General features: G+C 49.6%; 105 protein-coding genes. 41 read left to right on the top strand and 64 right to left on the bottom strand.

Going from position 1 to position 115343, the window contains the following annotated elements; genetic code table 11:
• Positions 1–66: 66 nt before the first annotated feature.
• Complete coding sequence (locus CWE09_RS12255; protein WP_206750298.1) at positions 67–687, top strand: class I SAM-dependent methyltransferase; 621 nt, start codon at positions 67–69, stop codon at positions 685–687.
• A gap of 3 nt (positions 688–690) precedes the next feature.
• Here the strand turns inward: CWE09_RS12255 and CWE09_RS12250 are convergent, their stop codons facing one another.
• From CWE09_RS12250 to CWE09_RS12190, 14 genes are all read right to left on the bottom strand, one after another.
• Positions 691–1854, bottom strand: coding sequence for an HNH endonuclease (locus CWE09_RS12250; protein WP_126804343.1), 1164 nt, complete (start codon positions 1852–1854; stop codon positions 691–693).
• A gap of 68 nt (positions 1855–1922) precedes the next feature.
• The gene (locus CWE09_RS12245; RefSeq protein WP_126804342.1) at positions 1923–2681 is read right to left on the bottom strand and encodes a nuclease-related domain-containing protein; all 759 of its coding nucleotides are present in this window, start codon (positions 2679–2681) and stop codon (positions 1923–1925) included.
• A gap of 297 nt (positions 2682–2978) precedes the next feature.
• Positions 2979–3506: a GNAT family N-acetyltransferase gene (locus CWE09_RS12240; RefSeq protein ID WP_126804341.1), complete on the bottom strand. Its 528-nt coding sequence runs from the start codon at positions 3504–3506 to the stop codon at positions 2979–2981.
• Positions 3507–3585: 79 nt separating this feature from the next.
• On the bottom strand, positions 3586–4611 hold the full coding sequence (locus CWE09_RS12235; RefSeq protein ID WP_241974371.1) for a virulence RhuM family protein/type II toxin-antitoxin system death-on-curing family toxin: 1026 nt from the start codon (positions 4609–4611) through the stop codon (positions 3586–3588).
• Entirely contained in the window at positions 4612–5481 is an 870-nt protein-coding gene (locus CWE09_RS12230; protein WP_126804340.1) for a WYL domain-containing protein, read from the bottom strand.
• A gap of 122 nt (positions 5482–5603) precedes the next feature.
• Positions 5604–6401 carry a DODA-type extradiol aromatic ring-opening family dioxygenase gene (locus CWE09_RS12225; RefSeq protein WP_275541098.1) on the bottom strand — a complete coding sequence of 266 codons (798 nt, stop codon included), beginning with the start codon at positions 6399–6401 and terminating at the stop codon, positions 5604–5606.
• Positions 6402–6497: 96 nt separating this feature from the next.
• Positions 6498–7325: a hypothetical protein gene (locus CWE09_RS12220; protein WP_126804339.1), complete on the bottom strand. Its 828-nt coding sequence runs from the start codon at positions 7323–7325 to the stop codon at positions 6498–6500.
• A 14-nt stretch (positions 7326–7339) separates the two neighbouring features.
• A complete protein-coding gene (locus CWE09_RS12215) occupies positions 7340–7900 on the bottom strand; it encodes a helix-turn-helix domain-containing protein (RefSeq protein ID WP_126804338.1) in 561 nt (186 codons plus the stop codon).
• Entirely contained in the window at positions 7891–8670 is a 780-nt protein-coding gene (locus tag CWE09_RS12210; protein ID WP_126804337.1) for a TIGR04255 family protein, read from the bottom strand. The genes CWE09_RS12215 and CWE09_RS12210 overlap by 10 nt, the downstream gene beginning before the upstream one ends.
• A gap of 135 nt (positions 8671–8805) precedes the next feature.
• Positions 8806–9579 (bottom strand): HipA domain-containing protein, encoded by a 774-nt coding sequence (locus CWE09_RS12205; RefSeq protein ID WP_126804336.1) that lies wholly within the window; start codon positions 9577–9579, stop codon positions 8806–8808.
• Between the two features lie 219 nt (positions 9580–9798).
• Complete coding sequence (locus CWE09_RS12200) at positions 9799–10194, bottom strand: winged helix-turn-helix transcriptional regulator (RefSeq protein WP_126804335.1); 396 nt, start codon at positions 10192–10194, stop codon at positions 9799–9801.
• 369 nt (positions 10195–10563) lie between these two features.
• Positions 10564–11082, bottom strand: a complete 519-nt coding sequence (locus tag CWE09_RS14265) for a Fic/DOC family protein (RefSeq protein WP_275541099.1) — start codon at positions 11080–11082, stop codon at positions 10564–10566.
• Positions 11083–11146: 64 nt separating this feature from the next.
• Positions 11147–11305 (bottom strand): hypothetical protein, encoded by a 159-nt coding sequence (locus tag CWE09_RS14215; RefSeq protein WP_198679790.1) that lies wholly within the window; start codon positions 11303–11305, stop codon positions 11147–11149.
• A gap of 292 nt (positions 11306–11597) precedes the next feature.
• Positions 11598–12461, bottom strand: coding sequence for a YicC/YloC family endoribonuclease (locus CWE09_RS12190; RefSeq protein WP_126804535.1), 864 nt, complete (start codon positions 12459–12461; stop codon positions 11598–11600).
• Positions 12462–12617: 156 nt separating this feature from the next.
• Here CWE09_RS12190 and rph point away from each other — a divergent pair, with 156 nt between their 5' ends.
• Together rph and pyrE are read left to right on the top strand one after the other, a co-directional pair.
• The gene (gene rph / locus CWE09_RS12185) at positions 12618–13331 is read left to right on the top strand and encodes a ribonuclease PH (RefSeq protein ID WP_126804334.1); all 714 of its coding nucleotides are present in this window, start codon (positions 12618–12620) and stop codon (positions 13329–13331) included.
• Positions 13331–13972: an orotate phosphoribosyltransferase gene (pyrE, locus tag CWE09_RS12180; RefSeq protein ID WP_126804333.1), complete on the top strand. Its 642-nt coding sequence runs from the start codon at positions 13331–13333 to the stop codon at positions 13970–13972. The genes rph and pyrE overlap by 1 nt, the downstream gene beginning before the upstream one ends.
• A 51-nt stretch (positions 13973–14023) precedes the next feature.
• Here pyrE and CWE09_RS12175 read toward each other — a convergent pair whose 3' ends face one another.
• From CWE09_RS12175 to CWE09_RS12165, 3 genes are read right to left on the bottom strand one after another with little or no spacing between them, the layout of a single operon-like run.
• On the bottom strand, positions 14024–14317 hold the full coding sequence (locus tag CWE09_RS12175; protein WP_126804332.1) for a Bor/Iss family lipoprotein: 294 nt from the start codon (positions 14315–14317) through the stop codon (positions 14024–14026).
• A 14-nt stretch (positions 14318–14331) separates the two neighbouring features.
• Positions 14332–14625, bottom strand: a complete 294-nt coding sequence (locus CWE09_RS12170; protein WP_126804331.1) for a Bor family protein — start codon at positions 14623–14625, stop codon at positions 14332–14334.
• Between the two features lie 24 nt (positions 14626–14649).
• Complete coding sequence (locus tag CWE09_RS12165) at positions 14650–16323, bottom strand: type 1 glutamine amidotransferase family protein (protein WP_126804330.1); 1674 nt, start codon at positions 16321–16323, stop codon at positions 14650–14652.
• A gap of 184 nt (positions 16324–16507) precedes the next feature.
• Here CWE09_RS12165 and CWE09_RS12160 point away from each other — a divergent pair, with 184 nt between their 5' ends.
• A complete protein-coding gene (locus tag CWE09_RS12160; protein ID WP_126804329.1) occupies positions 16508–16972 on the top strand; it encodes a tRNA (cytidine(34)-2'-O)-methyltransferase in 465 nt (154 codons plus the stop codon).
• On the opposite strand, the gene CWE09_RS12155 is transcribed toward CWE09_RS12160, so the two are convergent.
• From CWE09_RS12155 to glnA, 6 genes are all read right to left on the bottom strand, one after another.
• Complete coding sequence (locus CWE09_RS12155; protein WP_126804328.1) at positions 16969–17973, bottom strand: alpha/beta fold hydrolase; 1005 nt, start codon at positions 17971–17973, stop codon at positions 16969–16971. The genes CWE09_RS12160 and CWE09_RS12155 overlap by 4 nt on opposite strands.
• A 30-nt stretch (positions 17974–18003) precedes the next feature.
• Positions 18004–19281, bottom strand: coding sequence for a sensor histidine kinase (locus CWE09_RS12150; RefSeq protein WP_198679788.1), 1278 nt, complete (start codon positions 19279–19281; stop codon positions 18004–18006).
• A gap of 99 nt (positions 19282–19380) precedes the next feature.
• Positions 19381–20064, bottom strand: coding sequence for a response regulator transcription factor (locus CWE09_RS12145; RefSeq protein ID WP_126804326.1), 684 nt, complete (start codon positions 20062–20064; stop codon positions 19381–19383).
• Positions 20065–20167: 103 nt separating this feature from the next.
• Positions 20168–21553 (bottom strand): nitrogen regulation protein NR(I), encoded by a 1386-nt coding sequence (ntrC, locus tag CWE09_RS12140; RefSeq protein ID WP_126804325.1) that lies wholly within the window; start codon positions 21551–21553, stop codon positions 20168–20170.
• On the bottom strand, positions 21550–22626 hold the full coding sequence (gene glnL / locus CWE09_RS12135) for a nitrogen regulation protein NR(II) (protein ID WP_126804324.1): 1077 nt from the start codon (positions 22624–22626) through the stop codon (positions 21550–21552). Before glnL ends, ntrC begins: the two co-directional genes overlap by 4 nt.
• 142 nt (positions 22627–22768) lie before the next feature.
• Positions 22769–24178 carry a glutamate--ammonia ligase gene (gene glnA, locus CWE09_RS12130; RefSeq protein ID WP_126804323.1) on the bottom strand — a complete coding sequence of 470 codons (1410 nt, stop codon included), beginning with the start codon at positions 24176–24178 and terminating at the stop codon, positions 22769–22771.
• A 285-nt stretch (positions 24179–24463) separates the two neighbouring features.
• Here glnA and CWE09_RS12125 point away from each other — a divergent pair, with 285 nt between their 5' ends.
• Entirely contained in the window at positions 24464–26185 is a 1722-nt protein-coding gene (locus CWE09_RS12125; protein ID WP_126804322.1) for a sensor histidine kinase, read from the top strand.
• Between the two features lie 120 nt (positions 26186–26305).
• Positions 26306–28153, top strand: a complete 1848-nt coding sequence (typA, locus tag CWE09_RS12120; RefSeq protein ID WP_126804321.1) for a translational GTPase TypA — start codon at positions 26306–26308, stop codon at positions 28151–28153.
• Between the two features lie 167 nt (positions 28154–28320).
• On the opposite strand, the gene trhA is transcribed toward typA, so the two are convergent.
• The 8 genes from trhA to CWE09_RS12080 form a co-directional block, all read right to left on the bottom strand.
• A complete protein-coding gene (gene trhA / locus CWE09_RS12115) occupies positions 28321–28971 on the bottom strand; it encodes a PAQR family membrane homeostasis protein TrhA (protein ID WP_126804320.1) in 651 nt (216 codons plus the stop codon).
• A 23-nt stretch (positions 28972–28994) separates the two neighbouring features.
• Positions 28995–29255, bottom strand: a complete 261-nt coding sequence (locus tag CWE09_RS12110) for a DUF3081 domain-containing protein (RefSeq protein ID WP_126804319.1) — start codon at positions 29253–29255, stop codon at positions 28995–28997.
• Positions 29256–29339: 84 nt separating this feature from the next.
• A complete protein-coding gene (locus CWE09_RS12105; protein WP_126804318.1) occupies positions 29340–29627 on the bottom strand; it encodes a hypothetical protein in 288 nt (95 codons plus the stop codon).
• 69 nt (positions 29628–29696) lie between these two features.
• Positions 29697–30407, bottom strand: coding sequence for an SDR family NAD(P)-dependent oxidoreductase (locus CWE09_RS12100; protein ID WP_126804317.1), 711 nt, complete (start codon positions 30405–30407; stop codon positions 29697–29699).
• 5 nt (positions 30408–30412) lie between these two features.
• The gene (locus CWE09_RS12095) at positions 30413–30868 is read right to left on the bottom strand and encodes an META domain-containing protein (protein ID WP_126804316.1); all 456 of its coding nucleotides are present in this window, start codon (positions 30866–30868) and stop codon (positions 30413–30415) included.
• A 2-nt stretch (positions 30869–30870) separates the two neighbouring features.
• Positions 30871–31308, bottom strand: a complete 438-nt coding sequence (gene dtd / locus CWE09_RS12090; protein ID WP_126804315.1) for a D-aminoacyl-tRNA deacylase — start codon at positions 31306–31308, stop codon at positions 30871–30873.
• A 1-nt stretch (position 31309) separates the two neighbouring features.
• Positions 31310–32248, bottom strand: coding sequence for a virulence factor BrkB family protein (locus tag CWE09_RS12085; protein ID WP_126804314.1), 939 nt, complete (start codon positions 32246–32248; stop codon positions 31310–31312).
• A gap of 8 nt (positions 32249–32256) precedes the next feature.
• A complete protein-coding gene (locus CWE09_RS12080) occupies positions 32257–32928 on the bottom strand; it encodes a spermidine synthase (RefSeq protein ID WP_126804313.1) in 672 nt (223 codons plus the stop codon).
• Positions 32929–32995: 67 nt separating this feature from the next.
• On the opposite strand from CWE09_RS12080, the gene CWE09_RS12075 reads away from it, so the two are divergent.
• Complete coding sequence (locus CWE09_RS12075) at positions 32996–33898, top strand: bifunctional GNAT family N-acetyltransferase/hotdog fold thioesterase (protein ID WP_126804312.1); 903 nt, start codon at positions 32996–32998, stop codon at positions 33896–33898.
• A gap of 2 nt (positions 33899–33900) precedes the next feature.
• On the opposite strand, the gene hutH is transcribed toward CWE09_RS12075, so the two are convergent.
• The 3 genes from hutH to hutC are packed head-to-tail and all read right to left on the bottom strand — an operon-like array spanning position 33901 to position 37835.
• A complete protein-coding gene (hutH, locus tag CWE09_RS12070; RefSeq protein WP_126804311.1) occupies positions 33901–35439 on the bottom strand; it encodes a histidine ammonia-lyase in 1539 nt (512 codons plus the stop codon).
• Position 35440: 1 nt separating this feature from the next.
• Positions 35441–37117, bottom strand: a complete 1677-nt coding sequence (gene hutU / locus CWE09_RS12065; RefSeq protein WP_126804310.1) for a urocanate hydratase — start codon at positions 37115–37117, stop codon at positions 35441–35443.
• Between the two features lies 1 nt (position 37118).
• Entirely contained in the window at positions 37119–37835 is a 717-nt protein-coding gene (gene hutC / locus CWE09_RS12060; protein WP_126804309.1) for a histidine utilization repressor, read from the bottom strand.
• A gap of 107 nt (positions 37836–37942) precedes the next feature.
• On the opposite strand from hutC, the gene hutI reads away from it, so the two are divergent.
• Positions 37943–39169, top strand: coding sequence for an imidazolonepropionase (gene hutI / locus CWE09_RS12055; protein ID WP_126804308.1), 1227 nt, complete (start codon positions 37943–37945; stop codon positions 39167–39169).
• On the opposite strand, the gene CWE09_RS12050 is transcribed toward hutI, so the two are convergent.
• Positions 39162–40229, bottom strand: a complete 1068-nt coding sequence (locus CWE09_RS12050; protein WP_126804307.1) for a formimidoylglutamase — start codon at positions 40227–40229, stop codon at positions 39162–39164. The genes hutI and CWE09_RS12050 overlap by 8 nt on opposite strands.
• Positions 40229–40714, bottom strand: a complete 486-nt coding sequence (gene rraA / locus CWE09_RS12045; RefSeq protein WP_126804306.1) for a ribonuclease E activity regulator RraA — start codon at positions 40712–40714, stop codon at positions 40229–40231. Before rraA ends, CWE09_RS12050 begins: the two co-directional genes overlap by 1 nt.
• A 154-nt stretch (positions 40715–40868) precedes the next feature.
• Here rraA and CWE09_RS12040 point away from each other — a divergent pair, with 154 nt between their 5' ends.
• Positions 40869–42929 carry a putative bifunctional diguanylate cyclase/phosphodiesterase gene (locus CWE09_RS12040; protein WP_198679783.1) on the top strand — a complete coding sequence of 687 codons (2061 nt, stop codon included), beginning with the start codon at positions 40869–40871 and terminating at the stop codon, positions 42927–42929.
• A gap of 12 nt (positions 42930–42941) precedes the next feature.
• Here CWE09_RS12040 and hslU read toward each other — a convergent pair whose 3' ends face one another.
• The 5 genes from hslU to priA all read right to left on the bottom strand — a co-directional run bounded on the left by hslU (position 42942) and on the right by priA (position 49560).
• On the bottom strand, positions 42942–44285 hold the full coding sequence (gene hslU, locus CWE09_RS12035; RefSeq protein ID WP_126804304.1) for an ATP-dependent protease ATPase subunit HslU: 1344 nt from the start codon (positions 44283–44285) through the stop codon (positions 42942–42944).
• Positions 44286–44313: 28 nt separating this feature from the next.
• Positions 44314–44856 (bottom strand): ATP-dependent protease subunit HslV, encoded by a 543-nt coding sequence (gene hslV, locus CWE09_RS12030; protein ID WP_126804303.1) that lies wholly within the window; start codon positions 44854–44856, stop codon positions 44314–44316.
• Between the two features lie 68 nt (positions 44857–44924).
• On the bottom strand, positions 44925–45518 hold the full coding sequence (locus tag CWE09_RS12025; RefSeq protein WP_126804302.1) for an SPOR domain-containing protein: 594 nt from the start codon (positions 45516–45518) through the stop codon (positions 44925–44927).
• A gap of 6 nt (positions 45519–45524) precedes the next feature.
• Positions 45525–47273: an arginine--tRNA ligase gene (gene argS / locus CWE09_RS12020; protein ID WP_126804301.1), complete on the bottom strand. Its 1749-nt coding sequence runs from the start codon at positions 47271–47273 to the stop codon at positions 45525–45527.
• Positions 47274–47364: 91 nt separating this feature from the next.
• A complete protein-coding gene (priA, locus tag CWE09_RS12015) occupies positions 47365–49560 on the bottom strand; it encodes a primosomal protein N' (RefSeq protein ID WP_126804300.1) in 2196 nt (731 codons plus the stop codon).
• A 109-nt stretch (positions 49561–49669) separates the two neighbouring features.
• Between priA and CWE09_RS12010 the strand changes: the two genes are divergently transcribed.
• Entirely contained in the window at positions 49670–50377 is a 708-nt protein-coding gene (locus CWE09_RS12010) for a TVP38/TMEM64 family protein (RefSeq protein WP_198679779.1), read from the top strand.
• On the opposite strand, the gene CWE09_RS12005 is transcribed toward CWE09_RS12010, so the two are convergent.
• Entirely contained in the window at positions 50364–52589 is a 2226-nt protein-coding gene (locus CWE09_RS12005; RefSeq protein ID WP_126804299.1) for a glycosyltransferase, read from the bottom strand. The two genes, CWE09_RS12010 and CWE09_RS12005, sit on opposite strands and share 14 nt — an antisense overlap.
• 195 nt (positions 52590–52784) lie before the next feature.
• Here CWE09_RS12005 and rpmE point away from each other — a divergent pair, with 195 nt between their 5' ends.
• Positions 52785–52997, top strand: a complete 213-nt coding sequence (gene rpmE / locus CWE09_RS12000; RefSeq protein ID WP_126804533.1) for a 50S ribosomal protein L31 — start codon at positions 52785–52787, stop codon at positions 52995–52997.
• A 46-nt stretch (positions 52998–53043) separates the two neighbouring features.
• On the opposite strand, the gene CWE09_RS11995 is transcribed toward rpmE, so the two are convergent.
• A complete protein-coding gene (locus CWE09_RS11995; protein WP_126804298.1) occupies positions 53044–54027 on the bottom strand; it encodes a class I SAM-dependent methyltransferase in 984 nt (327 codons plus the stop codon).
• A gap of 231 nt (positions 54028–54258) precedes the next feature.
• Between CWE09_RS11995 and CWE09_RS11990 the strand changes: the two genes are divergently transcribed.
• Positions 54259–55503: a malic enzyme-like NAD(P)-binding protein gene (locus CWE09_RS11990; RefSeq protein WP_126804297.1), complete on the top strand. Its 1245-nt coding sequence runs from the start codon at positions 54259–54261 to the stop codon at positions 55501–55503.
• Positions 55504–55569: 66 nt separating this feature from the next.
• Here CWE09_RS11990 and gloA read toward each other — a convergent pair whose 3' ends face one another.
• On the bottom strand, positions 55570–56133 hold the full coding sequence (gloA, locus tag CWE09_RS11985) for a lactoylglutathione lyase (protein ID WP_126804296.1): 564 nt from the start codon (positions 56131–56133) through the stop codon (positions 55570–55572).
• 13 nt (positions 56134–56146) lie between these two features.
• Positions 56147–56476, bottom strand: coding sequence for a met regulon transcriptional regulator MetJ (gene metJ, locus CWE09_RS11980; RefSeq protein ID WP_126804295.1), 330 nt, complete (start codon positions 56474–56476; stop codon positions 56147–56149).
• A gap of 175 nt (positions 56477–56651) precedes the next feature.
• Here metJ and metL point away from each other — a divergent pair, with 175 nt between their 5' ends.
• A complete protein-coding gene (gene metL, locus CWE09_RS11975) occupies positions 56652–59099 on the top strand; it encodes a bifunctional aspartate kinase/homoserine dehydrogenase II (protein WP_126804294.1) in 2448 nt (815 codons plus the stop codon).
• On the opposite strand, the gene CWE09_RS11970 is transcribed toward metL, so the two are convergent.
• Positions 59096–61657, bottom strand: coding sequence for a penicillin-binding protein 1A (locus tag CWE09_RS11970; protein ID WP_126804293.1), 2562 nt, complete (start codon positions 61655–61657; stop codon positions 59096–59098). The two genes, metL and CWE09_RS11970, sit on opposite strands and share 4 nt — an antisense overlap.
• A gap of 176 nt (positions 61658–61833) precedes the next feature.
• Between CWE09_RS11970 and CWE09_RS11965 the strand changes: the two genes are divergently transcribed.
• The 9 genes from CWE09_RS11965 (at position 61834) to CWE09_RS11925 (ending at position 68925) form a co-directional block, all read left to right on the top strand.
• Positions 61834–62445: a hypothetical protein gene (locus tag CWE09_RS11965; RefSeq protein WP_126804292.1), complete on the top strand. Its 612-nt coding sequence runs from the start codon at positions 61834–61836 to the stop codon at positions 62443–62445.
• Positions 62438–62863 carry a hypothetical protein gene (locus tag CWE09_RS11960; RefSeq protein ID WP_126804291.1) on the top strand — a complete coding sequence of 142 codons (426 nt, stop codon included), beginning with the start codon at positions 62438–62440 and terminating at the stop codon, positions 62861–62863. Before CWE09_RS11965 ends, CWE09_RS11960 begins: the two co-directional genes overlap by 8 nt.
• Positions 62860–63570, top strand: coding sequence for a hypothetical protein (locus tag CWE09_RS11955; protein WP_126804290.1), 711 nt, complete (start codon positions 62860–62862; stop codon positions 63568–63570). Before CWE09_RS11960 ends, CWE09_RS11955 begins: the two co-directional genes overlap by 4 nt.
• Before the next feature lie 146 nt (positions 63571–63716).
• Positions 63717–64235, top strand: coding sequence for a shikimate kinase AroK (gene aroK / locus CWE09_RS11950; protein ID WP_126804289.1), 519 nt, complete (start codon positions 63717–63719; stop codon positions 64233–64235).
• 24 nt (positions 64236–64259) lie between these two features.
• Positions 64260–65345: a 3-dehydroquinate synthase gene (aroB, locus tag CWE09_RS11945; RefSeq protein WP_126804288.1), complete on the top strand. Its 1086-nt coding sequence runs from the start codon at positions 64260–64262 to the stop codon at positions 65343–65345.
• Between the two features lie 2 nt (positions 65346–65347).
• Complete coding sequence (locus CWE09_RS11940; protein WP_126804287.1) at positions 65348–66853, top strand: AAA family ATPase; 1506 nt, start codon at positions 65348–65350, stop codon at positions 66851–66853.
• Complete coding sequence (locus tag CWE09_RS11935; RefSeq protein WP_126804286.1) at positions 66850–67692, top strand: Dam family site-specific DNA-(adenine-N6)-methyltransferase; 843 nt, start codon at positions 66850–66852, stop codon at positions 67690–67692. Before CWE09_RS11940 ends, CWE09_RS11935 begins: the two co-directional genes overlap by 4 nt.
• 14 nt (positions 67693–67706) lie before the next feature.
• On the top strand, positions 67707–68156 hold the full coding sequence (locus tag CWE09_RS11930; RefSeq protein WP_126804285.1) for a GNAT family N-acetyltransferase: 450 nt from the start codon (positions 67707–67709) through the stop codon (positions 68154–68156).
• A complete protein-coding gene (locus tag CWE09_RS11925; RefSeq protein WP_126804284.1) occupies positions 68146–68925 on the top strand; it encodes a class I SAM-dependent methyltransferase in 780 nt (259 codons plus the stop codon). Before CWE09_RS11930 ends, CWE09_RS11925 begins: the two co-directional genes overlap by 11 nt.
• On the opposite strand, the gene CWE09_RS11920 is transcribed toward CWE09_RS11925, so the two are convergent.
• The gene (locus CWE09_RS11920; RefSeq protein WP_126804283.1) at positions 68922–71198 is read right to left on the bottom strand and encodes an Ig-like domain-containing protein; all 2277 of its coding nucleotides are present in this window, start codon (positions 71196–71198) and stop codon (positions 68922–68924) included. The genes CWE09_RS11925 and CWE09_RS11920 overlap by 4 nt on opposite strands.
• A gap of 220 nt (positions 71199–71418) precedes the next feature.
• Positions 71419–72792 carry a YfcC family protein gene (locus tag CWE09_RS11915; RefSeq protein ID WP_126804282.1) on the bottom strand — a complete coding sequence of 458 codons (1374 nt, stop codon included), beginning with the start codon at positions 72790–72792 and terminating at the stop codon, positions 71419–71421.
• Between the two features lie 122 nt (positions 72793–72914).
• On the opposite strand from CWE09_RS11915, the gene CWE09_RS11910 reads away from it, so the two are divergent.
• The 4 genes from CWE09_RS11910 to CWE09_RS11895 all read left to right on the top strand — a co-directional run bounded on the left by CWE09_RS11910 (position 72915) and on the right by CWE09_RS11895 (position 76618).
• Positions 72915–74111 (top strand): BaiN/RdsA family NAD(P)/FAD-dependent oxidoreductase, encoded by a 1197-nt coding sequence (locus CWE09_RS11910; RefSeq protein WP_126804281.1) that lies wholly within the window; start codon positions 72915–72917, stop codon positions 74109–74111.
• Positions 74112–74218: 107 nt separating this feature from the next.
• The gene (locus CWE09_RS11905) at positions 74219–74896 is read left to right on the top strand and encodes a tetratricopeptide repeat protein (protein ID WP_126804280.1); all 678 of its coding nucleotides are present in this window, start codon (positions 74219–74221) and stop codon (positions 74894–74896) included.
• A gap of 34 nt (positions 74897–74930) precedes the next feature.
• Positions 74931–76028: a sensor histidine kinase gene (locus CWE09_RS11900; protein ID WP_126804279.1), complete on the top strand. Its 1098-nt coding sequence runs from the start codon at positions 74931–74933 to the stop codon at positions 76026–76028.
• On the top strand, positions 76025–76618 hold the full coding sequence (locus CWE09_RS11895) for a response regulator transcription factor (protein WP_126804278.1): 594 nt from the start codon (positions 76025–76027) through the stop codon (positions 76616–76618). Before CWE09_RS11900 ends, CWE09_RS11895 begins: the two co-directional genes overlap by 4 nt.
• A gap of 10 nt (positions 76619–76628) precedes the next feature.
• Here the strand turns inward: CWE09_RS11895 and CWE09_RS11890 are convergent, their stop codons facing one another.
• Complete coding sequence (locus CWE09_RS11890; protein WP_126804277.1) at positions 76629–76937, bottom strand: hypothetical protein; 309 nt, start codon at positions 76935–76937, stop codon at positions 76629–76631.
• Positions 76938–77066: 129 nt separating this feature from the next.
• Here CWE09_RS11890 and CWE09_RS11885 point away from each other — a divergent pair, with 129 nt between their 5' ends.
• Positions 77067–78518: a hypothetical protein gene (locus tag CWE09_RS11885; RefSeq protein ID WP_126804276.1), complete on the top strand. Its 1452-nt coding sequence runs from the start codon at positions 77067–77069 to the stop codon at positions 78516–78518.
• Positions 78519–78534: 16 nt separating this feature from the next.
• Positions 78535–79146, top strand: coding sequence for a thiol:disulfide interchange protein DsbA/DsbL (locus CWE09_RS11880; RefSeq protein WP_126804275.1), 612 nt, complete (start codon positions 78535–78537; stop codon positions 79144–79146).
• A 3-nt stretch (positions 79147–79149) separates the two neighbouring features.
• On the opposite strand, the gene CWE09_RS11875 is transcribed toward CWE09_RS11880, so the two are convergent.
• Positions 79150–79713 (bottom strand): TetR/AcrR family transcriptional regulator, encoded by a 564-nt coding sequence (locus CWE09_RS11875; RefSeq protein WP_126804274.1) that lies wholly within the window; start codon positions 79711–79713, stop codon positions 79150–79152.
• Positions 79714–79846: 133 nt separating this feature from the next.
• Between CWE09_RS11875 and CWE09_RS11870 the strand changes: the two genes are divergently transcribed.
• The 5 genes from CWE09_RS11870 to CWE09_RS11850 all read left to right on the top strand — a co-directional run bounded on the left by CWE09_RS11870 (position 79847) and on the right by CWE09_RS11850 (position 86762).
• The gene (locus CWE09_RS11870) at positions 79847–81679 is read left to right on the top strand and encodes an ABC transporter ATP-binding protein (RefSeq protein ID WP_126804273.1); all 1833 of its coding nucleotides are present in this window, start codon (positions 79847–79849) and stop codon (positions 81677–81679) included.
• Between the two features lie 10 nt (positions 81680–81689).
• Complete coding sequence (locus CWE09_RS11865) at positions 81690–82349, top strand: class I SAM-dependent methyltransferase (protein WP_126804272.1); 660 nt, start codon at positions 81690–81692, stop codon at positions 82347–82349.
• A 66-nt stretch (positions 82350–82415) separates the two neighbouring features.
• Positions 82416–82838, top strand: coding sequence for an MAPEG family protein (locus CWE09_RS11860; protein WP_126804271.1), 423 nt, complete (start codon positions 82416–82418; stop codon positions 82836–82838).
• A 13-nt stretch (positions 82839–82851) separates the two neighbouring features.
• Positions 82852–83466, top strand: coding sequence for a DUF502 domain-containing protein (locus CWE09_RS11855; RefSeq protein ID WP_126804270.1), 615 nt, complete (start codon positions 82852–82854; stop codon positions 83464–83466).
• Between the two features lie 20 nt (positions 83467–83486).
• Positions 83487–86762, top strand: coding sequence for a S41 family peptidase (locus tag CWE09_RS11850; RefSeq protein WP_126804269.1), 3276 nt, complete (start codon positions 83487–83489; stop codon positions 86760–86762).
• Positions 86763–86846: 84 nt separating this feature from the next.
• Here CWE09_RS11850 and CWE09_RS11845 read toward each other — a convergent pair whose 3' ends face one another.
• The 6 genes from CWE09_RS11845 to recQ all read right to left on the bottom strand — a co-directional run bounded on the left by CWE09_RS11845 (position 86847) and on the right by recQ (position 96110).
• Positions 86847–87839 (bottom strand): zinc-binding alcohol dehydrogenase family protein, encoded by a 993-nt coding sequence (locus CWE09_RS11845; protein WP_126804268.1) that lies wholly within the window; start codon positions 87837–87839, stop codon positions 86847–86849.
• 10 nt (positions 87840–87849) lie between these two features.
• A complete protein-coding gene (locus tag CWE09_RS11840; protein WP_126804267.1) occupies positions 87850–88854 on the bottom strand; it encodes an ArsA family ATPase in 1005 nt (334 codons plus the stop codon).
• A complete protein-coding gene (locus CWE09_RS11835) occupies positions 88845–89117 on the bottom strand; it encodes a cory-CC-star protein (protein WP_126804266.1) in 273 nt (90 codons plus the stop codon). Before CWE09_RS11835 ends, CWE09_RS11840 begins: the two co-directional genes overlap by 10 nt.
• Positions 89098–90801 (bottom strand): carbon starvation CstA family protein, encoded by a 1704-nt coding sequence (locus tag CWE09_RS11830; RefSeq protein WP_126804265.1) that lies wholly within the window; start codon positions 90799–90801, stop codon positions 89098–89100. Before CWE09_RS11830 ends, CWE09_RS11835 begins: the two co-directional genes overlap by 20 nt.
• Positions 90802–90962: 161 nt before the next feature.
• A complete protein-coding gene (locus CWE09_RS11825) occupies positions 90963–94079 on the bottom strand; it encodes a TonB-dependent receptor (RefSeq protein ID WP_126804264.1) in 3117 nt (1038 codons plus the stop codon).
• A gap of 207 nt (positions 94080–94286) precedes the next feature.
• A complete protein-coding gene (gene recQ / locus CWE09_RS11820; RefSeq protein ID WP_241974369.1) occupies positions 94287–96110 on the bottom strand; it encodes a DNA helicase RecQ in 1824 nt (607 codons plus the stop codon).
• Between the two features lie 79 nt (positions 96111–96189).
• Here recQ and CWE09_RS11815 point away from each other — a divergent pair, with 79 nt between their 5' ends.
• Positions 96190–96648, top strand: coding sequence for a thioesterase family protein (locus tag CWE09_RS11815; RefSeq protein ID WP_126804531.1), 459 nt, complete (start codon positions 96190–96192; stop codon positions 96646–96648).
• Positions 96649–96664: 16 nt separating this feature from the next.
• Entirely contained in the window at positions 96665–97630 is a 966-nt protein-coding gene (gene rarD, locus CWE09_RS11810; RefSeq protein WP_126804263.1) for an EamA family transporter RarD, read from the top strand.
• Here the strand turns inward: rarD and uvrD are convergent.
• The 7 genes from uvrD to lptM form a co-directional block, all read right to left on the bottom strand.
• Positions 97614–99785: a DNA helicase II gene (gene uvrD, locus CWE09_RS11805; RefSeq protein WP_126804262.1), complete on the bottom strand. Its 2172-nt coding sequence runs from the start codon at positions 99783–99785 to the stop codon at positions 97614–97616. The two genes, rarD and uvrD, sit on opposite strands and share 17 nt — an antisense overlap.
• Positions 99786–99872: 87 nt before the next feature.
• Positions 99873–100586 (bottom strand): HAD-IA family hydrolase, encoded by a 714-nt coding sequence (locus CWE09_RS11800; RefSeq protein ID WP_126804261.1) that lies wholly within the window; start codon positions 100584–100586, stop codon positions 99873–99875.
• A gap of 1 nt (position 100587) precedes the next feature.
• The gene (gene xerC / locus CWE09_RS11795) at positions 100588–101478 is read right to left on the bottom strand and encodes a tyrosine recombinase XerC (protein ID WP_126804260.1); all 891 of its coding nucleotides are present in this window, start codon (positions 101476–101478) and stop codon (positions 100588–100590) included.
• Positions 101479–101480: 2 nt separating this feature from the next.
• Positions 101481–102185 (bottom strand): DUF484 family protein, encoded by a 705-nt coding sequence (locus tag CWE09_RS11790; protein ID WP_126804259.1) that lies wholly within the window; start codon positions 102183–102185, stop codon positions 101481–101483.
• Positions 102182–103009, bottom strand: coding sequence for a diaminopimelate epimerase (gene dapF / locus CWE09_RS11785; protein ID WP_126804258.1), 828 nt, complete (start codon positions 103007–103009; stop codon positions 102182–102184). The genes CWE09_RS11790 and dapF overlap by 4 nt, the downstream gene beginning before the upstream one ends.
• A gap of 23 nt (positions 103010–103032) precedes the next feature.
• Positions 103033–104280 (bottom strand): diaminopimelate decarboxylase, encoded by a 1248-nt coding sequence (gene lysA, locus CWE09_RS11780; protein WP_126804257.1) that lies wholly within the window; start codon positions 104278–104280, stop codon positions 103033–103035.
• Positions 104273–104434, bottom strand: coding sequence for an LPS translocon maturation chaperone LptM (gene lptM, locus CWE09_RS11775; protein ID WP_126804256.1), 162 nt, complete (start codon positions 104432–104434; stop codon positions 104273–104275). Before lptM ends, lysA begins: the two co-directional genes overlap by 8 nt.
• Before the next feature lie 86 nt (positions 104435–104520).
• On the opposite strand from lptM, the gene CWE09_RS11770 reads away from it, so the two are divergent.
• Genes CWE09_RS11770 through CWE09_RS11745 form a run of 6 tightly spaced genes read left to right on the top strand, consistent with a single transcriptional unit; the run spans position 104521 to position 114402 of the window.
• Complete coding sequence (locus tag CWE09_RS11770; RefSeq protein WP_126804255.1) at positions 104521–104949, top strand: DUF2914 domain-containing protein; 429 nt, start codon at positions 104521–104523, stop codon at positions 104947–104949.
• Between the two features lie 8 nt (positions 104950–104957).
• On the top strand, positions 104958–105899 hold the full coding sequence (gene hemC / locus CWE09_RS11765; RefSeq protein ID WP_126804254.1) for a hydroxymethylbilane synthase: 942 nt from the start codon (positions 104958–104960) through the stop codon (positions 105897–105899).
• Between the two features lie 4 nt (positions 105900–105903).
• Complete coding sequence (locus tag CWE09_RS11760) at positions 105904–107811, top strand: uroporphyrinogen-III C-methyltransferase (protein WP_126804253.1); 1908 nt, start codon at positions 105904–105906, stop codon at positions 107809–107811.
• Positions 107811–108968, top strand: a complete 1158-nt coding sequence (locus CWE09_RS11755) for a heme biosynthesis HemY N-terminal domain-containing protein (protein WP_157982855.1) — start codon at positions 107811–107813, stop codon at positions 108966–108968. Before CWE09_RS11760 ends, CWE09_RS11755 begins: the two co-directional genes overlap by 1 nt.
• A gap of 20 nt (positions 108969–108988) precedes the next feature.
• Complete coding sequence (locus CWE09_RS11750) at positions 108989–110746, top strand: autotransporter assembly complex protein TamA (RefSeq protein ID WP_126804251.1); 1758 nt, start codon at positions 108989–108991, stop codon at positions 110744–110746.
• Positions 110743–114402 (top strand): translocation/assembly module TamB domain-containing protein, encoded by a 3660-nt coding sequence (locus tag CWE09_RS11745; protein ID WP_126804250.1) that lies wholly within the window; start codon positions 110743–110745, stop codon positions 114400–114402. The genes CWE09_RS11750 and CWE09_RS11745 overlap by 4 nt, the downstream gene beginning before the upstream one ends.
• Here the strand turns inward: CWE09_RS11745 and CWE09_RS11740 are convergent.
• Positions 114399–114944 carry a superoxide dismutase family protein gene (locus tag CWE09_RS11740; RefSeq protein ID WP_126804249.1) on the bottom strand — a complete coding sequence of 182 codons (546 nt, stop codon included), beginning with the start codon at positions 114942–114944 and terminating at the stop codon, positions 114399–114401. The genes CWE09_RS11745 and CWE09_RS11740 overlap by 4 nt on opposite strands.
• Positions 114945–115343 lie beyond the last annotated feature (399 nt).

Below are 115343 nucleotides of genomic sequence, written 5' to 3'. Positions count from 1 at the left end.
AGCAGAGGGGCAATTGCACGAATAGCGTGTTATAAAATGGGCAGCCACTCAGCAAGCAAAGCCCGTATGCAGCACACAGACGACGCCACACTAAACTACTACCGCGAACATGCCCGCGAGGTATTTGAGCGCTACGAAGCGGTTGAACAAAGCAGCATAGCCGCACATTTTCTTTCCAGTTTGCAGCCCAACAGCCGGGTGATCGACGTAGGCGCAGGCTCTGGTCGAGATCTAAGAAAATTAATGGAGCTAGGTTTTGACGCCTACGGCGCAGAGCCCGCGGATGAACTCCGCCAGCTGGCCATTGATAAGCATCCACAACTTAAAGATCGTTTATTCGCAGGCAGCTTGCCTGGTGGACTAACAACCTACAGAAAATACGACGCCGTCGTCTGCTCAGCCGTGCTTATGCACATCCCACCCAACCAGTTATTCGACGCTATCTTAGCTCTTCGCGATGCACTTAATGAACAAGGCCGGCTGCTGATTTCAATTCCCGCGACACGGCCAGATATTGACGAAAATCATCGTGACCACAACGGCCGACTCTTTAGCCCAGTCACCCCGGACCAGCTCAAGCTCCTGTGCAAACGCCTGGCCTTTGAGTGCATCGCCGAACACATCAACGACGACGCCCTTGGCCGCAGCGAGACTACCTGGCATACGCTGCTTTTTGTGCGTCAATAAGCTTCAACCTTTGGTCACTAAAGCGCCTTTGGTGTGAAAGATCTCACGATGATATGCCATGTAATCCTGATGTTGCTCCAGCAACGGCACCTTCATGTCTTTATCAATGCCCAAAGTTGCATATTCGCCAAGCTGATCAGATATCAGAATCCGGCCTTTATCCGAAAACGACACATAATTTAAATCAAAGGCTTTGTCGAGATTCGGTGACAACAGCAAACCATTATAGGGGTCGAGTCGCTCACCATTATCTGAAACCGCCCAAGGTTTAATATGTGAGGCCAGTAGCAAAGATATATTATCGTAACCAGTCACGGCACACTTCTTCCATTGGCTGATTACGCGCTCACGGAATTTGCCCTGACCACGTCGCGCTTGTACCAGCACCTTTTTTTGCGTGTCTTTTAACTCAGCATCCTGTTCGATGCTCTGCACATCTTGTTCAATGCTCGCATCGGTGAGTTCATCCAAGTATTGCCGGTAAAGATTGAGTGCCGCTGAGTACATGCCGTTACCACGAGTATTGTAATTAGTGAACTGCGGCTCGTTTACAGCGTTTTTAGCGATACGGGTAAGCTCAAAGTAATCGGAAATGGTCAGCAGATTGCGATTCAAAAGACCGGCGTCGGATAACCAGTTCGAGATAGACCCTTTCAGAGCATTACTATAATTAGATACCGTCTTTTCAGACTTACCAATAGCTAATGCCCAGCGCTTAAAGCCTTCCTCGCGGGTATCCAGGTTCTCACTTAATGCCAGGCCCAACCTCGCTGAGGAAACTGGATCCTGCAATAACTCAAACAGCTCTGGGTCAAGAAACGCATATTCAATGATATCGTGGAGAGACTTTTCTGACGGAGACTTAAGTTGCTCATAGTCGCCTTCCTTGCCGGAGCGAAGACTATGGTGCCAGAAGTCCGACGAACGCAGATAGAAAAACGGATTAACCGGATTCAGCATATCCGCTTCAGTTTTTAGTTTTTCGAAATGCCAAGCAAAGCGATTCTTAAGCTCATAAGTAAAAGGAATCTTGTTTTCAGTGAGCCTACCTTCTTCAACCAAATCCATCACCGCATAAAGCATGCATACCTTATGCGGACTCGCCCTCCCATTTGTTCTATTGGGTCGCACATTCTGAAAAGCTTCAAGATACTTGGAAAGTGGCATGCCTAATTCCGTGATAATCCATTTGAGATCACAGTACCAGGCATAGGTGCTTCATTCTAGCGAGCTTTTTACCGCGCCCTTATGTAGCGATCTAAGTGAAATTTAATCAAATTCACTTCTTCCGAAGTCAGCACTAACTGCTGAGAGCTTATAAATGATGGGATAGCTTTCGGATTAAGAACCCAGATACTAGCGCTGAAAGTATTCTTGCTCGAACGAATATACCAACCTGGAAAAGTTACCAATCCACGCACCGAATATCTGTTTCCTGTAGATTCTTTAAGAAGTTCAGCTAACCATGCTGATGCGGCGCTGACTTGTAGAACTGGGTTCATAGGCAAAGGCTTATCATTTCGATGAACTTCAAGCCCGTCAAAGTGAAGCTCTGTTTTACCTCGGTCCGGTTTACTCAAGGTCTTAGTCTCTACGACATATATACCTGAACCATGAATCACTACGTGGTCTAGATTAAACTTATCCCCAGGCACATCGTGAAAAACGTACGCACCATCCGTTCTTAAGCGTTCAAGAAACTGCCCCACGGCCTTCTCACCCGCAATACCTTGTTTCAGTTGCTTGATTTCACGCCATACTCCACGGAATCGAAAAGCAAAATACGCGATCACACAAACAGCTAAAACCGACATTAACAGTGGTTGCGGAGGCACATCAACATACCAGCGATACCACTCCACAATGGCCATAAAGACAAATAAAATACAAATAGGTATCGGAACCAAGACTCTATCTAAAGCAAGGTCATACAACCGCCTTTCCAAAGACTCTGCAGGGTTATTCAAAGGTTTAGCTTTCAATGGAGATTTCACAATTCGTTCCTTGAAGTGAGGTAACTACCTAGGATTATTGCGGATTCTTGGGTGGTTGGGTAGCTTTATAACTTGCAAAGTTTGCTAATAAAAAAGCAATTCAAATAGATCCCATAGCCGCTTTTTAAAAATAATGTCTAAGTCTATCGTTTAACTAACAAGCATCTATGTGTAGTTGTCCCCACTAGAACGGACAGTTTAACGCTTCCAATGAAAATCTATTTCCTGAATTCAACTGTGAATGAATACAAAGAAATACCACTATTTATTATTTTTTTCTCCACTCGATTCACCTACCTATTCGGCAACCACTACCCGTTTCACAAAACAAACCTTAGACTCCTCAACAGATCCCTTATCCTCGTACCCACAAATCTGATAACCGTTCTTGATGAGCATGGTTAACATCGCTGGATACTGATTCATGGACTTCACGTGGATATGGCGATAGCCCTGTTGTGTGGCCCAAGCTTCTTGCTGATTTAATAACGGCTGGGCGATGCCTTGACCTCGGTGTTCGGGTATGACACCGCCGAGCCAGCTGTAGAAGTTGGCTTCATCCATTGCATAGCCAAGTTTGCAGCCTACTGGCTTTTGACCGCTATAGGCGACTAAGGCCAGGTAATCTTTGTTTGATATCCGATCTAAAATGGACTGAATTAAATTACGGCTGTGCATTTCAGGTATGGCTTTGAGCACCTCAGCCACATCACCTACTGAAGCAGTTTTGTAAGTTATGCTCTGCTCTTTACCCTGTAACCAGGTGCCTGGTTCTTTGTCATAGGGCGCTAGTATGAAACCTGTATCAGAATTGCCGATGCTCATAGCACTGTCCATTCGAGGTCAAAACCAATAATGAGTGTTTTCATACTGATAGTATCAGTATGAAAAGCAGCTGCCAGTTTTACTGCTGCAAATCCTTCAACAGAATAAAATGTTCCACTAACCGGATCATCAGTTCTTTTTGCTCTGGCAAGCTCTCGGCGACTAACAGTGCCAGTGCTACCAGTGTGTTGTCATTAATCAACTGCTCCACGGGTTTGGCTAGTAAGTGCTGGTTCATGCGCAGATACCACAAAAACAAAAAGGAGCCGGAGCGTTTGTTGCCATCAGCCAATGGGTGGTTTTTTATGACAAAATACAAAAGGTGCGCAGCTCTGCTTGCCACATTCGGATAAAAGAGTTCATCGCCAAAGCCTTGCTCTATGGTGGCGATTGAAGATTCAAGCCCATTGCCGCGCAGTTGACCAAATAGCTCCGTCGCTTCACCTTTGGCTATCAGGGTTCGTTTGAGCGCCTGAATGGCTTGCGTGGCTTGCTCTAAATCGAGGGACTTCATTTCTGATTGCTTCGCGGATACTTCCGCGAGCTGCTGCCCATCATAGCCCTGCAACAGGCTCCAGGAGCGCGCGTAGTCACTGATGACCGCAGCGACCGCCTGACCTTCATCGCTCACTAAACCTTGATTTGCAAGCGTTCGACTGAGTAAGTCCAGTGCCTGCTGAAACTCAATGCCGCGCTCTTGTAAGCGACGTTGGTTCAAGGTGTAGCCTTGGACTAGATGATCTTTGAGGGTTTGCGTAGCCCATTGGCGAAATTGAACACCGCGCTGCGACTTGACCCGGTAGCCTACTGAGATAATGACGTCGAGCGAATAAAGCACGACAGGCTTATCTGAACGAGCAATATGCATTTTTTGCATATTGCTTTCTTTCAGCAATTCGCCTTCTTTAAATACGTTACGCACGTGCCGCGAAACTACAGACTGGTCTCGGTCGAACAACTCGCTCATTTGCAGCTGACTCAACCATACCGTTTCTCGTTCCAGCGCCACTTCCAACTGTGCTTTGCCATCCGCGCTGGTAAATAATTTAACTTGCTGTTGCTCATTCATAGCTTCATCCTCTTCCCTGGTGTTATCTACACGCACCTAATTTCCCTCGTACCCCGGCGCTATGGCCAGGTTACTGGTGCTCATTAAACTATGTCGGTTGCGCAGCCATAGCTGAAATTCCGGGCCTTTGAGCGATGCGTTTTGGCTGCAGTCTACGTTCCAGCGTCGTAGCAGGTAGCCGGCCATGGCGGCGCGCACATTGACTTCGCTCATGCCATTTTGCATGCCGTAATCAAGTTCTATCGCGGCCGGATACTGAATATTGGTCGGGTGTGGCTCGAGCTGCAGGGTAATGGTGCGATTCCATTCATGATCCTCGTCCGGGCCTTCAAAAGGTTTGGCCTCGGTGGCACGGTTAACTTCATGAATGCGCGTTAACACAAAGTCCCGAAAGCTCTCTGATTTACGGTCAAATGCACGCACATGCCAGCGCAGGCCGTTGTCGACAATCGAATGGGGCACTATGACTCGTTTCTGGTTGCCACTGGTCAGCGAGGTGTATTCAATTTCAATGGCGAATTTGTTCAAGGTGGCCTGCACCACTTTAGCGACCAGAAAGATGTTCGGTACATTTAAGTTCGACGCCGGTTCAACCGGGTACTGCACATCGCCGATGGCATCAAAACCATCGGAAATATTATTGGCAAGTTTGGCCAGGGTGCGCTGGGCGTCATGCTCGAAAAGCGGCTTAAATGCTGCGGTTTGAAAATAACGTTTTTGTTTTACGTCGTAACTTAAGTTATCCGGGGCCAGCTCTTTGTAGAGATTAAAATCCCGTGAGCCTGCGGATAAACCTACAGCAAACTTTTCTACTAAATCAATGCGGCACAGCGAGCCTTTAAACAATAAACAAAAGTCGATGTAGGCAAGGCGCTGTTTCTGGGCGTAAGTGATGTCGTCTAACATGGTCCGTCGCTGTTTAAGTGATTATGAACCTAGTGTGGGTGATTTTAGTTCGGGTGTAAAGCACTCACTTTTATGCGCGTAAAAATGCGTATATTTACATTTTAACGCGCATTATTTTGTGTCTAAGCCACCACCCAATGCAGCATACTCGCTTGCTTGCCTAATACCTCAACGCTGCGATGTTCAGTGGCGGCCTGGCCAGCCAGGCCGTAGCATACATGGAGTGGCAACAGATGTTCTTCCCGCGGGTGACAATAGCGGGCGTGGGGTGCCTGCTGCCAGTTGGCCAGTTGTTCGTAACGCTCAGCTTCGCCTAAGGTGGTGTTGCAGCAGGTGTCTTTGAGCCAGCTCTCAAACTCAGTATTCTGGCTGTCTTCCTGCACTCCACTTTGGTAAAAAGCGCGCATGTTGTGGAACGAAAAACCTGAACCTATTACCAGGATGTTCTGCCCTTTTAATGCATGCAGAGCGCGGCCTAGTTCAAGGTGTGAACGGGCATCCAGTGAGCTGAGTAATGACAGTTGCAGCACTGGAATATCCGCCTCCGGGAACATGATTTTGAGCGGTACAAAGACGCCATGATCCAGTCCACGACTGGCGTCTTTGCTTGCTGCCAGACCTTCGTTTTGCAGTGTCTGCACTATGAAATCAGTAAGCTTTGGTGCACCCGGACTCCGGTACTGAATACTATAAGCGGCTTCAGGAAAGCCATTGTAATCATAAATCAGGCTCGGCTGTGGACTTGATGTGACGGTCGCTTGCGCGGCTTCCCAGTGCGCACTGATAACCAGAATTGCATCAGGCTTCGGCAGTTGCTGCGCTTTTTGCTGCAGCGCTTCAATCATCGCCTGATGGCCGGGGTCGGCCAGCAAAGGCATGGGGCCACCACCGTGAGAAATATAAAGGATGTCAGTGCGCACTAATATTCTCCTGAGTAATGAAAATGCACGCTTTTGATCAGGTTCGCCGGAAAGCTTTGATGAATTCATTATATCTGAATGCACAACAACTAACTTTTAGCTCTGCCTCGCTTCAGCCGGTAAGGGCGCATCCACACTGAACGAAAGATCATCATAATAAAATCGCTTAAACCGCCGAATTAGAGCAATAGATATCTCATCTTCTTTGGCCAATCGACAAATAACATCCATTCCCGCAGCACGAAGAACATTGGCATGACTTTCAAGCGCTGATTCTGCCGCATCAAGGTCGCCGTCGTAGTCCACAACCAGGGTTCCTAAAAGGTTCACCCGGTATCGTTCTTCTTCGCCAATTTCATCAAATGGATGAATTTCTACATACATACCAGATAATTGGTTGGTAGCCTTTTTCGCTTTCTTGCGAAGCACGCCTTTAGGATCAGCCTCGTTAAGTCTCCGATTAAACTCACTAGGAAGAGCCGGCCGCGAATAGCGAGCAGCCAACCAATCTGAAAAATTCCTGACATCATAGTCTTCAAATGCGCGACGGCTATCCGGACTTCGGCCATTAAACCAATCTTTCGGAATGAATTTTTTATCAAATGCTTTGATTTCTATAAATTTTTCTTTAGAAAGATCGTTACCTTCTGTCCGTTGCAGAAACTTAGTATGAAGTAACCTAGCGTTTTTATTGTGCTCAAAGTTACCATCTAAAGCTTCAAGATCAGCGCGTGCAAAATATACTTCAACGTATGGTTCAAGTTCTGGATTGTTATTGGCAATGTCACACGACTGAGACGATACCACCGCATAAAACTTGAAGTCAGCTTGAAACCCACAGTTTTTGGCAAGCTCTATTGCATCGTCATCGTTGAGAATTGAGCCTTGCCGCCATCCATTTTTTTCAAGCTCGCGTCCTGTCATATTCGATTAGTCCATCAAGCAAATGGATCAGCCAGCGATTTCCCGCGCTGCCCATGCAAGGTTAATCGATTCCCGGCAAACAAGATTAAATCCTTATCTACCTGTTTCAGCAGATCAAATAGCGAAAGTTCATCAATCACTGGCTCGCGCAGTTTTTCATTTGGTACCGACAATCCATTTTTTGTCCATTCATTAGCCGCAACCTGGAGCTCATAAATGCGATCCAAAGTATTAGCTCGCGGAACACCGCCCCCAATCCAGTTATAAATTGTTTTTCGGGTTGTACCCAATATTTCGGCAAGCTGATCTTTAGTCAGACCAAAGGTTTCACATATTTTTTCAACCGCAATCGCCAGTGAATTACCTTGCTGTACTACGAAGGAAACATCTGCACCACTATGCGACTGAGCATAAGTAACAGTGAACTTTCCTCCCGAACCATGCATTACACCTGGAATAGATGATTGCAAATCATTTTGCACTAAAGTTATAGGTGGTTGCGCTAATCGTCTACTGAACATCAACCCATTAAGGTCTTGTGCATCTAAATTGAAATCGGCAGCGGCTACATCCATTTTGTTTCCCTCGCATAATCTTTAGTCGCCTTCCAAAAAGCTGCTCTTGAGGCATCATGCAACGCATCTAGCTTATCGAGAGCCTGCTCACAACTAAACTCGATGGAGTCGTCGCCGGCTTCCCAAACATGGTCAAAATCTAAAATCAATCTCTCTGAAGACACCGCGTCACGCTGAATCTGTACCGGCACATTGTCGATATCTGGTGGACACGTTAAAGGCATTTCACCAAACCATGAACGGATCGAAAGTGTCCCTTGCTGTGTATTGATATAATTTTCAGTTTTTAAATGCCGTGTTTTTCCAATGCCTTCTGTTATTGGCGTTGGTAGAAACTTTTCGTCAACTAAATTAATAAACTGCTCTGTCTCATCGATGGTAATTAAATCGCAATAACGCAAACCAATTCGCAGAAGCAGGGAAGGTTCCACAATTTCTAGTACTTTTTTAATTGCGTTTGCGCAAGCTTCTGAAAAACCCTCAAATCGTGGATACGCAGTCGTGAAATAGACAAGTCTATCCTGGCTGATATCAATAGCGTTCTTTTTGTCACTTGACGTAAAAGACCAGCGACTAATTGACGATACCTCTAATCCGTCAGCCTTGACGTGTATAGACTGTTCGGTACTTTTACGAAATGTAGGGTACTGCTTCCGTAACTCCTCCTGAAGTTTCGGAATATATTCCTCTATCTGCAGAACTTGAGAAAATCGAAATTCTGCCAGAACCAGCTTAAGCGGCTGATTCTCAAGTTTTCTGTAGTCAGTCACACCCGTAATCCTTGTTGTTTGGCTAACAGCGTTTGGCTAACAGCGGCTCAAAATTATACATAAAATTACACACTGCTGCTATCAATGTATGTGACATCTAAGACATTAGCAAGTTTCAAAAATTTGCACCAAACCCTAAGCCATCTTGCGGATCACCACCTCAAACTCTTTCACAACCTGCAACTGCTGCCTGGCCAGGGTTTTGAACTGCTCGCTAATAGCCGAGTGCTTTAAGACACGCTGCCAGAATAGAATAGCGGCTGGGTAGGCCTGCTCCCAACAAACCCGAGACACTGCCGGGTCCATGTGAATCTGAAATGCATCTGCAGGCAGGTCGCCGGTGGGTTTCGGTGAATAATGCATCGGTAACATGTCATAGATGGGCGCAAGCTCGTAGGGGCGGCCGCTCATATTCAGCGCCGAAACATTACCCAAATGCATATCCGAGTTTGCAATCAACTGACCAAATGCCCAGGCGACTTTGCATTGTGTTGCCGCTTTTTCGGTAATGACTTTCTGCTGGTGAAGCCCGTCGGCAATGACTGGCCAGTTTTCACTCGCCCTGCCCAGAAACTCCGCATCTAAACTAGCAAAGGAGATCACGCCGATACGGCCACCTTGCGGTGTCCTGTCAAAACGCTCTGATGCCAGTAAGGTACGCTGGCTGACTTCAAAGCTGCGGTTTGGCGCCGCCATATTTGGCCAGGCTTGATTGAGAGCACCAGCTGCCAGTGCTTCTGCATGCAATAAGTCAGCCCAGCGACCAGGCACCGATTCAATCTCGCGCTGCTCTACGCGACCAGTAAACTTCACCAGGCAGTCGCCTTCGTTTAGCCGGGCGGTAAATTTGGGTTGCTCGCCCTGGGCTGATGAATCGAAATGCTCGCCGCGGGCAATAGCCTCAGCCAAGTCGCCGGCCTCCTTGTCGCTAGATACCGCGGATGGCTCGTTAGCTAACCAACGCTGGTACGCTTCATTCCCCACTAACAGGTTACCGACATGGTCCTGCGGATACTTGACTAAAACCGCAAGGGTTACATCTTCACTCCACTTCGCCGGATTCGAATCTAACCTCTCTCCATTACGGCGTAATTCATGGGCGAATGAACGACCAAGAAAACCCTGTGGTCACATGTCCGCTAACCACCATGGCAGCGACTCATAAAAATGCCATTCCGTTTTAGTCTGGCCAGTGGAGTTAACCCGAAAAAATTCCACTAAAAACGCATCCTGCGGATAAACCACATGCAGATTGGCAATTTTTGTCATGCTACCATCAGGGTTAACACGATAAATGGGGAAAACACTGTCATCAGCCCTTGACTGACCAGCCAGCAAAGGAAGAGCTCGTGATAAATACCAGCGAGTTGAGCGACCTTTCCCCGCCCGAATGACCTGCGCCCCCATAGCACTTAAACGCCGCGTGACAGTCGACGTATCCAGGTTGAGTCGCTGAGCGAGATCAGCAGAGGATGCAGGGCCAGTCTGCAATATTGAAATAATGTTACTTTCTGCATCACTCATACTTAAAATCCCGGTAAACTCTTATTAATCATGGTTGAATTGCATTTTAAATCACGCTTCACGCATCAATCAATATAACTGTAATCACATGAATTTAAACAATAAATATACATTAAGCCTGAACAAACGCAGAGATTCATGCATCAAATAAAGAAAGCTGTTTAGATGTTATAGCAAAGAACCACAGTAGTGGCTACGGCAGGCTCGACCTGCCGTAGCGGTGTATAGGGTTATTCGATGTCTTGGATCTGCTTATCGATCAGTGAAATATTTACCAAATTAATCAGTAGCTTAGACGGGTATATTCGTTAATTTTCTAACCAAACCCACCAGTATACTCATCTTTTGTTTTCTACTGGATGTGCGGGACTAGCGCTTAATTAGTGCTTGCGCGAATATGGTTTCTAATGGCTTTAGATCAAGCTCATAACCAGCGACATTTGCGTCGATCCACGTTTCTCTGGAGATTTTTGGCCATTTTAATTCATAACCAAGTGTAAATAGCAGCTCTTCAAAGAAAAAACGTTGAACACGCCCGTTACCTTCCCTGAATGGGTGCAAGATATTCATTTCACAATACAGATCTGCAACCTTGGTAATTAAATCCGATTCATTATTTGAAAGGGTTAACGCGGGGACTGTGGCAAACAGCTTTCTTGCCTCAGGTTGGATTCGAGACCAAGTGCAAAACCTAGTCTTTCCTTTTGAAATGTCAACTTCGCGTGGTTTACCAGCCCACTCATACAAGTCTTGAAAAAGATGGTGATGCAGGTACTGAAAGTGTTTGAATGAGAGGGTTGTAACTGAGAGTTGCCGAGATTCATACGTTCTGTAGCGCGTTGCAGTAAACTCAGCTTCTGCTTCAGCAAGTTTGTCCGCATCTCTGATATTTAACAGGTTGATTAAAACATCTGAACCTGGGTAGCAGTAGCTATCGTGCTCAACACCCTACTTATCGCGCATACTGGCGTTTTAGATCTGCGATAGACTTATGTTCGCTGCCTTTTTTCAACGACAGCCCTTCGTAGCTCAGGCTGACCTTATAATTTTCCATATCAGGGCTAAATTTAGCCTTGCGCTCACCGGTAATTTTGGTTGCTGTGTTTGACATAAATACGCTCCTAACTTTCGTTATATTTTAACCTATTAACGGCGATATTTCCATCTGTGAGCCACTCTTAAATGCTTCGGACTCCGTAGAACGATTGCCCGCAAAAGATTGATCGAGCTCTGGCTATTTTTCTTCGATCCTGAGGAGTCGACAGGTAACCCCAAGGACAGATTCGATATGGGATGGTGACGTTATAGAGTTATGAACAAAGAAAAACCCCGCAACGGCAGGCGCGGCCTGCCCTACAGCGAAATCGTAGGGCAGGTTCCACCTGCCGTTGCAGCATGTGGGATTATTCGATGTTTTGGATCTGCTCGCGCATCTGCTCGATGAGGACTTTGAGCTCGACGGCGGCGTTGGTGATGTCGGCGTTGATGGACTTGGAGCCGAGGGTGTTGGCTTCGCGGTTGAACTCCTGCATCATGAAGTCGAGGCGACGACCTACGGCTCCGCCTTTGTTAAGGGCGATGCGGGTTTCTTTGATGTGCGAGTCTAAACGGTCGAGTTCTTCAGCGACGTCGGTTTTTTGCGCCAGCATGACCATTTCCTGCTCTACACGCTGCGATTCCAGTTCGATTTTTGCTTCTTCAAATTTGGTCAGTAAGCGCTCGCGTTGCCATTCCAGCACGGCGGGCATTTGCTCGCGCACCTGGCCGGCTTGCTTAGAGATAGCATCCAGACGGTCCTGGATCAGCTTGCCCATGTTAGCGCCTTCGCTCGCGCGGTTGGCGATGAAGTCTTCCATTACCCGCTCAAAGCCAGCCATCATTTCCTGCTGAATAGTATCCATATCCAGTTCAGAGCTGCTGATCACGCCCGGCCAGCGCAGCACGTCTAACGGGTTAATGCCCGCATTACCGCCCTGGCTCTGAACCCACTCGGCGCCACGCAATACGGCTTTGGCCAGCGGTTCATTAACCACCAAGTCAGCATCGGCGCCTTCGCTTGGGGTAAAACGCAGATGGCATTCTACTTTGCCGCGTTGTAACTGCTTGCGCAGCCGTTCGCGTAAGACACTTTCCAGGCCGCGAAACTGCTCGGGCAAACGAAAATAGGTTTCCAGATATCTTTGATTCACTGAGCGTAATTCCCAAACGGCGCTGCCCCAATCGCCTTTCACTTCTTCACGGGCATACGCGGTCATGCTGTAAATCATATTTTCATTCCTGTTTTTCATTTCCAGATATGGTGCCAAGTATAACTGCGCTACTGGTCAATGAACAGAAGCAGCCCCCGCAGTCATGGCTAAAAGTATTGAAAATGCCTATAATAGGCGCGTTTTCCCATCCACCTATGAAGCATTGAGGTTCCTATGCGCCCAGACGGCCGTACTGCACAACAAATTCGCCCGGTTACTATTACCCGTAACTACACTCGCCACGCAGAAGGCAGCGTACTGATTGAATTCGGCGACACCAAAGTGCTGTGTAATGCCAGCGTTGAAAAAGGCGTACCGCGCTTCTTAAAAGGCAAAGGCCAGGGTTGGGTTACTGCCGAATACGGCATGCTGCCACGGGCTACTCACACCCGCTCTGGGCGTGAAGCCAGCCGCGGCAAGCAAGGTGGCCGTACACTCGAAATCCAACGTCTGATCGGTCGTTCACTGCGTGCTGCTATCGACTTAAGCGCGTTGGGTGAGAACACCATCACTGTAGATTGCGACGTAATTCAGGCCGACGGTGGCACCCGCACTGCCTCTATTACCGGTGCCTGTGTGGCTATGGTCGATGCCATCAATCACATGCGTAAAAGCGGCATGATTAAAGTAAACCCACTGCAAACTATGGTCGCGGCTATTTCTGTAGGTATCTACAAGGGCGAGCCTATCAGTGATTTGCAGTACGAAGAAGATTCAGCTGCCGACACTGATATGAACGTAGTCATGACTGACAGTGGCAAAATCATTGAAGTGCAGGGCACCGCCGAAGGTGAACCTTTCTCTATCGACGAAATGAATGCGCTGGTAGAACTGGCCCGCCATTCGATTCGTGAACTCAACGACCTGCAAAAAGAGGCGCTGAACTAATGAAAGACTATCAACGCGACTTTATAGAATTTGCTTTAAGTAAAGGCGTGCTGAAGTTTGGTGAGTTCACCTTAAAATCAGGCCGCACCAGCCCTTACTTTTTTAACGCCGGCTTATTTAACAGCGGCGCTGATTTAGCCCGGCTGGGACGTTATTACGCCACTGCTTTAGCCGACTCAGGCATTGAATTCGACGTGCTGTTCGGCCCGGCTTATAAAGGCATTCCTATTGCCAGTGCCACGGCTATCAGCCTATTCGAGCACCATCAGCAGGATGTGCCTTATTGCTTTAACCGCAAAGAAGCCAAAAACCATGGCGAAGGCGGTAACTTAGTGGGTTCACCCTTGCAGGGCCGCATTATGCTGGTCGATGACGTGATTACTGCAGGCACCGCAATTCGCGAGTCGATGGACATAGTGCAGGCGAATAACGCCAGCCTGGCCGGGGTATTGATTGCTCTGGATCGTCAGGAACGGGGCAAAGGCGAGCTGTCTGCGATTCAGGAAGTTGAGCGGGATTACAATGCCCAGGTTATTGCTATAGTGACCTTAACCGACCTGGTTACCTACCTGGCTGAACAGCCGGGGCAGGAAGAGAATCTGGCGAAAGTAAAAGCTTATCAGGATTTATACGGCATCTAACAAAAAGGGCCCTGCATGCAGGGCCCTTTTTACAGATTCAATGTAACTGTGTTATTCGCAGGTAACAGCCACCGTTTTTGGTGACCATAACGCGTAAGTAAAGCTTCCCGCCAATCCATTTACAAAGCTTTGCTCAGTACGGACCGTGCTCCACTGTTTATCCTCACCTCTACAAGCATAGTTCAGATCAACCGGATCGCTTGCTTCGTAAAGTGCCAGCACAAAGTTATGGTGCCACTGACTCACCTCTGGTGAGGTCACTGCTGTATCATCACGATCAAAGTGAATAGTTGAACAAGCACTTAACGTCAGCGCAACCGCTGCTGCTGTAATCATTTTTTTCATGGTCAAGCTCCTTCTCAACACCAGACTCTGGCAGTTAATGGTGCATAGATTCCAAGTGTCACGATGTTGAGAACACCATCAACCGGAGTGTGTAGCGACTGCATCTGGCGAGGTTCATTGCCACCACATACTTCTGCCACATCTATCCGGTGTTCACCTGCCAGGCCCCATAAAAAGAAAGGCTTTGACTGCTGATAGTCCGGTTCAGAAACAATTTTGGCGCCCTGTTCCGGCTGGATAGTCACGCTAGAGCACGCCGTCAACGCCAGAGCGGCGCCGACGATACAGGCTTTTACTGCTGATTTCATACTTAGATATCCCTATTTTTATTATTAACGTTGTTCCTCTGGCTGCCAGGCTACGCCTATAGTGGCGTTGGTCACCTGACAGCGACCCTGCGTCGGTTTGAACTCAGTATCATCAGTACGCTGCATGAGTAAACTAAAGTCTTCCTGCAACAGCTGAACCTGGGGCCGCCCTTCACATAGGCGCTGCAGATTGTCATACACACCTGTGTCACCCAGGAAACGGGTGGTCGTTGATTCAGGGCGGTAACGAGACTGCTCTGCCAGCAGAATATCACTGACACCTGAATGGCTTATCCTACCGCTACTTTTATGGCGGAGGAAGTGAAAGTTACCAGCGACCATGTTTTCGTTACCCTGGCTACTTTCCAGCATAATAACACCGCCGCTTCCACGTACCGCAAACTGTCCGCTGTCGGTATTCATGAATAGCGCGGTATCACGGTCAATACCCATAGCTAGCGGAGTAGCGGTATCAGCAGCAAGACGCAGCATACGGGCCTGACGCCCACGCTCTGAAACCTCGGTGTCGATAACGCCATAAGGATATAAACCCAGGCCGCCCATAGCATGATACGTAAGGCTGTCCGTTCCTAAACCGCGCGGGCAAGTGCCGTCAATTTCACAACCTATCGCGGCTGGACGACGTGCGTGAGATCCGCCTTTCATCGCTTCGCGGCTATTGCCACTGGTAACCATGGTGCCTGAAGACATAGCTACGGCCCCTGCACCGGCACCGCCAACGACCAGTTCACCGGCGCGCATCGCTGCATGAATACCCACCAACAATTCTGTAGGCTCGTCATCGCGGAGAAAAAACGTCTGTCGCGTCAGGCTTTGATTGCCGTCGTTAATAAAGAGCGCATCGGCTTCCGCCACTAACTCTTTCCAGGCATCTTTATTGGTACAAAATGCCTGTTGCTGACGATGGAAATTCGGATACACCCGGGCCCGATCGTAATTCCCCGTGGTGCTACGACGCAGTGAGTCCAGACTTTCACATAACCCTTCGCGCTGAGCGCGGTTTAGCGTTGCATCAACCGGCAGCCATTTAACCTGAGCGCCGGCAGCGGCAAAAGCCTGTTGGTAAAGTTCGATATCACGAAAGGAGTCTCTCGCAGAAGCGGTTACCACAAGGATTAAAGGCTCTTCATTTCCGCTATTCGCTGCCGCCATGGCCACAAATTCACGTAGCAGGTTTGCACTGGAACCTTTGGTTTCTGCCAGGTTCACCTCTTCGTTCAGGCCTTTCAAACGGGGCATTTCCAAGCTATCCAGAAGACGATTATATTCCGCTTCAGTAATTTCTGAGAGCAGATCCAGGTAGGCACGTGAACGCAGGCGATCGACAAAACGATACTCTGGCACGACGCCATAACCAAAATAGTCTGCCATTTCTTCCAGTACCAGCGTCAGGCGGTCACGAATTTCGTCTCGTTCGCGGGGCCAGATAGCACGGCGCATGGCTTCTTTGCGACGCACGTCACTGAGGTTAAATAAACGCGCGGTGCGCATGTCGTTAGCCTGGATCCAGTCCTTTGAACTACAGGCGTCCTGGTTCATGCTGGAACAAATCTGCGGCTCATTCCCCATCAGCATCAGGTTCCAGTTCGGTTCATTGTCGTCGTCGGCACTGGCGGTAAAGCTTACCCCCAGTAATAGCGATAGAACCGCGACCCATTGCATGCCTGTATTTTTCATATCAACCTCATTTCAGTACTACACTGTGGCTGAATACCACCACACCAGAAAATGACCATAAATTAAGCAGATGGTTCAGCAGGGCATAATACGGTGGCATCGCCTACATTTCCACTAAACTTCAATGCCATTCGGTAGTAAAGTGTAGCGCTGAACTGCCAATAACTACTGTGACTATCAGTCTATGTTCCATATCGCTTTATACGAACCACGAATAGCGCCGAATGCTGGCAATATTATCCGCCTGGCCGCCAATAATGGCTGCAGCCTGCATATTATTGAGCCCATGGGGTTCGATTTTGAGGAAAAGAAATTACGCCGTGCCGGGCTTGATTACCATGATCTTGCCAATGTTACCCGTTATCCTGATTATGCGGCTTTTGTTCAGGCCATGCCTAATCAGCGTATTCTGGCCTGTACAACCAAAGGTAGTCGCCCGTACACCGAAATCGAATATCAAGCGGGAGATATACTTTTGTTTGGTTCTGAAACCAGTGGCCTGCCCGACGCGGTGCGCGATAATATTCCACCCGACCAGCGTATTCGTATACCTATGCAGTCAGATGCCCGCAGTCTCAATCTGTCGAACGCCGTGGCCATCATCAGTTACGAAGCCTGGCGTCAGCACGGATTTGACGGCGGCGTCTAATTCTGTTCGAAGAAATCGAATATAGACCTGATTGCCGGTTCACGAATATTATCGCTCTCCATGAGAATTTCATGGTAACTGCCTCTGACTTGTTGTAGACGGCTCAACGGATGCGTCAGCAACCTCATGAAGTCCTTTTGTGGCTCTGGTTTTACAATACGGTCCTGCTCCGCCTGCAAAATAAGCAAAGGCGTTTTAATAACAGGAGCGACCCTTGGTAACTCCTCCATCGCCTCCATCGACTGCATCAGCCACTGCCAGGTTGGCCCTCCCACCTGAACCTGCGGATTGTCCAGATAAAGTGCACGAAACCACTGATAACGTGCCTGGCTGTGGGTCAATTCATTGGCTTCAAAAGTGCAGTCGCTGTAGTCCTGCATGCCGGTGACATAACGTGGACGGTTGCCTGCCAGCTTTGCGTTCAGCCAATGGCCCAGGCGCACGAAAGAATTAACAATCGTCGCAGGTACTGGCTGAGTGTGCACGCCCATCATAGGGGCACTCAAGGCCGCGGCCCGAAACGGGTGCGGATAACTGGCCATGTATAGCGAACCTATAGCGCCGCCCATGGAATGCGCCAGCAGGTAACAGGGCTGTTCACCAATAAGCGCTTTAAGCTCTAGCATAAAATCAGCAAAGTCGCGCACAAAATCGTCAAAGTGCTCAACATGACCATGTTGAGGGTGGTCACTGATACGTTCAGAAAAGCCCTGGCCGCGATGATCGATAGTGGCTACCGAATACCCCTGCGCGGCAACTTCCAGCATCAATTCTTTATACTTGATGTAACACTCGATACGACCGGGCGATATCACCACCCAGCCACGGCTTTTCGGATGCTGATAAAAAGCGTAGTGCAGCTTCACTTCATCGGCCGCCGTAAAGCTGGCTTCCTGCACCTGCTCCCAGAAAGACTGCAGCTCGCGGTCCGCCCACAGGGCCCATTCGGGATGATCATCGCTGGGACGCTTAAGCAGCCACTGCTTAGGATCGTTAATCACATGCTGTCCTTGTTCGTGTTTTGTGTTGCGCTATTTTTTCTTAGTTACATTCAATGGTAAGCAGAAGGTCGCTTCAAAGCCACCCTCAGGATGGTTGCGCGCTTCAATATCCCCACCTAAAACCGTACTTGCACGCTGACAAAGCGCCAGGCCAAGCCCCACGCCAGCGCCATGGTGGCGGGAAGGGTCGGCACGGAAAAATGGCACAAAAAGCTCGCCAAGTTTACTTTCATCCACACCCGGCCCTTCATCGAGTATTTTCAGGCAGCACTGTGTGCCTGTTATATCAGCGGTAATAAATACCTTACCTTCTTCAGGCCCATACTGGAAGCCGTTGCGGACCAGGTTTTCTATCGCCAGGCGCAACAAAATCGGGTCGGTTTCAAGGGTTGGTAAATCTTCTTCAGGTAACAGCAGACGCCCTTTGTACTCGGGGTGTTCATATATAAGGTCCCCACGCAGGTCGTTCAGTAAATGACCCAGGCTAACTGGTTCCCGCTCTAACTGGCTAATGCCGTTCTCTAACCGCGACAGCCACAGGATACTGTCAATAATGCCAGCCAGCCGAAAAATATCCTTTTCGAGTTGTTGCCAATGGGTAGAATTCTTAACGTCTTCAGTTTCCAATAGATCCAGCGCGACCTGCAAGCGCGCCAGGGGGGACCTCAATTCATGGGAAACGTCACTTAACAAGCGACGCTGAGCATCTCTTGATGTGGCCAGCTCTATAGCTGTGGAGCCTAATGTACGAGCCAGTTCACCAAGTTCGTCGCGACGTCTGGGCAGACGACCAAGATTAGGTTCAGCACTGCCTGCTGCAATTTCACGGGTTGCTGTACGTAGTCGCTTCAACGGCATTACAAACCAGACACCCAGCACCAGAGCGCCGAAGCCACTGATCGCTACTGCCATCCACATAATGTTGGGCAACCAGTCCTGGAGATCCTGGTTTTCCAGTTCTGCCAGTTCGTCCACGGTTAATGGGCGACTGATAACCAGATGGGCACTGCCCATAGGAAAAGGGCCAGCAACCATGTTACCGCGCACCGGCATTTGTAAGGGAGTGTCCTGATTTAATAAACGAATAGCTGCGGCGGCGGTTTCCTGCGCCAGACCAGGAGTCAATTCCAGGCCTGAATCCTCGGGTCCACCTTTACGGGCAACCACACGATAGTCACCCACCAGTAAACGGCCTGGCTGCAACAACTCGTAGTTATCAGACTGACTCAGAATAGGGCTCAGTGTACGTTCAAAATCACTGTCCATCATCTCTGGCTGTACCGGGCGCGTTAAATATAGCGCCGACATGAAGGCACCTGCTAAAGCCAACAATAATAGAAGCCAAAAAAACGCTAACAAACGCAATGTTAACGATTGGTACCACCGCGTTCGTCTGTTTCCTTGCATTTAGGCTTCTTCTGCTACTCGGTAACCTCGTCCCCGCACGGTTTGAATGCGCTCAGGCCGATTCGGTAATTTTTTACGGATATTGCTAATATGCACATCCAGCGAACGGTCAAATGGACCTAACTGACGACCTAAAGCCAGGTTAGAAAGGCTTTCTTTGGTAACCAGCTGACCATGATGAGTCAGTAAGCAACGCAGAATATCAAACTCTGTCGGTGTTAACACCAGTGATTGCTGATCGCAGTTCACTTCTGCGGCCGCTGAATCCATTACAAAGCCTGCAAAATGTAGTTTCTCTTCGGTTGGAACCGTATTGCTGGTGCGGCTGCGTCTTAACAAAGCTTTAATGCGCGCTACCAGTTCCCGTGGGTAAAAGGGCTTCGCCAGATAATCGTCTGCGCCCAGCTCCAAACCTACTACACGGTCAACATCTTCACCACGAGCTGTCAGCATAATAACGCTGGTATTCACTTCACGCTGACGTAATTTTTTAAGTAACTGCAGACCATCAATTTTAGGCAGCATGATATCCAATAAAATAAGGTCAAACTCGCCGTCAGAGGCAACTTCAAGCCCCTCTTCACCATCTTCTGCGGTTGTCAGTTGCATGCCGTCGCGCGCTAAATATTCACGAAGCATCGAACCCAAATCAACATCATCATCAATCAGTAATATATTTGCCATGACAGTATCCTTAACTCTTCTTAATTGAGTGTCATTTTCGTTCTTTACACTCTACAGCTTTTTAGAAAGATCGCTGTACAAATCCGTCTGTTTTACCGAATATTTACGTTTTTAGTTTTCGTGTCAAGGTGTTGCGACCCCAGCCTAGAATTTGCGCAGCCTGTTGGCGGTGACCGCCACTAGCTTTGAGTGCAGCCTGCATGGCAAGTTCCTTAAATTGTTTTTCAAAAGGTTGTAAAGCATTTGCTTTTTTGCCACGAAAAGCGCGGTCCAATTCCTTTTGTAGAGTGGTTGCCCAATTATTTTCATTAATGGTTTCTGTACTGGTTAGAATATCATCGGGCAGATCGCCAACATCGACCTCATCGCTCGGGGCCATCACTGTTAACCATCGGCAGGTGTTCTCCAGTTGCCTTACGTTCCCCGGCCAGGGTGCCGCTTTTAATGCATGTAACGCCTGCGTGGACAGACGTTTTACCGGCATATCCAGCTCCACTGAAGCCTGAGTTAAAAAGTACCGGGCCAGTGCCGCAATATCATCACGCCGCTCCGCCAGTGTGGGCAAGCGCACGTGAATAACATTCAGACGGTGATATAAATCGTCACGAAAGCGACCCGCAGCTACTGCTTTACGTAAATCCTGATGCGTGGCTGCAATAATGCGAACATCGGTACTGACCAGTTGATGACTGCCCACCGGGTAGAACTGCCCTTCCGCCAGCACGCGCAAAAGCCGGGTTTGCACTGCAACCGGCATATCGCCAATTTCATCCAAGAATAAAGTCCCGCCATCGGCTTGCTGAAAACGCCCGATACGTTTTTGCAAAGCTCCGGTGAAGGCCCCTTTTTCATGGCCAAAAAGCTCTGACTCTATAAGTTCTGCAGGAATGGCCGCCATGTTCAGCGCCACAAAAGGTTTATTCGCGCGTTTGCTGTGTTTGTGCAATGCATGAGCAACCAGCTCTTTACCCGTGCCCGACGCGCCAGTCAGTAACACGCTCACACTGGAGCGCGATAGCCGTCCCACGGCGCGAAATACTTCCTGCATAGCAGGGGCTTCGCCGATAATATCGGTCACAGGTTCAGCAACAGCCGCTTTCGAATTATGTTTTCTGGCTCTGACCGCGCGCTCTGCAACCTGCAGCACTTCATCTAAATCAAAGGGTTTTGGCAGGTATTCAAAAGCTCCGCCTTTATAGGCGCTCACCGCACTATCCAGATCTGAATGAGCGGTCATAACCAGTACGGGTAGTCGTGGTGCTTTGCGTTGCAGTTCTGCCAGTACCTGCATGCCGTCCATACCTGGCATACGTACATCGGTGAGCACTAAGTCAGGCCATGCCAGGCTGCGTTCAGCCTGATTGCAACAGGCCAGGAAACCTTCTGGATCAGCAAATACCTGAGTTTCCCACCCCGCATCACTGAAGGCGCGTTCCAGCACCCAGCGTATTGATTCGTCATCATCCAGAATCCAGACCGAACTGCTCATGCTATCGATTCCTTATCTGCATAAATTTCTTCTTCTGAGTAGGGAATATAAATTACAAATTCGGTATGTCCGGGGCGACTATTCACTTCAATCTTTCCTGCATGCTGGTGTACCAGAGACTGTGCAATAGAAAGCCCCAGCCCGGTGCCGCCTTCACGGCCACTCACTAACGGATAAAACAAGGTGTCTTTTAGCAGCGGGTCGATACCCGGTCCGCTATCGACAATTTTTACCAGGGCACACTGCCGATAACGTTTGCCATAAATAGTTTCCTGATGCACTACACGAGTGCGTACTGTGACATTGCCTTGTTGTCCCACAGCCAGCACCGCATTTTTGATAATGTTAAGCAGTACCTGCTCCAACTGATGGCCAGCTACCCGGATTTCTGGAATGCTGGGGTCATAATCTTTGATAAAAGCGACCCCTTCGGGTTTATCCAGCGACAATACCTGCAAGCTATTTTCAATCAGCTCATGCAGGTTCTTATTCTGTCGCTGACCTGGCTGATTGGGGCCCAGTAGCCGGTCTACCAGTTCGCGCAGCCGATCCGACTGGGTAATGATAAGCTGCGTATATTCTCGTAACCCCGCTTCTGCGAGCTTTCCCGCGAGCAATTGTGCGGCGCCACGAATGCCGCCTAAGGGGTTTTTAATTTCATGGGCCAACCCACGAACTAGTTTTTGCGCGGCCGCTAACTGATGCTGTTGAGCCTGTTCCTGATTCAGGCGACGAATAAGGTCCACCTGACGTAATTCCAGCAATTGCCCGCTCTCACCGTTATCCAGTTCACAGGGCGATACGACCAGTTCCACAGTCATTGTCTTGCCATCATGCAAAACCAGCGAAACATCACTGTCGGACAGGCTTTTCTGCTGCTGCTGGGCTTCATGCAGGATATGGAAATCGAAACTGGAATATTGGAAAAGACTCTCCAGTGGCGCGTCTTTGAGGCGTCGGGAACTGCCAGCCAGAATACTTTCAGCAGAAGCATTAGCAAAACGGATAAGTCCGTTGCTATCAATGATAAGTATCGCGGTTACCATTTGTTGTAAAATAGCCTGCGCTGTCATTGGTGGCTCCTAAAAATAGCACGCACCATTCTGGTGCATCCCCGTTCTCTCTGCAAGGCAATCTGCAAGGTAATATCCGTAAGTCAAAAAAAAAGCCGACCATACACGCAGGTGCAGGCCGGCTTCTATCTGTACCTACGAATTACGCGCTGTAGTACATATCAAACTCAACTGGGTGAGTTGTTTTGTTCAGTGTTTCGACTTCCTGCTGTTTCAGATCGATGTACGCATCAATCATTTCGTCAGTCATAACACCGCCTGCGGTTAAGAAGGCCCGATCTTTGTCCAGTTCCGCCAGAGCCTCGCCAAGTGACGTGGCGACCTGTGGAATTTCTGCAGCTTCTTCCGGTGGCAGGTCATATAAATCCTTATCCATAGCGTCGCCAGGATGGATTTTGTTCTGAATGCCGTCCAGACCAGCCATCATCAGCGCCGTAAAGGCCAGATAAGGGTTAGCCACTGGGTCCGGGAAACGAGCCTCAATCCGACGTGCCTTAGCACTAGGTACTACAGGGATACGAATAGAAGCCGAACGGTTACGCGCTGAATACGCCAGCATTACCGGAGCTTCAAAACCTGGAACCAGTCGCTTGTACGAGTTAGTAGAAGGGTTAGTGAAGGCATTCAATGCCTTAGCATGCTTGATGATACCGCCAATGTAATACAGTGCGGTTTCAGAAAGCCCGCCATATTTGTCACCGGCAAACAGATTCTTACCGTCTTTAGCCAGAGACTGGTGCACATGCATGCCTGAACCATTATCGCCAACGATAGGTTTTGGCATGAAAGTAGCTGTTTTGCCATAGGCATGGGCTACGTTATGCACTACATATTTGAAAATCTGCATCTCGTCTGCTTTTTTCACCAGCGTGTTATAACGCGTAGCAATTTCGTTCTGACCCGCTGTTGCTACTTCATGGTGATGCGCTTCAATGACCAGCCCCATCTCTTCCATGGTTTCACACATCAGGCTACGAATATCATGTGACGAATCAACCGGTGGTACCGGGAAGTAGCCGCCTTTGACGCCAGGACGGTGAGCCAGGTTACCTTCTGCATAGTCAGAACCTGAGTTCCATTTAGCTTCTTCTGAGTCGATCTTATAAAAAGAGCCGCTCATGTCAGTATGGAAACGAACGTCATCGAAAATGAAGAATTCCGGCTCTGGACCTATTAATACGGTGTCAGCAATACCAGTAGAAATCAGATATTCTTCAGCGCGTTTGGCTACTGAACGCGGATCACGATCGTAACCCTGCATAGTATCCGGCTCCAGAATATCGCAACGGATATTCAGCATCAGCGCGTCAGAAAAAGGGTCAATAACCGCAGTAGAAGGATCCGGCTTAAGTACCATGTCGGATTCATTAATACCTTTCCAGCCAGAAATAGACGAGCCGTCAAACATTTTGCCTTCTTCGAAGAATTCCTCATCAACTGCCGATACAGGAATAGTGACGTGCTGCTCTTTGCCTTTAGTATCAGTAAAGCGCAGATCTACAAACTTAATTTCTTTTTCTTCGATTTGCTTAAGAATCTCTTGAACGGACATGCCGATCCTCCAGGTGTGTAAAATAAACTTGTTACTAAGATATTCAAAGACTTAGTCAGTCAACTACCAATAAGCGTAGCAAGCATTGCACCAACTTTGATAACTATATATAAAACAATAGCTTAAAAATAATATATCGCCAGTGACTGTGAATCACCCGCCACAAGCGCACCATTTTGGTGCGCAACTGCACCAAGTAAACTCATCCTAACAGTTATCGGAGCATTGCTCCGCATTTAAGACAATGATAAAGGTAGCTTTATAAACTTTTTTTAACATATCAGTATGAAACGGACTCGAATTAAACAACAGCGTATTTATGCAGTCATAGCAACCCTACTGGCAGGCTTTGCCCTGACTGCCTTTTTTAGCTGGTATGTACTACATAATAGTTTTCAGATCTGGCAGCTTAACTCCATAGCTGAAGCGGAGCGACTTAGCTCTGAATTACATTATCGGGTTGAACGCGAGCGCGAACCCCTAATTAGTGCGGCTATTCTTTATGAAGGTTCCGAAGAAGTGACTCAGCAGGAACTGATTGAAGCTCATCAGCAATTTATTAGTATTACTCATCGTGATAGTCCAATTTCACTGGCTTTTGCAGAGCCCAATGAGCAGGGGCAATTCATAGTACGTCAGGCGGCGGGCAATCTGCCATTTCTGCCCGAAATGACCGGTTACCCGGTCCCCGGGGAGATAGTCGATACCTTGTTAAAGGCTCAGGGATCATCCCCGGAGCTGATCACCGGCGCCTTATTTTCACATCAGGAAACCAGCTACCTGAGCATGGCGCTGACCTCCAGTAATGCCGGTGAAGCGGGAGTGCTGCTGGCATTGATTGATTTCGACGGTATCCTGCAGCGCGTGACCCAGAACCTGTTGCTCGACGGCACGACCCTGGAAGTTTATCACCCGCTTACTGGCGACTTTAACCATGCCACGCTACCCGCCTTGCGTACCTCACCGGAGGCCGAACACCAGGTCGCTATTGATATGGGTGACTACCAATGGCAACTCAATTGGCTATTTGATGCTGACTACGACGGTTATGCCGATGAGTCATTTTATATTGTGATTATGATCATTGGTCTTTTTATCTCGTTGCTGATGGCCTTTGCGGTACACCAGGTGCTGTTTCAACAAGACCAAATACAGCTTCAGGTCGACTCAAAAACACGAGAGCTTAAAGCCACCTTCCGTGGCTTGCAACGTGCACAACGCCAGCTTATTCAACAGGAAAAAATGGCCTCACTGGGCAGTCTGGTTGCCGGTATTGCGCATGAGCTCAATACGCCGATTGGCAATACCCTGATGGCTTCCTCACTGATAGAGGATCGCGTTCATAAGCTACAGAAAAAGCTTAATCAGGGAGAAGCTCTTGGTATTGCCGAGCAGCATGAATTCTACCAGGTGCTGTACGAGGCCAGTCGCCTGATGCAGCAAAACTCGCACCGTGCAGCTGATCTTATCAACAGCTTTAAACAGGTTGCGGTGGACCAGACCAGTGACCGCAAACGGGCCTTCGATCTTAAAGATTATGTTAACGAGGTATTTCGCACGCTCGAGCCCATGCTCAAACGCACACCACACTCCACTTCGCTCGAGTTGGAGAGCGATATTAAAATGCTAAGTTACCCCGGTGCCTTAGGTCAGGTGCTGAATAACCTGGTCACCAATAGCCTGGCGCACGCCTTTAATGACAAAGAGAAAGGAAAAATATCCCTGAACGCATACCGTTTAGACGATAACCAGATACAAATTTCTTTTAAAGATAACGGGGCAGGTATGAGCAAAGCAGTAAAAGAGCGTATTTTTGAGCCTTTTTTCACTACCACCATGGGCAAAGGCGGCAGCGGCCTCGGGTTGCATATCAGCTACAACCTGATAGAAAATGTGCTTCGCGGCACCATACGGGTCATCAGCAACCCGAACCAGGGCACCGAATTTATTATTACCCTCCCCACAAACACCCCTGAGCACGCTAAAAACACCGAAAACGTAGCCTGATCCGCATACTTCGCAGAATAAAGTTAGAGAACTAGGCCAGTTACCTGTATAATCTGCGACCAGTTTTTAATCAGATCGCTCTATGCCTTCGGGACGAGCGCACAATGAAAGAAGTACTATATGACCGACCAAGCTAACGGTAAAGATATCAACAAGTTAAGAAACATCGCCATTATCGCCCACGTGGATCACGGTAAAACTACACTCGTCGATAAGTTGTTACAGCAGTCTGGCACTCTTGAGAGCCGCGGTGAGCAGGAAGAGCGCATCATGGACTCTAACGACCTTGAAAAAGAACGTGGCATTACTATCCTGGCGAAAAACACCGCCATTAAGTGGAACGACTACCACATCAATATTCTGGACACTCCTGGCCACGCCGATTTCGGCGGTGAAGTTGAGCGTGTTTTATCCATGGCGGATTCAGTACTTTTGTTGGTTGATGCCGTAGACGGTCCTATGCCACAAACGCGCTTTGTAACGCAAAAAGCGTTCGCGCATGGCCTTAAACCTATTGTTGTTATCAACAAAGTTGACCGTCCAGGCGCGCGTATCGATTGGGCCGTAGAGCAGGTATTTGATCTATTTGACAACCTTGGCGCAACCGACGAACAGCTCGACTTCCCTATCGTCTACGCTTCTGCACTGCTGGGTTGGGCTTCGATGGACCAGGAAGAACAGACTGAAGACATGACTCAGTTGCTGCAAGCTATTGTCGACAAAGTAGCGCCGCCAGAAGCAGATCCTGAAGGCCACCTGCAGATGCAAATCTCGCAACTGGATTACTCTAGCTACGTTGGCGTTATCGGCATTGGCCGTATTCGCCGCGGCAGTATCAAAGTAAACCAGGCAGTGACTATCGTCAGTGCTGATGGCAGCAGCCGTCAGGGCAAAATAGGTAAAGTATTTGGTTACCTGGGTCTCGACCGTATGGAAATCACCTCTGCCGGTGCTGGCGATATCTGCGCTATCACAGGTTTAGGCGAACTGAAAATTTCCGACACCGTATGTGCCTTAGGTCATGCTGAAGCCATGCCACCGCTTTCTGTTGACGAACCTACAGTAACCATGACCTTCCAGGTCAACACGTCACCTTTCGCGGGTAAAGAAGGTAAGTTCGTTACCTCACGTCAAATTCTCGAGCGTCTGCAACAGGAACTTGTGCACAACGTAGCACTGCGTGTCGAAGAAACTGAAAACCCGGATAAATTCCGCGTTTCTGGTCGTGGTGAACTGCACTTAGGTGTATTGATTGAAAACATGCGCCGTGAAGGTTTTGAATTAGCTGTATCTCGTCCTGAAGTTATCATCAAGGAAGTTGATGGCAAGAAACAGGAACCTTTTGAGAACGTAATGGTTGATATCGAAGAGCAGCACCAGGGTTCTGTTATGGAAGCTTTAGGTTTACGTAAAGCTGAAATGACCGACATGCTGCCAGACGGTAAAGGCCGTGTACGCATCGACTTCATGGTGCCAAGCCGTGGTTTGATTGGCTTCCAGACAGACTTCATGACACTGACTTCAGGTACCGGTCTGATGTACCACACCTTCGACCATTATGGTCCGCATAAAGGTGGCAAAATCGGTCAGCGCATGAACGGAGTATTGGTTTCTAACGCTCAGGGTAAAGCGCTGACGTATTCACTGTTTAACCTGCAGGAACGTGGTCGCCTGATGGCTTCGCACGGCGATGAAGTTTATGAAGGCCAGATTATTGGTATTCATAACCGCTCTAATGACCTGACTGTTAACTGCCTTAAAGGCAAGCAGCTGACCAACGTGCGGGCATCCGGAACGGACGAAGCTCAGGTTCTGAGCACAGCCATTAAGCTGACTCTGGAGCAGGCTCTTGAGTTTATTGATGACGATGAGCTGGTTGAAATCACACCGCAGTCAATTCGGGTACGTAAGAAGTTACTTACCGAGAATGACCGCAAACGTGCAGGCCGTGCTCCTAAAGAGTCTTAAACCTCTTTAGAGTCCAGGCCAGAAAGTAAGTGACCCGGTGTCAGTTTTATTATTGACGCCGGGTCATTTTTTTATGCCTTATTTATACCTCAGCTATACCTCAGCTATACCTGAGTTATACCTGAGTTATACCTGAGTTATACCTGACTTAGACCTCACGTTTGATACTACGACTGGGCTGGCAGAATAACGCCATAGATAACCGCAAAGAAATGCAGCAGGCTACCCGCCAGCACAAATAAATGCCATATCGCATGGTGATACAGCATCTGTTTGCGTACATAAAAGATAACCCCTAACGAATAGCTTAAGCCCCCCGCCAACAAGAACCAAAGCCCGGCGGCAGGTACCATTTCCAGCATTGGCTTAATAACAATCAGTGCCATCCAGCCAAGACCCAGATACAGCGTTAATGAGAGCCATTTAATGCGTTCTTTTTTTAAGGTTTCCAGCAGAATCCCCGCAAAAGCGATGGTCCAGACCACCGCAAAAAGGCTCCAGCCCCAGGGACCGCGCAGACTGACCAGCGCAAAGGGCGTATAGGTACCGGCAATAAGCACAAAAATTGCCGAATGGTCCATAAGCTGAAAAAACCGTTTGGCTTTCTCGTTGGTAATTGCGTGATACAGAGTTGAAGCGCTATATAGCAGAATTAAAGAAAAGCCATAAATAATGCTGCTCGCCAAATGCCAGGCATCGCCGTACTCAAGCGATAACCAAATCAGAAACCCCAGGCCAACACCACTAAGTATCACACCAATGCCATGACTTACCGAGTGAGCAATTTCCTCACCTAATGAATATTTTGCTGAACTCATATTGAAAAGACCCTTTGCTTTTTTTATTCGTAATCACGATCGATTTGATGGAGTTTTTTGAGGAAGTTTTCTGCGTCGCGTTGGGATGAATAATCCAGATGATAGGTATTGTGAAAGCCGGTACGTAATTTAACGCTGGCGTCTTCCATGAACACGGTATAACCATCATGATCAGTAAAAGCAGTCACGCCAGCAAGTTGATAGCGCTCGTCCTTCAATTCACCATGATTGCGGATCTTTTCAAATACAGCCAGGATTTCTCGGGTATCGAGTTCATTTTTCATCAGTTATCTCCACTGGGGCAAGCCACCAAGTTATATAGATTAAGATGGCACCAGCCCCTCTTGCTTTCAAGACAACTTTTTGATTTATTCAGTTTTATCTGTTGGTTTAGACTGCGTATCAGTTCCACGATGAGGGTGAACCTCACCCGCTTCTTGCTGATAAAAGCGATGTACAAAAACAAAAGCATGGATTAAAGAGATAACATAAAGTACCGGGCCTGCTGCATAGCCGCCCATGAAAATTTCCTCATTAGCCAGCCAAAGAGTCCAGATAGCCATTACGAAGAGCACCAGGCTGATTACTACCTGCAGCCTTTTGCCACTTAAGTAAAGAGCCAGAGGAGGAAGCACCAAAGCCAGAAAATAATTCATATTACACCTTTATTAGTTATCGTTATTGCAACTAGCATGAACCACTTTCGAAGCTCCGGCAAGTCGCTGTTAGTAAGGAAGCGCTGTTCCGTCCCAAAACCAGAAACCGCCACTAGAGGCAGGCTTTAGCTGTTCAATGACTGACGCAATTCTGGCCGCGCTTTGTTCGGCGGTATATAACTTGCCCGGCTCTATGCGCTGCTGAAAGGGTTCGGATAAATCACTATCAGTTGTACCCGGATGAATAACCGCCAGGCTTAGCTGTTTGTGAGTACGTTTAAACTCAATAGCCGCCGTTTTAAAAAGCATATTCAGGGCAGCTTTTGAGGCGCGGTAACCATACCAGCCACCCAGTTGATTATCGCTGATACTGCCCACTTTAGCACCTAGCTGAACTACAAAGCAGGGCTTCTTTTTTGGCAACAGTGGTTTAATTGCCTGCAACAACATGATCGGCATAATGGCATTTACATTAAAATACGACTGTAACTGCTCTTGATTCAAAGCTTCTATACGCCGTTCCGGCTGCCAGTCGCCCTGATGAAGCCAGCCGATAGTGCTGATAACCCCGTCAAACTTTTCTCCTGCTTCAGACCAACGCAAACAAAGCTGCTGATAATCATCCAGCTCCCCTTCCAGTTCATGCCAGTGCACCTGAGCAGGCAAAGACAAAGGCCGACTACGGCGGCTGATGGCGTGAATTTCATCACAATATTCCAGATAGTGCTGCAACAACGCACGGCCAAGACCACCACCAGCCCCAATCAATAGTAATTTCATTGAACTTATCCGCTAACCTGTTCGAAAACCAGGCGTCCATTTAAAGTAGAAGTAATAATTAAACGATCGCCCATGCGTTCATAACGCAAAGCACTTTGTAAAATGCCCAGATACAGGCTCCATACTGAGGGTTGCGGACAGGCGGCCTGGGTCTTATCCAGAGTTGAAACCGAGAGCTTGTAATCACTGCTGGCGGCATAGCTGCCGTAAAAATAATTGCAGTCTGCAGACCCATTAAGAGAACCATCTTCGTCAAAGGTTACTGTGTAACCAGCCGCCAGAGTGGCTTCGCCCACTTCAATACGGGCGGTCATGTCAACCAGTCTCCAACTACCTTGCAGTCCGCTTTCATCACCAGCCACAACCAGCGGAGTAGCTGGATGGTCAGCACTCTCTGTGGTGTCTGAGCAGGCAGACAAAAAGACAGTCAGTAGCAGTCCACAACAATATTTTCTTCGCATGCTTAAACCGTTAGTTGAAAAGTAACAGGGCCGTCATTGACCAGATGTACTTTCATATCGGCAGCAAACTGCCCTTTCTGTACCCGAATGCCTTGTTCCGCCAATTGCTGGCAAAAAAATTCATACAACGGCTCGGCCTGTTCCGGTGCAGCTGATGAAGAAAAGCTGGGTCGACGACCTTTGCGGGTATCTGCAGCCAGTGTAAATTGAGACACGACCAGGGCTTGCCCACCCGCGTCTTTTACATCCAGATTCATTTTTCCTTCAGCATCCGCAAATATACGATAGCCCGCTACGCGCTTAGCCAGTTGCGCCGCTTTCTCCTGAGTATCTGATTTCTCCACGCCAAGCAGGATCAATATCCCCTTTTCAATATTAGCTATGTCACGCTCGTCAACTTCGACGCGGGCCGAGCTTACCCGCTGTATCAATGCAATCATTTTAATTTACGCCAGGTCCCTGTATTTCTCTGTCATGATCAGTATCCAGGTCCTGCTCCTCCTCCGGGGTGGGTTCTGCTTTCTCATGTAAAAACTCTTCCACACTGGCGGTAAGCTCAGCACCCAATAAAATAATGTTCCAGGACAGGAAAATCCAGACAATCAGAATAGGAATGGTCGCCACGGCCCCGTAAATTACTTCATAGGCAGGGAAGTACTGGAGGTACAGGCCAAATCCAAGTTTAGCAAGTTCAAATGCCAACGCCGAAAACAACGCGCCCCAGATAGCATGGCGCGCCCGCACCACTTTGTTAGGCACCATGATGTAAAGCAGTAAAAATGCGACCAAAGTAGCGAAGAAAGGCAGCAACGTCAGCATCAGGGTGCGTATACCGCTAATATAATCATCAGCCACAGAGGACACCGACAATAAATAAGAACTCACACCAATACTGATTCCCACCAACACTGGCCCCAGGGTCAGCACCATCCAGTACACCGCCAGTGAAATAATAAAGCGACGCCGCTTCTTAATGCGCCAGATATAGTTCAATGCTCTGTCGATAACCGACATCAGCATAATAGCGACGACGAATAAGAATATGCTGCCAACAGCAGACAGCTGACTGGCGTTCTCGACAAATTTATTCAGATATTCGCGAATAGCGTCACCGCTGGCTGGCACCAGATTCCCAATCAAGGCTTCTTCAATCGTACGGCGCATGTCTTCGAACATCGGGAAAGTGGCAAAAACTGCAAAAATAACCGCCACTAAAGGCACAAAAGACAATAAACTGACGTACGTAAGGTGTCCTGCGGTAATGGTTACCCGGTCATGGATACAGCGCTTAATGAAATGAGTTAAAAACTCATACACCGTTTTGCCCCGCTCAACGGACAATTTTGCTACTTGTTGACGCTGCTGTTTCCAGTCAACCATAACACTCCTTAAATCTTAGTAAGCCGGTGGATCTGATTCCGGAACCCTTTCACCTTTTGCATAGTATGCTGCAAATTCTGTTGCGCCGATAGCCAGTGAAAAAAGTCCAGGCTCTTGTTACCCTGTGGTTGCAGATGCGGTAACCAGTTAACCATCAATACGCCATCAGCACTCAGTCGTCCCAAGCATGCTTCCAGCAACGGAGCCTGCACCTCAGCATAGACATCACAGAGGATCAGCTCAAATTGTTGTCGCGCTGGCGTCTTTTGCAACCACTCTAAACTGTCGCTGAGAATAATTTCATGTTCAGCCAGTTCCTGCTCTGGAGCAAAGTACTCCCAATACAGGTTGATAACTTCTGCATTGGTCTCCAGACAGCACCAATACAGCTGAGGATAACAATAGCTGGCATGCCGCAACGCGCTGCCACCACCGAGTCCAAGTTCCAGTACTCGCGCGGTTGGCGCTAGTTGAGGCAATTCAGCCAGAAGCTCCAGCTGGTGAGGCAAAACTAAGGCTTTCGGGTCCTGTAACTTTAATACACTCTGGATAGCACCATTGATCACCAGAAAGCGATAATCTTGATTCTCCAGCACTACTACTCTAACCTCTGAATCTCCTGTCAGATACAGGATAGAGGATTTAGCCAGTTCATATTCAAAGTCCGTTGGGTGGGTCAAAGGCCGAATCATCCGTACAAAATGCAATGGGAACCAGTTTAGGTTATCTCATGCCAATCAGGAAGCTATGAAATACTCAATTATCGCTCCCCAGAGTGAAAAGGAACTTAAACAGTACTTTGAATTGCGCTGGCGTGTCCTGCGTGAGCCTTTTAATCGTCCGCGCGGGTCCGAGCAAGATGAGTACGATCAGGTCAGTGAGCACTGCATGCTGCTCAATGCTGAGGCAAAACCTATAGGTTGTGGCCGTCTTCATTTCAACAGTCCTGAGGAAGCTCAGATACGCTTCATGGTGGTTGATCCCGACGAACAGGGAGAAGGCCACGGTGTGCGTATCATTAAACACCTGGAATTACGCGCACGTGACCAGGGAGCCAACCGAATCATTATCAACTCGCGGGACACTACTCTGGGTTTTTACCTTCGTTGCGGTTATGAGCTTAAAGAAGAAGCGGATCAAGTTAAAAATCCAATGGCAGAACATCAGCTGGTAAAATATATAGACCCCAGTAATCACATTATTTATCGCCCGGGCTGGTGCCACGATCTACAGCAAACCTGGCAGGAGCAAATTCCCATCAGCGATGCCATGGGAATACGTATCTACCAGTACACGGGTCGTGATTTAGAAGTGCGTGCCACGATTACCCGCAACCTGAATGTGCACAACACCATGTTCGCTGGCAGTATTTATTCGCTAGCTACTTTGACAGGCTGGGGCATGGTTCAGTTGCAATTGCAGGAACGAGGTCTGCAGGGTTCGGTGGTATTAGGAGAAGGCACTATTTCCTATAAAAAGCCGCTCGCCTCAGAGCCCCGTGCTGAAGTTCACCTGGAAGATATGCAAGGTGATATGGAGTGCTTAAAATCAGCTAAAAACGCGCACCTGAATGTTGAGGTCACGGTATATGACGACGAAAGCCCGGTGGCTTATTTTAACGGTCGTTTCGTCGTCATGGCAAAACGCTGATTTTAATCAGCGCTTATTCTCAGGCTAACCAAAGGCGTCAACTTACCTGAACGGATCAAACCCGCTATTGACTCAATATCCGGTGAAAAATAGCGATCCTCGCTGTAAAAACTGACTTCATTGCGAATTGCCTGATGCAATTTTTCCACGACCACTGAACTTTTCAGTGGTCGTCTGAAGTCAACCCCCTGAGCAGCCGCCAATAACTCCACCGCCAGTATATAAGCGGTGTTACTGGCTAAATCCTGCAACCGCCGCGCAGCAAACGTTGCCATAGACACATGATCTTCCTGGTTTGCTGATGTCGGCAGACTGTCTACGGACGCTGGATGAGCCAGGCTTTTGTTCTCAGAAGCCAGCGCTGCTGCGGTCACCTGAGCCAGCATAAAACCTGAATTCACACCGCCATTTTCAACCAGAAACGGCGGCAGGTTGCTTAGATTCTGGTCGATAAGCAAGGCCATACGACGCTCCGACAGGGCACCAATTTCACTGCAGGCAATGGCCAGAGCATCAGCTGCCAGTGCCACGGGTTCGGCATGAAAATTACCGCCGGAAAGAATGTCGTCATCGTCGGCAAACACCAGCGGATTGTCGGTCACACCATTGGCTTCGCGTTCCAGTACCCCAGCATTGAAAGTTATCTGGTCCAGTATGGCGCCCATAACCTGCGGCTGACAGCGCAGCGAATAGGGGTCCTGAACTTTGCCACATTCAGCGTGAGAACTACCTATTTCACTGTCGTTAGCAAGTATTTCGCGCAACGCAGCGGCCACTTTAATTTGTCCCGGCTGACCTCGTACGGCATGAATACGCTCATCAAAAGGTGTTCTTGAACCCATTGCCGCCTCGAGCGACAAAGATCCCGCCAGCAAGCCCGCGCTGAATACATCTTCAATCGCAAATAGACTGTGCAGCGCCAGTGCTGTTGAAGCCTGAGTACCATTAAGCAAAGCCAGGCCTTCTTTCGGTGCCAACTCCATAGGCGCTAAACCGGCATGTTTTATGCCTTCAGCTGCCGGCATGCGCTCGCCTTTAAAACGTACTTCGCCTTCGCCTAACAAAGGCAACACCAGGTGGGCCAACGGTGCTAAGTCGCCACTGGCGCCCACCGAACCTTTTTCTGGAATACAGGGGTACACTTCATGTTCCAGCAAAGCCATCAAAGCGTCCATGACCTGCAAACGTACACCTGAATAGCCACGAGCCAGGGAATTTATTTTTAACAACAGCATCAGGCGCACCACCTGATCTTTCATCAGGTTGCCCACGCCAGCGGCATGTGACAGCACAATTTTACGCTGCAATTCGGTCAATTCTTCCGGCTTAATACGAGTATTCGCAAGCAGTCCAAAACCGGTATTAATACCGTACACCACACGACCTTCCGCCAGGACCTTCGCTACGGTATCTGCAGAAGCAGAAATTCGTTGGCGAGTCTCTCCGGTCAGGGACACGCGCATTGGCGCACGATCCACTTCCCGCAACTGTGCCAGGGTTAACTGGCCGGGTTGTAATTCAAATGCATTCGTAGCGGCCATCTTATTTTCCTTCCAGCATAGGTAAATCTAAATTGTTTTCTTTGGCAGATTGCTGCGCTATTTCATAACCGGCATCCGCATGGCGCATAACACCCGTGGCAGGATCGTTCCAGAGCACCCGCCCCAAACGTGCTGCTGCCTGCTCAGTGCCGTCGGCTACAATGACCACACCGGCATGCTGCGAGTAGCCCATGCCAACGCCACCACCATGATGCAAGCTGACCCAGGTGGCACCGCCCGCGGTACTTAGCAACGCATTCAGCAACGGCCAGTCTGAGACCGCGTCCGAACCATCCAGCATGGCTTCAGTTTCCCGGTTAGGGCTGGCCACAGAGCCTGAATCTAAGTGGTCACGACCGATAACCACCGGCGCTTTTAACTCGCCGTTTTTAACCATGTCATTAAATGCCAGCGCAATACGGGCTCTGTCTTTTAATCCTATCCAACAAATACGCGACGGTAGCCCCTGGAAAGCAATGCGCTCTCTGGCCATATCCAGCCAGTTGTGCAAATGCTCATCATCCGGGATCAGTTCTTTCACTTTGGCATCGGTTTTATAAATATCTTCAGGATCACCTGACAAAGCCACCCAACGGAAAGGCCCGATACCTTCACAGAATAATGGTCTGATATAAGCAGGTACAAAGCCTGGGAAGTCAAAAGCATTGGTAACGCCTTCATCTTTCGCCATCTGACGGATATTATTACCATAATCGAGCACGGCGGCACCGCGATCCTGCATAGTGAGCATAGCCCGTACCTGCACAGCCATTGACTGCTTGGCGGCTTTAACCACCTTCGCTGCATTGGCCACCCGTTCTTCGGCAGCTTGTTGCATGCTCCAGCCCTGTGGCAGATAACCATTTAAAGGATCGTGAGCGGAGGTCTGGTCGGTTACCACATCCGGGGTGATATTACGTTGCACCAACTCATCGTATACATCTGCTGCATTGCCTGACAGGCCAATAGAAATCGCCTTCCCTTCCTGTTTAGCCTGCTCAAGGCGCTGCAAGGCGTCATCCAGGCAGCTTGCTTTGACATCCACATAACCAGTACGCAAACGGAAATCGATACGGCTTTCGTCCACTTCACAGGCCAGCATTGAAAAACCAGCCATCGTGGCTGCCAGTGGCTGTGCGCCGCCCATGCCCCCTAAACCACCAGTGAGTACCCACTTACCGCTGGCGTCTCCGTTAAAGTGCTGTTTAGACACGGCACCAAAGGTTTCATACGTACCCTGCACGATGCCCTGAGACCCTATATAAATCCATGAGCCCGCGGTCATCTGGCCGTACATCATCAGGCCTTTTTTATCCAGCTCATTGAAATGCTCCCAATTTGCCCATTCAGGCACCAGGTTGGAGTTAGCAATCAGCACCCGGGGAGCATCCGTGTGGGTTTTAAAAACTCCCACCGGCTTTCCACTTTGAATTAATAGTGACTCGTCGTCGTTTAAGCGATTAAGCACTTCAACAATTTTGTCATAACATGCCCAGTCGCGGGCTGCGCGACCAATGCCGCCATAAACCACCAGACCTTGCGGATGTTCGGCAACTTCCGGGTCCAGGTTGTTCATAAGCATTCGTTTGGCAGCTTCGGTCTGCCAGCTTTTTGCGGTTATTTCACTGCCTCGGTCAGCGCGTATTTCACGCGACCCATCAAAACGCGGATCTGTCATTTTATTGCTCCTGAATTCTGCTTTTTTTGAAAGTCATATGCCCACCCAGGCGAAAACGCGAACCGGGGTGGGTCAGCAACGCCTGACTCACCACACCCTCGCGGCTCCAGGTGCGTCGTTGCACCTGCAGGCAGGGTTCGGGCTGCTCTAAATGCAACCAATGCTGCTGTTGAGGGGTCGGCATAACGGCTTCAATTTGATGACTGGCTTCAGTCAGAGGGGTCACTTCGCATAAATACTCATGCGGAGTATGCTCAGTAAAGTCCTGTTTTAAATAATCTGGCACCAGCAAAGGATTCACATATCTGTCTTCAACCTGCACTGACTGCCCATTTTCAAAATGGGTAATTACAGAACGAAAGACTTCAGCGCCTTGCGGCAGCTGCAGCGCCGTGGCCAAAGAAGGCTCCGCCACCATCGCTTCCATCAACTGAACTTCGGCATGGTGGTGATGACGGCGAAGTGCTATCTCATCGGCTATATTACGAATGGCAAGCACTGCAGATTGCGATTTCAAAGGGGCCACGAAAGTACCGGCTCCCCGTGTTCTTACCACAAGGCCTTCTTCTGCCAGTTCCTGCAACGCCCGACGCGCGGTCATGCGGCTCACCGAGAACTCGGTTGCCAACGCATTTTCCGAACTGACCGGATGACGCTCCGGCCACTCGCCAGATTCGATTTTGCGGTATATACATTGTTTTATATGATCATATTTCATGCTTTTTACCCGACTTGTTAAGTCTGAAAGCTTGCAGACATGTTGTATATACAATAGCATGAGATTATTGTAAATAAAAATAGCCTGAACAAGCGCAAGGAGTCTGCATGTCACTTACTCTAGTTCGCAACATTAACGTTGCTACTATGACCAACCCCGAACTTGGCATTATTCTGAATGCCGCTGTAGTGCTGGATGATGACAAAATTGCCTGGGTTGGCTCTGTTAATGATCTGCCAGCAACCTATCAGCAAATCGAGACCCGCATTGATGGCGAGGGGGGCTTACTGACTCCGGGACTGATCGACTGTCACACTCATCTGGTCTGGGCTGGCAGTCGTGCCAACGAGTTTAGCCAGCGCCTGCACGGCGCCAGTTACGAAGACATTGCAAAACAGGGTGGGGGCATTATTTCTACAGTTAAAGCAACGCGCGCGGCCAGTGAGGACGAGCTTTATGAACTGGCCCGTGAACGGGCCTGTACCCTGATTACCCAGGGCGTTACCCAGATTGAAATAAAATCGGGTTATGGCCTGGATATGCAGACAGAATTGAAACAACTAAGGGTCGCTCGTCGCCTGGAGCAAACATTGCCAGTCAGTATAAGAACCACTTTTCTGGCGGCCCATGCACTACCACCTGAGTATAAAGGCAGAGCCGATGACTACATTGATTTTGTCTGCGATCAGGTATTGCCCGCAGCCCATGCAGAAAACCTGGTCGATGCGGTGGATGTATTCTGTGAACGCATTGGTTTTAGCCGCGAACAGACCGAACGGGTATTTAGCAAAGCGAAGCAACTGGGATTGCCCGTCAAGTTACATGCAGAGCAGCTTAGTGATCAGGATGGCGCAGCGTTAGTTGCTGATTATCAGGGGTTGTCTGCGGACCATCTGGAGTACTTATCTGACTCCGGCATTCAGCGCATGAAAGAAGCAGGAACTGTCGCAGTGCTCTTGCCTGGCGCATTTTACTTTCTTCGGGAAACAAAGCTGCCACCTATTGAAAGCCTGCGTCGCGCTGGTGTACCTATTGCCATTGCCACTGATGCGAACCCGGGATCTTCTCCCATTCACAATTTGCCATTAATGCTGAATATGGCCTGCACACTGTTTCGCTTAACTCCGGAAGAAGCACTGGCAGGGGTTACCAGTCACGCCGCAACCGCTCTAGGCAGCGCTCAGCAAGGTACCATTGAAGTAGGTAAGCAGGCAGATCTGGCGTTATGGAAAGTCCGTGCACCAGCTGAGTTGTGTTATCAGTTTGGGGTAAATCCTTTACAAAAATTATGGCAGGCTGGCACTGAAGTGACCCCAGAACAGCTATTTATCTAGCTGCCGGTCGCCGTTCGCGGGCAAATAAGTAAGCCAGAGTCAGTTCACACAGCAACTGCCCTGCAGCCATCATGCCCGCGTCTTTACCCGCCGGATGGCGTTCGGGAGCAGCTTCTGCCAGATGCAGATAGCGCACCTCAGGTAATTCCGCCAACTGAGAAACAAACCGATACGCCTGAGGAATAGTGACCCCGGCAAAGTTTAACGCACTGGCCGGAGCCTGCTGAATAGCATCAACGTCAACCTCAATGCCCAGTGGCGCCTGCCATGCCATAGCTCTGGCCGCCACATCTTCCATAGCTTCCGTAAACAACATGTCGTATAAACGATGAATACTGTGATAGCGAAACCCTGCTTCACTCATTTGCCGAAGGCTCGTAGCCGAGTTCTTGCCTTCATGCAGCGACATCACATGATAATGAGCCAGCGCGCCTTCTACGTAAGCATAGCTGAAGCCATTGCCGCTATGACGGCCTTCTCGGGGACGAAAATCAGCATGCGGGTCCAGATTCACCGCACCGCAGCGCTGCCCGCTTTCTTCATAAAGAGAAGTTAATAATGGATAGGCATTATTATGCCCACCACCAATCAGAATAACTTCGAAGCCTGCCGCAAATAGAGGACTCAGAACTTGCATAACCCGCTGATCGATGTGTCCGCAAAGCTCACGCAACCGATTCAGATCCTGAGCGTCCTGGGCAGTCAAATCCTGCGCTTCGTGCATTAGGTCTTCGCAGTCGATATCGCCGACCAGCAATAGCTCGTCAATGGGCATTGCTGGTGTTGCTTGCAGATTCAGAAAGTTTTGCAAAAAAGCCTGCCAGCCCAGCTCAGCTCCACCATTACCCAGGTTACCACGCGGTCCAATGGATTCAGGAACGCCTAGCAGGGCCACTCGACGGCCCTGTTCGTGCAGTTGTTTCAGACTTTGCAGGAAGTTCTGGGCATCGGGCAGGCAGTGAATTGCCTGGCCGATTTTAGTTTCCTGTTCGCGGGTTTTTACCAGCGGCTGCGGATTAGCAAGCCGCAGGTATTGCGGAAAGCTGCCTGCCGAAGTCATTAATCGATATCCAGAGGTTCCGGCGAAAGAATGACGCCCGTTGCATCAGCGTAAATATGATCTTCGGGTAAAAATGTTACGCCACCGAAATTCACCGGGATATCGACTTCGCCAGTGCTGGCTGAAGGAGCGCCCACGGGTAACGAAGCAACTGCCTGAATACCCAGATCAAGATCTTCCAGCGCGTCTACATCGCGTACACAGCCATAACAAATAATGCCTTCCCATTCATTTTCCACTGCTAATTCAGCAATAGCGATGTCAATCAACGCACGACGTAACGAGCCACCACCGTCAACCAGCAGCACTTTACCTGCGCCAGCGTCCTGCAGGGTCGCTTCAATCAGACCTTTATCTTCGTGACACTTGATGGTTACAATCTGACCACCAAAAGACGAGCGTCCGCCATAATTAACAAACATAGGTTCTACTACGTCTACCGAGTCCGCGTACAAATCACAAAGTTCCGAGGTGTTGTATTCCATAATAGAGCTACCTAATGCATAGAAAGGAGATGCCTGAGTATAAACCCTAACGCCCGTGGATATAAAGCAAAGCCCGGATTTTTAACCAATAGTTGATTTTAATCAGTAAACCCCGTTACAGTCTGGCTACAAAATAATAACAATAATGCTCATTATGCTGTCAGAGAATGCTGCGATTGCAGGTGCAAATTATGTTGCCCAAACCTTACTGCTCGTTGGGTTTGGCCTGATGATGCTGCACTATTTCAGAGTCTATAAGCGCCCTTACCTTCGCTATTGGTCGTATGCGGCTTTTTGTTACGCCTTAAGTGCCTGCTTTGGTCTTCTTCGTGTCAGCGGGTTCAGCACTGAAGGCCTGGTGATCACTTTCACTACGCTGCATTTAAGCTTCCTCTATCTGTCCCTGAGCCTGCTTATTATCGGCACTGCAGATGTAGTGCGGGACCGCGCACCATCGATTTGGTCACGCCGCCTGATGTATATATTCAGCTTTTCACTCGGGGGCATCGCTTTGTTACCACTACTGAGTAGTGGCATCCTGAGTGAACTCCTGCCTTTTTTCCGCGATACCCTCACGCTACTGATCAGCGGAGTAGTTTCTCTTGCCGTGGGTATATTGATACTAAGCCATGCCCCTGCTTCAATGGGGCCACGGCTGATTGCGGTTGCTTTTATGCTACTTGGCAGTAAAAATATTATCCTGGTCCAGTTCAGTCTATTTAGTGCCAATTTGTCGCTTAGTCCTGCGCTTTGGGTGATACAGGGGTTCTTCAATATCCTCTTTATTGCCATGGCAGCCGTTGGCATTATCATCTGGCTGCTGGACTCGGAACGCCACCGCTCCTTAATGGCCGTGCAAAAAGCGGAATACCTGAACACTCATGACTCGTTAACCGGTATTGAAAACCGTGAAGAGTTAATGAGCAAAATGCCGGTATTTATAGATTCAAGCCGCGCGACGGGTCGGCACCTGACGCTTTTCATGATCGGCATTAACCGCTTTAAAGCGATTAATGACACGCTCGGTATTCGCGGGGGCGACCGCGCACTCATTGAAGTCAGTCAACGTTTGCAAACCTTACCGGTGAAGCCCCTGGCGGTAGCCCGTATAAGCGGTGATGTCTTTGTTTTGCTATTTGACCACCTGAAGCGTCGCTCGTTGATTGAAGATTTGGGCAATGTGATTCAAAAGTGGATTCAAATGCCCATGCATATCGATAGTAAAGACGTTAATCTCACGTCTAGTATCGGCGTAGCGCGATATCCTCAGCACGGTCCTCATAGCGAGTCCTTACTGAACAAAGCAACTATAGCGCTGGCCAATGCAAAGCGTAGTGAAAATCCGTCGATGATGTTTTATCTGCGCGGTATGGACCAGAATTATATCCGTTTGGTGGATTTGGAACCGGAATTAAAAACGGCGCTGAGCAAAGATCAGTTCATTATTCACGTGCAGCCGCTGTATCAGTCCAACATCCGTCAGCTTTGCGGCTTTGAGGCACTGATACGCTGGCAACACCCGGAACGCGGCCTGCTTCCGCCCAGCGAGTTTCTGCCTTTCATTGAAGAACTGGGGCTGGCCAGCGAACTGGATGACTGGGTACTCGAACATTGCGCCCGTTTCATTGCTGAGTGGCGTGCAACTGGCAATGAAGTATTACCGGTTGCAGTTAACCTCTCGGCTCGCCACTTTCAACAACCAGAACTGGTAGAGAAACTAAAGTCTTTATTCAGCCGTTATAAACTTAAATACAGCGATATTGAGCTCGAAATCACCGAAAACGTAGCAATGACTGATGTTCAGGCTGGACTTAATGTTTTGCAAAAGTTGCAGGAGATGGGTATTAAGGTCTCTATTGACGATTTTGGTACCGGTTATTCTTCACTCGCTTATTTGCGCCGGTTGCCGGTCAGTAAAATAAAAATAGATCGTAGCTTTATTAGTGAGTTGCTTCGCGATGGTGTCGATAACTCAAGCAACAACAGCATAGTGAGCGCATTAATTCACCTGAGTCATAACCTGAAAAAAGGCGTAGTTGCAGAAGGTGTGGAAACCGAAGAACAGTTCAGCCTGTTGGCTGCCATGGACTGTGATCAGGTGCAGGGCTTTCACCTCAGTCCGCCGGTCAGTCTCACTGCAGCCCTGGAACTGCTGCAGCAACACTGGAAAAGCTGGAAAGCCAGCCCGGTAAAGCTGGCTCCCTCGCCTTCCTGATATCCAACTGACTCAGAGAATAAAGCGGCTTAAATCCTCGTTGTCCACCAGGGCATCGAGGTGCTTATTCACGTAAGCTTCATCAATAACCAGGCTTTCGCCGGTCATTTCGCTGGCATTAAAAGAAACCTCTTCGGTTAAACGTTCCAGCACGGTATGCAAACGACGGGCGCCGATGTTTTCAGTCTTTTCATTGACCTGCCAGGCCACTTCCGCAATACGCTGAATGCCGTCTTTGGTGAAGCTGACATATACGCCTTCAGTATCCATCAGGGCTACGTACTGCGCGGTCAGTGAAGCACTGGGCTCCGTCAGAATGCGCACAAAGTCGTCACTGGTCAGGGCTTTCAACTCAACCCGGATGGGTAACCGTCCCTGCAGTTCAGGAATCAAATCCGAAGGTTTTGACATCTGAAAAGCGCCAGACGCAATAAACAGAATATGGTCCGTTTTGACCATGCCGTGCTTGGTGTTCACCGTGGTGCCTTCAACTAACGGCAATAAGTCCCGTTGCACGCCTTCGCGCGAAACATCCGGGCCACTGCTTTCGCCGCGCTTACAGATTTTATCGATTTCGTCCAGAAACACGATGCCGTTCTGCTCTACTGAGTGCACTGCTTTTTCTTTCAGTTCTTCAGGGTTAAGCATTTTGGCGGCTTCTTCTTCCACCAGCTGTTTGAACGCGTCTTTAATTTTCAGCTTACGTTTTTTGGTTTTTCCACCAGACATATTCTGGAACATATTCTGTAGCTGGGAGGTCATCTCTTCCATGCCCGGAGGGGCCATGATTTCAACACCCATTTGCGGCATGGCCAGATCCAGTTCGATTTCTTTATCGTCCAGTTTGCCTTCACGCAGTTTCTTGCGGAAAGTCTGACGCGTATTGTTGTCGTCTTCCGTCGGTTTATTTTCCGGCTCTTCGCCCCAGGTCGCATTACGCGCTTTTGGCAGTAGTGCGTCCAGAATACGGTCTTCCGCAGCATCCTCAGCACGATGACGTACACGCGCCATTTCCTGCTCCCGCACCTGCTTAACCGCGGTATCCGTTAAGTCACGTATGATCGATTCAATTTCTTTACCGACGTAGCCTACTTCGGTAAATTTAGTCGCTTCGATTTTAATAAAAGGCGCATTCGCCAATTTAGCCAAACGTCGCGCGATTTCTGTTTTACCCACGCCCGTCGGGCCTATCATCAGAATATTCTTGGGTGTCACTTCCTGACGCATTTCTTCGTCAAGCTGCATCCGGCGCCAACGATTACGCAAAGCAACGGAAACGGCACGCTTGGCATCATCCTGACCGATGATGTGGCTGTTTAACTCGTGAACTATTTCACGGGGGGTCATGTTTGACATAAAAACTCCTGTTTAGCAGCGTAACCGCTTACTTGTCCTGAGCCTGCTCAGCATCAAGTACTTCAATAGTGTGGAAGGCGTTGGTATACACACAGATGTCGCCCGCTATGCTGAGGCTTTTTTCAACGATCTCAGGTGCACCCAGTTCGGTATTTTCCAACAGAGCACGGGCCGAGGCCTGCGCAAAAGGCCCGCCTGAACCAATAGCGATCAAATCGTCTTCCGGCTGCACCACATCGCCGTTACCGGTAATAATTAATGATGTGGTTTTATCAGCGACGGCCAACAAAGCTTCCAGCTTGCGCAGTGCGCGGTCGGTGCGCCATTCTTTGGCCAGCTCGACAGCCGCTCGGGTCAGGTGCCCCTGATACATTTCAAGTTTAGCTTCAAAACGCTCAAAAAGGGTAAACGCATCAGCGGTACCACCAGCAAAACCCGCAAGTACCTGCTCGTGATAAAGTCGTCTTACTTTTTTGGCGTTGCCTTTCATCACAGTGTTGCCCAGGGAAACCTGACCATCACCACCTATGGCGACTTTATCGCCGCGTCGAACTGAGACTATCGTAGTCATACTGAATCCTCTCTCATTGCATTAGCAAAGAGATGAGGACTCGGAAGGGAGATTTCAATGCAAAGTGCTTAATCGAGGTTCCATAACCAAATCTGACAGCCTTGCACGTTGCCGCGTCGCAGTTGATTATTTACGCTTTGTGCGGCGCGTAGATTTTCAAATGGTCCTAAAATCACCCGGTACCAAACGCCATGCTCGCTACTTTGTGTTTGTCGCACCTGGGACTCATGCCCCAGCATTGCAATCTGTGCGCGCAACGTTTCGGCATCCGACTGGCGGCGGAAAGAACCGCACTGCATCAGGCGCCGCTGTGTCTCAGCACGTTCCGGAACTATCACTTCAACCTCGCGGTTTTCCAGATCGTGAATATACTGCCAGCGTTCTTCCGGTGCTTGCGGTAATTCGTCTTCGAACTGAGCCTGAGGTGTTACTACTGGCTCACCGCCGGATTCAGAATCTGTTGCATTGTTTTTTAATAACCATAAAAAAACCACAAAAGCTACCAGCAACAGGCCGCCGACTATCAGCACTACTATCGGCAGTTTACTTTGCCCAGGTTTATTACGGCGGGCACCGGAAGTTGTCCGCTTGTTGCTGTTGCGGTTCTTCTTCGTCGGCTTGCGCTTATTCGGTTTGCCTTTATCGGCGTAATCGACTGACACCCTGAATTACATCCGTTGCAATGTTGGAATACCTAATAAATTTAAGCCCTGTTCAAGGGTGCGTGCGGTCAAAGCCGCCAGTTTCAGGCGGCTATTGCGCACAGACTCCTGTTCCGCGCTGAGAATAGGGCAGGCTTCATAAAATGAGGAGAAAGCTCCGGCCAGTTCAAACAGATAACCACAAAGAAAGTGCGGCATGCCTTTAGCGCCGACCGTAGCAATAATTTCTGGGAACTGTGCCAGCTTATTAGCCAGCGCTGTGTCCTGTGCGCTAATCAGCTCAAAAGTGCCGTCAACGTCCTGCTGCTGCAACCCCGCTTTTTGAAATATGCTGTTCACACGGGTGAATGCGTAAAGCAGATACGGCGCGGTATTGCCTTCAAAACTTATCATACTGTCCCAGTCGAATACGTAATCACTGGTGCGGTTTTTCGACAGATCCGCATATTTTACTGAAGCAATGCCAACCACACTGGCGATGTGAGCCTGCTCTTCAGTAGTCATCTCACTGCCTTTTTCAGCAATCAGCGCCTGGGCGCGACGTTCCGCCTCGGTCAGTAAGTCAGCCAGTTTTGTCACACCGCCGTCACGGCTTTTAAAAGGCCGCCCATCTTTGCCCATCACCATGCCAAAACCCATATGTTCCAGCTGCATCTCAACTGGTGCCAGGTTTGCCTTACGGGCAAGGGTGAAAATCTGGTTAAAATGTAAAGCCTGACGGGCATCGACCACATAAATGGCGCGATCAGCCTTTAACTTTTCCGCTCGATAACGAACCGCTGCTAAATCAGTAGTGGCATACAGAAAACCACCATCTTTTTTCTGCACAATAATAGGCAAAGGTTCATCTTCTTTACCTTTAAATTCGTCCAGAAATACGCATTTTGCGCCCTGATCTTCAACCAGCAAACCCTGTTCAGTGAGTACCTTCACGATATCGTGCAGTTCGCCATTGTAAGCACTTTCTGCCATGACATCATCGCGAGTCAGCTTAACACCTAAACGGTCATACACTTCCTGACAGTGCGCCAGCGAGATATCGATAAACTGTTGCCATAACCCGGCACAATACTGATCACCCGATTGCAGTTTCACCACCAGGGAGCGTGCGCGATTAGCAAACTCAGGTTCAGCGTCAAAACGCTTCTTCGCCGCTTTGTAAAAAGTTTCCAAATCCGACAATAACAATTCAGCATCGCCAGACTCGCTTTTTACATCTTCCATATGCGCCAGCAACATACCAAACTGAGTTCCCCAGTCACCCACATGGTTCTGACGAATCACTTTGTGCCCTTGCAGTTCCAGGGTCCGGGCTACCGCATCGCCAATAATGGTCGAGCGCAAGTGACCGACGTGCATTTCTTTGGCCAGGTTCGGCGACGAATAGTCGATAACTATAGTCTGCGCGGCGCCCGTATTGCCCACGTTAAGCTGGGGATCCAGCCACGCCTGTTCCAGCTGATTAACCAGCTGGGCGGTATTCATACTGAAGTTAATAAATCCTGGGCCAGCAATATCAGTTGCTGCCAGCACATCATTAGCAGGTAACGCAGCTACTATGGCCTCAGCCAGTTGCCGTGGATTCTGTTTAGCTGGTTTTGCCAGCATCAGTGCCAGATTAGTGGCAAAGTCACCGTGGCTTTTATCACGCGGGCGATCCAGCTGAATACGCGGGCTTACCTCAGCAGGCAAAGTGCCCTGCTGCTTTAACTTCTCAATAGCAGCCTGCAAAAGTACTTCAATTTGCTGTTTCATCGCAGCTTTAAACCTCAAACGTGATAATTGACAATGACAGTCGTCGGGGGGCCTAGTGTAATCGCTTCCCCCGATGAAAAAAAGACTTCAGCTAGGTAAAATCCTGGGGATCAATATCCAGCGACCAGCGCGCTTTACGCGCCTCAGGCAGTTTCTCTAACTGGGGGAGCTGACGCTGTAACCAGGCATGTAAAAATTTACGTTGTTCCGCATGCAACAGCAGCTGAAAACGAAAACGGCCGGCACGTCTGGCCAGGGGAGCTGGCATGGGTCCTATTACGACCACTTCGCTGACTCCCTGCAAGTGCTGACCAATTGCCTGCAGTAAAAGTAACGCGTCCTGTTCCACCATTGCTTCCGCCCGTATCAGCGCCATTGACGCATACGGAGGCAATAGTGCCTGTTGCCGTTCAGCCAGAGCGCTGCGGGCAAAGTCATGATAGCCGTTATTAACCAGCTCCTGAATTAACGGATGCTCCGGATGGTGTGTTTGCAACACCACAGTGCCCGGTTTACTTGCGCGGCCCGCGCGGCCCGCTACCTGCGTATAAAGCTGACCGAGTCGTTCCGAAGCACGAAAGTCGCTACTGTACAAAGCGCCATCGACATCGAGTAAGGCGACCAGCGTCACATCCGGGAAATGATGTCCTTTTGCCAGCATCTGAGTACCAATAAGAATTGGGTATTCGCCGCTAGCAGCAGCGGTTAAATGGGCCGCCAGCTGGCCTTTCTTGCGCGTGCTGTCGCGATCAATACGCAGCACCGGGTAATCTGGCAGCTCCTGTTGCAATACCGTTTCCAATTGCTCAGTTCCAACCCCCTGAGTAATCAACTGGGTACTTCCGCAATCACCACACTGGCGCGGAATACGCTGCTGGGCGCCGCAATGATGACATTGCAGCAAATTTTTCTGTTGGTGCACAGTAAAAGGTTTCTGGCAACGATGGCAATCACTGACCCATCCACATTCATGGCAAATCAAGGCGCTGGCAAAACCGCGGCGATTCAAAAACAACAGCACCTGATTCCCTTTTTCCAGGTGCTGGTTCATGCGTGCCAGCAACTCTTCGCTGAGTCCATGTTTCATGCGTTGCTGTTTTAAATCGATAATTTTGTGTTTGGCATGTTGGGCTTCCCCGGCACGGTCCGTTAGCTGTAGGTGCTGATAACGACCGGCCTCCACATTCGCCAGACTTTCCAGCGAGGGCGTCGCGGTACCCAATACCAGAGGTAGTTTTTCATCATAAGCGCGCTTTACCGCCAAATCCCGGGCATTGTAACGAAAGCCGTCCTGCTGCTTAAAAGAGGAGTCGTGCTCTTCATCCAGTATAATCATGCCCAGGCTTTTGCACGGAGTAAAAATAGCTGAACGGGTGCCAATAATAATCGCCGCCTGACCATCCCGTGCCTGCAACCACCCCTGCAAACGCTCACTATCCGTCAACCCGGAATGCAATGCCACAATAGGCACTTTAAAACGTTGCTCAAAACGTGCCACGGTCTGCGGTGTTAAGCCAATTTCAGGCACCATCACTAATACCTGCTGGCCTCGCTCAAGTACCTGTTGCATAGCCTGCAGGTAAACTTCAGTTTTCCCACTACCGGTAACACCTTCCAGTAACCAGACTTTGCCTGCAGACTGGGTTTGCTGCAAATACTGATGCAGTGCCGCCACAGCGACTGCCTGCTGGGGATTAAGCCGTAATGCCTCGTCGCCAGCGTTGAACTGCCAGGGCTCAGGATCCGGCTTAACAACTTCGGTTTCAACCCAACCTTTGTCCTGCAGCGCTTTTAAAGCGGCTGCGCTGTACTCTTGCTGACGCAACTGAGCTGGCGTCAGCGAGTCCCGGCTAAGCGCCGCCAGCAGCCGCTGCTGCTGCGGAGCACGCTTTAATTGTTGCAGGTCAATCTGTTCTCCCTGCGCAGTACGAATATAGCGACGCACACTCTGGTAGTCCGCCGCCTCACCTTTGCGAAGAGCCACAGGCGCCGCGTGGGCCAACACATCCCCCAACGGGTGATGGTAATAACCGGAGGCCCAGAGCAACAGTTTCCACATGCTTTCCGGCCAGATACATGAGCTCTCGAGCACGCGCTTAATCGGTTTTATTTTGCTGACATCATAGTCAGGAGTGCAGTCCGCTTGCAGCACGAAGCCCACCAGTTCACGCGACCCAAAAGGCACTATTACCCGACAGCCTGTGGTTACCGACAGATCATCTGCTAGCTGGTAGTCATATGAACGCCATAAAGGTACTGGCAGGGCGACCCGAATAAACTTTGCCAAAACTATCCTCTTATCGTCAACGTGCACCCAATAAATGCTAACCAATAGACCGGGTTTAACCTAACTTATATTGCAAAGGTGATCGCTGATACCAGCCGGATACTCTAAAATGCAACGAATGAACACATCACAACGCGGACTGCTGATCAAAATAACCTTGACCATCGGCATACTGGCCGTCCTTGCTTTCGGCTGGCGCTGGATGATCGATGCCGAAGTCATAGAGCCCGAGCAACTGCGACAGCTTCTGGACGACTTTGCGGCGGATGCCAATCCGATAGTGCTGCTCATTACGGTTATCCTAACCTATATAATCGCTTTATTGTTAATGTTCCCGCTTACCTTACTAGTTGTTGCTACCGGCATCCTGTTTGGCCCCTGGTGGGGACTTCTGTATGCCATTCTGGGGACCCTCAGTTCATCGGCCTGCAGCTACTGGATCGGCCGTCATCTGGGCAAAGATACTCTTACCCGATACCAGGGGAGGTTACTCCGGAAAACCTCTTCCTATATGACCCGACGTACCATTAACTCAATGATAATAATTAATTTATTGCCTGTCGCGCCTTTCACCATGACCAACCTTATGGGGGGCGCAATGGGCATGCCGTTTTTACGTTATATGCTGGGGTCAGCAATTGGTATCATACCCGGCCTGGCTGCGGTAACTCTGCTTGGCGCCCAGCTAACCAGGCTATTGCTTGCCGAAGAAAACCGCGAAATCGCAATAGCCCTGGGCACCATCCTCGCAGCTCTTGCGCTACTTTTTGTTATCCATCTGGTATACCGCCGGAAGCAAAAATCTAAGTCGACTTAAACTGAGCCCGGGCTGCCAGCAGCTCGGCATAAAAACAATTGATTTTACTACAGAAATTACTTACATCATGCTCAGCGGCAAATAAACGCGCCTGTCGCGAAAGTGTCGCTCTGAGGTCATCATCATCCAATAACCGGGCCAGGCAGCGACTCCAGATTTCTTTATTTTCAGGGGTTTTATAGCCATTTTTTCCATGCTCAATGACATCATCAATACCGCTGGCACGTATCGCCACCACAGGTAAGCCTGCTGACATAGCCTCGAGAATAACCATACCCTGAGTTTCTGACTTCGACGCAAATACAAATCCATCCGCCAAGTGATAATAATGACGAATCATGTCTGGTTCCACCCCGCCGGTTAGCAACACTTTGTCTTGTAAGTCGAAGGAGACTATAAGTTCTTGTAACTGCTTTTTTTCTACTCCCGAACCAACAATCAGAAGCTTACATCTGGCCTTCGTGTATTGCGGTAAATCAGCCATTGCCCGAATCAGGAAGTCTATATTTTTTTCTTTCCCCAGCCGCGAGACCGTGACTAATACTTTCTCTTCATCTGCTATCTTATATTTTTCGCGCAAGGCATGCTGCTGGGTATTATCAACCTTTTGAAAAGCCTCATAATCGATGCCCGTAGGTTGGACCAGAATTCTAGTCTTCACACCGATCACCCGCAGGTATTCTTCTACCGACCAAGTGGGCACTACAATGCCGTCACATTTGTTGCAAAAGCGCTTCACCAGCACATGAGAAATCAGGTTCCGGAAAATAGCGCCCGGCAAAGGAACGTAGTGGGCGTACATTTCCAGGCGTGTATGATAAGTGTAGACAGCCGGAATACGGTTTCGTCTGGCTATCCAGAGTCCCAGAGATCCGAGCCCAAAGGGATGTTGAAGATGGATAATATCGGGGTTAAATAATTTTACCGCTTTACCAACACCAGGCTGTAGCAGGTTTGCAAACCTGAACTCACGGTACTGACCAAACGCAAACAGAGTGCGTACCCGCAACATATACGCCTTATCCTGCGTTTTTTTATCGTAATCGGGAGCGACCACCAATAACTCATACCCTTTCTCCTGCAGCCCTCGAATTAAGCGATCAATTGAAATAGTAACCCCTGATATAAAAGGGAAAAAATTATTGCTGAAAATTGCTACCCGCTTTTTCTGGTCGACAAATGGAGTCGGGTCCAGGTCAAAATCAGGATAATAATTGCGTTCTTCAAAGAGTAACTGCCAAAGACTGATGCTAATCGCCACGAGAATCAACAGGATCAAAAAGAAGCGCACATAACTGACGTAAAAAAAACTGTATACCGCAGACCAGATACTATCCAGCGTTCGCAACAATACAGACTCTTCAATCGCAAAACGAACGGGTTCGATATTCATACTTGGCCCCTGTACCGCGACCCTGACATAGTGGTGATAACTGTCTTCATGATTCAGAATCAGGCCACCAGCACCTCCCGTAGTAACATAACGAACACCGTTTTCTACCACGTCGTGGAACAGTGACAGGTTAGAAGAAAACACCACATCTACCGCAAACTCTTCGAATAAAGCGCGGAAACTATCCCGGATTGCTCCCCGCGGAAAGTAATTCCCCTCTTCAAATGGAGGGGTCACTGACAATTCCGAATGCAACGGCGTGCCTATAAAAACAAAGGTGCGAGTGGCTTCAGATTTACTCAGTTGCTGTCGCAACCAATGTAACTGCCAGTCGAAATCAGTGTTCCCGGTGCTATCGAGGAAAATAAAGTGCTGGCCAGCTGACTCAAAATCAAAGAAATGGGGACCTATTTTTTCGTAGAAACGAGCGTTACCAAAAGCATCATTTTCATTTTCACCAAAGGTAAAAAGAAAAGGTATTGCTAATTTTGAAAAGACTTTATAAATCGAGCGATAATTCTCCTCACCACCATCGCTTACCGCATTGCCAGCAGAAATCAGGAAGTCAGCGTCACTTTCGTTAATCATGGGGATAATCTGGGTGCCAAAGGTGCGCACTGAATTATTTACATTACCCACCACTGCAAAACTAAAGTTATCCTGGGTAGCCACATGACTTTCGATCTGCTTTACATGAGCAGACTGGGACATATCGTATTCAGGCGTAGAAAAGTTCAGGTACAGCCAGAAGGCCGCCAACAGGACAATAAAAGCAATAACTAAGTAATAAAAAAGCTTTAACCCAACCCTGGACTGCATAACTTAAATTCCGTAATTCGTTTATATTCGCCTACTATTAAACCAAGAGTAGTCATAAAATGACTCCAGCAAAAGCACGGCTTGATCCTTAGCCCGCTTCAAGGTAAAATCCGGCGCTCTTTTAACCAAGCTTGTTACGTATGGTGTTCGTGGAAAGCACGGATGGCGATGCGGCCTATTATTGAGGTAACCCCAATGAAAGAAGGTATTCATCCTAAGTACGAAAGCATCCAGGTGACCTGCTCATGTGGTCACGCGTTTGAAACACGTTCAACTCGTTGTGAAGATTTGCACGTAGACGTATGCTCTGAATGTCACCCATTCTACACTGGTAAGCAGAAAGTTCTGGATACTGGTGGTCGTGTTGATCGCTTTAAGAAGCGTTTTGGTGCACTTAAATCTAAGTAATCCAAATATCAATACGAAAAAAGGTTGCCATTGGCAACCTTTTTTTTTATGACTTTTTAACTTCTACAGTCCAGGCGAATTCATCGCCATCTACTTCAAACTTCTGATGCGAAGCTTCCGCACCCGATTTTTTCACTGCTTCCAGCAGTTCTTTTACTGCTTTTTCGTCCCAAGCGGCCTTTAACTGATCCGCCAATCGCAACTGATGAGACATCAATGCGTCATAGTGGCCGCCCAAAAGCTGCAACCGTTCTTCAATATTGTTCTTATCCAATCGGGAAACCGTCTCCGCAACTCGGGACGTAATATCATGTACCCAAACTTGCTGGTCTTCTTTACTAAATTTATCGTGCAACTGCCCCATAATCCAACTGGTAGTTCGAGTGGTCGTGTTACCGAAATTACTCTTTGCCCATTCTTCGTAGTTATTTGTATTTTGATTCAGCCACTGACCCGCGATTCGAATCAACAGGTCAGCCTGCATAAACAAAGGAGTCTGAAGTAACGCATATTCGTAAACATTGTTACCAACAGCAGAGTCTTTTACCAGCGACGAAGATTTGTTGTGACCCATTATCACCAGCTGTCCGCCCGGCTTAAGTACACGCATAATTTCTTTCAAAGCAGCGTTTTTCTCTGCATATTCAAATGCGAACTGGCTGACTACCAGGTCAACAGACGCATCATCAAATGGTAGCTTTTCCATCGGAGTTTCTGTATGAAAACTAATGTCTGCCAACTTATCCAGCATTTCTTTGTCATCACTGAACACCTGTTTCGGGTCAATAACCGCAGCGTCAGCAGCGTGCACATCAAGATTCAACTTTTCCGTTTTGCCATATTCGCTGACTAAAACGGCCAGAGCACCATTACCGCTTCCAACATCCAGTACAGAGGCGCCTTTCGGCAAATTCGCAAAATGTTGCAGCCAAAAGTCATTGACCTCCCCAGCATATCCACGTTTGGCTTCCCCTTCAGCAAAACTGCTAAGCGAAGGCACGTTATTCCAATATAAACTCCAATGTTTCATACAACTTTTATTCCACGAGTTATGAGCACACAGCGCACTTTATAAAAAGTCGCTACTCTACGAAGGTTAATTAAATGTAACTAGGCATACACCTTAACCGTCAATACTGGCTGCGCGCAAGTAGCGGCGCACAAAATCTGTCAGGAGGTAAGATTTGTCTTGCGCGCAAAAGTCGCTAAACTCTGAAGTCGCATCTTCTCACGATCCAAACATCAACTGCAGGTTTTATATATGTCAGACTTTCGTCAGCAAGCGCTTGATTACCATGCATTACCCTTTCCAGGAAAAATCAGCATCGAGCTGACTACTTCAGCAGAGACCAGTAAAGACCTGGCTTTAGCCTACAGCCCTGGAGTTGCTGAACCTGTCAGAGCTATCGCGGAAAATCCGGAAGATGTCTACAAGTACACAGCAAAAGGCAACATGGTTGCCGTGATCAGCAATGGGACTGCCATTCTGGGTTTAGGTAATCTGGGGCCGCTGGCTTCTAAACCGGTGATGGAAGGGAAAGCTTTATTATTCAAGCGCTTTGCAGGTCTGGATTCGATCGATATTGAAGTGAAACACCGCACTACCCAGGACTTTATTAACACAGTAGCTAGCATTGCTGACACCTTTGGCGGTATCAACCTGGAAGACATTAAAGCTCCGGAATGCTTTGAAATTGAACAGGCACTGATTGAACGCTGTGACGTGCCAGTATTTCATGATGACCAGCATGGCACCGCCATAGTAACAGCTGCGGGGCTGCTCAATGCTCTTGAAGTTCAGGGTAAAAACATAGCCGAAGCGCAAATAGTTTGCATGGGAGCGGGCGCCGCAGCTATCGCCTGTATGGAGTTATTGATTAAGTGTGGGGCCCAGCGCGAACATATTTACATGCTCGACTCAAAAGGCGTTATTCATACCCGCCGCGATGATTTAAATCAGTACAAACAGTTGTTTGCCAACAATACAGATAAACGCACCCTGACCGATGTAATCACCGGTGCAGATATCTTTATCGGAGTGTCTGGTCCGAACCTGTTCAGCCCTGAAAACCTGTCATTAATGGCACCTAACCCCATTGTGTTTGCCTGCTCCAATCCGGACCCGGAAATTAAACCTGAGCTCGCCTTAGCTACCCGTGATGATTTAATTATGGCAACAGGTCGCTCAGATTATCCCAATCAGGTCAATAACGTGCTTTGCTTCCCTTTTATTTTCCGTGGTGCACTGGATGTCAGGGCCAGCGCTATTAACGATGAAATGAAGCTTGCAGCCGTGGAGGCAATCCGGACACTGGCTAAAGAGCCGGTCTCTGAAGCCGTAATGCAGGCGGCGGGGGTTGATAAACTTCAGTTTGGCAGTGACTATATTATTCCTAAACCAATGGACCCGCGGCTGTGCAGCCGGGTCGCTAAAGCGGTAGCGGAAGCTGCCGTGCGCTCAGGTGTAGCGCGTATTGAATTACCCAAGAATTACATGCAGGAATAAATATACAAAAATAAAACTGAATATTAAAAAGGCTGCCTATGACGGGCAGCCTTTTCTATTCAGTGTTTACTCATCTTCAACCAACAGACCTTCCAGGCCTTCGCCCATGCCAGCAGGAGCAAAAATTTCGATCCAGTAACCATCGGGATCCTGAATGAACGCCAGGTTATTCATCTTACCGTCTTCAGGTCGCTTCACAAAGCTGACACCCAGGGAATCAAAGCGCTCACAGGCCGCTTTCAAGTCCGGTACCGCAAACCCAATGTGACCAAAACCTTTAGGTTCCTGATTCCCATTATGGTACTGCAGGTCTTCTTTATCTTCGTCGCCCCAGTTATGGGTGAGCTCCAGCATAGCCGGCCGACCAAATGTCTGCTCTAGCCGTTGCTCTGAATCTGATGACCAGTTCTCCAGTTTCTCAGATGGAATTGCGGCAAGAAAATAGAGGGTGAATTTCATTTCCGCAAAGGCAAGTTTTTTAACCAGTGTCATGCCCAGAACCCGGCTATAAAAGTCGAGGCTGCGTTCCGGATCTTTAATCCGTAGCATGGTCTGATTAAATACATACTCATCGGTTGCGCTGTCACGAGCTTCACAAAGCCCGGCAGCTTTTTCAAAATGACGACTCATTTCAGGCTCCTAGTTAATCTTCTTCTCCATATAAATCATCAGGGCCTATTTCTATTCCCCGCTCGGCCAGCACTTCACGCACGCTCGCCGGGATTTTATGAGGATTATCTTTACGCAAATCGTCATCTGCAGGCAGCGGCTGACCGGTAAAAGCGTGCAGAAATGCCTCACACAGCAATTCACTGTTGGTGGCGTGCCGCAGGTTGTTCACCTGGCGTCGGGTGCGCTCGTCAGTCAGTACCTTGAGTACCCGCATCGGAATAGATACCGTTACTTTCTTAACTTGCTCGCTTTTTTTACCATGTTCCGCATACGGATAGATGTAATCACCATTCCATTGCATGAGTAGACCTCTTGTTGGGATATAGTTCGCCAAAGGCGACAATAGTTATAAGCTTATGACAAACCAATTATCGCTTTTTTTAGCCTCTTTGGCCATCTAAACTTCTATTTACTTGCCACTTTAGTTATGCTCTGCGACACATTACTATTTTCGATACATTATGTAGGCGCAGTACATGACAAACAACTCTTCTATCCCTGCTGAGCGCATTCAAACCATTGCCGACCAGGTTCAGGTGCATAAGTTTGGCGGCAGTAGCTTGGCCGATGCGTACTGCTATCGACGTGTTGCCCGTATCGTGACTGAATATGCTGGCGCCAGCGACCTGGTTGTGGTGTCTGCTGCAGGCGATACCACTAACCGTATTCTGGCCATTCTTGATGCCCGTCATACTCAACCAGAATATGCACCGGTGTTACTCCAGGCGCTGAAAAGTTATCAACAGGGTTTGATTGAAGAATTATTGTCCGGTCGCCAGCAAGAACAATTATTCGAGTTATCGGAAGGCGACTTTCGTCGCCTGCAAAGCTGGCTTATCGGCGATGAAGAGATTCCTCAGGCAGAACTCTGCGCGTATGGTGAGCTCTGGTCATCGCGGTTGTTGGCGACTTTGCTGCAAAAACAAGGCACACGCGCGGACTGGATAGACAGTCGCGACTTCCTGAGTGCTGACGATGCGGCTGAGCCTATTATCGATACCTCCAGTAGCCGAGAGAAACTCATCCAGCGTATCGCGCCACATTCTGGTACCCGCTTTATAGTGACCGGATTTATCTGTGCCGAGCGGGATACCGGCCGCACCCTGCTACTGGGCCGTAACGGCAGTGATTACTCTGCGACCTTAATCGGCAGTCTGATTGACGTAAAACAGGTCACTATCTGGAAAGATGTCGCGGGAGTTTATTCCGCTGATCCACGCAAAGTTGAGCGTGTCGTCAGCCTGCCTTCACTGGACTGGGCCGAAGCCGAAGAACTGGCGCGTCTGGGGAGCCCGGTTTTACACCCCAGAACTTTCCAGCCGGTGAACCGTGAACGCATGATCATTAACGTGCGTTCCAGCTTAAAAGTGGAGAACCAACAAACCCGTATTGGCCAGTATGATTTTACCGAAGCCCAGGCCAAAGTGCTGACTTCGCTTCAGGATGTAGTTCTGTATAGCATTCCGTTAAGCCAGCAGGGCGTAATCAGAAACTTTGAAGCCATGAACCTGACGCCGCTGGTTAGCTGGTCAGAAAGCGAATCGGCAGAGAAATTCTATGCTTTTCACCAAAACCACCTGCAGTTTATTCAACAATGGCTGGCTGCCAAAGATGCCGAACATCATGTACACGAAGTCAGTGGTTACAGCATGGTGGCGCTGGTCGGTGCGCGCATCGCTGAAAGCAAGCAATATGCAGTGCTTAAGCGGGAAGTAGAAGAGCAGAGCCTGCGTCATTTTATGCTGGCGGACAATAAAAACTCAGCAATAGCGCTTTTAGGACAAAAACTCGACCAACGCCTGTTAAACCGCCTGCATAGTCTGCTATTCAACTTCCGCCGTAGCATCGGCATTCTGGTCTTGGGCCGTGGCAATATCGGCAGCGAGTGGATCAGCCTTTTCCGCCAGCAGCGTGACCGCCTGAATGAAAACGTGGATGTCCGTATTATGGGCATAGCCAACTCAAAACGTCTGTGGCTTGACTACGGCGGCGTCGACCTGCAGGACTGGACTGATAATTTTGACCGGCTGGCACGCCCGTATGTGTTAACTGAATTATTACGTGAACTACCCAACGCGCCTTTTGACGAACTGGTGGTGATGGACTTAACAGATGCTCGTGAAGTCGCTCGCCTGTACCCAAGCTTTTTTGCCAATGGCATGCACATAATCAGTGCCAATAAGCGTGCTGGAGCAGCGGAAGAAGCTTTGTACCGCGAAATCAGAACCATCCAGCACGAATACAAGCGCGAATGGCTTTACAACACTACCGTTGGTGCCGGTTTGCCGCTGAACTATGCCATTAACGACTTAATGAATTCCGGCGACAAAATCCGCAGTATCGCCGGCATATTTTCCGGCACCATGAGCTGGTTGTTCGAGAACTTCGACGGCAGCATGCCTTTCAGTGACCTGGTCCGCCAGGCCAGAGAGCAGGGCTTTACTGAACCCGACCCACGAGAGGACCTGTCCTGCCATGACATAGTCCGCAAACTCTTAATTGTCGCTCGGGACATCGGTGCTCAACTGGATTGGCAGGACGTCGAAGTGTCCGGTCTGGTTCCCTGGCAGTTACAAACCGTCAGCCAGAGTGAGTTTCTGGAACGTCTGGATGAACTGGACGAACCTATGCAGAAGCTTAGACAAGACGCTCAGGACGAGGGCAAAGTACCCCGTCTGATGGCGAGTTTCTCAGTTGAAGAAGGGCGCAGTTATGCCCGTGTTGGCATCGAGTTCATTCCAGAGGGCGACATGCTGGCAAACCTGATCCCAGGCGAGAATATTTTTGTTATTCACAGCGACTGGTATCAGGAAATGCCATTGGTAATTAGCGGCCCAGGTGCCGGTCGCCACGTGACTGCCGGCGGCGTACAGTCTGATCTGCATCAGTTACTGGGCCACCTCGCCGCGCAGCAGAGCCATTAACGAAATAGTTCGTCATCGTCATCTTCAAACAAACGTGGCGAACTGTCTTCCTGCTCCACAAACTGGGTTGGTTCGGTACCACGCACAAAGTATTCAAAACGACTGGTGTAGCCAGACTGATTACTTAGCAACCCTGTGTCTTCATCGATTCGCACCGAGACCATGTCTGTAGGCAGCTCCAGAGGTTCAGACGGGAAGTCTTCGAGTGCGCTACGCATAAATTCGATCCAACCTGGTAACGCCGTTGTCGCACCGGCTTCTGAACCAACAATAGGTTGCCTGTTGCGGCCCAGGTTCGAATTCAGAGTAGTGCGCCCCAGCGCATTTTCTACATTATCGAAACCAACCCAGGTAGCCGCTACGATACCCGTTGAATAACCCACAAACCAGGTGTCACGAACATCGTTAGTAGTACCCGTTTTGCCCGCAATATTTTGATTCCGCAGGTTCTGAGCACGCCAGCCAGTGCCATTCCAGCCAGTCTGATTAGGCCAGCTCCCGCCGCCCCAAATCGCTGAGTTTAACCCTTCGGTAATCAGAAACGCAGTTTGTTCAGATATAACACGCGGTGCCTGTGGCAGCTCGTGCTCCCACCAGTCTTCGTAAAGCTCCCGCAACTGACAGTCAGCACAGGTAACCGGAGGGCTGGCGACATAAGTGTCATTGCCATCCGAATCTTCAATCCGAGCGATAAAGTGCGGGTCTACCAGATAACCCCCATTCGCAAAAACAGCAAAAGCTCTGGCCATCTCTAGCGGTGTAAAAGAGGCTGACCCCAGAGACAGAGACTCATTGCGTGGAATATCTTCCGCGGCAAAACCAAAACGTTCCATATATTCGGCAGTGCGGTCTACACCTACAGAGCGGATCAAGCGCACAGAAACCACGTTCTTGGAACGAGCTAATGCTTTGCGTAACCGAATCGGGCCATCATAAACTTCCGGCGAGTTACGCGGACGCCAGGCAGAGCCTGCACCTGGGTTCCATTGTGTAATAGGCGCATCGTTGACCAGCGTACCTAACGTATAGTCATCATCCAGCGCGGCGGCATAAATAAAAGGTTTAATGGTTGAACCGACCTGACGTCTGGCCTGCAACGCCCGATTATATTGGCTCATACCAAAACTATAACCACCTACTATAGCCGCTACTGCGCCACTATCAGGCTGCAGAGCAATCAGTGCTGAGCTCGGCCCCGGCACCTGAGCAAGCCGATAACTGCTACCGTCGTCCAGACGACGAACCCAGATATGATCACCTTCAGTAAGAATATCTGCGGCGGTTTCAGGCGCAGGTCCCTGGCGATCTGCATCAATGTAGGGACGCGCCCAGTCCATTGCCTGCCAATCCAGCTGATAACTGTCGCCATTACGCAGCATAAGCTGAGCTTCCTGCTCGCCGACATCGATCACGACGGCTGGCACCAGCGGACCAAATGTACGCTGACGACTTAAATATTCAATTATTTCATCACTTTCCCAACGCTCGCTACCGCGCCGTTCAGGAATAGCCCGGGTTTCCGGATCCAGTAACGTCTGCTCAGGTTCTTCATCTTCAGACATAACCTCCCGCGCCAGGTCACCCCACAGGCGATTTACCGGCCCACGATAACCATGTCGTTCATCATAGGCATGCAGGTTATCGCGAACCGATTTTTCAGCCGCTAGCTGATGTTCAGAATGCACCGTGGTGTAGACTTTAAAACCACTGGTATAAGCGGTTTCCGCACCATAACGTTCAACCATTTCATGACGCACCATTTCCGCCAGATAAGGCGCAGAAACTTCGATAACCGCACCGTGATAACGGGCCGTTACAGGAGCGTCAAAAGCGGCCTGGTATTCTTCATTGGAAATAAGATTCTCGTCCAGCATACGACGCAATACAATGCGCCGGCGTTGCACTGAAGCCTGTGGGTTACTAATCGGGTTAAGAATGGAAGGACCCTGCGGTAACCCTGCAATAGTCGCTATTTCAGCCAGGTTCAACTGACCCAGTTCACGACCATAATAAACCTCCGCCGCCGCACCCACGCCATATGCACGATGTCCTAACGCCAGCTTATTTAAATAGAGCTCAAGAATCTCGTCTTTGCTCAGCAATTGCTCAATATGCAGCGCAATAAAGGTTTCTTTGATTTTCCGCATCCAGGCCCGTTCACGGGTCAGGAAGAAGTTCCGCGCCAGCTGCATAGTGATAGTACTGGCACCCTCACGAATAGAGCCAGTCGTCACAAGCACCCGAAAAGCACGTAATACGCCTATAGGGTCAACGCCGCGGTGGTCATAAAAACGACTGTCTTCGGTAGCCAGGATAGCGTCGATCATCGGCTGAGGGATATCTTCAAGGGACAGAGGGATTCGCCGTTGCTCACCAAACTGAGAGACTAACTTTCCGTCCGCGGTATAAACCTGCATTGGAATCTGCAAACGCACATCACGCAGTGTGTTAACGCTGGGCAACTCTGGCTTTACGTAATAATAAAGACCAACAATGCTGCCTACTGTCAATAAAGCCAGGGTAATTAACGTCAACAGGAGATATTTAATAAACTTCAAGGCAAGCCCCAATATGCAGCATAAAATGGTAAAACAACGGGGCATTATACGGCTTTTCTGCGCTAAATTTAACCAATTTCACGTAAATAAGTAATGGCTTACAGGATCTTTGCCAAATTATGGCATAGCTTTAAGCCTAATGGCGCAGGGAGCGCCCAGACTGACAGGGATAGCACATGAGTATTTTCCGACCGCAGCCTAAACCAGTGCTGGCACTGCACATGCAAGCCGCTTGTTTTACTTTAATAAAACTGATGACTGGGCAGGGCGAATCGCATGTACTTGCCTTAACCCAGTCACCATCTCTCTCTCACGTTGTTAAGACGCTTAAACAACACCTGAGTTCCCGGCCACTGAAAAATTTTTACCGCCGACCACAAGTATCGCTTAGCTTATCAGCCGACCAATATCAGCGGCTGACACTCAACATGCCACAACACTTAAAGTCGCCAGAAATCCTGCCTACTTTAAGCTGGTTATTGGAGCAACAAGGCTTCACCCCCTTAACCCAGTGGCAATGGGACTATCAGCTTTTAACCACGGAAGGGTCATTAAGCGCTGATGTGATGCTTCTGCAAAAATCAGTGCTGGCAGATATGCTGCAAACCTTTGCTCTTTCTCTGTCGCAATTGACGCTCATTTGTCCTGAATCGGATCTGAATGACTTTGCTGAACCAGCTGCCAGACTTCTTGCACAATACCAGTTACCCGGACCGCTATTTAATTTTAATGCCGCCGATACCTGCGCTCGCACCGCCCTGGCTGCTGCCGGAGTTCATCATGCTTAATCTGGCAAGACCGCGGCCAGTGCAGGCAGCACGGCAAACTAAAGTCATGCGCTTCGAACTTTGCTGCGGTCTTTGCGTTTTCGCGCTGGGCTGCATCATGACCTGGCACTCCTGGCCAAACGATCAGGTTATGCCATCGCTACCTTTACCCAAGGCGCCACCTATCGCGACTCAACCGTTGCACCAGCACTTTACTGTCTGGCAGCTACTGCATCAAAACAGACCTCCCTCATTGCAAATCAGTCAGCTTGAATACGCCAGTCAGCAATGGCTGGTACAACTATTTACCAACGATTTAGCCCAGTTTTATGACTGGCAGGAAAAATTACAGCAAGAGCAACGACTGAGCATCGAACTGCAACAAAGCCAGACCTCAAATCAGGGGTATCGAATCAGGTTAGCGGTATCGTTATTATGAGTTTAAATTCGCTACGCCTTTACTGGACTCAACTTTCGTCCTTGCAACGACGTGCTGGCATACTGTTATTCTGCATTCTGCCCTGGCTACCTTGGTACTGGGCGCCAGCGCCCGCTCCCACAGTGACCAAAATGCCAGCTGAACCTGCAGTGCAGACACTGCCACTTTTCAGCGATAATCAATTACAAAACATGTTGCAGCAACATGATATTCAAATTCAGCAACTTATCTTTCAGTCTCATGGTATACAGCTACGTTTTAGCAGCCACTGGTCCAATTTTCATGCCTGGCTAAAGGCCATAGCGGAAAGTTCTCATCAGCTGTATTTTTATCAATTACAAACCAACGAAGGCAACATCAGTGGACAACTGACTCTGAACCGCGCGCGTTATCAGCGCGGCCCTGACTTAGCTCATATAGAATCTCTGCTTCCTCCACCACCGGAGCAACATACAGCAGCTCAGGAAGAGACTCCTTGCCTGCAAACGCCTATACCCGCCATCCAAATTCGTGCTATTTGGCCGCAACGCAACTATGTAGTGCTTTCCAAATCAGCCCAACCAACAAGCTTACAGCGAGTTTATATACAGCATTTATTGCCCGGTGAACGCTGGCGTTTAACCGCAATTAACGAAAAGAGCATTGAAATTTCAGCGTTATCTTCCCATTTATCATGTTCGCAGCAACGACAGCTGAGCATGAATTAGCGATAAAACCGACTCAACAGCTATCATCGGTTGCCATTTTGCACTCAAGTTGCGATAATCCGGTGTCTTTTTTTCGCAGGTTCAGGGGTGCTAATAAAACACTCGTTTCTTTTTAAGTAACAGCTATTAAGTGATGTAAACAAGATATGGCTGAAAAGCGCAATATATTCCTAGTAGGTCCCATGGGTGCTGGCAAAAGTACCATTGGTCGACAAATCGCACGTACGCTTCACCTTGATTTTTATGACTCCGATTCCGAAATCGAAAAACGGACCGGGGCCGATATCAGCTGGGTTTTTGAACTCGAAGGTGAAGAAGGTTTTCGTGCGCGTGAAGAAAAAGTCATCGGTGAGTTAACCGAGCATATGGGCATAGTGTTAGCGACTGGTGGCGGTTCCATCATGAGCAAAGAAAACCGCAACCGCCTGTCGGCTCGCGGCATTGTCGTGTATCTGAAAACCACTATTGATAAACAAGTGGCACGTACCGAACGCGATAAACGACGCCCATTAATTGCCGAAGCAGAGAACCCAAGAGAAGTATTGGAGACTCTCGCCGAATCGCGTGACCCGCTATACGAAGAAATCGCCGACGTAGTAGTGGAAACCGATGAGCAAAGTGCTAAAGTCGTAGCATCTCAAATTATTGATCAGCTGGGCTTTTAGCGCCACTGCATTCAGGGTAAAGCTATGCAGCAAATCACAGTGCAACTTGGCACGCGTAGTTACCCGATAAGCATCGGCAGCGGACTGCTGCCGATGCTCAGCTCCCAACTAAAGAAGCACTTACGGCGCCAGGTATTTATCATCACCAATACCAGGGTGGCGGAGCTGTATCTGGAGAAGGTTAAACAGGCCCTGCAGCCGGACCATCAGATTAACTGGTTTATTATGCAGGACGGCGAAGCCTATAAAAACTTCGAGTCCTATCAACAAGCGCTCGACCATCTGATTACCGCCAGTTATGGCCGTGACTGCACGGTCGTTGCGCTGGGCGGTGGCGTGGTGGGCGATCTGGCCGGTTTTGTCGCCGCGAGCTATCAGCGTGGCGTTGATTTCGTGCAACTACCCACAACGCTGCTTTCCCAGGTTGACTCATCTGTTGGCGGCAAAACCGCTATTAATCACCCTCAGGGCAAGAACCTGGTAGGCGCTTTTCACCAGCCACAAGCCGTAGTTATAGATATCGACTGCCTGCAAACCCTGCCAGAACGTGAACTGAAAGCAGGACTTGCTGAGATTATCAAATACGGCATTATGGCGGACGCTGAGTTTTTTGCCTGGTTAGAGACCAACATCAAAAAATTACTGGAACTGGATGCCGAAAGCATTACGTATGCCATTGCTACCAGCTGCCAGATAAAAGCCAATGTAGTCGCTGGCGATGAACGCGAGAAAGGCCAGCGTGCTTTGCTTAATTTAGGGCATACCTTTGGCCACGCTATTGAAACCGCCAGCGGTTATGGTAACTGGCTGCACGGCGAAGCTGTCGCCGCAGGCATGGCCATCGCGGCTCAGGTAGCGCAATGTGAAGAATTAATAAGCAACCAGGATTACCAGCGTATTTTACGTTTACTGGTCGCTGCCGGTCTTCCGGTTAATGCGCCTTCGACTATCAGCTGGCCAGAATGGCAACAGCTCATGGGACGTGATAAAAAGGTACAGGCGGGCCAGATCAGGTATGTGTTACCCACAGCCATTGGCGCCGCAAAAATTACCACTGATATTTCAGACTCAACCCTGCAGCAGTGCGTGGCTGAAGTTCGCGCCTTATAACTATGCTTAACATTGACGACGTCACAGAAATTGAAGCTGATAGCCTGGCGATGCCTCTGCAGATAACCGCCAGCCAGCAGGAAATGCTGGAGCGCCTGCATAACCATACTGCATTCAGCGAACAGATTATTCTGCTCTGCGGGCCGCAAGGTGCCGGCAAGTCATCTATTCTTGAAGTTTTTCTGGAGCAGGCATCCGATTATGCCAATCTGGCCTATCTACCGAGCCCCGGGAACCTGCAACCCACTTCAATTCGTAAGCGCTTGCTTAAACAACTGGTGCAACTGGATGCCTACGCTACGCAAGACACTCTGGAAGAGGCTCTGCAACGTAACCTGAAGAGCGGCACCCAGCATATTGTAATTGTTGTTGATGACGCATCTGGTTTACCCCCCGCCATATTGACTGAGTTTCAGTCGCTGCTGGCTAACAGCGAGTTAAATACACGACAAACCCGTTTTAGCGTTATTCTTGCAGGGTCCTTAGACTGGGCAGCCAGAGCTAAAAAAGGCTTATCGCTGGGTGCCGCTGAGCCCCCCGTAGTGCTTAAAGTAGAGCCTTTTAATAGCACTGAAAAAGCCTGGTTTGCCCGTTCCCTGCTGGACACCCAACCCGTGCAAGTCAGCGACCACAGGCTACGTGAGCTGTTGCCCGGCATGGGCGGTTACCCTGGCGACATTCAGAAAAAATTACAAGATCTGGTCATGCCCCCTAAACCTAAGCCTCAACAGAGCCCGGGGCAGGAAAACGATAACTCTAAGCGCAACAGCTCGTGGTTGTCGGCGGCGCACAATAAGGTATTGGTTATTGTTGCCGTTGCAGCCTTGCTCAGCCTGGCCTTCACTTTGTTCCTGCACCGCGAAACTTTGCAGGACAAACTAAGCGCAGAACCCTCCGGAGAGCAGGAGAGTGCCATTGAGCAGACTCCGCCAGGACAGGGACCTGACACAGTAGTTGAAACCGCGGCCGAAGAGACCGAACCAGAAGCCACCAGCCCAACTACACTGGATTACGGAGATATGCTCAGCCGCCTACGGCAAAGCAGTCAGGAAAACCGCTCTGAACGCGACCTGCGTTTTCAGTTGGTACAGCCATTACAGGCGCTGCAGGATGCTGAAGTTGAAGTTGAAGAAGCACCAGAAGCACCGGCTGAAGACACAACTGCTCCCATTGCAGAGGTGGATGCGGCGGAAAATGACTGGCTGAATAGCTATGACAACCAGGCCCTGTGGAAAGCCGAAGCAGACAGCTATGTATTGCAGATTGGTGCCTTTAGCGAAGAAAACCGCCTGCAAAGTTTCCTCAGTGAATTTGAAAACGAGCTGGACACTATGATTTATCATACCGAGCGCAACGATAGCGACTGGTATGTCATAACACTAGGCCGTTTCGCCAGTGCTGAAGAAGCCAGAGCATACCTGGAACAAGACGATGCACTGGGTGAATTACAGCCCTGGCCCAAGTCCGTAGCGGCAATCCATAACGAACTGGCTGTAGTCCTGGAATGAGCCAGCCGTCAGCCAAAAAAAATCGCGCTTTTCTGAAGTGGGCCGGCGGCAAATACAGCCTGGTTGAGTCGATTAATAAACTACTACCGCCCGGCGACAAGCTGATCGAGCCTTTTGTTGGTGCCGGTTCGGTATTTTTAAATAGTAACTACGATAAATACCTGCTCAATGATATTAATCAGGACCTGATCAATCTGTATCAGGTTGTCAAAAGACGGCCAAAAACCTTTATCGCCGATGCCAGACAGTTATTTACGCCGTTGCAGAACAATGCCGATGCTTTTTATGCCCTGCGTCGCGAATTCAACCTGAGCACGGATACCTATACCCGCTCACTGCTGTTTTTATACCTCAACCGGCATGGTTACAACGGTTTGTGCCGTTATAATGGCAGTGGCCAGTTTAATGTGCCTTTTGGCAAATATAAGAAACCTTACTTTCCCGAAGCCGAGCTTGAGTTCTTCGCCGAAAAAGCAAAACGCGCGACTTTTACCTGCCAGCCATTTCAAAACAGTTTTCGCCGCGCACGCAAGGGTCAGGTCATGTACTGTGACCCGCCGTACCTGCCCCTCACAGTAAGCGCTAACTTTACCAGTTACGCCAGTGGTGGTTTTAGTTTTACCGAGCAGGGTATTCTCGCTCAGAAAGCTGAACAGGCGGCATTTAAACGGGGTATTCCGGTGCTTATCAGTAACCATGACACTGAACATGCCCGACTATTTTATAAACGTGCTGAATTAACCGAGTTGATGGTACACCGCTATATCAGTCAGAATGGAAGCACCCGTAATAAAGTAGCGGAACTGCTTGCCTATTACCCGGCTAACCCTATTACCTGAGGAGCCAGCTAGCGATGACAACATGGCAACTGAAAGCATTCAGCGACTTGTCCCTGACCCAACTCTACGACTTGTTGGCGTTGCGTCAGAATGTCTTTGTAGTTGAGCAAAACTGCCCATACCCCGATGCCGACGGCGATGATATGAACTGGCTGCATTTGCTCGGCTACCATGCGGATGAACTGGTAGCTTATGCCCGTATACGTCCAGGTTCCGCAGAACAACCCGCCAGAATTGGACGCGTGGTGGTCGCAGAACATGCCCGCGGTCAGCAGTTAGGCCGTCAGTTAATGGAAGAATCCATGAGCCTGGTTCTGAATCGCGAGCAATGCACTGAAATCGTTATCGGTGCCCAGCTCTACTTACTGGACTTTTATACCTCACTGGGCTTTATCAGCGAAGGTGACGATTACCTGGAAGATGGCATACCCCATCAGGACATGAGGTACCGTAATGATCGCTGACCAGCAAGTGCCGCTTATCGCCGCCGAACCTGAATTTAGCGCAGCAGCGGCAGCTATGGCACAACGTTTTGGGTTGGCTGTGGCGGACAATGAACATCCTTTTGTGCTTGAGCTTTCAGCTCAGGGATTGCAACTGCGCTGGCGGGAACAACCCAAAACCAGTCCGCTATTACCCGACTTTGTTCGGGGCAAACAAGCCTGGCGACGCCAGGCTGGCGGCATGCGTCAGGAAGCTATTGTGCGGGCACTGGGCATTGCTAAAGGCCATCGGCCGAGCATTCTGGACGCCACAGCCGGGCTGGGCCGGGATGCCATGATTCTGGCCCATGCAGGCTGTGAAGTACGCCTGCTAGAGCGACACCCGGCTATTCACGCACTGCTGACCAATGCTATCGAACGTGCCGCTCAGGATCCTCAGACGGGATCCTGGATGTCTACTCATATTCAGGTGTTGCCTTGTGGCAGTTTACTGGATTCAAAAACCATGCAGAGTTTGCGCAACCAGCCTCCGATGGCGATTTATCTGGATCCTATGTTTCCGCATCGGGAAAAATCAGCCCAGGTAAAAAAAGACATGCAGATGCTGCAAAACCTGGTCGGGGCCGACCCGGATGCTGATAATCTATTACCTGCGGCGTTAGCGCTAGCGACTCACCGGGTAGTGGTAAAGCGGCCGGTGAAAGCCCCAGTGCTGGGCGGACAAAACCCCAGCAACCAGGTGATCAGCAAAAAACACCGCTTTGATATCTACAACAAACAGCCTTATTAACGGCCGGCTAAAGGTCTGGGTGTAATGACCTGAATTTGTGGTCTTGTCAGCATATTCCAGCCATTATTCCAGTCCGCTTGCAGGTTTTCCTGATCATCTTCGATTTCAACCAACACGCGCTGCCATGCCAACACAACAAAGCTGTCTTCGCTATCCACCAGGGGTTTCCAGCGCTGTTCCAGGCAATCTCCGGCAACACATAAATCGCTGAAATCCTCTAAACGCATGGCCATTTCGTCAGACTCCTGTGTCCAGCTCATCGGCGCTTCATTTTGATGACGGAAATTATTCTGGCACCAGGGCCGATACAGTGAAAGCTGCTCACCACAAGTGAAACTTACCGCAAAACCCCGATTATCATCGGTAATCTGATAACCACGCCAGTCCGGATGTGCCTGCAACTCGCCCTGCGCATTATAAAAACCCGGATTCAGAAAGTCACTGGCCACCACCTGTAACTGCTGACTACTGCTGTTAATAAACAGGCGCGGGCTGATGGAACCCGGTGTTATTGGCAGTAATACCCGCAACTCTTCGCTAAGCTGTTCATTTTCTTCAGTACGTACCAGTGCTGAAGCCATGTTTTCGGCTGCAAAACTGACCTGCCAGATTTCCGTCGGCCCTTCCGCAAACTCCAGCGTCAGGCGGCCATCATCTTCATTCAGTTGCCAGTCACCGGATAGCTGCTGAAACTCACTGCTAAAGCTACCGTTCTGATAAAACCTGAAAATATCCGCTTCGCCCAGGCCCTGCTGGCCACCTGCAGCCGTCTGGCCCAGCGCCCAGCTCCCTACAATGCCATGCTCAGCAAAGTAATCAGGCCGTGCGCTCAGCAGACTACGATCGGACATTAAATAAGTGCTGCGACTGCCCGCATAAGGTCGCGCATCCACCTGATGCTGCTGGCCCCGGGCAGTAAACTGGAATGCTTTGAAATAGCCACTTTCCAGTGCTACCACAGGGGCAAAAACCGACGACTGCTGGCGCAATGGCATCAGTTCCAGCTCATCAATAGCTAAGGTAACTGTGACCGGTCTGTCCATATTCCCCCAAAGGCGCCACAACTCTGCACGGTTAGGCATGTGATCGAAGGCTTCGCGCACGCTTATTTCAAATTCCTGCTCACGCGGATGGATCAGGTTTACCTGCACGCCTGAAGCATTGCTCTGCCATTGCAGGCGATGCGCTGAATCGCCTTCTGACGACGCCCGGCCATCGCCGGCATCGCCCAGCTCTATGAACCTCCAGCCCTGCTTAGCATGCATCGGGGTATAATCAGCATGCACAGGCTGGGTCAATACGTAAGAAGCAGCCCAGTCATCAGATGCGAACTGCGGCATCACCTGGTCATCCCGCAGTGTGTGGGTGATCGCCCGCGTCAGATCATCTCCGGGTTCGCCGTTCTGCAGTAGTGTATTCAGGTAATTCTGATAACCGCTTTCGCTTTGCAACAGCTGCAATACGTGGCCGTAACCACTGGGCAGACGAAAGGCACTGTCGTCGACCAACAGTTTAATCACTCCGGCCATGTGGATTAACTGGTCCGGGTCAAGCTGCTGAGAGCGCTGATCAACTTCTTCCTGACTAAGCGTAGACGCAGAGGCGATGCCTCTGAGCACCATAACGGAATAGGCGGTACTTAACTGAGTGATTTGGACGTCATTCAACTGCTCACGGGTCACCCGGCGCTCGTCGTTCATCAAAGAAAGTAAACGGGCCGGGGGCACTATAATAGTTTGCAAACTGACATCTTCCTGCGCTACCCGGCTGACACCACGAGCTTTTATGATCAGAGTATCGTCCAGTTCCAAATCCTGTATGTCGAAGGTGAATTCATAAAAACCCTGAGCATCCGCCTCAGTTTCTAACAACTCACCAGCGTACTCAGTGGTCACCCGTGCATAAGGTATCGGCTGATCAAAAACACGTCCGGCTATAGTCACTTCCTGTACGACATCAATATTGAGATTAATCTGTTGCTGTTTATCGTCCAAAACTACCCGATAGGTCAACGCATCCACCCCAGCAAAACCAGGTGATGGAGTATAGGTAATAACCCGGCCATCCACCTCAAGCTGGCCATGCTCTGGCGATCCCACGCTGACTAATTCATAGTCACTATCTTCCGACAATAACTCAAGGCTCTGTGGCTCATCGTTGACCACTCGCATCATCTGCGCAAATTCACTCTCCGCCTCATCATCCGAGTCAGCTCCCGCAAAACAGCCACTCAGTAAAAAGAGCGTACCTAAAACTATCAATCCGTGTCGCATAGCATTCCTGACTGCAAATAATAACGTGATTCCAATTATACCCACTTATTGGTGCTTTTATACATACTGAAACCATGCGCTAGTTTATTAATCCTGACAAGCTTCTGTTACCAGGAGAAAGTCAGCGTCTGTCTGGGCTGAGGATAATTCATTAAAAAAGCCAGTCAGTTAAACTGACTGGCTTTCGGCTAAGCTCTTACTCTATGAAATACCGGGTCAATTAATACCCCACCAACACCGCAAACATCAGCGCCAGGCTACAGACTACCAGTAGCTTCAGCATCAAAGGCGCCATAAAGCGGAACCAGCGATCATAAGGAATGCCGGCAAGGCCGAGTATGCCCATTAGTACCGGATTGGTGGGCACTATCATGTTCATAAAGCCATCGCCCATCTGGAAGGCCAGTACGGCCACCTGGCGCCCTATCTCTGCAGTATCTGCAATAGGCACCATAATCGGCATGGTTACAAAGGCCTGACCGGAACCGGACGGAATGAAGAGGTTCAGCAACGACTGAATCAACAACATGCCAACCGCACCAAAATAACTGCCCATCATGTCGATAGGCATCGAGAGGTAATAAATCACCGTATCCAGCACCTGACCATCTTCCAGAATCATCGCGATGGAGCGGGCAAAGCCGACCAGTAAAGCAGTCGCGGTTAGCTGCGCTGCACCATCAATGAACTTCTGTGCCGCTTCATCAAATTTAATGCGCCCAATGAAAATAGTAGCTATGCCCAGTCCGACAAACAAAGCGCTCAGTTCAGTCAGGTACCAGCCCTGCTGACTAATACCATACACCAGGGTTGCCAGTGTCAGACCAAAAGCCACCAACACCATGATATGAGTACGGTTGAAGTCCGGGTAAGCATCTGGGTCGGAAATCACTTCGTCGCCAGGTACGTCGTACAGCAAAGAGTTCTTAGGGTCCGCTTTGACCTTTTTTGCGTAACTGTACACATGATGGAAACCGACCAGGAAAATAGGCACTAACAGCGCAATACGTAACCAGGCACCACTGCCTGGCTGCACTTCAGCAATGGCCTGAGCGATCACCACGGTGAAAGGGTTGAACAGCGACAAACCATAACCCACGCCGTAACCGACCACCAGTATGCCCATAGCCACCATGGCATCCAGTTTAATAGCCCTGCACAAACCAACGAGGAGGCCGACAAAAACCACATATTCAGCAGCCATGCCAATCAGGCTGGAGAACAGGCCAAAAATGAACATGCCACTAAAAATCAGCAGTCCCATACGATCGCCAAATTTCTGCAGCATTTTGCCAATCACCGCATCCAGCGCACCGGTGTGCCGGATAATGCCCAATACACCACCGATCAGGAAGACAAAGAATATGACATCCTGAGCCGCCGCTAAGGCACGGGGAATTACGGTCAATAAGGTTTGCGGCCCCAGAATTTCGGCGTCTTCATGCAATTCGAAGCTGCCCGGCGTGACCACGGTCTGGCCATCGACCATCTGACGCTCAAAGGATCCCGTTGGCAGGACCCAGGTTAAAACCAGTGCCGCCATCATCATCATGAACATGAGCACTAGCGTGTGAGGTATTTTTATTTTAGACATACACCTATGTTCCCAAAATTTAAACGCGCTCTAGACTATGCAAATTGGCGCTTTCACGCAAATTTAATTGTCTTCCATGCTAGAATAGTCAGCGATTTTAAACACTGACCCGAGACATCTGAATGCCTGCACATGAGCAAAACTTCTTCGACATCATTATCTTAGGCGCAGGTGCCGCCGGTTTGCACTGCGCCGCTACCGCCGCACGCCGCGGACGCTCAGTACTGGTGCTGGATCATGCTAAACAGGCAGGCAAGAAGATTCTGATTTCAGGCGGTGGCCGCTGTAACTTCACCAATATGTATAGCACCCCGGAGAACTTCATCTCCAGCAACCCGCATTTTTGCAAGTCGGCACTCAGTCGTTACACTCAATGGGACTTTATTGCCCAGGTCGACAAACACGATATTGCCTGGCACGAGAAAACCCTGGGTCAGTTATTCTGCAACGACAGTGCCAAAGACATAGTGCGTATGTTACTTAAAGAATGCTCAGACGCCGGCGCCCAAGTGCAACTGCGCACGGAAGTGTTGAAGGTTGCTTATGACAATGAAAACTACGAAATACAAAGCAGTCAGGGCGACTACCAGGCCAAAAGCCTGGTGATCGCCACCGGCGGCCTTTCCATGCCCAAGCTGGGAGCTACTCCGCTGGGCTACCAGCTCGCCGAGCAGTTTGGCCACTCGATAAAACCCGTGCGTGCCGGCCTGGTGCCTTTCACCCTGCACGAACAGGACAAAGATGCTTTTGCTGATTTATCCGGCCTGGCTACAGAGATCCAGGCCAGCAATGACGATGCCAGCTTTAAAGAAGCCATGCTTTTTACCCATCGCGGTCTCAGCGGCCCGGCTATTTTACAGATATCTTCCTACTGGAAAGCCGGCGAAGCCGTGACCATCAACCTTCTTCCTGACATGGACGCTCAGCAGGCCTTGCGCGAGGCTAAGCAGAACTCGCCTAAACAAGGCCTGAAAAGCTGGTTACAGCAACAGTTTCCCAAGCGCCTGACTGAGGTGTTACTTACCCGCGAACAATGGCCACAAAAGAACCTGGCCGACTACAGCCACCAACAACTCGACGACATCGCCACCACACTCAACGGCTGGCAGTTAAAACCCAACGGCACCGAAGGCTACCGCACTGCGGAAGTCACCCTGGGCGGCGTCAATGTGGATGAGGTCAGTTCTAAAACCATGCAAAGCAAACTACAGCCAAACCTCTATTTCATCGGCGAAGTGCTCGACGTCACCGGCTGGCTAGGCGGCTACAACTTCCAGTGGGCCTGGTCATCCGCCTGGGTCTGTGGGGAGGCGGTTTAACTGATGACAAATGTCACTCCTTATTGGTGACATTTGTGCCTGCCGCGATGCTTTGTCTGTCGCCATACTTCTTTACACACGAATGGCGTGTATAAAGGAGATATCAAATGAAAACGTTAATGATTAGTGCAGCCTTGTTATGCCTTTCAGGCACGGGGTTTGCTCATACTTTGTCAGATATTGAACGGGCTTCAGATCGCATTGATTTAGTGTCTTTGCAGCAATACAGCAAAGATGCCGAAAGTGACTATGCACTGGCCTATGCCAATTATCGGTTGGCGGTGGTGTCCAGCATTATGGGCCAGCAGGAACAGGCTAAGCAGGCACTTAAACAAGCGGCGGTATTGTTGCAGGAACAGCTTCAGGAGCAGCCGGATGCCGAACGCCACGCTTTGTTAGCTGCTGTTTATGGCATGCAAATCGGGGTGGAGTCATCGTCTGACTTAGCCACTCTGGGTAAGAAAGTAGAGCGGCACCTGACCCAGGCGGAAGAATTGGCAGCCGATAATCCCCGGGTCAAATTGGTACAGGGAATGTCGGCATTCTACACACCCCCTGCTTTTGGTGGTGATGCCAAAAAAGCAAAACGTCATATGCAAGAGGCGGTGCGGTTATTCGAACAACCCTGTAGTAATATTTGCTGGGGCCATGCTGAAGCCTATACCTGGCTGGGCATGTTTCAGCTGCAAGAGGGTAATACCGATGCAGCGCGGCAACACTGGCAGCAGGCATTACAGGTGAACCCTGATTATGGCTGGGCCCAGTATATGCTGGCTCAGCAGTAGTCCTGTCAATCTATAGCTTAACTAAGGCAACGTCATGCTGATTTCCAATGCAACCCGACAGTCAGAATTGAAATTTAGCTGGGTCTATCTGTTTAACCTGCTGTTTTATTTGCTGCCTGTATTTTTTGTCGACTACAGCAGTTTGCAGCTACTCGCTATTGGTGTTGTCTTAGTCCTTTTTCTGCCCTGCTACTTCTGGGCTTTCCGGGCCCCTCAACACAAAGTCTGGCTGCCCGCGCTATGTATCTGGATCCTGGCCAGCCTGATTACCCCGATTAACTACGGGTCCGTCGCACTTTTTGCTTATACTGCTTTTTTCACCGGTTTTGCCTTCAGATTCCGCGTAGCACTTCCGTTATGTGCACTGCAGATTCTTTGGATCCTGTTGCTGGCGAGAACTCTGAGTGTCGACGCTATTGAGTTTTTCTACTTCTCCGGCATTTTGCTTCCGGGCATTTTTGCCATTGGCGTAGCTGAGCGTCACCGACAGTCTGCTCAGCGCCGCGACGAAAAGTCCGCCCATGAAATAAAGAACCTGGGACAGCAGCTGGAACGTGAACGCATTGCCCGTGATTTGCACGACTTGCTCGGTCACTCTTTATCCAGCATTGCGCTCAAAGCCGAGCTGGCTGAGAAACTATTAAGCAAAGGAGACACCACGGCAGCACGCAATGAGCTACAGGAACTGATAGCTGTCAGCCAACAGAGCCTCAATCAGGTCCGGCATAGCGTCACCGGCTATCGCCATCAGGGCTTAAAAAATGAACTTGAACAGCTAAGTCAGCAACTTAAAACGCAAGGTTTTAATGTGACAGTGCAAGGACCGATTCCCGACTTTAACCCGCTGGCCGAAACCGCGCTGGTTATGATTTTAATCGAACTAACGACCAATATATTGCGTCACAGCAAAGGCGACCAGGTACGCTTTGAGTTCTGCGAAGATACACAAGGACATAAGATTATAATCTGTGACAATGGCAGCAGTATCGAGTTCACCCCAGGCAATGGGCTACAAGGGGTACAAGAGCGCATTGAGCTGCTGCAAGGCAAGCTGCATATTAACCATGGCGATGCGATCTGTATCACTTTACAATTGCCTTTGACGAGTACAACAAAAGAGCATGACGCATGAAGATTCTGTTGGTTGAAGATCAGAATATGGTACGTGGCGCCCTGGCGGCCCTGTTGCGTATGGATAATGAAACTACAGTGGTCGAAGCCTGTGATGGCCAGGCGGCAATGCTTTGCCTGCAACAAGAAGACTTTGATGTAGTGCTCACCGATATCGAAATGCCGCAGCTTAGCGGCCTTGAATTGTTACAGCATGTGCGCCAGCACTATGCCTGTAAAGTGGTCATTCTGACCACTTTTGGCCGCGCCGGTTATGTGCAACGCGCGCTGAAGCTTGGAGTCGACGGCTTTTTATTAAAAGATGCCTCCACAGAGAGTTTACTGCGAGCCCTGCATGATATTTTACAAGGCAGACGGGTGATTGATCCGGAACTGGCCATGCTAGCTATTGGTGAGCAGGATCCGCTGACCGATAAAGAACGCAAAGCGCTGAAATTAGCAGCCGAGGGCAAATCCACCAGCGATATAGCTACCGCACTCTTTATTGCTGAAGGTACGGCGCGTAACTATTTATCTGAAGCAATCGCAAAAATGGCCGCCAGCAATCGTATTGACGCGGCCCGCATCGCTCAGCAAAAAGGCTGGTTGTAACCGCAAGTCGCTAGCTCCACAGCAGCGTCCAGGCCTGTAACCAACCCATCAAAATAAGCACTACGCCGAGCACCTGATACCCCATGCGCTGAGTGCTGTCAAAACCCCGTTTGCGCAACAGTCTGGCGATCGCAGCGGGTACCAGAATGAGCGCTGTGCCCAGGTGCAACAAAAGCAAGGCGCAGAACATGGCGACCTGCTGCATGGGCAATAAACGGACCGCCAGAAATACCAGTAACACAACCAGCGCTACAGCAGCTGCCGCATATACAAAACCTTTCACCCATGCATTATCACGAACAGAGCTGTACTGACCCATAACTACTTCACCTGTTAACTATTACTTTACTCACAAAACTTTAGCACATTATTGTCGGTTCCTTACTAAGTTGCTAGAGTTACATGAATTTAACAACCTTACTTAAGGAACATCAGAGTGCGGTTTTGCATGCCTGTGCCCAGATTATTTATGTTGTTGCTCTGTTCGCTGGCGATAACCGCCTGCAGCAGCCGCCCCTCGAGCGAAATTCAGTTGACGGACGCTGAGCAGTCACTGGTCAACTCTGCGGCCTACATTGCAGAGCGCTCCCCGCTGGTAGCTGATGTATGGCCAGGGTTCTGGTCTGCAAATGAGCCCTTCCTGTTATATCGCGTTGATGAACTAGCCTTGCTCATCACCGATAAAGAACCTATTGCAGGTTATGAACAAGTCGATGATGACTTACTGCCTTCTATGTTGCGCGGCCGTTCTTATTTTTATCCGGGCAGTCTGCCGCGCCTGGAAAGCGGCTTTGTACTCAGTTATCCAGTTCAAAACTACCAGGTCACCGCGGTACAATTGCAGCCCGACTCACGTAATAATTTAAGCACGCTGGTGCATGAAGCCTTCCACGCTTATCAACAGCAGCATTTCACTCCCGGCAGTCAGCCCCATGTAGATGATGAGGTGTTTTCAGCCTACACAGTGCGTGCTTTACTACGGATGCAACAGCGCCTTTTGCAACACATGCTGAACCTATCCGGCCAGGAATCACATGATTTTGCTCACGATTACCTGACATTACGTCTGGTTGGCGAACAAATCATGCCACCCTCGGCAATTCAATTGCAGCGCAATAGTGAACGTATGGAGGGTAGTGCTCAGCTGATGGGCTTGAAAGCAGTCTTCGGCCGTGCCGGAGATTCCTCCGCATTAACCGAACATTTGCAGCAGAGTCTTGAGGGTTCACCGGACGGTATACAGGAGCAAATGGATCTATGGGCAGCGGGTTATCATACCGGCGCCAGTTTAGCGCTTATACTGACCCGCTTTGAAGAAGACTGGCAAACACCGCTGGCCGAAGGCCGTCATCTGCAGCACATACTGGCAGACTTTACCGATTTCAATGCTGAAGTGGCATTGACTCAAGCCAACGACGTACTTGCCCGACATGACTTCAACCACTGGGTGGCCTGGGCGGAACGTCAGTCGATGAGAAGCGCACAACCCAGCGTCAGAGAGTTTACAGAACAACACTCAACCTGGGTGGAGCTGCGGATGCAGGTTTCAATGCAAGATGAGGAACCTGAAAGTGATATTAATTTCAGCAGCGGTCCCGCTGGCATGTCGCGCCCTCAGGAAAATATTATCCTGTTAGGCCGGGCTGAAAATCTGACCTTTTATTCGCACGGCGTGCGTCTGGTAGCGCAGCAGGTACCGGCACTAATCAACACTCAGGAACTACACAGGGGTGAAATACTGTTCAAAGTTGCTGTTACCGACCTGCCGCAACTCTGCGAAGGCCTGTCGGGCTGCACCTTAGAAAACTTAGGCCTGAATGTAGAAGGCCTGATTATTACCAGTGAGAATCCGGTAGATCTTAACTACCAGGATTCCACACTGAGTATTCAGATCCATTGATTATCAGGACCTATTTATGAAACCACTGTTCATTTCTATATTGCTTTTATTCAGCGCCAGCGCTGTGGCTGCAATCCAGTTTGAAGAAAACCTGCACTATAAGGTGGTCGCCGAAGAGCGCACTGATGACACGCAGATACTGGAGTTTTTCTCTTTTTACTGCGCCACCTGTTATCGGTACCAGGCTTTTAACCAGCTTTTGAAAAACCAGTTTGATGGCGATTTACATAAATTTCACGTCGAATTTTTAAGTCCTCCTGGCATGCAGGAAGATATGGTTAAAGCCTGGGCAACTGCGCAGCTGTTATCTGTTGAGGCGGCTTTCAGCCGTGAAATCTTCGATCGTCATTTTGAACAACGTCAGCGCACTGAATCCTTGCAGGACGTAGAGGATGCTTTTCTCGCTATAGGTGTTGAAGCACAAGACTTTCAAAATACATTGAACAGTTTCCAGACCCGCACCCTGAGTAGACGTATGTTGCAGCAGGCGGAGCGCTATCAGATCCGGGGAACACCTACTTACATAGTCAATGGCAAATACCAGATGCTGCCACAGGGTTTTCGCAACAGTGCAAACTTCTTTGACGATTATCTCGAACTCGCGACCTATCTGGCAAACAAAGACTAATCTCTATTTCCACAGGTTCAGGCGCTGACCAGCGGCGAGTCTTTTTTCTAAATATTTATAGGTGCGCTGTTGTTGGTTGGAGCTGTCGTTGAGCCAGCGCACAAAAGTAGCTACAAATAGCTTGGTTAACGCCAGCTCCTGGCCGATACGCTGCAGGTGGCTTGCCTGCAAGGCCGCTGCTTCGCGAAACCACTGTACTGTGCGGCTGATACGTAAAATGCCCGCCAGTTGCAGATGTACATGGCCCGGTTCAAGTTTATACAACAGCATTTCGCCGGTCACTTTACGATAATCACTCATGCTACTAAGCCATAACCAGAGCACTTTGTGCAGCCGCTCGGCACCACTTAAACCTGTCCATTCGGGATTGGGGGCCTGTTTAAGCAAGGCCTGATCAGCACAGTCCAGCCAGGCATCTACAATATCGTCTTTTTGCGCAAAATGATGATGAATCTCCGCGAGTTTGACGTCCAGACCATGGGCTATGTCAGCTAATGTCAGCCGCTCCCAGCCAGTTGTTTCACCCTGCTTCAAAGCCTGCTGAATAATCTTCTGTTTGCTCACCATAACTAATCCTCCGGTACATCTGATACTAAAGTAATCGCGAAATAAAAGCTTACACCTATTGCCACAAATCAAAGCCCGGCTTGTGGCATAATATAGAGCTTAGCTTATCTGCCTGACTTCATAAGGACGCACGATGTTTCGCTGGTTTGAAAAACGCCTGGACCCTTTCCCGGCGGCAGAGCCGACACAACCGCCCAAAGGTTTTTTCGCTTTTTGCCGTCACTTCACCCGTGGTGCTGAACCTTATTTAATTGTAGTCGCTATTCTGATGGCGCTTATTGCGGTCACTGAAGTTTGGTTATTTGCTTTTCTGGGCAATATTGTCGACTGGCTTTCCGTGCAGGAAAAAGATTCCTTTCTGGCCAACGAAGGATTGAAGCTGGCTGCCATGGCGGCGGTCGTAGTGTTTGGTTTGCCTATACTGGTCTGGCTGCAATCCTTGATTATGCACCAGACCCTGCTTGGCAATTACCCGATGCGCATCCGCTGGCTGGTACACCGTTACCTGATCAAGCAATCGATGAGTTATTACCAGGACGAATTCCCTGGCCGGGTCGCTACCAAATTGATGCAGACCGCTTTATCGGTGCGTCAGGTGGTGGTCAGCTTCATCGAAGTCGTGAACTATATTGGCGTCTATTTTCTGGCCATGTTTTTCATTATCGGTGCCGCCGACTGGCGCCTGATCCTGCCGCTTGCGGGTTGGATCGTGATTTACGCGGGTCTGTTGTATTACTTTGTGCCCCGTTTAGGCACCATATCTAAAGCCCAGGCCGATGCCCGCTCTATTATGACCGGCCGCATTGTCGACAGCTACACCAACATACAGACCGTGAAGCTCTTCTCGCATGGCAACCGCGAAACCCGCTTTGCCCGCGAAGGCATGGATGACTTCCTGGTGACCGTTCATCAGCAAATGCGGCTGGTCACTAAGCTCTATGGTTTTCTCTACATCATAAACTGCCTGTTGTTATTCAGTTCGGCTGCACTGGCCATAGGCCTATGGCTGAACGAAGCGGTTTCGCTCGGTGCTGTGGCTGTGGTGATAGGTTTGGTACTGCGTTTATTTGGTATGTCGCAGATGGTTATGTGGCAACTTACTCAGTTATTTGAAGCTATAGGCACAGTGCAGGACGGCATAAACTCCATTGCGGTTTCGCGCACCGTTGAGGATACACCTCAGGCGTTGCCACTGAAGGTCAGTCGCGGCGAAATTAAGTTTGACCAGGTCGCTTTTCACTATGGCAAAGAAAGCGGCGTAATGGACAACTTAAACCTGCATATTCAGCCCGGTGAGAAAGTGGGCATTGTAGGTCGCTCCGGAGCAGGTAAGTCGACACTGGTGAACCTGTTGCTGCGTTTTTATGATGTGCAGAGCGGTCGTATTCTGATCGATGACCAGAATATTTCTGAAGTACAGCAGGATACATTACGCGAACACATTGGCATGGTAACTCAGGACACTTCTTTGCTGCACCGCTCTGTGCGCGACAATATTCTGTACGGACGCCCCGATGCCACTGAAGAAGAAGTGATACAAGCCGCACGGGGCGCAAGAGCTGATGAATTCATTGATGACCTGAGCGACCACAAAGGGCGCAGCGGATACGATGCGCATGTCGGCGAGCGGGGAGTAAAACTCTCCGGGGGCCAGCGCCAGCGTATCGCTATTGCCCGGGTCATGCTCAAAGATGCGCCGATATTAATACTGGATGAAGCCACCTCAGCGCTGGATTCCGAAGTGGAAACCGCGATACAGGAAAATCTGTATAAGTTGATGAGCGGTAAAACCGTTATAGCCATAGCGCACCGCCTCTCTACCATCGCGGCTATGGACCGCCTGATTGTGATGGACAAAGGCGAGGTCATCGAACAGGGCAGCCATGAACAACTATTAGCTCAGGATGGTTTATACGCGAAACTCTGGCGTCGTCAGTCGGGTGGCTTTCTGGCTGAGGATTTATAAGGAGTACACTATGTTAGAAGCTGTTTCCTGCGGTCTATGTCAAAGTCAGGACGTCGAGCTCTGGCATACAGACAATCGAGGGCGTATTGCTAAGCGTGAATTTTATCGCTGCAACCAATGCCAGCTTATTTTTGTGCCGCCGGAGTTTCGCCTGAGTGCAGAAGAAGAACGGGACGTGTACCAACTGCATCAGAATGACCCAAATGACCCGGGTTATCGTAAATTTCTGAGTCGCACTTTTGAGTCCATGCAGGCGCTGCTTGCACCTGGCGCTGAAGGACTGGATTTTGGTTCGGGGCCAGGGCCAACTTTATCGTTAATGTTCAAAGAAGCCGGTTTTAGTTGTCAGGATTACGATATTTTTTATGCCCATCACCCTGAGCTACTGGCCACTCAATATGACTTTATTACCGCAACTGAAGTCTTTGAACATCTCGGCGATCCTGCTCAGGTGCTGAAACAACTACTAGCTTGTCTTAAACCTGGTGGTCTTCTGGCCATTATGACGCAGCGACCACAAGGTAAAGACGCCTTTTCACGCTGGCGTTACCCGATGGACCCAACCCATATTAGTTTCTTCTCAGCTGAAACCTTTGACTGGATAAGAAATCACTGGCAGTTGAACGAACTTTATCGCGGTAAAGACGTAGTAATTTTACAACGCAACTGAAGTAACTAGTGCTACAGTTAGCGATAACTATTTGTAAGTATAATAAATTAAATAAGGACTTTGATTATGCCGGATCTTTCAGACTACAACTCAAGCTTGCTTTGGATAAGCATTTTAATCGCTATGATCATGGTCCAGTGGCTGATTGCCAGTGGCCGTAAAGCCAAACAGCCAGGAGCGCTGCCCGGCACACCACCGACAAACCAAAGTCATGCTGACTTCACCTTTCGAGCCTGGCGTACTCACCAGAATTCGCTTGAAAACGCCAGTACTATGCTTGGCGCCGGTTTTTTTGCCATCCTGGCAGGGGCAAATCCCGCCTGGGTTTCCGGCTTACTGGCGATCATGGTAGTAGCCCGAATTGCGCACATGGTGCTGTATTACAGCATTGCAACGGATAAAAACCCAAGTCCGCGTAGCTACTTTTTCCTCATCGCCTGGCTGGCTAACGCAGGCCTGCTAATCTGTGGCTTTGTAGCGTTATTCTAAAGGGAAAGACCCAATGAAACGAGTAGGACGAGCTTTAGCCAGGGGATTATTTCTTATCCTGCCAGCAGTTATTACCGTGCAGCTTATACTCTGGGCGCTGGTTGCAGTAGAAACATCCCTCTCTCCGGCACTCCAGACTATTTTACCAGAAAACCTTTATTTCCCTGGGCTCGCCATACTTACTTTTCTAGCTATTTGTGTGCTTATTGGTTACAGCGCTTCCTGGCGCAACTTTAACTGGGCCTGGCACTTGCCAGGCAAAGTTTTTATGAAAATCCCCGGTGTCAGTCAGGTACACGGTCTGGTACAGGATATTTTTGAAGTCATGTCCGGCGACAATTTTGAAGAAGAATCGGTCGTTATGGTTAAATTGCCTAACTCAGAAGTGGAACTGATCGGCATTGTAACTAAAAAATCAGGGGTTCCCGGAGATAAAATATCCGAACTCCTGGAAGAAGATAGGATTGCGGTCTTTTTGCCTATGGCGTACAACATAGGGGGTTATATGATCATGGTACCCAAATCCTGTACCACAAACCTGGACATGAGCCCCGCGGAAGCCCTGCAGCTGGTTCTGAGTGGTGGTCTTGGCAAAAGTAAAGCACCCGACATGTCGACAGACGATTAAAAAAACAATAGGAAAAACCTATGAAAATAATGCCGTACATGGCCGTAGCCATGATGCTACTTTGTGTTTCCTCTGCCATTCATGCCAGCGACAATAAAGTCAGTAACGAAAATCCTGGTTATTATCGCGCTCCGGCCTTGCACGGTGAGCATATTGTATTCACTGCGGAAGGTGACCTCTGGAAAACCTCAACATCCGGTGGCCCAGCTCAGCGTTTAACGACTCATCCGGCAGACGAAAGTTATGCGGCTATTTCGCCCGATGGCAGCCAGGTCGCTTTCGTCGCAGATTACGAAGGAGTTCCTGAAGCCTACGTAATGCCTTTAATGGGCGGCAAGCCCAAACGTGTCAGCTTTGAAAACAGCCGGGTTCGGGTACAGGGCTGGACCGCATCAGGTGCTGTGCTTTACAGCACCGACAGTGCAGTTGGACCTGCCAACCACTGGGTATTAAAAACAGTGGATCCGGATTCATTGCAGGTTACGGATATACCTCTGGCCGATGCCATTCAGGGCAGTATGGGCAGCAACGACGAAATGGTCTTTTTCGCCCGTTTTGGTTTGCAGTATACCGGCGATAATACCCGCATTTATCGTGGCGGTGCAATGGGCGAACTCTGGAGTTTTCGACCGGGTTCTGATGAGGAAGCCCGCTTACTCACAGAGCAACACATCGGCTCGGCGCGCCAGCCAATGTACTGGCAAGAACAGCTTTATTTCATCAGTGATTCCGACGGCACTCCGAACATCTGGTCAATGGATACTGACGGTCAGAATATTCAGCAGGTTACTGAGCATACTGACTGGCAGGTGCGATCCGCCAGCATCCACGGCGGGCGCATCGCCTATCAACTGGGCGCTGACATTAAACTGCTGGACTTAGCGACTGGTGAGAGTGAACTGTTAGATATTCACCTTATCTCTGATTTTTCTCAACGTCAGGAACGCTGGCTGGAAGAGCCATTAAATTACCTCACCGCCACTCACTTTAGTGGTGACAATGAGCGCGTTACGCTCACTGCGCGCAGTCAGATTGCTATCGCAGGCAAAGCACCGCGGCGCCTGGTGCAGGTCAGCACACCAACTGGCAGTCGCTCACGCAACGCCGTTCTTAGCCATGATGGTCGTTGGGTATATGCGATTAACGATCACAGTGGCGAGAATGAAATCTGGCGCTTTCCCGCTGATGGTTCAGCAGAGGCCACTCAGCTTACCGATAACGGTAGCGCTTTCCGTTGGCAACTGCATTTATCGCCCAATGGAAACTACATTGCGCACGATGACAAAAATGGCCACCTGTGGTTGCTTAATTTAAGTAACGGCAACAACCAGCGCATCGCCAGCGACGGCTGGGGTCATCGTCCCTATGCTGATATAAGCTGGTCAGCAGACAGTAACTTACTAGCCTTCACACAGAGTCATAAAGACGGCTCCCGCCCCCAGGTCATTCTCTATTCGTTAGCCGACGAACAGCAACAAAGGATCACGTCGGGTAAATACGAATCCTTTTCGCCCGCTTTTAGTCCAGATGGCCACTGGTTATACTTTTTGTCCAATCGTAATTTTAACGCCACTCCTCGCTCACCGTGGGGCGACCGCAATATGGGGCCTTTCTTCGACAAACGCACCCAGATCTTCGCGGTCAGCCTGAAGTCAGCAAGCTGTTTTCCCTTTGAACAACCCCGGGAAGTCGCGCATTGTGATCAGGAAGCCGCCGAAGAGTCACGCAGTGGCCGACGCGCACAGCTCGTCGATTGGGACAATATTGCTCAACGTCTCTGGCAGGTACCGGTAAGTGCACACAATTTCTCTGCATTAAGTGTCAGTAATGAGCATTTATATGTAATGCGTCGCAGTGCGACGGCTCGAAGTGCTCAACTGCGCAGCATCGCGATTGACGCAGAAAAACCAGACGACAAATTATTCGCATCTGATTTGCAGGAATACCAGTTATCCAGAGACGCAGAGCGGATTTTCCTGCGTACCACTGACAACCAGCTGGTGACGGTAGATGCCAAAGCCGAGGCTCCCTCCAGCCTGACCGACCATACACTGGACTCAGCGCACTGGCAGCTGGCCTTTTCACCCGTTGAAGAATGGCGTCAAATGTTCCGTGACGCCTGGTTAATGCATCGTGATTTCTTGTTTGATAACGACATGCGTGGGCTGGACTGGGCTGCAACCCGAGCTAAATATGAACCCTTATTGCAGCGCTTAACTGACCGTCACGAGCTGGACGATTTGCTGGCGCAGATGATGGGAGAACTGAATGTATTACACTCCCAGGTCAGAGGCGGTGACTACCCTTCAGCTCAGGAGAAACCTGCAGCAGCAACTCTTGGAGCTACTTTAGAAGCGGAAGGCAACGGTGTACGTATTACTCATATGTACCGGACTGACCCGGAATTGCCGGAACAGGCTTCGCCATTGGCAAGGCCCGGTGTTAATGCCCAGGTTGGGGATCTGATTACCGCAGTGAACGGACGACCGGTAAGCGACTTACCCACGCTTAACCAACTGCTACGTAATCAGGCTGGCAAACAAGTGCGCCTGGATATACGCCGAGGCCGCAGCGAATTACAAACCGTGGTGGAACCTGTCGATGTAGGCCGTGACCACCGCTTACGTTATGAAGACTGGGTGCAGCATAACCGCGAACAGGTCAACCAAAAGTCAGATAACCAATTTGGTTACCTGCACCTGTACGCCATGGGGGCCAATGATATGGCCAGTTTCGCCCGCGAGTTTTACGCCAATATTGAGCAGGACGGCCTTATTATAGATGTGCGTCGTAATCGCGGCGGTAATATCGACAGCTGGATTATCCAGCGCCTGCTGCGCCAGGCCTGGTCTTTCTGGGAGCCGAATACTCACGGAGCGCCTTATACTAATATGCAACAGGCTTTTCGTGGCCATCTGATAGTGCTCACTGACCAGCTCACGTACTCGGACGGCGAAACTTTCTCTGCAGGCGTTAAAGCCTTGCAGCTGGGACCTCTGGTGGGTATGCGCACCACGGGCGCCGGTGTTTGGTTGTCAGGCCGGAACCAGCTAGCCGATGGTGGTCTGGCTCGGGTCGCTGAAACCGGCCAGTTTGCAATGGACGGCCGCTGGGTGATTGAAGGGTATGGTGTGGAACCAGATGTTGTGGTCGATAACCTACCGCATGCGACCTTCAACGGTTATGACGCACAGCTGGAAAAAGCGATTGAATTGCTGCAGCGTCGCCTGAACAATGAACCTGTACCAGAGCTACGCAGCCAGCCAGTACTGGCGCCTGTCGCCGACGACATCTAAGCGTAAAAGTGAATACCCACAAAAAAGGCCCGATATCAAAGCATGATACCGGGCCTTTTTATTGTTCGCAGACTGACAGACTAATTAAAAACCAGACAATACCAGTTTACCGATAGTACTTTGCGTTTTCAGCCGCTGATGCGCTTTGTCGAGGTTGACCGCATTAATAGTGCCCATACTTTCGCCCAGGGTACTGTTAATGACGCCGCTATCCACCAGGTCACTCAATTCACTAAGCAATTTATGCTGTTCCGCTATATCTGACGTTTTGAACATAGGTCGGGTAAACATGAATTCCCAGTGCAAAGAAAGAGATTTTTGCTTCATGCCCGAAATATCCAGCGCCTGCTCAGGGTCATCTATCAACGCCAATCGACCCTGTGGACGCAGCATCCGCACCAGTTCATTAAAGTGCTCATCCGTATGCGTCAGTGAGGCTACATCAGTGACATCTTTGACGCCCACACCGGCCAGTTCAGCCGAGAGTGGCATGCTGTGATCCAACACATAATGGGCGCCCAGCTCTTCGATCCAGGTTTGTGAAGCTTCCCGCGATGCTGTGCCTATGACCGTAGCCTTGGTCAGTTTCCGGGCCAGCTGCACAAGCATGGAGCCCACACCTCCTGCAGCTCCGACGATTAATAAAACCCGATCTTTAGAGGTATCATCACGGGGGATTTGCAAACGTTCAAAAAGCAGTTCCCATGCCGTAATAGCAGTCAGAGGCATGGCTGCCGCCTGCGTATCTGACAAATTCGCCGGTGCTTTAGCAGCGATACGCTCGTCCACACACTGGAACTCTGCATTAGAACCCGGTCGGGTCACATCACCAGCATACCAAACGCGGTCACCTTTGCTGAACAGCGTTACTTTGCTGCCCACAGCGACCACTTCACCGACGGCATCCCAGCCAAGAATTTTATCGTCACCGGACACTTTTGCGCGTTCACGCACTTTAGTATCCACGGGGTTGACGGATACCGCCTTCACCTGCACCAGTAAATCGTGCTCGCCCGGTGTAGGTTTGTCGGTAGTGATATCTTTTAACTCGCCTTTGGAAGCAAGAACTGCTCGCATACATATACTCCTATAATCCAGCCTGACTCAATTGGGCCTGCATTAAGTCTAACGCATCCAGCCCCTGAATGTCGGTTGCCTGTAAAGGAATCTGGTAACGTTTCAGACGGGTAAAAATGTTCTCGATATCTTTTAAGTAAACCTGCTCCTGAATACGCCGTTTAGCCAGAAATTCGCCGTCGGCGTTCTCTGGCAATACCCGGTTCACAATAAGTCCGGCCAGCGGCAGTTTCTCTTCCTGCAATACTTTTACGGCACGTTCAGTTTCCAGGATAGGTAACTTTTCCGGTGTTAACACGAATAACAGCGCGCTTTTTTCCGCATCCTGCAATAAGCGCCGGGTACGCTGGAATAAACGCTGCCGCTCCAGTAGCCGGTCGGTGATCGCTTTGGCCCGATCATCCATGCCCTGAGTTTCATTCTCTGTGGGGTCCGCCATCGGGTTATCAATGCTTTTGCCCTTTTTCGGCGTCAGGTGGTCCAGTACGCCAGCCAGCTTTTGCGAGCGGCTGTCCGCTTTTAACAGCCCCTGAGTCCAGGCCGCCATAGCTTCAGGTAAGGTCAATAAACGTAGCGTATGCCCTGTTGGAGCAGTATCAAAAATAATCAGGTCGTATTCCTGCAAGCCGGTATCCAGCAAACGCGAAATACGCTCCAGCAGAGCTGCTTCCTGAGCGCCTGGTGACTGCTGACTCAGCCGCATCTGTCGTTCAACCTGCTGGAACATTTCAGCGCTGGTAAAGCGCTTCATTTCATTCGACACCCGATCGATGTGAGCTTTCACTTCGATATCAGGGTCTATTTCCATACCATCCAGGTTAGGAGCCAGATTCACCGGTTTATCACCAATTTTACGGTCAAAGGCGTCTGCCAGACTGTGTGCCGGGTCAGTGGATACCACCAGAGTCTTGCGGCCTCGTTTAGCCGCCAACAGGCCCAGTGCGGACGACATAGTAGTTTTACCTACGCCGCCTTTACCGCCGACCAGAATCACGCTTTTATCAGTTAACAACATTTGAAGTGGTCCAGAGGAGACTTTTCCATGCCCATGCGTATATGCCAGTCATGGAAACGCTCCAGTAACAGAGGTTGCAGTTCCATAGTGTAGTAGCTTGCCGGGTTAGGTACGCCCATCATTTCTGAAAACACCAGCAGCATAAAAAGATCGTCTTCTTCCCGCTTAGCGCGGGCAATCGCAGAGCGGTAGGGGGCATTATATGCCTCCTCCGCAAAGTGATTGGCCTTATCCCACCAGGCTTTAATCTTTTTTATCTGCACTTTTCTCTCCGCTGGCTTTTTCTCCGCTGCCCTCTGTACGCAGACGACTTAGTGTTGCTGCACATTCGAGCGCAATAAAGATAGCCGCTACCAGCACCACCAGATCCAAACCAAAGAGGAACCAGTCGCCTGCTGCATAGAAGGTTCTTAATTGTAGCAGAAGCGCCATCACTGTCATGATGAGCAGGAATACCAAAGGAATAAGTGTGAAATACACGTTACGCCCCAGACGCGCCAGAATAACGGTAATCACCAATAGCGTTAAACCTGCCAGTAACTGGTTGGTAGTACCAAACAGCGGCCAGATTAATAAACCACCGGAGCCGCCTGAACCGGCACCAAAGGCGAGTATCAGACAAGCACCTACCGCGAGCAAGGTAGAAGGTAAAACCTTCTGCATCCAGTTAATGTTGTAGATGTTACCCCACTCCTGGAAAATATAACGCTGCAGACGCAAGCCTGTATCCATGGTGGTGCCGGCGAAGAGCACCGCCATCACTGTCAGCAAGGTTTCAGCCAGGCTTAATTCGAGACCGATACCATTGCTGATGATGCTGGCACCGCCGCTAACAAAGGCATTCACCCCGCCCTGACCAAAGGCTGAATAGACCGCTTCCCAGTCAGCGACCGTGGCAAAACCCGCAGTCGCGGCAATAATAGCCGCCAGCGCGAGTGAACCCTCACCCACAGCACCAAAGTAACCGACAAAACGGGCGTCGGTTTCTTTATTCAGCTGCTTCGACGTGGTACCGCCCGCAACCAGACCATGGAAACCTGAGATAGCACCACAGGCAATAGTCACAAACAGCAACGGAATAATAGAAGGTGTGCCTTCCGGGACATTGGAGTTAAAAGCAGGCGCGACCATTTCCGGGCCTGAAATCAGCACCGCCGCATACACCAGAATCAAGCCAATAAATAGCTGCAGGCCGTTAATGTAATCACGTGGTTGCAATAACATCCAGACTGGTAGCAGCGAAGCAATAGCCGCATAAAGAAAGAGGATAAGTATCCACTGTGTGTTCTGCGCCATGCCCATAAAGCTGTCAGCAAGCTCAACTGGGAACAAAGGTCCAAGGCCAATCAGGCCATACAGAGCAAGAACGCCAATGAAAGATACCGCGATAAGGCCAATGTATTTACGATAAATCAGTTGCCCTATGATCAGAGCAACAAAAATAGCGCCCCAGACAGGCACCACGGCGCTGGGGAAGTCAACCAGCAACCCGGCTATGACCACCGCAAATACCGCATTCACCATCAGCAGCACAAGGAAGATCACGATCATAAACAGACTGCGTGCGCGTTTGCCGACCACATCACCGGTCAAGGCACCGATAGACTTCGCTTTATTGCGGTTACTGGCCCAGATAGCACCGGCATCGTGCACCCCGGCAAAAAAGATAGTACCGAAAATGACCCACAAAAAGGCAGGGACCCAGCCCCATATAACAGCAATAGCCGGACCAATAATAGGTGCCGCACCAGCAACTGAGGTGAAGTGATGACCCCACAACACAAACTTGTTAGTGGGTACGAAATCCACCCCATCTTCGAACTCATGGGCAGGCGTCCTGAAGTTGGCATCCAGCCGATAAATTTTTTCCGCAATAAATTTTGAATAGAAAACATAGCCCAGCGCCATTGCACCCAGGCCAGCAATCAAAACGAAGATAGCATTCATAAGTTGCGCTCGCTATTTAGTAAAAGCCGACCGATTATTATGCCTGCAAAGCGGCCTCTATATATTAGACATTAGTATAGTTGCATACTTAAATTCAGATGTGTACGCATAAAAAAGGGTTGCCGTAGCAACCCTTTTTGAAATGACATTAAACGCCTTTTCTAGAAACGATAGCGGACACCTACTTTCGCCTGCCATGTAGAAGCTTTTGCACGGAAAGTTTCCGGTTCATTGCTTCTTGTAGTGGCCGGGCTGTAGATATACTCGTCTGCAGCCGCATCATAATCAATATTTGCCAGATTATAATAAGCTGGGTAACCGGTACCGAACTGGCGTCCCTGCGAGCTGTCAATCAGGTTGAGCAAGTTCTTAATTTCAAAGAATACGCTACCACGATGATTCTCGCTAAAGCCAGGTACCTGCTGCTCAAATTTAAAATCAACAATGTTTACGTAGCGAGTAGAACCCGAGTTGCGTGGAGTAACAGAACCTGCATAACTACTCAGGCCATTCTCTTGGACCAGCGCAGCAAAGTCAGCATAGTCCCAACCTTCGAAACGCACGTTATCATTCGGGCCATCTGGGATATATAACAGGTGGCCGATACGGTCATCACTACCAAAACCAAAGCTACCATCATTATATCCAGTATAGCTGAAGCGCTCGCCGGAACGACGCTCGGCATATAAAGTAAAGCGTGACTCATACCCACTGAAGAACTCACGAGTGTAAGTTAACAATAGGTTTAAGCGGTGCGTGGTTTCAAATCGAGACGTACCTATATTAGCTTGATCGCGATTCAAGGTTGCATAACGATCATAGCTTGAAGTGGCCTGACTTGAACCAAAGCCACCGATATCGGTAATATCCTGATACGCATAACCCAGCGTTAAGGCCAGGTTATCCCATTGCTTGGAAGCCCCCAAGGCTAAAATATTACTGCGTCCGCTATCCGCGTTTGTCAGCATAATATCCTTACGTGAACCCGACTCGTAAATTAAGCGTCCATCAGGGGCTACTATAGGATCCATATCCCCACGACCTAAATCCTGATAGAAAGCTTCACTCTCTTTATCTGTGTATATGTAATCACCGGTGATAACCCAGTCGTAACCCAACCAGCCCAGGTCAGCCAGATAATCAAAACCTATGCTGTATTTCCACTCAGACGGCATTTTGAAGTTAGGATCTACCACGTCTACGCGGCCATCACCCGCCACCAGCGAATCCTGCATCGCTTGTGGCACTTGAGTAATATCTACGCCAGAAAATGCCTGACCATTTAAGCTTGAGCTGGTAATGTTAATACCGTCATTCGTATAGGAGTTAGACAACCATACATTAGGACGACCACCGCCAAAACGACCAAAACCACCACGGATATTCAGTGCGTCACTGAACGCATAGTTAAAGCCGACACGTGGCAGCCATAAATCAAGACCATCAAAAGTCTGCTGGTTAGAGAAGCCATAACGCTGTTCAAAGTTTTCATTATAGTTTGGTTTGTCACTTGTTGAAATGCGCTCATAACGCAGGCCAAAATCTAACGTCAGGTCATAGTTGACCATCCAGCGGTCTTGGATATACAGGCTGTTAGTAGCGTATTTAAAAGACGCGGCACCATCGCGAGGATTGTTTGAAACCGCATTTTCATACCTAACTGAAGATGCGTTACCATCAAGGAAGTCATCGATTGAAGCAAAATCAAATTCACCCAATGATCTACGCACAAACATATTGAACACATCCAGTTGTTCATGTTCCCAGCCAAACTCAATGGTGTGATCGCCTAACAGATATTCACCGTTGGCACGGAATTGCAGCAGGTCGTTATCCAGCTCATTTGCGTGGCGGAAGATATCAGGGCCCAAACGGACACTTCCAGTATCAGTCGCGACCGTCACCTGACCATAGCTCTGATCATCCAGTGAAACCTGGCGGTTTTCATGCTGTTTGAAACCCAGTCGGATATCCGTCGAAAATTCATTGGTCCAGTCTGAGTATAAGCTCGCTGTAGCCATGTTTAAGGTATCAGTAATGCCGTAACCGTTGGAGCTCAGGTTAAGGAGAGAAGCCTGAGAACCGGCCTGACGTACCTGGAAGCTTTCGGTGTGCTGATAAGTCAAAGAGGCACGATGATCCTGGTTAATGTTCCAATCCAGCTTGATCAGTAACTTCTCATCATCTTCATCCGGGTAAGTATTCCAGTTACCCGGACTAACACCGTACTGACTGGATGCAATATCACGCACTGCATTCAAATCGGCTTCAGAAATATCGGCTAAATTACTGACATTATCGGCGTCAAAAGGCCCCCACCCAGTACTTACGAAATCAGAATCCCATTTCTCATAAGCGGCAAAGAAGAATAACGTGTCTTCTATCAAAGGACCACCGACACCAAAACCAATGGTTTGCTCTTTATAAGGGTCCAAATCAAATTTATCACGACCAGGAGGGTTCACCCGACCTGCCATTGAGTCACTTGCGTACTCAGCGAACACAGAACCGGTCCATTCATTAGTACCAGAACGGGTAACGGCACTGATACCACCGCCTGTAAACCCACCGACTTTAGCCTGATAAGGAGCAATAGATACCGAAATCTGATCCAGTGCTTCAATTGGGATAGGGCCCCGTGCTGAAGGGTAACCATTAGCATTCAGGCCAAAGTCATCATCTTGTCTCATACCGTCAACAGAAAGACTGTTAAAACGATTATTTGCACCAGCAATGCTTGTTGAGAACGCATCGTCGGTGCCCACCACTACCAATGGATTTACCCGGACAACGTCTTTCAGGTCCCGGTTAAACATTGGCATGGCGTCGATATCTGACGCACTAAAAGTTGAGGCTGGCCCTGTACGAGTATAGTCCAGCGTAGTCGAAGTTCCGCGCACAGCTATCCGCTCATATCGTTCGTCTTCGACTTCCTGATCCTCAACAACTGCGTTTAAGCGATACAAATCACCTAAAGAAAGGAATACATTCTGATAAGTTTGCGTACCCTGATCGCTGGTCACCGTAATAGTGTATGGACCACCTACACGCAAACCTGATGCAACAAACTGCCCTTGTGCATTACTGGTTGCCGTAGAACGCGAGCCTGACGGCTCATGGACTATTTCAATACGTGCATTGGCGATTACCTGCCCAGCTTCGTTTTGAACGTTGCCGCGCATACCTGAAGACGTATCTTGCGCAGAGGCCGGAATAGACGTACCTAAAGCCAGAGCGACAGATAGAGCCAACGCACTGTTTCGGAATGAAATCTTCATTTTTTTATACCTAATTGAGAGAGATAAAATGTCAGGGTGATCGTAAGAGCAATTTGTTACACCTTATTGTCCTTTATATTAAGGTTTTATTTCAATAAGAAGTTGGCTTTTATTTATGCTATTTACTGCTAACTTTGCAGAAGTTGCTAGCAAAACACTTAAAACCATAGCGATTGTTATGCAATTAAGTATAAAAGCAATAGCACTTCACTGCCCCGCCAGGTAATTCGCAATTTCCTTTAGAAAAGCTTCGCCGTATCTTTCCAGTTTCACCTGACCAACCCCGGATACCTGTAGAAACTCGTTTTCAGTGGTGGGTAGCAAAGTAGCCATGTCCTGCAAAGTGCTGTCGCCGAAAACCACATAGGGCGGTACTTCGGCTTGTTCTGCGATGCGTTTGCGTAATGCCCGTAGATGGCGGAACAGCACTTTATCGTGATTACCACGCTCAACCACCTGACTTCCGGTTTTAAATGCCTCCAGGCGCGGTTGAGCCAGTGTCAGAGCGATTTCTCCACGTAACACAGGCCGGGCTGCTTCGGCTAAATGCAATGCGCTGTGTCGGCGGATATCCTGGACCAGCAAACCACGATGTATTAGTTGCCGAATCACCGACACCCAATGTTCAGCCGACTGGTTTTTACCGATGGCAAAAGTCGAAAGTTCATCATGCCGGTTTTGCTTTATCTTCTGAGTTTGTGCCCCACGTAAAACCTCAACCACGTAATTCACGCCAAACTGCTGCCCGGTGCGATACACGCAACTCAGAGCTTTTTGCGCATCTTCGGTACCTTCATATTGCTTGGGCGGTTGCAGACATAAATCGCAGTTGCCACAAGGTTCACTGCGGTATTCGCCGAAGTAATTGAGTAGTACCAAACGCCGACAGGTCTGCGCTTCAGCGAAAGATGTCATAGCGTGGAATTTTTGTTTCTCTACCCGCAAGCGGTCGGTCTCTGGCTGGTCATCAAACAGGCGCCATATCCAGTTAGCATCGCCGGGTTCGTAAAACATCACCGCTTCAGAAGCTACCCCGTCGCGACCAGCTCGGCCGGTTTCCTGATAATAAGCTTCAACACTGCGTGGAATATCGTAATGCAATACAAAGCGCACATTAGGTTTATTAATGCCCATACCAAAAGCAACGGTCGCTACTACTACATCCAGATCGTCGCGTAAAAACCGATGCAGGGTGTCACGCTTTTCTTCATGCGGCAGACGGGCATGATAAGGCTGAGCATTCACTCCAGCGGCGCGTAATTTTTCTGCCAGATCTTCTGTTTTCTTGCGACTACCACAATAGATAATGCCGGAAGCGCCCCGTTGCCGTTTAACGTAATCTACCACCTGCTTTTGCGGTTTAAACTTTTCCTGCACCAGATAACGAATATTAGGACGATCAAAAGAACTTTGAAAAATCAAAGGATCGTTCAGATGCAGGCGCTGCACTATGTCGTCGCGGGTCACATGATCGGCCGTTGCAGTGAGCGCCAGCATAGGCACCTGAGGCAAATACTGACGCAACTCGCCCAGACGCCCGTACTCAGGCCGGAAGTCATGCCCCCACTGCGAAATACAATGAGCTTCATCTACGGCGATTAAGGAAATATGCAAACTTTGCAGGCGTTCGATAAAAGAAGCTAACAAAGCGCGTTCAGGAGCTACATAAAGTAAGCGTATGCTGCCGTCTTGTAAGGCTCGCAGTGTGTCCATCATCTCAGGTCCCTGCATGCCGGAATGCAAGGCTGCCGCTGACACGCCGGTCGCCTGTAAAGCAGCTACCTGATCATCCATTAACGAAACCAGGGGCGAAATTACCACCGTTAAACCGGGTAACATGACCGCCGGCAGCTGATAACATAACGACTTGCCGCCACCGGTCGGCATCAGAGCAACGGCGTCGGTGCCATTTAACACACGCTCGATAACAGCGGCCTGCCCATTACGAAACTCGGTATAACCAAATACCTGTTGCAGAACCTGTGCAGCCTGCTGCATAGAATGGGGCTGTTGCGCTGTGTTGCCTGACATGAAGCTCCTGAATAGTTGGTTGACTGAAAGAGTATCCAGCCCTATTGTATGCATCCCGACCACAGATAACCATTTGCAAATGACTTCTTCGCCACTACTTGCTCAAATTTCGCTCTTAATGAACGAAAAAATACCCTTCCATAAGCTTATCGGGCTTGAGGTGACACGTTTTGCGTCCGATATCTCGGAAGTTCAGTTTAAATGGAAAGAAGAACTGATCGGTAATGCTCCCCAAGGCATTTTGCATGGTGGTGTATTAGCTACGGCACTGGATATGTGTGGTGGCTTAGTTGCTATCGCCAGTGTCATAGAAACTATGGATCACAGCGCCCAGCCTCATGAAGTGATCGAACGCATCAGTCGCTGTGGCACTATAGATTTACGGGTCGATTACGTACGCCCGGGGCGTGGTGAAACTTTCATTACCACGGCCCATATTATCCGTTCCGGCAACAAAGTGGCAGTCGCCCGTATGGAACTGCACAATCAGGAGGGCATGCTGATTGCCTTCGGTACCGGCACCTACATGGTAGGTTAGTTTTTAAGGACAGGCAGTGCAACAGACACCTGAAGAAATCCAGAAACGCGGCCGTCAGGGCGTTATCTTCGCCATTCTGGCCTATACCATCTGGGGCCTGGCTCCCATCTATTTCAAATCAGTCGCGCATGTGCCGGCGTTTGAAGTACTGGCGCACCGTATTTTCTGGGCCTTTTTTCTGGTACTCATCTTAATCCTGATAACAGGCCGCATGCAGCGTGTGGTCGCCGCCTTTAAAGCGCCTAAGCTTCTGATACGACTGGCTTTGGCGGCCTGCCTGATTGGTTTTAACTGGTTTGTTTTTATCTGGGCTGTGGCCAACGACTTTATGCTGGATGCCAGCCTCGGTTATTACATCAATCCGTTATTAAATGTCGCCATCGGTATGCTGTTCTTTGCTGAGAAGTTACGTCGTCTGCAACTTTGGGCGGTAGGCCTGGCATTCATTGGCGTTGCTATTCAGGTGATCACCTTTGGTTCTGTACCCTGGGTGGCCCTGGCATTAGCCGCTTCTTTTGCCACTTATGGTGCGCTGCGTAAAAAGCTGCCTTTTGATTCACTCACCGGTCTGTGGCTGGAAATTCTGTTGCTGCTGCCCTTCATGCTGATCTGGTTTATGTTCTTTGCCGACAGCGATGCCAGCAACATGCTGGCAAATGACTGGCAACTGAACCTGCTACTAATCATGGCGGGAGTGATTACCACAGTGCCGCTGTTGTTTTTTACCGGTGCGGCACAGCGTATTCGCTATTCAACCTTAGGCTTCTTTCAGTACATAGGCCCCAGCCTGATGTTTATTTTAGCGGTTGGCGTCTATGGCGAAGCCCTAACACTGGATAAACTGATCACTTTCGCTATTATCTGGGCAGCGCTTGCCTTATACAGCGTCGACGCCGCACGTGCCCACCGTATGGCAACTCAGGCCGCCCGCCACGCCAGGCGAGATGCCCGGCGCGAAAAGAAACTTAACGCAAAGGCGTGAGTTTGGCATAAGCGACGACCAGCCACTTGCTGCCCTGGTCATCAAAATTAATCTGAATACGACTCTGTGGACCTGAGCCTTCATAATTGAGCACTGTGCCTTCGCCAAAGGTCGCATGCAATACCCGTTGCCCCAACTGAAACCCTGTCTGTTCAAAAGTTTCATGGCTGGCTCCGGAGTGAAAACGACTGCGCGAGTCGGTCGGCTGAGTTACCCGGGTCTGCATACGCACTTCTTCCAGCGCATCGGTGGGCATTTCACCGATAAAACGACTCTTGCTATGAAACTGTTCCTGCCCATACAAACGGCGACTTTCCGCGTAAGTGATTACCAACCGCTGCATGGCGCGGGTCATGCCCACATAACATAAGCGCCGTTCTTCTTCTAAGCGGCCCGACTCGCCCATGGATTGCTGTGAGGGGAACAGCCCTTCCTCGACGCCGGTCATAAATACCAACGGAAACTCAAGCCCTTTAGCGCTGTGCAGGGTCATTAACTGAACGGCGTCCTGATGCTCATCGGCCTGTTCATCACCAGCCTCCAGAGCTGCATGAGCAAGGAATTCCGCCAGCGGTGGCATGTCTTCTTCGCCGGTCGGCATGAAACTCTCTGTAGCACTGACCAGTTCGCCGAGGTTTTCTACCCGGGTTTCAGCTTTTTCACTTTTTTCTGATTGATACATGGCCATCAGGCCACTGCGACGAATAGCAATATCCGTTTGTTTAGCAAGCGGCAGATCGGTACATTCATCTTCAAGCTGGTTGATCAGCTCCATAAAACCTTGCAGGGCTTTTTTTGCGCGGCCGGTAAGACGGTTTTCAGTAATCAGAAAACGCGCCGCCTCCCATAAGGTGAGGTTCATATCGCGGGCCGCTTCCCGCACCAGACCCAGTGTCCGATCTCCAATGCCCCGACTTGGTGTATTCACCACGCGCTCAAAAGCAGCGTCGTCAATGCGACTGGCAATAATACGCAAATAAGCCAGAGCGTCTTTAATCTCCTGACGATCAAAGAAGCGCAGGCCACCATAAATGCGATAAGCCAGGCCCGCGTAAAGCAGCGTTTCTTCCAGCACCCGCGATTGGGCGTTACTCCGGTATAAAATAGCCACATCCTGCAAGGCGTTGCCCTGATCCAGCCATTCCTGAATACGGCCCACTACGTAACGCGCTTCATCCTGCTCGTTAAATGCCGCATACACACGGATAGGTTCGCCGGCACTGCCATCGGTCCACAAGTCTTTGCCCAGGCGGTCACTGTTATTTGCGATGACTTCATTGGCGGCGTTCAGAATAGTACTGGTAGAACGATAATTCTGCTCCAGTCTTACGGTTTCAGCTTGTGGAAAATCACGTAAAAAGTGTTGCAGGTTTTCCACCTGAGCACCGCGCCAGCCATAAATAGACTGATCATCGTCGCCAACAATAGTGACTCTGTTGTCTTTACCAGCCAGCAACTGTACCCAGGCGTACTGAATGGAGTTGGTGTCCTGAAACTCGTCGACCAAAAGGTGACGGAAACGACGCTGATAATGTTCCCGCACATACTTATTATCACGCAGCACTTCGTGAGCCCGTAATAACAGCTCAGCAAAGTCGACTAACCCTGAGCGGTCACAGGACTCCTGATAGGCCTGATAAATAGACTTATGGGTTTGTTCTGCCACATCATAGGCATCAATATGGTGCGCCCGCAGGCCTTCGTCTTTTTTGCCATTGATATACCACTGGGCCTGCTTGGCAGGCCACTGCTTTTCATCAATATTTAAAGCGCGGATGGTGCGTTTAACCAGGCGTAGTTGGTCATCACTGTCCAGGATCTGAAAACCCTGTGGTAGTCCGGCATCTTTATAATGCGCCCGTAACAAACGATGGGCCAGCCCATGGAAAGTACCAATCCACATCTGGCGAACATCACGGCCCATTAGTTGTTCTACCCGGCCGCGCATTTCTGCCGCGGCTTTGTTAGTAAAGGTGACAGCCATAATGGACAGTGGCGAGTGATTCATAACCTGGATCAACCAGGCAATACGATGCACCAGCACCCGGGTTTTACCACTCCCAGCGCCAGCCAGCACCAGCATGTCCTTCTCTTCGGCACTCACCGCCTGGCGTTGCTTGTCATTTAAACCATCAAGTAAATAAGAGACGTCCATTTGCGGCTACCCAGGGTTGAATTGAGAGGAAAATCTAAAGGCTTAAGTGTACTTACCAGATACTGTATATGCAACCAGTTGTCCGGCTTATAACAACGCATCCAGTTGCCGCAGACTACTGATCGTGAGCGTTGGCAACCAGGTTAGCGCAGCCGGGGGCGCCGGTTGCCCTGACTCGTTCAGCCATACGCTTTGGGCACCAAAAGCAGCCGCGCCCTGAATATCGCTGATAGGGTGATCACCAATATGCAATAACTGGTGAGCCTCGAAGTTAAGTTGCTGCTGCGCGGCCAGAAACATATCAGCAGTAGGCTTGCCACGCAGCGTTTCGCCGGGCGTCCAGGCAGCGACAAAATAGTCCTGCAAGCCAATGCGCTGAATATCGGCATTGCCGTTGGTGATGGCAATTAATGGGTATTTTTCAGCACAGCGTTGTAACAGGGACAGGTTTTCAGGTGGTACCTGGATATCGTTCCGGACATCGAGGAAATACACCATAGCGTCGGCAACTGCGTTGCTTAAAGCCGACTGCGGCACGCCCCGGCTACTCAACCCCTGGCGCAGCGACTCCTCGCGCAGACGCGTCATGTTCATCATCAATTGAGGGTTCTGCTTCGCCAGCTGCATGCGGATCTGGCGCCAGCAGTCCACAGTTAAGTCCGCGCTGTCTGGCCATTGCTCACTCAGATAGTGCGCCAGAGCCTGCTCCGCTTTATGCAACACTGGGCCGTTATCATATAAGGTGTCATCCAGATCAAAACTGATCACATTGAAAGGCCGTAGACGGCGATGAAACTGCATATTATTTTTTCTTTGCTCTAGGGTGGGCGTTGTCGTAAACCTTGGCGAGGTGCTGAAAATCCAGGTGCGTATATATTTGCGTGGTACTCAGATTGGCATGCCCAAGCAGCTCCTGTACCGCACGCAGATCGCCACTGGACTCCAGCACATGGGAAGCAAAACTATGACGTAACTTGTGGGGGTGCAGATTATCAAATACACCACGCTGCAAACCCCATTTTTTTAAACGTAACTGCACAGAGCGAGGGCTCAACCGGCGTCCATGCTGACTCAGGAATAAAGCTTCCAGATGTGCGCCAGGCCAGTTGCTACGTTCTTTAATCCAGAGCTTTAACCATTTTGCGGCCTCTTTCCCGTACGGCACAATTCGGGTGCGCCCGCCTTTACCGGTAATTCTAAGCTCCCGGCTGCCACCTATGTCCTGAATATTAAGCCCGACCAGTTCAGCCAAACGCAGCCCACAGCTGTAAATCAACTCAAACATGCAGCGGTCACGCAATGCCATGCCATCGGCGGGCTCTTCATCCAGCAGATAACTAACCGCGTCGACATCCATATTTTTAGGTAAGGTACGCGCCGATTTAGGCGCCTGCACCAGACGCGCCGGATTGCTCGTTAAAATATGGCGCTGCAATAAATAGTCACAAAAGCTACGCAGGGCAGCCAGACGCTGCTTAATACTGGGTAAACCTACCTGTTGGCGCCGCCAGGAAATCATCAGCGCTTCCACTGTTTTCGGCTTCAGATCTTTCCACTCGCTAAGCTGCTGCTCTGCGAGTGCGGCACTGATCAATTCCAGTTGGCGTCGGTAACTGCTTTGCGTATGCAAAGAGTAACCCCGACTGCCCGCCAGATAATTTATAAAGTTATCCACTGCCTGTTGCAGTGCCATAGTTAAGTCCCTGATTTCAGCATGATTGGTAAAATCACGCTAAGCAGAGCCTGCAGCTGGTTAATCAGCAAATAATCCATACTAGGGTCAAAATGAGACGGGTCTTTGCTGCCAAATGCCAGCATACCCAACTGCTGATCCCGGCCCAGCAGGACCAGAGCGACAGACTCCACTTTGGTGTCCTGGAATAATAAACGCTGTTCTTCCTGAGTCAGACGACCCAGATAAACAGAGCTGTCGCCAAAACGTTTGCTCAAAAGCTGCTTATGCGTATCCGCTGCGAAGGTAAACTGCTCCGGCAGGCTTATCGGGCTGTCAAAAAACTTAAGAGTGAGTTCCGGCAGGGCCAGTTGCTGCTGGAAGGTAGTCCGCAGGCTATCCAGTACCTCGGTCAGGGTCTCACAGCGCAGCAAGTCAACATACAGGGCGCTGTAACCGCGAAAAATCATTTCATTGCGCCGTGCATTCGACATTAATTCGGTAATTTCTTCCTGCAGCTCGGCTATCTGAGTACGCAGTATGCGTTGCTGGCGTTCCACCAGAGATACCGACCCTTCGTTATGATGCCGCAGGTTGATACGTGTCAGTAACTCAGGATTACGATCAAAAAAATCCGGGTTCTCCTGCAAATACTCAACGATCAATGTGTCATCCAGCCGTTCACTACCTGCGCTTTTCAGCTCTGCTGTTGAATCCTGTTTAGTCATAATACTATCTGCCCATCGTAAACGTGGCTGGCTTCGCCCGTCATAAAAACACTTTGTCCCGGTTGCCAGCTGATTTCCAGCGTACCACCCGGTAACTCTATTCTGGCTGGACTTTCTAGCCGTTCCTGCAACATACCCCACACTGCCGCCGCGCAAGCACCGCTGCCACAGGCCTGGGTCTCACCCACGCCGCGCTCAAAAACACGCAAACGGGCATGTTGATCGGAAACTATTTGCAAAAATCCTATATTCGCCGCTTCCGGAAAACGCTCATGCTTAGTTAACAAGGCACCGACCTGGTCAACGGGAGCATTATCGACATCGTCCACCAGCATTATGCAGTGGGGGTTGCCCATGCTCACTGCACCGCATAAAAAAGTTTGCTCTTCAGCGCGTAAAATATAGGTGATTTCCTGTTTATTCGCTTTAAAGGGAATCGCTTGTGGCTGCAGCACTGGCTCGCCCATATCTACTCGCACTAACCCCTCTTTATCCAGCTCAATGCTAATCACGCCGCCTTTGGTACTGACCCGAAACGAGTTTTTATTCGACAGGCCTTTATGGCGGATAAACCGACCGAAACAACGGGCTCCGTTGCCACACTGCTGGACCTCCGAACCGTCGGCATTAAAAATGCGATAATGAAAGTCTACGTCCGGGTCGTATGGCGGCTCCACCATCAACAACTGATCAAAACCAATGCCACGGTTACGATCCGCCAACGCCGCAATCTGCTCGGTATTTAGAAAAATGTTCTGAGTAACGTTGTCAATAACCATAAAGTCATTGCCCAGACCATGCATTTTAGAAAAATGAATGAGCATAAAAGTCCTGTTTTATAGCGCTATCAGGGTAGCAAGTGTTCACTTTGCCAGAGCTGTTCTAATTGTTCACGTTGCCGAATAATATGCACCTGATCGCCATCTACCATCAGCTCTGCGGGTCTCACCCGGGTATTGTAGTTGGAACTCATCGCAAAACCATAAGCGCCAGCGCTCTTAACCGCCAGCAAATCACCAGCTGATGCGGTAATAGTGCGATTATGGCCAAGAAAGTCACCGGTTTCACAAACTGGCCCTACAATATCCGCAGGTTTCGAGCGTGACGGGCTTTGCTCCCTGACATTTAAAATCTCATGAAATGCCTGGTAAAGCGAGGGCCTGAGCATGTCATTCATACCTGCGTCGACAATCACAAAATCTTTTTTCTCGCTTTCTTTAATATACTCAACCCGCGTTAGCATGACCCCGGCATTCGCTACAATGGCGCGGCCAGGTTCCAGATAAAGCGCCAGCTGCGGATGATCAACTAACTTACCAAGCAAGGCCTGAATATAATCAGCAACGGCCGGTGGCTTTTCATCCGCATAAGCCACACCCAGCCCACCGCCCATATCCAGATGGGTAAGCTGAATACCTTCAGCTGCCAGTTTATCGATCAGCTGCAACATACGATCCATAGCATCCAGGAAAGGTTCAATCTCAGTTAACTGGGAACCTATGTGACAGTCCGCGCCTATAACCTGCAAACCAGGTAACCCTGCTGCTAAACGATAGGTTTGCATAGCTTCGCCCATAGGAATACCGAATTTATTGGCTTCCAGGCCTGTTGCTATATACGGATGCGTTTTCGCATCGACATCAGGGTTAACACGCAGCGATACCCTGGCCACCAGTTGACGAGCACTGGCAATTTCACTAATACGTTCCAGTTCGGCAGAGGATTCAACGTTAAACTGCGCAATTCCGGCATCCAGAGCATATTCAATTTCAGAGCGGGATTTGCCAACGCCAGAAAAAACGATCTTACCGGCGTCTCCTCCGGCCTGCAGTACACGTGCAATTTCGCCGCCAGAGACCACATCAAAACCGGCCCCCATAAGCGCCAGAACCTGCAGTACAGCCAGGTTACTGTTCGCTTTAACTGCATAACAGGCTTGATGAGGTGCGGGCAATTGCTCCTCAAATGCACGCCAGTTTTGCTCTATCGCAGCACGGGAATAGACATAACAAGGCGTACCAAAGTTTTCAGCAATGGTGGTCATTGGAGTCTGCTCAGCATGCAGAACTCCGTTTCGGTAAACAAATTCAGACATCTTCAGGTACTTCTTGGTTAGGTTCAGCGCGCTCTTCCGGCACATCAGTCTGTTCCGGTTCTTGCGGAATATATAAAGGCCCTTTCTGGCCACAGGCGGCGAGCAGGAATACACACAGAAGTGCACTTACCGCCGCAATGATGCGTTTTTTCATAGGTCACGTTACACTAAGTGGCAAAAGGCTTATAATCGCATTCAAAGCTTGCTTTGTCACCTGCCAGCAACTGTAAGGAGAAGACTATGTTTAAATCAGGCTCTGTACTACTAACAGCTGCATCACTACTGTTTAGCTCCATATTGCTGGCCGAAACTGACAATCCGGTGTGGGATCAAAATCATATAGAGCGCGCGGTGCTCACCAGTAGCGTCGATAACAACGAACCCACTGACGATTTAGGTGATGAATACCAGTTAAGTGGAGCCGACTATGACCGCATTACTTTCTTTACCCAGGTGATTAATCACGCGAATCGCGATATTAAGCATCGCTGGTACCGTAACCAGCACTTGCAGGCCGAAGTTAACCTGGCGATAGGCAGTGACAACTGGCGCACCTATTCAACTAAGCGCCTGCAGCATATAGAAAGCGGCGACTGGACAGTTCGTGTGGTCAATGAAAACGATGACTTACTGCTGGAATATCACTTTACCGTTAAACCCCAATCCTGAGAGAGTTCATGAGCAATAAAAAATTAGTCACCATTGCAACCCGTAAAAGCTTACTGGCACTTTGGCAAGCCGAGCATATCAAAGCACGCTTAGAAGCGTTGCATCCTGATTTGCAGGTTGAACTCTTACCCATGAGCACCCGCGGCGATGTTATTCTGGATACTCCATTGGCTAAAATCGGCGGTAAAGGGCTTTTTGTTAAAGAGCTTGAGGTTGCCATGCTTGAGGGCCGAGCCGATATTGCGGTGCATTCAATGAAAGATTTACCGGTGGAATTTCCTCCCGGGCTGGAGCTGTACACTATCTGCGAGCGTGAAGACCCTACTGATGCTTTCGTCTCCAATACCTACACGAACCTGGACGAAATGCCTGCAGGCGCCGTTGTCGGCACCTGCAGCCTGCGCCGTCGCTGTCAGGTGGCCGCCCGTTTCCCACACCTGAAAATTCACGATTTGCGCGGTAACGTGCAAACCCGCCTGCGCAAACTGGATGAAGGCCAGTTCGACGCCATTATTCTGGCAACTTCAGGTTTAGTAAGACTTGAGCTAGAGCAGCGAATTCGCCTGCGCATGCCACCGGAGCAATCACTGCCAGCCAATGGGCAGGGCGCGCTTGGCATTGAGTGTCGCAGTGACGACAGTGAAGTCAAAGCCTTACTGAAACCATTGGAAGACACCGATACCCGCATTTGTGTCTTAGCCGAGCGCGCAATGAACCGCCGCCTGGAAGGTGGTTGCCAGGTGCCGATCGGCGCTTTTGCCCAGCTGCACGGTGACCAGCTACACTTACGTGGGTTGGTCGGTAGTCCAGATGGCAGTCAAATGGTAGAAGGCGAAATCAGAGGGGCCGCCGCTGACTCTGAAAGTCTGGGGACTCAGTTAGCAGAAGACTTGCTCGCACGGGGCGCCGGTGAGATATTGCAAGCCGTTTATCAGAATAGCGAGGCGTAATAATATGACTAATGGAGTACTGCTGATCCGACAACACGATCAAGCGAACCCTTTGGAAAAAGCGCTCGCAGAACGAGATCAGCCGGTATTCCGGCAAGCAGTCATTGAATCTGAAATGATTCAGTTACCACAAAAAGAGCTGAGTGAGCTAACTGAGCAAAGCTGGGATGGCATTATTGTGGTCAGCCCGGCAGCGGTTGAGTTTTTCCATCAACAACTGCAAAAACACGATTTTAAATGGCCGCAAGGTAACTATTATTCTGTAGGCAGCGGAACTGCCGAGCGCCTGGTTACCCATACTCATCAGCCTGTAACTTACCCCGCTCCGAATCATACTGGTGAAGACCTGTTAAAGCTGCCAGATTTACACCAGATTAAAGGCCAGGACTGGCTCTTTGTCACTGGTGCAGATGGTCGCCCACTGATTGCCGAGACCCTGAGCGAACGTGGTGCTAAGCTGACATCGATTGAAGTTTACAAACGCATCCCGCTGCATCCGGATCTTAGTGAAAACAGCAGACTTTGGCAGGAACAGGTCGCCACTATCGTAGTCACTAGCAAAGAACAGCTAGAACTGTTCTGGCAGGATTTACCTGATTCAGCTAAAAACTGGGCTCAAAACTGCAATTGGGTGATATCCAGCGAGCGTCTGCAAAAAGCAGTTACCGACCTTGGTATCAATAAACAGCGATTGATAGTAGCTCAGAATGCGACTACTGACGCACTTTTAAAAGCCATCCCCACACAGAGTGAAAAAGTCATGAGCAAGCCTACAGAGCAAAAATCACCGGCTACAAAGCAGCGTAAAACAAAGAAAACCAGCTGGCTGACTTCTTTTATTATTCTTTTACTTTTGCTCTCAGTCGCTACCTTAGGTGTCGGCGGCTACTGGTTATGGTTACAGCAGCAGGAAATCAAGCGCACCAGTGTTGAACAGATGGAAGAATTAAACCAACGCCTGGTACAAACCACTCGAGCCCAGGAAGAGCTCGAACAAAGCCTTTTCGATGATATCGAGTCGCAAATGAATCAGCGTTTCGACGCCTTACGCGAACAACGTAACGCTGAAGCGGCTGAAGCTCGCGAAGAAGCCGCAAGAGAGCGCCAGGCAATGTTTAATGAGCTGGAAAGCAATCGCGAAGAGATTGAACAGATTAAAAGTCATTTAGATACTGCCAACCTGCGCCTGTCACAGGATCTGTATGTTATTGAAGCCCGCGATCTGGTAGTGGCCGCAGGTCGTAAGCTGTGGTTTGATTATGACCGCAATGGCGCAGTGCAATTATTACAGCACGCGAAACGAGTATTAGAACAATCACGCCAGAGCCATTTGATTCCAATTCGCCAGCAGTTGGAAAATGATATTGAGTTACTTAATGGTTTACCTGAAGTGGATGTAGAAGGTCTGGCATTGCGCCTGTCCGCACTGCGTCAGCAAGTTCGTGAACTACCTCCTCAGCGTGAGCAGCTAGAAAGCAAGCCGCTTAACAATGGCAATGGCAATGGCAACGATGAGGTAAGCTCAAGTTTTGCTGACTGGCGAAGCAATTTGAACGCCGCCTGGCAGTCGTTTAGTGAAGATTTTATTCGCGTGCAACGCACTGAAGAAATGCCTGAAATGCAGCTTGGCGCCGAACAGCGGTCATTATTAAAAACACAGCTCGATTTGCAGCTGCAGATAGCGCAGCAAGCGCTGCTGCAACGCCAGGCTGTGAATTTCGAGCAAGCCATGGATCAGGCCATTGACTGGATAAACAGCTACTACGACACTGAATCAACTCAGGTTCGCCATGTGCTGGACGCCCTCACTCAGTTACGTGAACAAAATATCGAGCCCGAGTTCCCGACCCGTCTGTTATCAGAAGCGATGCTCAATGATGCTGTTGATGAATTGCTCGGGGAGTCAGACTAGTGTTTAAAGCTTTGCTACTGTTACTCATTATCGTTGCAGGTTTTATAGTCGGGCCATTATGGTCGGGACAAACCGGTTACGTCATGATCGCGGTTTCCGGCTATACCGTAGAAACCAGCCTGGTTGTGCTGGCAATGGCCGTTATTCTTCTGCTTCTGGTATTTTGGTTGATAGAATGGTTGCTGCGCAAGATCCTCGCAGGTTCCCGATTAAGTTCCAGCTGGCTGCAGCGGCGTCGTCTTAAAAAGGGCGACACCCAGCTCAGTAGCGCCTTCAATAGCTGGCTCACCCATGATTATGCCAAAGCACAGGAGCAAGCTGAACAGGCTACTAGTAACCTTAAACGCCCCCAACAGGCTTACTTACTGGCGGCTATGGCCGCGAATGCGCGGCATGATTCGGTCAGTTATCAACGCCTGCTCGAAAAGGCCAATTCAGCAGAGGACGATAAACAACTTCCTTTGCTGCTGGCGGAAGCGGAGAGCGCGGCCCCGAAAGAGGCTCAACAACAATTACAGCATTTACTCAAACAGTATCCTCGCCATCCGGGTGTATTGCGTGTGGCCGCTAAGACCTTTTACCGGCATCAGCAATGGTCAGAACTTCGTCCGTTATTGCCTGAGCTGGCAAAGAAAAACCTGATTGAACCTCGGTTACTGCTTAGCTATACCCAGAAAAGTTATCAAGCCTACTTTGCCGTGGCACAAGAAGACCCTACTGAGTTACATAAACGCTGGCGTGACCTGGATCGCCAACTACGGCAGGATACCTCGGTTCGACTCGAATACATAAGGGCCCTGCTGGATAATCAGCAGCAGGAGGAGGCCGCGAAAGTAGCGATCAAAGGTTTACGTAAAGGTTATCTGGAACCAATTGATCTATTATTAGGTCAGAGTCAGTTCGACTGGCAAGGTTCGGCACTATTGACCGAGCATATTCAGCAAATGGTTAAAAAGCAGCCGGACGATGCCAATGCACTCGCATTATTAGGCCTTCTGGCAATGCAGCAAAACGATCATGACCTCGCTGAGCGAGCGCTGCGTAAAGCATTGGAACTTTATCCGAATAAACGCTTTTACCAGTTACTCGGTGATACTTACCTTGCCGCTGAACAAAGTGCAAAAGCACTGGCCGCGTATAAAGCAGCCAGTCAATAAAACGTAGAATCAGGTCCTATATGAAGTTGTGGTTAGTCCTACTTGTTTTAGCTATGCTTTTCTGTATTTCTCCCGCGATGGCTGAAGAAACAGATAACGGACAAAACAACCAGCTTGAAGTCTCTATTAGTGGCGTCAGCGGTCGTGACGCGTCCAACGTGCGTAACCGATTATCTATCTATACTTACCACGGGCAGCAGGCACCAGGAGCTGCACGCCTTAGGTTCCTGCACCGTCGTGCAGAACAGGAAATACTGCGCGCCTTAGCCCCATCTGGCTATTACCAGGCGTCAGTAGAACGACAACTGGAAAGAACCGATAGTGGCTGGCAGGCCCGGTATGACATAACACCCGGCCCTGTCATGCAAATACGTGATGTCGACATTCAGATTACCGGCGAAGCCCGGGAAGACGATGCTTTTCGCAACCTGATTAATAATCTGGATATTAGAAGCGGTCAGAATTTAAGGCATAGCAATTACGAAAACGCCAAAAGCCGTTTACGCAATCTTGCTACTGAGCGCGGCTACAATGAAGCAGCTTTTGCAAAAAGTGAATTACGCATTGATCTCGAAGACTACGCTGCAGATATAGTTATACACTTGGAGTCAGGCCCTCGGTTTCGTTTCGGTCAGATTCGTTTTAGCGAGGCCCAGCTTGATGAAGACGTACTGCAGCGCTTTGTTCCCTTTCATGAAGGCGATTATTTAACGTCTGACCGACTGATGGAATTACAATTTGGCATGGCAGATAGTGACTATTTCAGCCGTGTACAGATTGAGCCACTTTGGTCAGAGGCCGATGACGACAAACTGGTACCTGTTGCTGTTGAACTGGAACCTAATAAACGCACCTATTATCGAGCAGGCATTGGTTACGGAACTGATACCGGGGCTCGATTGAGTTTTGATCAGAACCGTCGGTGGGTGAATACTCGCGGGCACCGATTTTCAACCCAATTCCAATTGTCAGAATCCTCATCCACAGTCGCTGCCAATTACATTATACCCGGCCAACAGCCGCAAACAGATCAGTATGCCATTCGGACTTCATGGCGCGATGAAGATGTTGGGCCAACCAGAACTGAGATATTCACTTTAGGGGTGAGCTGGCAAACCCAACTGGAACGCACGTTACGTACTATGAGTTTAGACTGGCAGGACGAACGAGATCGCTTTGAGGGCGAACGACGCAATACCCAATTCCTTATTCCAAGTATTCAATGGAACCGGGTTCACACTCCAGACCGTTTGGATGTCGCTCGAGGCTATCGTCTCAACCTTGGCTTACGAGGTGCTACCGAGCAAGCGCTATCTAGCACCGATTTCGGCCAGGTTACCTTGTCCGGTAAGTTCGTATTTTCCTTCGCCGAGCGATTCCGTTTTCTGACGCGTGGCGATTTTGGCACTACAGCAGCAACCGACTTTGACCGTATACCGACCTCCCTACGTTTCTACGCCGGTGGTGATACTAGTATCCGTGGCTACGGTTATCGCATGGTAGGACCTCGGAATGAAGAGGGTGAGATTGTTGGTGGTCGTCACCTCGCAGTAGGCAGCGCAGAAGTGGATTATGAATTCCGACCTAACTGGCGGGTCGCTGCATTTATTGATTCAGGCAATGCTTTTGATAACGTCAACGATGCTTTTCGCACTGGTATTGGTGCAGGTGTTCGCTGGCAAAGCCCCGTAGGTCCTATTCGCATTGACCTGGCTCATGGTCTTGCTGATGTCGGTGACACTATTCGTTTACACTTAACCCTGGGGCCTGACTTATGACTAAGACTCGCCGCTGGTTTGCGCGCATTGTGGGCACTTTATGTGCTCTTATTTTGCTCACTGTTATCGCCCTGTTTTCATTATTAAGCACGACCACAGGAACTGGCCTGACTTTACAGGCCGCAAACCGGGTTCTACCTGGTGAGCTCTCCTGGCAGGGACTTGAAGGTCATTTACTGCGTGATATTCAGTTCCAGCAATTGCGTTATGAGGATGGCGAAACTCAGATTCAGCTACAAGATTTAAAATTGCGTTGGCGGCCCTGGCGACTATTGGGACGCCAGGTGCATATTCGTCAGTTTGATATCGGCTCCGCCGACGTTCAGTTTCCGTCCGGGGATGAAACGCCTGAACAGACTGACACCATTGAACAAATTGAATTACCAGATATCGATTTGCCTGTTAACCTGCGCTTCGATCGAGTACTGGTTAGCAATACCAACATCAAAGTTGGCGACTTTGAGCAGCAAATTAATCAATTGAATCTTCGCCTGATCACCCACGGCGGACGTATTACTATTCACCGCTTAATTCTTGATGTGCCGCAGGGACTGGCGAACGTTAAAGGTTTTATCGAGCCTTATGGCGATTACAATCTTAACTTAACCACCATGGTGCAGACCGAGGTACCCGAACTCGGCGCCATACGTGCAGAAGGGCGCTTACAAGGGTCTCGCCACGAACTTAACCTGGAGCAGCGGGTAAGTGGCTTTGCCACCGCATTGCTGAATGCTAATGTCCAACAACCTACTCATCTGAAGCAACTGACCTGGAACGCAGATCTGGAGTTGACTGCGTTAGCCATCGCTCAGGTTGAAGAGCATATCGAGGAACTCAATTTAAGTTTCGAAGGGTCAGGCACTATAACCGAAGTGCAGGGCAATTTAGCCTTCTATAGCCAATTGCATGAGCATGGCGAAGTCACACTGAACAGTGAATTTAGTTTGCTTGAAAACGAGCTTACTCTGGATAATCTGACCATCAAGGCACCGGCCTATGAAACTGAAGCCAGCTTTGCTGGTGTCGCCACCATGGGTGAAAACCTGCATGTAGATATACAAGGACAGGCAACATACGCCGACTATGAGGTGCAGAGCTTTTCACTGCAGGCGGAGGGCGATGAACAGGGAGCCCAGCAGCTCAGCTTACGCGCGGACTCCGTTGAGGGTAATATTGCGGTAACAGGAAGTTTTCTCTGGGAACCTCACCTTGCCTGGAACCTGGCCGTTCAGGCAGATGCAATGGATATAGGCAGAATAAGCTCCGACTGGCCCGGAATACTGGCTTTAGATGCCCATGTTGAGGGAAATATGGCAGAAGAGCTGATGTTAACCCTTCAGCTAAATGAGCTAAGCGGGCACATCCGTGAGCAAACACTTCAGGGCAGTGGTCGGGTAGGTGTAGAGGGTGAATCAATAAGTGCAGAGGCATTTAAGCTGCAGTGGGGTGAAGCACAATTAAGAGCTGATGGCACAGCTTCAGCGCAGGAACTGTCACTTACCTGGAACCTATCTGTAAACGATATCAGTCTGCTACTTCCGGGAATAGAAGGCAACTTGCAAGCGCAGGGCGCAGTAGATGGCCCGACAGAGTCGCCGATACTCAATACTCAGTTCGAGTTATCTGATTTTAGCTATCAAGATTACAGCGTTGAAAGCCTTCAGGCGGATATTGAGATTGACAGTCAATTGCGACAGCTACCAACTGGTTATATAGATGCCCAGAATATTGACCTGGGAGAGCTGGTGTTAAGCTCTGTAGCTCTGCGTTTAGAGCAAAACGACGAACATCAGGTACGACTCCGCATCGATAGTGATTCTTTGCAAGCTAACCTCGGTCTTAACGGGAACTGGGAAGCTGAACAGCAACGCTGGATAGGGCGGGTTAATTCCATGCAGCTTCGCTATCCGGAAGCTGGCCGTTGGAACCTGACCACTCCTGCTACTCTGATGGTGTCTCCCACGGAAATATCAATGCAGAACCTCTGTCTGATGATAGCCACCAGAGATTCCGAGCTATGTCTGGGCGGCGACTGGGATCAGGCTTCAGATGCAATAAATGCATCGGTCAACGCTGATAATATTTCTTTCAGTGTATTCCGACCCTGGATTCCGGCAGAAGTTGAGTTGGCAGGTGAGTTTGATATACAGGGCCAGTTCAACAAGCTTGAAGAAGATATGAATTACCGCTTAGCGGTAACTCTGCATGAGACCGTTGCCGGTATTCCAGCTCAGGATATAAATTTCACTATAGACCCGAGCCAACTGATCCATATTGAAGGTGATCAGAACCGTCTTGAGGGCAGCTTCAACCTGTTGTCAGAACAGCTCGATGGTTCTGTTACCGCTGAGGCAGTTATTGAGCAATTAATGAATGAGCCAATGCTCGAAGCAACTCTGAACTTGCGTATGCAGGATCTGAGTTTTGTATCGGTGCTCACCCCCGATCTACAGAGTGTAAATGGCTTACTAAGCGGCGAAATCCAGCTTGCTGGCCCTCTCACAGAACCCGTGATAACTGGCGGTCTTGAACTTGCTGACGGTACTGCAGAAATACCCTCTACCGGCCTTATGCTCGAGAATATAAACGTGTTAGTTGATGCCCCCAACTCTACCGGTCAGCCTTTTACCTTATCTGGCAACCTGACCGCCGGAGAAGGAAACTTGAGCCTTGAAGGAGAGTACTTCCTGGCCGAACAACGAGCTAACCTGGATATTCAGGGTAGTGCGTTCCCGGCTCTGCGCACAAGAGATATAGATGTCACTATTGCCCCTGATTTACAAATTGAATACTCCCCAGAACTCTTACGAATAAGGGGCAGCGTGAATGTTCCATCCGCCCGTATCACTCCGCCAGATTTTGAATCCGTCGACTCTGTGTCCAGAGATACCGTATTAATCGGTGAAGAAGGTTCGGTATATGACGAATCTATTACGGAGTTGCCGATAGACGCGGATGTTCAGGTACGCCTGGGTGATGATGTTCGAGTCAGTGCTTATGGCTTTGAAGGACGCCTGGTTGGGCAGCTACGTATTATTGAACAACCAGGCCAGGAAACCGCTGGTGTCGGTAACATAGATGTAGCAGAGGGTCAGTATGAATTGTACGGACAGGCTTTAAGCATCGAGCGTGGTCGTCTTATTTTCACCGGCGGTCCTATTGCAAATCCAGGACTGGACTTGCGAGTTGAGCGTAATATAGATGCAGACAGCGTTTTGGTAGGTGCCCGCATCGGAGGCACACTAGAAAATCCTAATCTTTCACTCTTTTCTACACCCACCATGCAGGATCGAGATATTCTTACCTACCTCATTTTGGGTCGCGGTCCAGGTGAAAGTAGCCAGGGTGAAGAGAATATGCTGGCTCGTGCCAGCCTTGCATTGGGTATGAGTGGTGGCAATATAGTGGGCGAACGACTGAGTGACACTCTCGGTGTCGATGAAGTAGCGCTCGACTCAGGTGATACTTTTGAGAGTACATCGCTTTATATTGGTAAACATCTGTCTTCACGGCTTTATGTTAGATACGGAATTGGTTTAGTAGAGCCGGTAACGACCTTTTTCATTCGCTACCGGCTTTCCGACAGACTTAATTTCGAGTCTCATACCGGTGGTGAGCGCAGTGGCGCTGATATTTTCTATAGTATCGAGCGTTAATCCGGGCTAGCTGCAACCCCTATTACACCACAACCAATTCTGGCACCAGCCTGTCCTGTAGGCTGCGAATCCAGATCGTCTTCTTCAGCATGCACAACAACACCGCGGCCCAGCACGCTATAAGGGCCGTCCATAGCTAGCTTGATATCTATATATTCAAGATGGGCGATGCCCTGATCATTGGCTTCCAGATTACCTAAATCACCCACATGACGTTCATCATCATGTGGTCCACCATGTTGTGAAGAGGTAGGGTTAAAATGTCCACCGGCAGAAGTTCCATCCGGAGCTCCACAGTCACCATATTCATGGATATGAAAACCATGCTGTTGATTCGGTTCCAATCCCTCGACATGAGCCATCACATGAATACCATCTTTTGCCCGGGTAAAAGTAACTGTGCCAGCGGCCTGGTTTCCCTCTGTGGACTCAATAGCGGCGACGTACTGCTCAATACCGGCCTGGTGAATAACGTCACTCAGATCACCCTGACTACAGGCCGATAATAATAGAGGTAAAGAGAGAATAGCTAACTTCTTCATAGTAAAACCTTTTTTAATACAATAACGAACTTAAATGTAGCAAATAATGCAGACCGCTGCTTACTTAAACTTAGATTATTTTAAATAGCTGATATGACGCAGCGCAGGTCCCAACTGCCGTGCGATGTCGTTGCGCCCGCGATGCGGTATTCATTTGCGGTCTGGATACGTTGCACCGTAGGGCAGGTTCCACCTGCCGTTGCGGTGGTTGGGGTATCGGCAATGCTGTCGTTGTCGGGTATCGGATACGTCGCGGGGTTTCGCGGTGGTATCCAACCTGGACGGCAGGCACGGCCTGCCCTACACAAATGACCAGATACATCGGATGCACCGTAGGGCAGGCTATGCCTGCCGTGCGATGTCGTTGTGGCCGCGATGGGGTATTCATTTGCGATCTGG

This window comes from Aliidiomarina minuta (genome assembly GCF_003987145.1).
Taxonomy (GTDB): domain Bacteria; phylum Pseudomonadota; class Gammaproteobacteria; order Enterobacterales; family Alteromonadaceae; genus Aliidiomarina; species Aliidiomarina minuta.
This window is presented reverse-complemented; position numbering and strand designations above follow the sequence as displayed.

Excerpts from the sequence above, each read along its gene's own strand:
- uvrD (WP_126804262.1), bottom strand. The coding sequence starts at position 99,785 with ATGGACGTCTCTTATTTACTTGATGGTTTAAATGACAAGCAACGCCAG.
- CWE09_RS11840 (WP_126804267.1), bottom strand. The coding sequence starts at position 88,854 with ATGTTGTTAACTGATAAAAGCGTGATTCTGGTCGGCGGTAAAGGCGGC.
- CWE09_RS12250 (WP_126804343.1), bottom strand. The coding sequence starts at position 1,854 with ATGCCACTTTCCAAGTATCTTGAAGCTTTTCAGAATGTGCGACCCAAT.
- CWE09_RS11915 (WP_126804282.1), bottom strand. The coding sequence starts at position 72,792 with ATGTCTAAAATAAAAATACCTCACACGCTAGTGCTCATGTTCATGATG.
- dapF (WP_126804258.1), bottom strand. The coding sequence starts at position 103,009 with ATGCTCATTCATTTTTCTAAAATGCATGGTCTGGGCAATGACTTTATG.
- CWE09_RS11895 (WP_126804278.1), top strand. The coding sequence starts at position 76,025 with ATGAAGATTCTGTTGGTTGAAGATCAGAATATGGTACGTGGCGCCCTG.
- CWE09_RS11880 (WP_126804275.1), top strand. The coding sequence starts at position 78,535 with ATGAAACCACTGTTCATTTCTATATTGCTTTTATTCAGCGCCAGCGCT.
- hutC (WP_126804309.1), bottom strand. The coding sequence starts at position 37,835 with ATGAAATATGATCATATAAAACAATGTATATACCGCAAAATCGAATCT.
- CWE09_RS12050 (WP_126804307.1), bottom strand. The coding sequence starts at position 40,229 with ATGACTTCGGCAGGCAGCTTTCCGCAATACCTGCGGCTTGCTAATCCG.
- CWE09_RS11740 (WP_126804249.1), bottom strand. The coding sequence starts at position 114,944 with ATGAAGAAGTTAGCTATTCTCTCTTTACCTCTATTATTATCGGCCTGT.
- CWE09_RS11930 (WP_126804285.1), top strand. The coding sequence starts at position 67,707 with ATGACAACATGGCAACTGAAAGCATTCAGCGACTTGTCCCTGACCCAA.
- ntrC (WP_126804325.1), bottom strand. The coding sequence starts at position 21,553 with ATGAGCAGTTCGGTCTGGATTCTGGATGATGACGAATCAATACGCTGG.
- CWE09_RS11770 (WP_126804255.1), top strand. The coding sequence starts at position 104,521 with ATGTTTAAATCAGGCTCTGTACTACTAACAGCTGCATCACTACTGTTT.
- CWE09_RS11800 (WP_126804261.1), bottom strand. The coding sequence starts at position 100,586 with ATGCAGTTTCATCGCCGTCTACGGCCTTTCAATGTGATCAGTTTTGAT.
- dtd (WP_126804315.1), bottom strand. The coding sequence starts at position 31,308 with ATGATTGCATTGATACAGCGGGTAAGCTCGGCCCGCGTCGAAGTTGAC.
- CWE09_RS11910 (WP_126804281.1), top strand. The coding sequence starts at position 72,915 with ATGCCTGCACATGAGCAAAACTTCTTCGACATCATTATCTTAGGCGCA.
- trhA (WP_126804320.1), bottom strand. The coding sequence starts at position 28,971 with ATGAGTTCAGCAAAATATTCATTAGGTGAGGAAATTGCTCACTCGGTA.
- recQ (WP_241974369.1), bottom strand. The coding sequence starts at position 96,110 with ATGTCAGGCAACACAGCGCAACAGCCCCATTCTATGCAGCAGGCTGCA.
- CWE09_RS11890 (WP_126804277.1), bottom strand. The coding sequence starts at position 76,937 with ATGGGTCAGTACAGCTCTGTTCGTGATAATGCATGGGTGAAAGGTTTT.
- hutU (WP_126804310.1), bottom strand. The coding sequence starts at position 37,117 with ATGACAGATCCGCGTTTTGATGGGTCGCGTGAAATACGCGCTGACCGA.
- CWE09_RS12075 (WP_126804312.1), top strand. The coding sequence starts at position 32,996 with ATGAAATACTCAATTATCGCTCCCCAGAGTGAAAAGGAACTTAAACAG.
- CWE09_RS11960 (WP_126804291.1), top strand. The coding sequence starts at position 62,438 with ATGCTTAATCTGGCAAGACCGCGGCCAGTGCAGGCAGCACGGCAAACT.
- CWE09_RS12085 (WP_126804314.1), bottom strand. The coding sequence starts at position 32,248 with ATGGTTGACTGGAAACAGCAGCGTCAACAAGTAGCAAAATTGTCCGTT.
- CWE09_RS11860 (WP_126804271.1), top strand. The coding sequence starts at position 82,416 with ATGCCGGATCTTTCAGACTACAACTCAAGCTTGCTTTGGATAAGCATT.
- CWE09_RS11995 (WP_126804298.1), bottom strand. The coding sequence starts at position 54,027 with ATGAAACATTGGAGTTTATATTGGAATAACGTGCCTTCGCTTAGCAGT.
- CWE09_RS12010 (WP_198679779.1), top strand. The coding sequence starts at position 49,670 with ATGCAACGAATGAACACATCACAACGCGGACTGCTGATCAAAATAACC.
- CWE09_RS11965 (WP_126804292.1), top strand. The coding sequence starts at position 61,834 with ATGAGTATTTTCCGACCGCAGCCTAAACCAGTGCTGGCACTGCACATG.
- metJ (WP_126804295.1), bottom strand. The coding sequence starts at position 56,476 with ATGCAATGGAATGGTGATTACATCTATCCGTATGCGGAACATGGTAAA.
- CWE09_RS12125 (WP_126804322.1), top strand. The coding sequence starts at position 24,464 with ATGAAACGGACTCGAATTAAACAACAGCGTATTTATGCAGTCATAGCA.
- CWE09_RS11745 (WP_126804250.1), top strand. The coding sequence starts at position 110,743 with ATGACTAAGACTCGCCGCTGGTTTGCGCGCATTGTGGGCACTTTATGT.
- typA (WP_126804321.1), top strand. The coding sequence starts at position 26,306 with ATGACCGACCAAGCTAACGGTAAAGATATCAACAAGTTAAGAAACATC.
- hslU (WP_126804304.1), bottom strand. The coding sequence starts at position 44,285 with ATGTCAAACATGACCCCCCGTGAAATAGTTCACGAGTTAAACAGCCAC.
- hutH (WP_126804311.1), bottom strand. The coding sequence starts at position 35,439 with ATGGCCGCTACGAATGCATTTGAATTACAACCCGGCCAGTTAACCCTG.
- argS (WP_126804301.1), bottom strand. The coding sequence starts at position 47,273 with ATGAAACAGCAAATTGAAGTACTTTTGCAGGCTGCTATTGAGAAGTTA.
- CWE09_RS12165 (WP_126804330.1), bottom strand. The coding sequence starts at position 16,323 with ATGAAAAATACAGGCATGCAATGGGTCGCGGTTCTATCGCTATTACTG.
- CWE09_RS12175 (WP_126804332.1), bottom strand. The coding sequence starts at position 14,317 with ATGAAAAAAATGATTACAGCAGCAGCGGTTGCGCTGACGTTAAGTGCT.
- CWE09_RS12240 (WP_126804341.1), bottom strand. The coding sequence starts at position 3,506 with ATGAGCATCGGCAATTCTGATACAGGTTTCATACTAGCGCCCTATGAC.
- CWE09_RS12100 (WP_126804317.1), bottom strand. The coding sequence starts at position 30,407 with ATGAAATTACTATTGATTGGGGCTGGTGGTGGTCTTGGCCGTGCGTTG.
- rph (WP_126804334.1), top strand. The coding sequence starts at position 12,618 with ATGCGCCCAGACGGCCGTACTGCACAACAAATTCGCCCGGTTACTATT.
- glnA (WP_126804323.1), bottom strand. The coding sequence starts at position 24,178 with ATGTCCGTTCAAGAGATTCTTAAGCAAATCGAAGAAAAAGAAATTAAG.
- CWE09_RS11990 (WP_126804297.1), top strand. The coding sequence starts at position 54,259 with ATGTCAGACTTTCGTCAGCAAGCGCTTGATTACCATGCATTACCCTTT.
- CWE09_RS12095 (WP_126804316.1), bottom strand. The coding sequence starts at position 30,868 with ATGCGAAGAAAATATTGTTGTGGACTGCTACTGACTGTCTTTTTGTCT.
- CWE09_RS11955 (WP_126804290.1), top strand. The coding sequence starts at position 62,860 with ATGAGTTTAAATTCGCTACGCCTTTACTGGACTCAACTTTCGTCCTTG.
- CWE09_RS11935 (WP_126804286.1), top strand. The coding sequence starts at position 66,850 with ATGAGCCAGCCGTCAGCCAAAAAAAATCGCGCTTTTCTGAAGTGGGCC.
- CWE09_RS11825 (WP_126804264.1), bottom strand. The coding sequence starts at position 94,079 with ATGAAGATTTCATTCCGAAACAGTGCGTTGGCTCTATCTGTCGCTCTG.
- CWE09_RS12160 (WP_126804329.1), top strand. The coding sequence starts at position 16,508 with ATGTTCCATATCGCTTTATACGAACCACGAATAGCGCCGAATGCTGGC.
- CWE09_RS11900 (WP_126804279.1), top strand. The coding sequence starts at position 74,931 with ATGCTGATTTCCAATGCAACCCGACAGTCAGAATTGAAATTTAGCTGG.
- CWE09_RS12255 (WP_206750298.1), top strand. The coding sequence starts at position 67 with ATGCAGCACACAGACGACGCCACACTAAACTACTACCGCGAACATGCC.
- CWE09_RS12200 (WP_126804335.1), bottom strand. The coding sequence starts at position 10,194 with ATGAGTGATGCAGAAAGTAACATTATTTCAATATTGCAGACTGGCCCT.
- CWE09_RS12215 (WP_126804338.1), bottom strand. The coding sequence starts at position 7,900 with ATGGATGTAGCCGCTGCCGATTTCAATTTAGATGCACAAGACCTTAAT.
- CWE09_RS12150 (WP_198679788.1), bottom strand. The coding sequence starts at position 19,281 with ATGTCGGCGCTATATTTAACGCGCCCGGTACAGCCAGAGATGATGGAC.
- CWE09_RS11940 (WP_126804287.1), top strand. The coding sequence starts at position 65,348 with ATGCTTAACATTGACGACGTCACAGAAATTGAAGCTGATAGCCTGGCG.
- CWE09_RS11750 (WP_126804251.1), top strand. The coding sequence starts at position 108,989 with ATGAAGTTGTGGTTAGTCCTACTTGTTTTAGCTATGCTTTTCTGTATT.
- rraA (WP_126804306.1), bottom strand. The coding sequence starts at position 40,714 with ATGGAATACAACACCTCGGAACTTTGTGATTTGTACGCGGACTCGGTA.
- CWE09_RS11815 (WP_126804531.1), top strand. The coding sequence starts at position 96,190 with ATGACTTCTTCGCCACTACTTGCTCAAATTTCGCTCTTAATGAACGAA.
- CWE09_RS12230 (WP_126804340.1), bottom strand. The coding sequence starts at position 5,481 with ATGTTAGACGACATCACTTACGCCCAGAAACAGCGCCTTGCCTACATC.
- CWE09_RS12005 (WP_126804299.1), bottom strand. The coding sequence starts at position 52,589 with ATGCAGTCCAGGGTTGGGTTAAAGCTTTTTTATTACTTAGTTATTGCT.
- CWE09_RS11855 (WP_126804270.1), top strand. The coding sequence starts at position 82,852 with ATGAAACGAGTAGGACGAGCTTTAGCCAGGGGATTATTTCTTATCCTG.
- lptM (WP_126804256.1), bottom strand. The coding sequence starts at position 104,434 with ATGAAAAAACGCATCATTGCGGCGGTAAGTGCACTTCTGTGTGTATTC.
- glnL (WP_126804324.1), bottom strand. The coding sequence starts at position 22,626 with ATGACAGCGCAGGCTATTTTACAACAAATGGTAACCGCGATACTTATC.
- CWE09_RS11845 (WP_126804268.1), bottom strand. The coding sequence starts at position 87,839 with ATGCGAGCAGTTCTTGCTTCCAAAGGCGAGTTAAAAGATATCACTACC.
- CWE09_RS14215 (WP_198679790.1), bottom strand. The coding sequence starts at position 11,305 with ATGTCAAACACAGCAACCAAAATTACCGGTGAGCGCAAGGCTAAATTT.
- CWE09_RS12105 (WP_126804318.1), bottom strand. The coding sequence starts at position 29,627 with ATGAATTATTTTCTGGCTTTGGTGCTTCCTCCTCTGGCTCTTTACTTA.
- CWE09_RS11870 (WP_126804273.1), top strand. The coding sequence starts at position 79,847 with ATGTTTCGCTGGTTTGAAAAACGCCTGGACCCTTTCCCGGCGGCAGAG.
- xerC (WP_126804260.1), bottom strand. The coding sequence starts at position 101,478 with ATGGCACTGCAACAGGCAGTGGATAACTTTATAAATTATCTGGCGGGC.
- CWE09_RS11790 (WP_126804259.1), bottom strand. The coding sequence starts at position 102,185 with ATGACTAAACAGGATTCAACAGCAGAGCTGAAAAGCGCAGGTAGTGAA.
- lysA (WP_126804257.1), bottom strand. The coding sequence starts at position 104,280 with ATGTCTGAATTTGTTTACCGAAACGGAGTTCTGCATGCTGAGCAGACT.
- pyrE (WP_126804333.1), top strand. The coding sequence starts at position 13,331 with ATGAAAGACTATCAACGCGACTTTATAGAATTTGCTTTAAGTAAAGGC.
- CWE09_RS11865 (WP_126804272.1), top strand. The coding sequence starts at position 81,690 with ATGTTAGAAGCTGTTTCCTGCGGTCTATGTCAAAGTCAGGACGTCGAG.
- CWE09_RS11875 (WP_126804274.1), bottom strand. The coding sequence starts at position 79,713 with ATGGTGAGCAAACAGAAGATTATTCAGCAGGCTTTGAAGCAGGGTGAA.
- gloA (WP_126804296.1), bottom strand. The coding sequence starts at position 56,133 with ATGAGTCGTCATTTTGAAAAAGCTGCCGGGCTTTGTGAAGCTCGTGAC.
- CWE09_RS11760 (WP_126804253.1), top strand. The coding sequence starts at position 105,904 with ATGACTAATGGAGTACTGCTGATCCGACAACACGATCAAGCGAACCCT.
- hutI (WP_126804308.1), top strand. The coding sequence starts at position 37,943 with ATGTCACTTACTCTAGTTCGCAACATTAACGTTGCTACTATGACCAAC.
- CWE09_RS12170 (WP_126804331.1), bottom strand. The coding sequence starts at position 14,625 with ATGAAATCAGCAGTAAAAGCCTGTATCGTCGGCGCCGCTCTGGCGTTG.
- hslV (WP_126804303.1), bottom strand. The coding sequence starts at position 44,856 with ATGACTACGATAGTCTCAGTTCGACGCGGCGATAAAGTCGCCATAGGT.
- aroB (WP_126804288.1), top strand. The coding sequence starts at position 64,260 with ATGCAGCAAATCACAGTGCAACTTGGCACGCGTAGTTACCCGATAAGC.
- CWE09_RS11850 (WP_126804269.1), top strand. The coding sequence starts at position 83,487 with ATGAAAATAATGCCGTACATGGCCGTAGCCATGATGCTACTTTGTGTT.
- CWE09_RS11830 (WP_126804265.1), bottom strand. The coding sequence starts at position 90,801 with ATGAATGCTATCTTCGTTTTGATTGCTGGCCTGGGTGCAATGGCGCTG.
- CWE09_RS12040 (WP_198679783.1), top strand. The coding sequence starts at position 40,869 with ATGCTGTCAGAGAATGCTGCGATTGCAGGTGCAAATTATGTTGCCCAA.
- CWE09_RS11920 (WP_126804283.1), bottom strand. The coding sequence starts at position 71,198 with ATGCGACACGGATTGATAGTTTTAGGTACGCTCTTTTTACTGAGTGGC.
- rpmE (WP_126804533.1), top strand. The coding sequence starts at position 52,785 with ATGAAAGAAGGTATTCATCCTAAGTACGAAAGCATCCAGGTGACCTGC.
- CWE09_RS11885 (WP_126804276.1), top strand. The coding sequence starts at position 77,067 with ATGCCTGTGCCCAGATTATTTATGTTGTTGCTCTGTTCGCTGGCGATA.
- aroK (WP_126804289.1), top strand. The coding sequence starts at position 63,717 with ATGGCTGAAAAGCGCAATATATTCCTAGTAGGTCCCATGGGTGCTGGC.
- metL (WP_126804294.1), top strand. The coding sequence starts at position 56,652 with ATGACAAACAACTCTTCTATCCCTGCTGAGCGCATTCAAACCATTGCC.
- CWE09_RS12145 (WP_126804326.1), bottom strand. The coding sequence starts at position 20,064 with ATGGCAAATATATTACTGATTGATGATGATGTTGATTTGGGTTCGATG.
- CWE09_RS12190 (WP_126804535.1), bottom strand. The coding sequence starts at position 12,461 with ATGATTTACAGCATGACCGCGTATGCCCGTGAAGAAGTGAAAGGCGAT.
- hemC (WP_126804254.1), top strand. The coding sequence starts at position 104,958 with ATGAGCAATAAAAAATTAGTCACCATTGCAACCCGTAAAAGCTTACTG.
- CWE09_RS11905 (WP_126804280.1), top strand. The coding sequence starts at position 74,219 with ATGAAAACGTTAATGATTAGTGCAGCCTTGTTATGCCTTTCAGGCACG.
- CWE09_RS12110 (WP_126804319.1), bottom strand. The coding sequence starts at position 29,255 with ATGAAAAATGAACTCGATACCCGAGAAATCCTGGCTGTATTTGAAAAG.
- CWE09_RS12220 (WP_126804339.1), bottom strand. The coding sequence starts at position 7,325 with ATGACAGGACGCGAGCTTGAAAAAAATGGATGGCGGCAAGGCTCAATT.
- CWE09_RS11925 (WP_126804284.1), top strand. The coding sequence starts at position 68,146 with ATGATCGCTGACCAGCAAGTGCCGCTTATCGCCGCCGAACCTGAATTT.